Source organism: Streptomyces sp. BBFR2 (genome assembly GCF_044497305.1).
Taxonomy (GTDB): domain Bacteria; phylum Actinomycetota; class Actinomycetes; order Streptomycetales; family Streptomycetaceae; genus Streptomyces.
Window position 1 is genome coordinate 744,857 of record NZ_CP172415.1, and the last position, 113,734, is coordinate 858,590.

The following is a 113,734-nucleotide window of genomic DNA, read 5'->3' on the forward strand; positions in this document are numbered from 1 at the left end:
TCACGCCGAGCAGCGACGGCTGGCCGTCGGTGTAGACCTTGCCGCGCTCGGCCGGGAGGAGACCGGCGATGGCCCGCAGCAGCGTCGACTTGCCGGAGCCGTTGGAGCCGATCAGCCCGATGGCCTCGCCGCGGTACGCGGTGAAGGTGACGCCCCGCACCGCGTGCACCTCGCGGACGCTGCCGCCCGGCTTGCGGCGGATGATGCGGTTGAGCGCCGCGGTGGCGCTGCCCTTGCCGCTGCTGCCGCCGTAGACGCGGTAGACGATGTGCAGATCGTCGGCGATCACGGTGGGGGTGGCCGGGGCCGCCTGCGCGGTGGCCCCGGTTTCCTGCTGCTGCTCAGCCACGGCCGTAACGCTCCTCAGCCTTCCAGAAGTACACGAAGCCCGCGGCGCCGACGAGCAGCGCCCAGCCGAGAGCCAGCGCCCAGACGTGCGGCGGCAGGTCCGCGTGGTTGAAGCCGTGACCCATCAGCGAGTACCGCATCAGGTCGATGTAGACCGACGCCGGGTTCGACGCCAGCAGATCGATCATCCACTCGGGGGCGTGCTTGTCCCGGAGCTGCTCGGTCAGGTTGTACATGACGCCGGACGCGTACATCCACGTCCGCATGATGAACGGCAGCAGTTGCGCGAGGTCCGGGGTCTTCGCACCGGCACGCGCCATGATCATAGCCAGGCCGGTGTTGAAGACGTACTGGAGTACGAGTGTGGGGAACACCAGCAGCCACCCGAGCGACGGGTAGTGGCCGAACCCGAGCAGGACGATGACCAGCACGATCATCGAGAACAGCAACTGCTGGAGCTGCTGGAGCGCGAACGAGATCGGCAGCGAGGCGCGCGGGAAGTGCAGCGCGCGCACCAGACCGAGGTTGCCGGAGATCGCCCGGACACCGGCCATCGCCGAGCTCTGGGTGAAGGTGAAGACGAAGACACCGGTCACCAGGAACGGGATGTAGACGTCGTTCGTCATGCTGCCCCGGCCGCCCATGAGCAGACCGAAGATGAAGTAATACACCAGCGCGTTGAGCAGCGGCGTCGCCACCTGCCAGACCTGGCCCAGCTTCGCCTGGCTGTACTGCGCGGTCAGCTTGGCGCTGGAGAAGGCGGCGATGAAGTGACGCCGGTTCCACAACTGCCGTACGTATTCGAACAGGCCGGGCCGGGCTCCGCTCTGCGACAGCCCGTACTTCTGGGCGAGCTGGGCAGGGGTGAGCCCGTCGTCGGGGGATGGCGGGGCACTCATGGCGACCGCACTGTCGTGCGTGGTCTCGCTCACAGTTGACACTTTCGTCCTCAAGGTGCGCTGCCGGGGCCACGCCCCGGCTCGCGCCTGATGCTCTCAGATATTGAGCTTGTCAGATGACGGGAGGGCGACCCAGCCGGGTCAGGCGCCACACGGTACGCCACTTCATGGGACGCCTGGGGCCGCAGGGGGTCGTCCAGCCCTCCTTGAAGCCCGCCAGCCAGACGCGCAGCGCCGGCAGCGAGGGACGACGGGCCAGCGTCAGCAGGAACCAGACACCGAGATAGACCGGAACCAGCAGCGCGGGCAGATTGCGCCGGGCCAGCCAGACGCGGTTGCGGGCCACCATCCGGTGGTAGACCGCGTGCCGGCTCGGCGCCATCGTCGGGTGGAGCAGCAGCATGTCCGCGCGGTAGTCGACCAGCCAGCCCGCGTCCAGCGCGCGCCAGGCCAGGTCGGTCTCCTCGTGCGCGTAGAAGAAGTCATCGGGCAAGCCGCCGACCTGCGCGAACACCGCTGTGCGGGCCGCGTTGGCGCCGCCGAGGAAGGTGGTCACGCGCGAGGAGCGCATCGGGTCGGAGGCGCGCAGCCGCGGGACGTGGCGGCGCTGGGTCTCGCCGGTGTCCGGGTCGGCGATCCGGAAGCTGATGATGCCCAGCTTCCCGTCCGCGGCGAACGCCTCGCGGCACAGCTCGGCGGTGTCCGGCCGGGCCAGCAGTCCGTCGTCGTCGAGGAAGAGCAGGATGTCGACGTCGGTGCCGCCGGGGCCGAACGCCTCGATGCCGACATTGCGGCCCGCCGGGATGCCGACGTTCTCCGGCAGCTCGACGGTGCGCACCGTCAGCCCGGGGACGTCCAGCTCGGGCAGGGGTGAGCCGTTGCCGACCACCACCACCTCCACCGGCTCGCCCTCCTGCTTGGCGACCGAGTCCAGCAGCGCGCGCAGCTCCTCGGGGCGGTTGCCCATGGTGAGGATCACCGCGCCGACCGTCATCTTCTGAGGAGTCTTCGTCACTTGAGCCTGCTGGAAGCGAGGATGGACACGAGGTGGAGCAGCGTCTGGAGGAGCGCGATACCGGCGAGCACCGCGACGCCCAGCCGCGAGAAGAACAGGTCGCCCCGGGCGGCGTCCACGATCGCGAGGAGAAGGATCAGCAAGGACGCCTCGACGCCGAGGACCAGCCGGTGGAACTTGAGCGCCGCGGCCGCCTTGCGGGCCAGCGCCATACCGGAGGAGCGCGGCTCGGCCGCCGACTCCTTGACCGGCGGCAGTCCCTGCTGGTGCCGGGCGACGCCGACGAGGTCGGTCTCCGCCTTGATCAGGATCGCGCCGAGCGCGGCGAGGGTGCCGAGGAAGGCCCACAGCCAGTCGATGCGGCCGGTGCCCCACAGGTCGGCGGCGCGCAGACCGAAGCCGACCAGGACCGCGGCGTCGCACAGATAGGCGGCGACGCGGTCCAGGTAGACACCGGACATCGAGTACTGCTTCTTCCAGCGGGCGATCTCACCGTCGACACAGTCGAACAGCAGATACAGCTGGACCATCACCACGCCGAGCACGGCGCCCCAGATCCCCGGCACCAGCAGGGCCGGGGCGGCGAGGGCGCCGGCGACGGTCATCACGTAGGTCAACTGGTTGGGCGTGACCTTCGTGTTCACCAGGTGCCGGTCGATGCGGAGGGAGATCTCGCGCATGTAGAGCCGGCCGGCCCAGTGCTCGCCGCTCCGCCGGTCCTTCACACCCGGAGGGTGAACGACCGGCCGGAGCTCAGCTACGGATGGTTTTGGCATAGTCGGCGTATGCGTCCCTGATCTCGTCGGTGGACAGGTCCAGGTGTTCCAGGATGGTGTACCGGCCCGGCCGGGTCTTCGGGGCGAACTCGACGACCTGGACGAACTCCTCGTCCGTGAAGCCGATCTCGCCCGGCGTGACCGGCAGACCGTGCCGCTGGAGCGCCTCGACCATCAGCGAGGACGTCTCCGCGTCCCCGCGCAGGTGCGTGGCGAACGCGGCGCCGAGGCCGCACTGCTCGCCGTGGCTCGCCGCCCGCTTGGGGAAGAGGATGTCGAAGCCGTGGTTGATCTCGTGGCAGGCGCCGGAGGCCGGCCGGCTGTCGCCCGCGACGGACATCGAGATGCCGGTGAGGACGAGGCCCTCGGCCAGCACCTGGAGGAAGTTGTCGTCGCCGACGCCGCCGGGGTGGCGCAGCACCGCCTCACCGGCCTGGCGCGCCATCGCGGCGGCCAGCCCGTCTATCGCCTCGCCGTTCTCCTGGTGAGCCAGCTCCCAGTCCGCGACCGCGGAGATGTTGGAGATGGCGTCACCGATACCGGAGCGGACGAAGCGGACGGGCGCCTCGCGGATGATGTCGAGGTCGATGACGACGGCGATCGGGTTGGGCACCCCGTAGGAGCCGCGGCCCGCGTCGTTGTCGAGGGTGGCGACCGGCGAGCACAGGCCGTCGTGCGACAGGTTGGTCGCGACGGCGACGAGCGGCAGGCCGATCCGCGCCGCGGCGTACTTGGCGCAGTCGATGATCTTGCCGCCGCCGAGGCCCACGACGGCGTCGTAGTGCCCCTTCTTCATGGCGTCGCCGAGCTTGATCGCGTCGTCGAGCGTGCCGCCGCCGACCTCGTACCAGTCCGCGCCGGGCAGCGCGGGGGCCAGCCGCTCCCGCAGCCGGGCGCCCGAACCGCCGGAGATGGCGATCGCGAGCTTCCCGGATGCGGAGATGCGCTGATCGGCCAGCAGGCCCGCCAGGTCGTCCAGGGCGCCGGCGCTGATGTCGACGACGACCGGGGACGGAATGAGGCGGGTCAGTACTGGCATGCGATCTCACGGCCCTTCGCGAGGTCGTCGTGGTTGTCGATCTCGACCCACTTGACGTCGCCGATGGGGGCCACGTCGACCTGGAAGCCGCGGCCCACCAGCTCCTGGTAGCCGTCCTCGTAGTAGAGGTCGGGGTCGCGCTCGAAGGTGGTCTTGAGGGCGTCGGCCAGCTCGTCGGCGGCGGAGCCCTCGATGAGGGTGACGCCGATGTACTCGCCGGTCGCCTCGGCCGGGTCCATCAGCTTGGTGATCTTCTGGACGCCCTTGGCCGGGTCGGCGACGACCTTCATCTCCTCGTCGGCGAGCTGCTTGACGGTGTCCAGCGCGAGGATGATCTTCTGGCCGTTGCCGCGGGCGGCGAGCAGCGTCTTCTCGACGGAGACCGGGTGCACGGTGTCGCCGTTGGCGAGGATCACGTCGTGCTTGATGGCGTCACGGCCGCACCACAGGGAGTAGGCGTTGTTCCACTCCTCGGCCTTGTCGTTGTCGATGAGCGTCAGCTTGAGGCCGTACTTGGCCTCCAGGGCGGCCTTGCGCTCGTAGACGGCTTCCTTCTTGTAGCCGACGATGATCGCGACCTCGGTCAGGCCGATCTCGGCGAAGTTGCCGAGCGTCAGGTCCAGGATGGTCGTGTCCCCGTCGACCGGCACCAGAGCCTTGGGCAGGGTGTCGGTGTAGGGGCGCAGACGCCGTCCGGCGCCGGCGGCCAGCACGAGGCCGATCATGCGGGTTCTCCTTCATCGTGAACGGCGGGTGCGCCGGTCTTCGCGGCACGCACCCAGAAGCGGATGCTCTCGACGAGCACCAGCAGGCCCAGCGCGCCGGCGAGTACCGCGAGCGCGAGGGGGAAATCCGAGGGGGACAGCGCGGCGGCCAGGACGGTGACGACGAGGACGCGTCCCTCGCTGCCGCCGGCCGCCCGCACCAGCCACCGCGGCGGCGCACCGCTGCCGCCGCGGATGCGGTAGACCGCGTCGTAGTGATGGTAGGCGACCGCCGCGACCAGGCCGAACGCCGCCGGCAGCGCGCCGTGCGCGCCGCTGCGGGCGGCGAGCACGAGGATCGTGAGGTACTCGGCGGCGCGCAGGAACGGCGGCACCAGCCAGTCCAGGGCGCCCTTGAGCGGGCGGGCCACGGCGGCGCCGGTCAGCAGCGCGGCGCAGCAGGCGAGACCGACGGTGCGCCAGGAGGCCGGGTCGTCCTCGAAGACCACCGCGACCAGCAGGACGGCGGCGGCGAGGAAGGCCATGACCGGGGCGAGGAACGAGCCGGTGCGGCCGCGCCCGCGCATCGGGCGGGCGATCAGTTCGGCGAGCGCGCCGGTGTCGGCGAGGTCGGCCAGCGCGCGGGCTGCGCGGTCGGTGCGCCGGGCCCGGCGGGTCAGCGAGCGCAGCACCCGGCCGGCGGTGGTGTAGCAGGCGGCCAGCGCGCAGCCGATGAGCAGTACGCAGAAGACGATGCGGGGCGTGGTGCAGGCGGTGAGGACGGCGATCAGCGCCCAGCGTTCACCGATCGGCAGGACGATCATGCGGCGCGCCCAGACGGTCCAGCCGACGCTGTCGAGCCGGTCGGAGAGGGCGGCGGTGGGGCTGGTGTTGGCCGTCGCGTCGTGGTTGGCCTCGTTGAACGAGAAGTCGACCACGTGCCGGCAGGTCTGGAGGATCATCGCGCCGAGCGCCAGCGCCCAGACGTCGTCGCCGCCGCGGGCCGCGCCGAGGGCGAGACCGGCGTAGTAGGCGTACTCCTTGGCCCGGTCGAAGGTGGCGTCGAGCCAGGCGCCCATCGTGGAGTACTGCAGGGAGTAGCGGGCGAGCTGCCCGTCGGTGCAGTCGAGGACGAAGGAGAGGAGCAGCAGCACACCGGCGGCGATGAAGCCGCCGCGGGTGCCGGTGGCCGCGCAGCCCGCCGCGATCAGCGCGGTGAGCAGCGAGGCGGTGGTGACCTGGTTCGGGGTCAGACCGCGCCGGGCGCACCAGCGGGCGAGGTAGCGGGAGTACGGGCTGATGCAGTGCGTGGTGAAGAACCCGTCGCGGGACTTGACCGCGCTGCGCAGCCGCACCGCCTCCTCGTCGACCGCGGCGACGGCCTCCCGGGCCTCCTCGCGGGCGGCCGGGGTGAGCGGGACGGCGGCGACCAGGCTGCCGGGCTCGATGCGCGTCAGGCCGACGTCGGCGCGTTCCAGGGCCTCGGTGAGGGTGCCGGTGAGGACGTCGGTGAGGTGGGCGCTGCCGGCGCCGACGGGGATACGGGTGGCGGCGCGGTCCAGCGCGGCGCGGGCCGCGGGCTGCACGGTGAGCGCGCCGTCGACGGCGGCGGCCGGGAAGCGGGGGTCGGTGAGCGCGAGGCGCAGGGTGTGCCGGTGGCCGACGAAGCGGGGGTCCACGACGGCGATCCGCTCATGGGCGGGGGCCGCGGCGATCAGCTCGGCCGCGGACGCGGGGTCCTGCGCCGTACGGATGTCGAAGCCCAGCGCGCGCAGATCGCCTTCGAGCGGCGACCCGGCGACCGGCGGACCGGTGAGGATGGCGGTCGACAGACGAACTCACTCCTTGAATGCTGACAAGGCCGCGCCGGCCGGTCCGCATTCGGCACGAACTACCCGGGCAGTGGGCGCGGCACACCTCGCCCCAGGGGGCCGGTGGCACGTCGGCAGAGGCTATCGGATGCGGGTTGCGGCCGTTCACCGCGGATTCACCGCACGATCGGGTGACCGACGGCTGCGCCTGCCGCGATCATCATGGTGGATCGGGTGGCGCCGGAACAACTGGCGGCCGGGGCGACGGCACGTTCCGGCGCCGGTTATGCGGGGGCTGGTCACAGGTGGTGCGGGTTGTTCCGTGACGCGTCCGGCACCCCGCCGGGGCCGCACGGATGCCCTGGTCGCGAAGGTGCCGGGTCCGCGCGGGGGTGTGGACCTTCTCACGGGCCGGGCGGCGGCGGACGCGAACGGGGCGCCGCCGGGCGCGCGGCGCGGGGCGTTCGGGGAGGGCGGGGCCCGGTACGCGCCACCGCGTGCCGCTGAGACCGTGACGGGGACGGCGGTGGGGCAGACTTGGCGTCGAAGACCGACGACAAGGATGGGCATGCCGATCACACCTGCCAACGGACAGACCGCCGAACTCGCGGCGGTGAACGCACCGGGCGGCGACGCCGGGCCGATCATGCTGGAGCTGGTCGACGAGGACGGCACGACGATCGGCACGGCGGAGAAGCTCGCCGCCCATCAGGCCCCCGGGCAGTTGCACCGCGCGTTCTCGGTCTTCCTCTTCGACGAGCAGGGGCGGCTGCTGCTCCAGCGCCGGGCGCTGGGCAAGTACCACTCCCCCGGCGTGTGGTCCAACACCTGCTGCGGTCACCCGTACCCGGGCGAGAAGCCGTTCGCGGCGGCCGCGCGCCGGACGGCGGAGGAGCTGGGGCTGGCACCGTCGCTGCTGGCCGAGGCGGGCACGGTGCGCTACAACCACCCGGACCCGGCGTCCGGTCTGGTGGAGCAGGAGTACAACCACCTCTTCGTCGGGCTGGTGCGCGAGACGCCCCGGCCGGATCCGACGGAGATCGGGGAGATCGCGTTCGTGACGCCGGACGAGCTGGCGAAGCGGCACGCCGAGGGGCCGTTCTCCGCGTGGTTCATGACCGTGCTGGACGCGGTGCGTCCGGCGGTGCGGGAGCTGACGGGCCCGGCGGCGGGCTGGTAGGGGGCGCGGCGGCCGGCCGGGCCGCCAGCGGGAACTCCGCCCAGATGATCTTGCCACCGCCGGGTGTCGGGGCGACGTCGCAGACGCCCCCGGCCTCGGCGGTGACCGTCTTGACCAGCCACAGCCCCCGGCCGCCGAGATCGCCCTCGTCGGCTTCGAGCGCTTTCGGACAGTAGGGGTGGTTGTCCGCGACGGCGAGGCGCAGCCGCCCGTGGCCGAGGTCGACGCGTACCGCGATCTCGGGTGAGAAGAGGGCGGCGTGCTGGACGGCGTTGGTGACGAGTTCGGAGACGATCAGCAGCAGGCCGTCGTGGACGGCGGGGTCGAGGGGGACCCGCCGCTCGGCGAGCAGATCCCGGACGGCGTGCCGGGCCAGCGGTACCGAGGCGACGTCGAGCGGTGCGGTGAAGCGCCAGGTGCCTTCGCAGGCGGGCGGCGCGGTCAGTTCCTCTTGGGGGCCGGCGGGTGGTCCGGGAGGCATCCTCACAGGTCGAGTGTTGGGAAGGCGCCGGTCCGGCCCGGCCAACTGAACACAAGTCAGCACCAATCGACGACTCCTGACCGATTCAGAGCGATGGACTCATTCGGATGACCGGTCCTGGCGCTTTTCTTTCTTCGTCAGTGAACTCCAGGGCGCGGTGGACGAACGTTCCGAGCCATTCGCCACGCCTGCTTCCCGCCGGTCCGCCCCGTCGTGCCGTCCCTCCTCGACCAGCCCGACGATCCGGCGTCCGCCGAACCCCATCGCGAAGAGCCCGAGCCCGTCGAAGAGCAGCGCGAGGGAGATGAAGACGCCCAGGACGTAGCGGCTGCTGTGCGGCCAGTCGCCGAGCACCAGGATGCCCAGCAGCAGATCGAAGGCGCCCTGCACCAGCGTCCACCCGAACTGCGCGCCGCGTACCACCACGCCGCCGACCAGCCGGAACACACCACCGGTCAGGAAGAGCAGCGCGGCGAACATGGTCAGCGCCGCCGCGGCCACATCCGGCCGGACGATCACCACGACGCCGGCGGCGAGGTTCAGCGCCGCCACGATGACCGCCAGCCAGACGAAGTTCGTCCCGCGCGACTGGAAGGCGTGCAGCAGCCCCACCGCACCGCCGATCAGCAGCAGCCAGCCGAAGAGGAGCATCGAGGTCAGGGTGGCGAGACCGGCGTATACCAGGCCCACCGCGCCCGCGGCGACGAGGACGACGCCGAGCGCCATCAGCCTGCCGAAGCCGCGGCCCAGCTCGGCGGAGCGCCGCTGCTCCGGCGTACGGTCCCGCGTGGATCTGCCGGTCATCGCCGCCTCCTCGAAAACCCGATTCGTCCTGGTATACCGCGTTTCGGCGGGCGGGGCAGGGTGAGCGGGAACGGGCACGGCGCCCGGGAACGAGGAAGGCCCGGTGCCATGGGCACCGGGCCTTCCTCGTCAAGTAGCGGGGACAGGATTTGAACCTGCGACCTCTGGGTTATGAGCCCAGCGAGCTACCGAGCTGCTCCACCCCGCGTCGGTTCGCCCCACAGTACGGGCCGGCCGGCGCAGGGCCAAATCGGTGACCGGAGACCGCCCGTCACACCGTCCGGTCGGTGACCGTCCCGGCGTCGACCTCGATCCGGCGGGTGGTGTGCACCGCGTCCAGCATCCGCCGGTCGTGGGTGACCAGCAGCAGCGTGCCGCCGTACGACGCGAGCGCGGACTCGAGCTGTTCGATGGCGGGCAGGTCGAGGTGGTTGGTCGGCTCGTCCAGGACGAGGAGGTTGACGCCGCGGCCCTGGAGGAGGGCGAGGGCGGCGCGGGTGCGCTCCCCCGGCGACAGGGTGTCCGCCGGCCGCAGCACATGCGCCGCCTTCAGCCCGAACTTCGCCAGCAGGGTCCGTACGTCCGCCGGGGCCATCTCGGGGACGGCGGCGCGGAAGGCGTCCATCAGCGGGGCGTCGCCGGTGAAGAGGCCGCGGGCCTGGTCGACCTCGCCGACGACGACGCCGGGGCCCAGCGCCGCGGCGCCCGCGGTCAGCGGGAGGCGGCCGAGGAGGGCGGCGAGCAGCGTCGACTTGCCGGAGCCGTTGGGGCCGGTGATGGCGACGCGGTCGCCCCAGTCGATCTGGAGGTCCACCGGGCCGAAGCGGAAGGTGCCGCGCTCCGCCTCGGCGGCGCGCAGGGTGGCGACCACGGCTCCGGCGCGGGGCGCGGCGGCGATCTCCATCCGCAGCTCCCACTCCTTGCGCGGCTCCTCGACGACGTCGAGCCGGTCGATCAGGCGCTGGGTCTGCTTCGCCTTGGCCGCCTGCTTCTCGGTGGCCTCCACCCGGCCCTTGCGGGCGATCTTGTCGTTGTCGGTGGCCTTGCGGCGGGCGTTGCGGACGCCCTTGGCCATCCAGTTGCGCTGGGTGTGCGCACGGGCCTCCAGGGACGCCTTGGTGTCGGCGTACTCCTCGTACTCCTCGCGGGCGTGGCGGCGGGCCCGCTCGCGTTCCTCCAGGTAGGAGGTGTAGCCGCCGCCGTAGGTGGTGACCTGCTGCTGGGCCGGATCCAGTTCGACGACGGAGGTGACGGTGCGGGTCAGGAACTCGCGGTCGTGGCTGACCAGGACCGTGCCGGCGCGGAGTCCGGAGACGAAGTCCTCCAGGCGGCGCAGTCCGTCGAGGTCGAGGTCGTTGGTCGGCTCGTCGAGGAGGAAGACGTCGTAGCGGGAGAGGAGGAGGGAGGCGAGGGAGGCGCGGGCGGCCTGGCCGCCGGAGAGGGCGGTCATCGGGTGGTCGAGGCCGGTGGTCAGGCCGAGCTGCGCGCAGGTCTCCTCGGCGCGTTCGTCGAGGTCGGCGGCGCCGAGGGCGAGCCAGCGCTCCAGGGCGGTGGCGTACGCGTCGTCGGCGCCGGGGCGTTCGTCGACCAGCGCCTGGGTGGCGGTGTCCAGGTCGGTCTGGGCGCGGGCGACGCCGGTGCGGCGGGCGAGGAAGGCGCGGACCGACTCGCCGGGGCGGCGGTCGGGCTCCTGCGGGAGGTGGCCGACGGTGGCGGTGGGCGGGCTGAGGGCGAGGGAGCCCTGCTCCGGGGTGTCGAGGCCGGCGAGGAGGCGCAGCAGGGTCGACTTGCCCGCGCCGTTGGCGCCCACGAGGCCGATGACGTCGCCGGGGGCGACGACGAGGTCCAGGCCGGAGAAGAGGACGCGTTCACCGTGGCCGGCGGTGAGGTCCTTGGCGATGAGGGTGGCTGACATCAGACCGCCGATCGTAGCGGCCCGGCCGCCGGGCGACCGCTCTAATATCCGGGCATGGAACCGGGCCTGAACACCTATGTCAGCGACGGCACAGCGACCGTCGTCCTCCGCAATCCCGCCAAGCTCAACGCGATGACGCCGCGGATGTGGCGGGAGCTGCCGCCGCTGCTGGCGCGGCTGGCCGCGGACGGGTCGGTGCGGTCGCTGGTACTGACCGGCGAGGGCGGAACGTTCTGCGCCGGTGCGGACATCGCGTCGCTGCGCGCGGGCGCGGGCGAGGCGCAGGAGCTGTCGGTCGCGGCGGAGGAGGCGGTGGCCGCGTTCCCCCGGCCGACGCTGGCGGCGATACGGGGGCACTGTGTGGGCGGCGGGGCGCAGTTGGCGGCCGCCTGCGATCTGCGGTTCGCCGAGGAGGGCGCGGTGTTCGGGGTGACGCCCGCCAAGCTGGGCGTGGTCTATCCGGCGTCGGCCACCCGGCGGCTGGTGCGGCTGGTGGGTCCGACGGCCGCCAAGTATCTGCTGTTCTCCGGGGAGTTGATCGACTGTGCGCGGGCGCTGCGGACCGGTCTGGTCGACGAGGTGAGCGCGGCGGGCGGGCTGGACGCGCGGGTCGCGGAGTTCACCGCCGTCCTGGCGAGCCGGTCGTCGGTGACGCAGACGGCGGCGAAGGAGCTGGTCGACGGGGCGGGGCACGTCCCGCCGGAGGAGGCCGAGCGCCGCGCCGCGCACTGGGCGGCCCGCGCACAGGCGAACGGCGACACCGCGGAGGGCGCCGCGGCGTTCCTGGAGCGGCGGACGCCACGGTTCGGGCCGGCGCTCTGAGGGGCGGCGGGCAGGGGCCCGGGGGCCGGGTCCGGGGGCCGGGTCCGGGGGCCGGGCGTCCCGCCCGCCCCCACCGCCCTTCCGGCCATACCAACGGGTCGGTAACCTTCCGGGTATGACCTCTGCGACCTCCCTGGCGCCGCGCGCCGGACGGCACTGCCACCACGTCGTCAACCCGTTCCACTCGGCGCACTACTTCTCCCCCGACCTCGGCGTCGAGCTGGCGAAGCTCGGGGTCGAGGACCGCGGCGCCGGATACTTCGCCGTCCGCGCCGCCGCCATGGGGGCGGTCGGGCCCGGCACGGTCACCGCGACGTTCTACAACTTCAGCCACACGCTGGTCGCCCGGCACGTCCCCGCCGTCTGGGAGAAGGTGACGCCCGAGGCCGTGCTGGAGGCGCGGCTGCGGGCGGCCGACACCACGCTGCGGCGGCTGCTCGGCGAGGAGGCGCTGGCGTCGCCGGAGATGGCCGAGGCCGCCCGGCTGGCGCTGCGCGCCGCCGAGGCGGGCACCCGGTATGCCCGGCCGCTGTTCGCCGCCCACGCCGACCTGCCCGTCCCCGAAGCGCCGCACCTGGCGTACTGGCACGCCGCGACGCTGCTGCGCGAGCACCGCGGCGACGCCCATCTGATGGCGCTGCTCGACGCGGAGCTGGACGGCCTGGAGGCGCTGGTCACGCACAACGCCAGCGGCCGGGGCATGAGCTACCTGGGCGTCATGCGCACCCGCGGCTGGAGCGAGGCGGAGTGGGCCGCCGCGCAGGAGCGGCTGCGCGGGCGCGGACTGCTGGACGCCGACGGCGAGTTGACCGAGGCGGGGGTGGCGCTGCGCGAGTCCCTGGAGGACACCACCGACCGGCTGGACCGGGCGCCGTACGAGCACCTCGGCGCCGAGGGCGTGGCCCGGCTCACCGAGCTCGGCGGGGCGTTCACGCAGGCGGCGATGGCGGCGGGCGCGTTCCCGGCCGAGCTGTTCGGCCGGTAGACCGCTCTCCCCGGGCCGCGCGCCCGTCCGCCGCTCCCGTACGGGGACGGCGGACGGGCGTGCGGCTTCTCACACCCCGGTGCTCCCGGCCGGGCGGTGCGACACCGCGACCGGTGAACCTGCACAATGCAGGCTCAAGCGAGCGCTGGAAGGCGGGTCTGGTTCAACGTGACGGCATCCACCGAGGTCATGGTGTCCATCGAAGCGAGGATCGCCGGGGAGCTCGGCGTCAAGGAGCGGCAGGTGAGCGCCGCGGTCGCCCTGCTGGACGGCGGCTCGACCGTCCCGTTCATCGCGCGCTACCGCAAGGAAGCCACCGAGATGCTCGACGACGCGCAGCTCCGCGCGCTGGAGGAGCGGCTGCGCTACCTGCGGGAGCTGGAGGAGCGGCGCACCGCGATCCTGGAGTCCGTACGGTCCCAGGGGAAGCTGGACGAGGCGCTGGAGGCGCGGATCCGGGGCGCGGAGTCCAAGGCGCGGCTGGAGGACATCTACCTTCCGTACAAGCCGAAGCGGCGGACGAAGGCGCAGATCGCGCGGGAGGCGGGGCTCGAACCGCTCGCCGACGGGCTGCTCGCCGACCCGTCGGTCGCGCCGCAGGCGGCAGCGGCGGCGTTCGTGGACGCGGACAAGGGCGTCGCCGATCCGGGTGCGGCGCTGGAGGGCGCGCGGGCCATCCTCACCGAGCGGTTCGGCGAGGACGCGGACCTCATCGGCGAGCTGCGGGAGCGGATGTGGTCGCGCGGCCGGCTCGGCGCGAAGGTCCGGGAGGGCAAGGAGGAGGCGGGCGCGAAGTTCGCCGACTACTTCGACTTCGCGGAGCCGTTCACCGAACTGCCCTCGCACCGGGTGCTGGCGATGCTCCGCGGTGAGAAGGAGGAGATCCTCGATCTCACGCTGGAGCCGGACGCGGAGCCCGTCGAGGGCCGTACGTCGTACGAGCAGGCCATCGCCGCGAAGTTCGGCATCGCGGACCGCGGGCGGCCGGCCGACGGCTGGCTGCTGGACACCGTCCGCTGGGCCTGGCGCACCCGCGTCCTGGTCCACCTCGGCATCGATCTGCGCCTGCGGCTGCGGCAGGCGGCGGAGGACGAGGCGGTCCGGGTCTTCGCGTCCAACCTGCGGGATCTGCTGCTGGCGGCGCCCGCCGGGACGCGCGCGACGATGGGGTTGGACCCCGGTTTCCGTACGGGGGTGAAGGTGGCCGTGGTGGACGCGACCGGCAAGGTCGCCGCGACGGAGACGATCTACCCGCACGTGCCGCAGCAGAAGTGGGACGCGTCGCTGGCGACGCTGGCGCGGCTGGCGAAGGAGCACGGCGTCGAGCTGATCGCGATCGGCAACGGCACCGCCTCCCGCGAGACGGACAAACTGGCCGCCGAGTTGATCGCCGCGCAGCCGGAGCTGAAGCTGACGAAGGTGATGGTCTCCGAGGCGGGCGCGTCGGTGTACTCCGCCTCGGCGTTCGCCTCGCAGGAGCTGCCCGGGATGGACGTGTCGCTGCGCGGCGCGGTCTCGATCGCCCGGCGGCTGCAGGACCCGCTGGCCGAACTCGTCAAGATCGACCCGAAGTCGATCGGCGTCGGCCAGTACCAGCACGACCTGTCCGAGGTGAAGCTGTCGCGCTCGCTGGACGCGGTCGTCGAGGACTGTGTGAACGGCGTCGGCGTGGACGTCAACACCGCGTCCGCGCCGCTGCTCTCGCGGGTCTCCGGCATCAGCTCGGGCCTGGCCGAGAACATCGTCGCGCACCGCGACAGCAACGGCCCGTTCCGCTCCCGCAAGGCCCTCAAGGACGTGTCGCGGCTCGGCCCGAAGGCGTACGAGCAGTGCGCCGGCTTCCTGCGGATCCGCGGCGGCGACGACCCGCTGGACGCCTCCAGCGTGCACCCGGAGGCGTACCCGGTGGTGCGCCGGATGGCCTCCGCGGCGGGCGGCGCGGTGGGCACGCTGATCGGCAACACCACGGTGCTGCGGTCGCTGCGCCCGGCCGACTTCGTCGACGAGACGTTCGGTCTGCCGACCGTCGGCGACATCCTCCAGGAGCTTCAGAAGCCGGGCCGCGACCCGCGTCCGGAGTTCCGGACCGCGACGTTCAAGGACGGCGTGGAGAAGATCGGCGACCTGACGCCGGGGATGGTCCTGGAGGGCGTGGTGACCAACGTCGCCGCGTTCGGGGCGTTCGTGGACGTCGGTGTCCACCAGGACGGTCTGGTGCATGTGTCGGCGATGTCGAAGACGTTCGTCAAGGACCCGCGTGAGGTGGTCAAGCCCGGCGACATCGTGCGGGTCAAGGTCCTCGACGTGGACATCCCCCGCAAGCGGATCTCGCTGACGCTGCGCCTGGACGACGAGGCCGGACGCGACGGGAAGACCGCGGGTGAGCGGCGTGGCGGCGGGGAGCGGCCGAGTGGTCAGCGGCCGGCCGGACGGCGCTCCGGCGGACGCGGCGACGCGCCCCGGTCGGGCGGCGGCGGACGCGGTGGCGACCGCCGCGGCGGCGGCCAGGGCCCGGCGCCCGCGAACGACGCGATGGCCGACGCGCTGCGCCGCGCCGGTCTGCTCGGCGGCGGCGAGGGCGGCGGCAAGCGACGCTGAACCGGGGGCCGGGCCGTGGCCCCGGCGTGCCGGAAGCGGGGCTTCGCGGGGGTTCCCGCGGGGCCCCGCTTCCGTGTCGTGGTGGCGGGGGTTCCGGTACGGGCCGGGGGCTGTGCCGTGGGGTGCCGGTCCAGGTCCCCGTACCGGTCGTGCGGGCGGCTTCCCCGCAGGCCGGTCGGCACCGGGGCCCGTACGAGGGCGAGGCCCTGAACGCCCGGTTCCGGCAGGACGGCGTCAGCCCTGGTCCGGCACCGCGGGCCTCCGTGTTCCAGCCCCGCGCCCCGGGGCATCGTCCCAGGTCCCGGCCGTTCCGGGGGTGGCTCAGGCCGCGCCCGTGTGGCCGCGCATCCGTTCCAGCTCGGCGGCCACGTCGGTGAGGGTGGCGCAGTCCGGGACGGGGGCGAGGGGGCGGTCGTGGCGGTGCGGGAGGCGGCGGCCGGGGTCGGCCAGGGCGTCGGCCATCGCCGACAGCGCCTCGCCCAGCCGGGCGGCCTCCTCGGGGCTCGGGCGGCGCGCGCCGTGGTCGATGCGGACGGCGGCGGCCGTCACGGCGTCGACGACGCGTTCGGCGGCGCCCAGGATCGCGGGCCAGTCGGGGGTACGGCCGCGGGCGGCGAGGAGTTCGGCGGCGGCGGTCTCGGCCGCCGTCCGGGCCTGACCCAGCGCGTGGTAGGCGTGGCGGCGCAGCGCCAGCCGTTCGGCGGTGGTCCCGGTGCCGGGGCCGGCCGCCAGCACGTGCCGCAGGTACACCTCGGTGGCGCGCAGCGCGGTGACCGCCCGCTGCGCGAGGCGGCGGCGCGGGTCGGCCAGGCGCGGCAGATGGCCGACGACGAGGACGATGCCGCAGGCGATGGCGGTGTCCGCGATCCGCTCCCCGGCCGCCTGAGGGTCACCGCCCACCCAGACGAACGCCAGCACCATGAAGGTGATCGCCGAGGTCTGCAGCGCGAAGTGGCGGGTGGCGAACGGCAGCACCGCGCCCCCGATGCCCGCGGCGAGCGCCGGCCACCAGGAACCGGACAGCAGCGCGCCGCCCAGCGCGAAGACCAGCACGCCCGCGACGGTCCCGGCGAAGCGGTTGACGGTCCGCGAGAACAGCGGGCCCAGATCCGGCTTGACCAGGAAGGTCGCGGTCGCCGGGAGCCAGTACCAGTGCTCGGGGTGGAGCAGCAGCGCGACCGCCGTGCTCGCGCCGATGCAGACGGCGACGCGCAGCCCGTAGTCGCGGGCGGCGCTCCCCAGCAGATCGCGGCCACGGCGGGTGCGCCGGTCCAGGAAGCCGCGGATCCGGCCGGACAGCGCCCGCCACGGCGCCAGGCGGCGCGGCCCGGGTGCCGTCGGCGCGGTGGCCGGGGCGGGCGGCGCGTCCGGGGCGGCGGGTACGGCCGCCGGTCCGGGCAGCCGGTGCGGCTCCCCCGGCCCGTACGCCGCCGAGGGCTCGGACCGGTCGAAGACCACCGCCGCGGCCAGCAGGGCCCGGTCGAAGGCGCCGCGGGCGGCCGAGCTGTTCGCGGGGGCGGAGAGGCGGCCGGGCGCCTCTCCGGTGCGCAGCGCGGCGGCGAACCGGCGGGGGCTCGCCGCGACCGCGGCGGGCAGCGGCCTGCCCTCCCACAGCAGCGCCACGCTCGCCTCGCAGAGCGCGGTCGCCGCCGCGAACCGCTCGCCCAGCAGCAGTTCCTCGGCACGGGGCGCGCGGCGCAGCAGCCGGTCGGTGAGGAGGCGCAGCCGCAGCGCCTCGTCGGCCCGGTCCAGGGCCGAGGTCAGGCGGCGCCGGGCCGGTTCCGCGTCCTCGCCGCCGACCGCGGTGAGCGCGTCGGCCAGCGCGTCGAAGACGGCGGCGACGGCGGCCCGCTCGCCCCCGAGGGCGCCGCCGGGCGGCCGTGGCGAGCGCAGGACCAGCCGCAACAGCAGCAACCAGGCGCACCCGGCGAGAACGTACAGGCTCTTCGCCCAGGGCGAGCCGGGCAGCGGCATGCCCGCGCCGAGGACGGCGGTGGCCAGCATCTGCATCCCGGCGGTGGAGCGGACCGGTCCGGCCACGCTCGCGGCGCCGGAGACGAAGGCGACGGCGCACAGCGCGGGCACCGTCCACCATCCGGCGTGCGCGGACTGCAACGAGGCGCCGATCAGGGTGCCGAGGCCGCAGGCGAGGGCGGGCAGTCCGATGTGGACCATGCCGGTGCGCCGGGTGCCGGGCCGGTCGTTGACCCCGGCCATCATCGAGCCGAGCCCGGTCAGGACGCCGGGCGCGGGGTGGCCGGTGGCGATCCCGGCGGCGAGCAGCGGCCCCGCGCAGAGCGCGCCGCGGACGACGGCGGGCCACGGCACGGGCAGGCGCTGCCAGCGGAACGGGTGGGCGAGCCAGGCGGGAACGGCACGCGGGGCGCGGGGCATGTGCCTCCTCAGTCGACGGATGACGAACACGATCCGAGGGGCGACATCGGCCGACGGTGCTGGTCACCAGCGTACGCGGCGGATCTTCCCCCTGTCGGGAGCCGCCCGCGGCACGGCACGGTCCTCCGGGAGCGGCCGGGCCTCTCCGGGCGCACGACCCGACCGGTGCGGTGCGGGCGGCCCGTCCGGTGCGCACGGCCCGCCGTCCCCGGGACATGCGCCACGGCTCGCACGGAAGGGACGGCCCGCCGTCCTGGGACAGCCGTCCCGGGACACGGGCACAGCCGCCCGGCGGCAACAGCGCGCCCTCTCCCCGGGGCACCCGCCACGCCCCGCACCCGCCGGACGCCACCGCACCGCGGGCCCGTCTCCGCACCGCACCGCGGCCCCGGCCCCGTCTGCGCACCGCCCCGAGGCATACGCCCTCCCCGCCCCAGGTCACCCGCGCGCGTACGCCATCCGTGGGCGGGCCTGCTCTCGCCCGGTCGAACGGCAGCCGATAGCGTCCGGGTATGACGAGCGAGGCGAACGACATTCTGGTGATCGGTGGCGGTGTCATCGGTCTGACCTCGGCCATCGTGCTGGCGGAGGGCGGGCACCGGGTGCGGTTGGTGAGCCGGGACCCGGCCGCCGACTCCACCTCAGCGGTGGCGGGCGGACTGTGCTGGCCCTACCGCATCCAGCCGCACGCGCCCGCGGTGCGGTGGTCCCTGCGCGGCTTCGAGATCCTGAGCCGGCTCGCCGAACGGCCGCGGGAGACCGGAGCGCGGATGGTGGCCGGGACGATGACGGAACCGGCGGCCGCCGGGCCGGAGGACGACGGCGATCCGCTCGCCGCCTGGTACGCCGCGGTGCCCGGTCTGCGCCGGGCCCGCCCCGACGAGGTCCCCGAGGGCCACACCGGCCGGCGGGCCCGGACCCCGCTCGTCGACATGCCGACGCATCTGCACTACCTGGAGCAGCGGCTCCGCGCGGCCGGCGGCACGGTGGAGCGCACCACGTTCACCTCGCTCGCCGAGGCGGGCCAGGAAGCGCCCGTGGTGGTGAACTGCTCGGGTCTCGGCGCCCGTGAGCTGGTGCCGGACCCGCAGGTCCACCCGGTGCAGGGTCAGTTGGTCGTGGTGGCCGACCCGGGCATCGAGGAGTGGTACGTCTGTGCCGCCCCGGGCGCCACGGACACCACGTACGTCCTGCCGCAGCCGTACGGCGTGGTGGTCGGCGGCACCGCGCACGAGAACGCCTGGTCGACGGAGCCCGACCCGGCGGTGGCCGAGGCGATCGTGGCGCGCGCCGCCCGGCGGTTCCCCGCGCTGGCCGGGGCCGAGGTCCTGGCACACCGGGTGGGGCTGCGGCCCGCCCGCGCCGCGGTCCGGTTGGAGGGGGAGCGGCTGCCCGGCGGCGCCTGGTGCGTGCACAACTACGGCCACGGCGGCGCGGGCGTCACCGTCGCGTGGGGCTGCGCCGACGAGGTCCGGCGGCTGGTGTACGAGGCACCGGCCGTGTGACGTACGGGGCGCGGCCGCCGGGCCGGACCCGGCGGCCGCGGCGCACCGGACCCGAAGCCTCCGCCGTACCCCGCCCCTCATGTCGTTCATGTGTCAATTGAGGCCATGGACATGACGAGGGGCGGGAGCGTACATAGGGTCGGAACGGTTCGACCACCCCTACGAGTTGGAGGACTCGGTGCGTCACAGACTCCTCGTCCCGGGCGCGGCCGCGCTCAGTCTGCTGCTGGCGATCCCGGCATCGGCGGCGAGCTTCACCCCCGGCGCGCCCGGTGCGGGCGACTCCTACTACCCGGAGAGCGGGAACGGCGGCTACGACGTCTCCCACTACGACCTGCGCCTGAAGTACCAGCCGAAGACGGACCTCCTGGAGGGCACCGCGACGCTGCTGGCCACCACCACCCAGGACCTGTCCCGCTTCAACCTCGACTTCGGTCTGAAGGTCAGCGAGGTCCGCGTCGACGGCAAGAAGGCGAAGTTCGCCGCCACCGGCGCCCACGAGCTGCAGATCACCCCGGCGGCGCCGCTGGAGCGCGGCAAGCGGATCAGCGTGGTGGTGCGCTACGCCGGCAAGCCCTCCGAGGTGAAGATCGACGGCTACACCGCGTGGGCCCGTACGCCCGACGGCGGCGTGGCGGCGCAGGAGCCCGACTCCGCCGTGTGGTGGTACCCGAGCAACGACCACCCCACCGACAAGGCGACGTACGACATCTCGGTCTCCGTGCCCGACGGCACCCAGGCGATCAGCAACGGCGTACTGGCCTCGCAGACCTCCAAGCTCGGCTGGACGCGCTACAACTGGCGCTCCGACAAGCCGCAGGCCACCTATCTGACGACGCTCGCCGTCGGCAAGTTCGACGTCACCACCGGCACCACCGAGGGCGGCGTGCCCGTGATCAACGCCGTCAGCAAGGACCTCGGCGCCAACGAGGGTGCCGCCCGCGCCAGCATCGAGCGCACCGCCGAGATCACCGGCTGGCTGGAGAAGGTCTACGGCCACTACCCCTTCAACGCCGTCGGCGGCTACGTCCCGAACGTCCCCGCCGGGTACGCGCTGGAGACCCAGACCCGCCCGTTCTACGGGAAGAAGGCGTTCGACCGCGGCGCCAACGTCTCCGTCGTCGTCCACGAACTGGCCCACCAGTGGTTCGGCGACAGTGTCTCGCTGAAGGACTGGAAGGACATCTGGATCAACGAGGGCTTCGCGGCGTACGCGCAGTGGCTCTGGTCCGAGAAGGAGGGCGAGGGCACCGCCCAGGAGCTGGCCGACTACGTCTACGACCAGCACCCGGCCGACGACCCGTTCTGGACCGTGAAGCCCGGCGACCCGGGCTCGGACAAGCAGTTCGACGACGCCGTCTACGACCGTGGCGCGGTGGCCCTCCAGGCGCTCCGCAACAAGCTCGGCGACAAGGTCTTCTTCGGCCTGCTGAAGTCGTGGCCGCAGGAGCACGCGTACGGCAACGCCTCCGTCGCCGACTTCGTGGCGTTCGCCGAGAAGAAGTCCGGCAAGCCGCTCGCGGACTTCTTCGACACCTGGCTGTTCCAGCCGTCCAAGCCGTCGGCGGGCGCGGCCCGGCAGGCCCTCGGCGCCCGCGCCGCGACCCCGGCGCCCCGCCCCGCCTCATGGCCGAAGATCGCGGCCACGCACTCGGTCCACCAGGGCTGAGCGCGCGGAACGGTATGACCGGGACCGGGGCGCGGTGGCCGTACGCGGCGGCCGCGCCCCGGTCCGTCCGCGGACGGGCGCCCCGGTCCGTCACCGCCGGGGAATCCCGCGCACACCGGACGGTTACCAAGAGGTAACCGCGGCTGGTTGGATGGGCGGCGCCGGGTCACGCCCCCACCCCCACAGGGAGTTTCCGTGCCGTACCTCTCGCCGCGCGCCCGCCGGAGCACCGCGCTCACCGCGGCGCTGACCGCCACCGTCCTCGCCGCCACCGCGCCGGGCGCCTCGGGCGCGACGCCGCCCCCGCACCTGAAGGTGCTCACGTACAACGCGTTCCTGATGAGCCAAACGCTCTACCCCAACTGGGGCCAGGACCACCGCGCCCAGGCGATACCCGACGCGGACTTCTTCCAGGGCAACGACGTCGTGATCCTTCAGGAGGCGTTCGACAACTCCTCCTCCGACGCCCTCAAGGCGCGGGCCGCCGCGCGCTACCCGCACCAGACGCCGGTGGTCGGCCGCACCAAGGACGGCTGGGACGCCACCGGCGGCGCCTACTCCGCGACCACCCCGGAGGACGGCGGGGTGACGCTGCTGAGCAAGTGGCCGCTGCTGCGCAAGGAGCAGTACGTCTACAAGGACGCCTGCGGCTCGGACGCCCTCTCCAACAAGGGCTTCGTCTACGCCGTTCTGGATGTGGACGGCACGAAGGTGCACGTCGTGGGCGTCCACACCCAGTCGACGGACTCCGGCTGCAAGGCGGGCGAGGCGGCCGCCGACCGCGCCGCGCAGCTCAAGGAGCTGGACGCCTTCCTCGACGCGAAGAAGATCCCCGCGGACGAGGAGGTGATGGTCGCCGGTGACCTCAACATCGACTCCCGCGGCCCGGAGTACGACGCGCTGCTGGCCAACGCGGACCTGGCGCCGGCCGACAGCCGCACCGGCCACCCGTACTCCTTCGACACCCAGGAGAACTCGATCGCCAAGGACCGCTACCCGAACGATCCGCGCGAGGACCTGGACTACGTCCTGCACCGCAACGGCCACGCCCGGCCGAGCGGCTGGGGCAACACCGTCGTCAAGGAGGAGTCGGCCCCCTGGACCGTCTCAAGCTGGGGCAAGCAGTACACCTACACCAATCTCTCCGACCACTACCCGCTGATCGGCGGCTAGCCGGTACGCACACGGGAGGGCGGCCACGGGGACCGGAGTCCGCCGCGACCGCCCTCCCGTACGAGGTGGCCTATGCGGTCACTGCGGCGTCCCCTGCCCGCTCACTTCGGCTTCCCGCTCCGCGGCGAGACGGCCGACCCGGCCGCGCACCACGAACCAGCCGCCGACCAGCGCCAGCGCGAGGACGGGGATCAGCATCACGGTCTGCCGTCCGACACCGTCGTCGAACCACATCAGCACGATGACACCGAGCAGGAACGCGATCGTCACCAGGTCCGTGACCGGCGTACCGGGAAGCCGGAAACGGGGCCGTTGGACCACGCCCTCCTTGGCGCGGCGCACGAACACCATGTGACAGATCATGATCGTGCACCAGGTGCTGATGATGCCGAGCGCCGCGATGTTCAGCACGATCTCGAACGCCTTGCCCGGCACGAGGTAGTTGAGCACGACGCCGAGCACACAGACGGCGGAGGTGAGCAGGATGCCGCCGTACGGCACCTGGTTGCGGTTCATCAGCCCGGCGAACTTCGGGGCGGAGCCCGCCATGGACATGGAGCGCAGGATGCGGCCGGTCGAGTAGAGGCCGGAGTTGAGGCTCGACATCGCGGCGGTCAGCACGACGAGGTTCATCACATCACCGGCGGCCGGCACTCCGACGTTGGAGAGCACGGTCACGAACGGGCTCTCCCCGCCGGTGTACTTGTTCCACGGCAGCAGCAGCGTCAGCAGCAGCACCGAGCCGACGTAGAAGACGCCCACCCGCCACATGATCGAGTTGACCGCCTTGGGGACGACCTTCGCGGGCTCACTGGTCTCACCGGCGGTGACACCGACCAGCTCGACGGCGGAGTACGCGAAGACGACGCCCTGCAGCACGATCACCACGGGCAGCAGCCCGGTCGGGAAGAAGCCGCCGTTGTCGGAGAGCAGATGCAGCCCCGGGGTCTGTCCGTCCACCGGGTGCTGGGTGGCCAGCAGGAAGATGCCGATGAACATGAACACGACCAGCGCCGCGACCTTGATGATCGCGAACCAGAATTCCAGCTCACCGAAGATCTTGACCGAGATCAGGTTGACGGTGAGCACCACAGCGAGGGCGATCAACGCCATCACCCACTGCGGAATGTCGGTGAACATGCTCCAGTAGTGGGTGTAAAGGGCAATCGCGGTGATGTCGGCGATACCGGTCGTGGACCAGTTGACCACATACATCCAGCCAGCGACGTAGGCGCCCTTCTCCCCGAGGAATTCCCGGGCATACGAGACGAACGAGCCGGACGACGGGCGGTGCACGACCAGCTCACCGAGGGCCCGGACGACGAAGAAGGCGAAGAGGCCGCAGACCGCGTAGGCGATGGCCAGCGCCGGTCCGGCGGAGTGCAGTCGGCCGCCCGCACCGAGGAAGAGGCCGGTTCCGATCGCTCCGCCGATGGCGATCATGTTGATGTGGCGGCCCTTGAGGGCCTTGCTGTAGCCGGCGTCCCCCGCGTCCTGGCGTCCGCCGCCACCCCCACCCGGCGGCTGCGTTGTTTCTTCCGTGACCGTCTCTGTACTCACTGGTGGTTCAACTCGCTTTCAGGCGGGCACCGGGAACCATGGCCGAATCCCGTGGTTCGCACGAAGGGCCGACGGCACACCTTCCCCGAACCCGGGCCCCCCGTCTGTGACCTGGATCACATGAGATATCAGCCATTTTGAAGTTGGGGCCTTTTGCCCGCTGTTGCACCCGGCGGACATTTTGAAAACGCCGTCCCGCACACGCCCGGATGAATTCCGGCGATCTTCCCGGGAAATGCCGGCGAACGGCCGCGGCGTTCCCGGCTCCGCACCGAAGCGCCCGCTCAGAACACCGCGCGGAATCCGCGGAACCCCTCCAGAGGTTTCACACAATTGGTGAGACAGCAATACTGTCCCGCATGAAAGAGTCCGCCACGGAGACCGGAACCGGGTCCGGCACCGCTCTGACCGTCGACGAACTGGCCGCCCGCGCCGGCGTCACCGTCCGCACGATCCGCTTCTACAGCACCCGGGGGCTGCTGCCCCCGCCGGAGATCGGCCCCCGCCGCGTCGGCCGCTACGGTCCCGACCACCTCTCCCGCCTCGCGCTGATCGAGGAACTCCAGCACCAGGGCATGACCCTGTCGGCGATCGAACGCTATCTGCGGCAGCTACCGCCCGATCTGAGCGCCCAGGACCTGGCCATCCACCGCGCGCTGGTGGCGAGCTGGATCCCGGACAAAGCCGAGGAGACCACCCGTGACCTGCTGGAACGCCGCGTCGGCCGGGAGCTGACCGAGGACGATCTGGACCGGCTGGCGGCGATGAGCGTCCTGGTCCGCACCGACGACGCGGACGTCTTCCAGGTCGACCCGGGACTGCTGCACCTGGGCACCCGGCTGCTGGACGTACCGATCGCGCTGGAGACGATCCTCGCGGCCCGCACCGTCGTGCTGGAACACACCCGCTCGGCGGCGCGCGAGCTGAGCCGCCTCTTCAAGGACGAGGTCTGGGAGCCGTACCGCGAGGGCACCCCCGACGCCGAGGACGTCGCCCGCATCAAATCCCTCTCCGCCCACATGCAACCGATGGTGGTCCAGGCCCTGGTCACCGCCTTCCAACGCTCGATGCGCGAGGAACTGCGGGAGGCGTTCGGGGAGGGCTAGGGGGACGAAGGCCGCGAGCCACGACGCGGGCAAGGTCCGGGCGGGGTGGCCTGGTGGGGTTGCCTGGTGGGGTGGCCTCGCCCGGACTCGGGTCCGGCGCTGGGGGCGGCTCGGGTACGGAGCTGGAAAGGCGGCTCGGGTCTCGGCCGGGTTGCGGGGCGGCGAGCCGGGGCCGAGGGGGATGCGGGCTCGGGCCGTCGGCGCGGTGACCGGGTGGGGTCGGCTCGGATGCCGGGCGGGTCGGCCGGTGGCGAGGCTTCGGGTACGGGGCGGACGGGCCAGGGGCTGTGGCGTCGGGCTCGGGCCGAGTGGCTCGGTGGGCTCGGGCCGGGTGCCTGGTGGGCTCGGGTCCAGCGCTGGGGCCGGCGCTGGGGGCGGCTCGGGCCCGGCGCTGGGGCGGGGGCCGCCTCGGGTGCCGGGCGGGTCGGGGCGTGGGCGGCGGGCCGGGGCGTGGGTTACGGCCGGGCACGGCGGGGCGAGGCTCTCCCGCCGTGCCCGGATCCGGCCGTCACCCGGGCCCCGGCCCCGGTCCCGGCCGCTCAGGCGTCCTGGAAGATCTCTCCCCTCTCCGCCTTTTCGACGAGCAGGGCGGGCGGTGCGAAGCGCTCGCCGTACGCCGCCGCCAGCTCGCGGGCGCGGGCCACGAAGCCGGGCAGACCGCCGTCGTAGCCGTTGATGTACTGGAGCACGCCGCCGGTCCAGCCGGGGAAGCCGATGCCGAGGATGGAGCCGATGTTGGCGTCGGCGACCGAGGTCAGCACGCCTTCCTCGAAGCAGCGGACGGTGTCCAGCGCCTCGGCGAACAGCATCCGCTCCTGCATGTCACGGAACGGGATCGCGGCGTCCGGCCGGGTGAAGTGCTCGCGCAGCCCCGGCCACAGACCGCTGCGGGTGCCGTCCTCGGCGTAGTCGTAGAAACCGGCGCCGCCGCTGCGCCCGGTGCGGCCGAACTCGTCGACCATCCGGTCGACGACCGCGTCGGAGGGGTGCGCCGGCCAGCTTCCGCCGGCCGCCTCCACGGCGCGCTGCGTCTCCCGGCGGATCTTGCGCGGCAGTGTCAGCGTCAGCTCGTCCATCAAGGAGAGCACCTTCGCCGGGTATCCGGCCTGCGCGGCGGCCTGTTCGACGGAGGCCGGGTCGAGGCCCTCGCCGACCATCGCCACGCCCTCGTTGATGAACTGGCCGATGACCCGCGAGGTGAAGAATCCCCGCGAGTCGTTGACCACGATCGGGGTCTTGCGGATCTGCCGGACCAGGTCGAACGCGCGGGCCAGCGCCGCGTCACCCGTGCGCTCGCCCTTGATGATCTCCACCAGCGGCATCTTGTCGACCGGCGAGAAGAAGTGCAGGCCGATGAAGTCGGCGTCCCGCCGCACGCCCTCGGCCAACTGCGAGATGGGCAGCGTCGAGGTGTTGGAGCACAGCAGCGCGTCGGGCGCCACGATGTTCTCGATCTCCTGGAAGACCTTGTGCTTGAGCGCGGTGTCCTCGAAAACCGCCTCGATCACGGCGTCACAGCCCGCGAGGTCCCGCGGATCGGCGGTGGGGGTGATCCGGGCGAGGAGTTCGTCCCGCTTGCGCTCGGTGGTACGGCCACGGGCCAGCGCCTTGGCGAGCAGCCCCTCGGAGTACGCCTTGCCCTTGGCGGCGGCCTCCGGCGAGACGTCCTTCAGGACGACCTGCATCCCCGCCCGGGCACAGCTATAGGCGATACCCGCCCCCATCATCCCGGCACCGAGGACGGCGACCTTCTCGACGGGGCGGGGCGCGACGCCCTCGGGGCGGCTGGCGCCGGAGTTGACGGCCTGGAGGTCGAAGAAGAACGCCTGGATCATGTTCTTCGAGATCTGGCCGGTGACCAGCTCGGTGAAGTACCGCGCCTCGATGGTCTGAGCGGTCTCGAAGTCGACCTGGGAGCCCTCGACCGCGGCGGCGAGGATGTTGCGCGGCGCCGGGTAGGGCGCGCCGTTGAGCTGCTTCTTGAGGTTGGCGGGGAACGCCGGGAGGTTGGCGGCGAACTTCGGCTGCGCCGGGGTGCCGCCGGGGATGCGGTACCCCTTGGTGTCCCAGGGCTGCTGGGATTCCGGGTGTGCGTCGATGAACGCGCGGGCCTTGGCGAGGAGTTCCTCGGGGGTGGCGGCGACGTCGTGGATCAGCCCGGCGTCCTTGGCCCGTACGGCGTTGTACTGCGTGCCCTGGAGCAGCACCTTGAGCAGGGCGTCGGCGATGCCGAGGAGGCGGACGGTGCGGGTGACGCCGCCGCCCGCGGGCAGCAGGCCGAGGGTGACCTCCGGCAGGCCGATCTTGGTGCCGGGGGTGTCGAGGGCGATGCGGTGGTGGCAGGCGAGCGCGATTTCGTAACCGCCGCCGAGGGCCGCGCCGTTGAGGGCGGCGACGACAGGTTTGCCGAGGGTTTCGATACGGCGCAGATCGCGCTTGATGCCCATGCCCGCCTCGAATGCCCGCTGGGCGCCCTCGGGGGTGACGGCGATCAGTTCGCGCAGGTCACCCCCGGCGAAGAAGGTTTTTTTGGCGGAGGTGACGATGACGCCGCGGACGGTGTCCGCTTCGGCCTCCAGGCGGTCGGCGACCGCGGTGAGGGAGGACTTGAAGGCGTCGTTCATGGTGTTGGCGGACTGACCGGGGTCGTCCAGGACCAGGGTGACCACGCCGGTCTCGTCCTGCTCCCAGCGGATGGTCGTCATCGCAGAGGTCTCGCTCACTGTGGCTTCTCCGTAAGGGGTGGGACGGGCGGTCAGAGACGCTCGATGACGGTGGCGATGCCCATGCCGCCGCCGACGCAGAGGGTGGCCAGGCCGTACCGCTTGTCCTGACGCTCCAGCTCGTCGACGAGGGTGCCGACGAGCATCGCGCCGGTGGCGCCCAGCGGGTGACCCATGGCGATGGCGCCGCCGTTGACGTTGATCTTGTCGAGGGGGAGCTCCATGTCCTGGGCGAACCGCAGGACCACGGCGGCGAAGGCTTCGTTGATCTCGACGAGGTCGATGTCGTCGATGGTCAGCCCGGCTTTGGCGAGTGCCTTGCGGGCCGCGGGCGCGGGACCGGTCAGCATGATCGTCGGGTCGGCGCCGGAGACCGCGGCGGCGGCGATCCGGGCCCGGGGCGTCAGACCGTGGCGCTCGCCGACGGCGGCGTTGCCGATGGCGACCAGGGCGGAGCCGTCGACGATGCCGGAGGAGTTGCCCGCGTGGTGGACGTGGTCGATCTTCTCGACCCAGTGGTACTTCTGCAGCGCGACGGCGTCGAAGCCGCCCGCCTCGCCGATCGTCGCGAAGGACGGTTTGAGGCCGGCCAGCGATTCGGCGGTGGTGCCGGGGCGGATGTGTTCGTCGCGGTCGAGGACGACCAGGCCGTTCCGGTCGCGCACCGGGACGACGGAGCGGTCGAAGCGGCCTTCCTTCCACGCCTGGGCGGCGCGTTCCTGGGAGCGGGCGGCGAAGGTGTCGACGTCGTGCCGGGTGAATCCGCCGAGGGTGGCGATGAGGTCGGCGCCGACGCCCTGCGGGACGAAGTTGGTCTCGAAGTTGGTCATCGGGTCGAGGTGCCAGGCGCCGCCGTCGGAGGCCATCGGCACCCGTGACATGGACTCGACGCCGCCGGCCAGGACCAGGTCCTCCCATCCGGAGCGGACCTTGGCGGCGGCGAGGTTGACGGCTTCCAGCCCGGAGGCACAGAAGCGGTTCTCCTGGACCCCGGCCACCGTGTCGGGCAGCCCCGCGGCGATGGCCGCGATCTTGGCGATGTCGGATCCCTGGTCGCCGATGGGGCTGACCACGCCGAGGACGATGTCGTCGATGGCGGCCGGGTCCAGTCCGGGGAAGCGGCGGCGCAGTTCGTGGATGAGGCCGACGACGAGGTCGACCGGCTTGGTGCCGTGCAGGGCGCCGTTGGCCTTGCCGCGGCCGCGCGGGGTGCGGATCGCGTCGTACACGTACGCTTCGGTGCTCAAGTCAGGCAGCCTTTCGGATGAGGGGAAAGCCTCGGCGGGCGGCGGGGCGCGGCGGTGGGGTCAGCCGAGCAGGGAGCGGCCGATGATCTCTTTCATGATCTCCGTCGTCCCTCCGTAGATGGTCTGGATGCGGCCGTCGGTGAATGCCCTGGCCACCGGGGTCTCGGTCATGTAGCCGTAGCCGCCGTGGAGTTGCAGGCAGCGGTCGGCGACGCGTTTGTGCAGTTCGGTGGCCCACCACTTGGCCATCGAGGCGTGTACCGCGTCCAGCTCCCCGGCGGAGTGGTCGGCTATGCAGCGGTCCAGGAAGGCGCGGGTGACGGCGCATTCGGTGGCCATCTCGGCGATCTCGAAGCGGATGTGCTGGAGCCGCGCGAGCGGACGGCCGAACGCCTCGCGTTCCTTGACGTACCGGGTGGTGATCTCCAGCAGGTGTTCGGCGCCCGCGATGCCGGAGACGGCGATGCCCATCCGCTCCTGTGCGAGATGCGTCATCAGGTGGACGAAGGCGCCGTTCAGCTCGCCGAGGAGATTCTCCTTGGGCACCCGGACGTCGTGGAAGAAGAGTTCCGCGGTGTCCTGGGACTTCTGGCCGATCTTGTCGAGGTTGCGGCCGCGCTCGAAGCCGTCCATCCCGCGCTCGACGACGAGGAGGCTCAGGCCGTGCGCCCCGCCCTCGGGGGTGGTGCGGGCGACGACGAGGACGAGGTCGGCGAGGACGCCGTTGGAGATGAAGGTCTTGGAGCCGTTGAGGAGCCAGTGGTCACCGTGGTCGGTGGCGGTGGTGCGGATGCCCTGGAGGTCGGATCCGGCGCCGGGTTCGGTCATCGCGATGGCGGTGATGATCTCGCCGCCGCAGAACCCGGGAAGCCACCGGCGTTTCTGCTCATCGGTGGCGAGCGTCGTGAGGTAGGGGCCGATGATGTCGTTGTGCAGCCCGACGGCGAGGCCCGGCGTACCCGCGCGGGTGAACTCCTCGGCCAGCACGGCGCTGTAGCGGAAGTCGGGGTTACCTCCGCCGCCGTACTCCTCGGGGACGGCCAGGCCCAGCAGCCCCTGGCGGCCGGCGGCCCGCCAGGCGTCCCGGCTGACGATGCCGTCGCGCTCCCACTGTGCGTAGTACGGGGTGACCTCCTTGGCGAGGAAGGTCCGTACCGTCTCGCGGAAGGCTTCGTGGTCCGCGGTGAAGATCTGACGCTTCATGGTGTGCTGGCCCTCCCGGGAGCCGGATTGCGGTGAGCGGCGAAGGGACGCGCGGCGTCTGTCAGCGGACCTCCCGCTCACCGGGACGGCCCGGCCGTGCGGGATCCGCCGCGGGCGGTTCCGGGGTGGGTGGCGGGATGTCCGGCGGGTCGGTGAGCAGGGCGGGGACGGACCAGTCGCGGGCGATCTCCTCGGTGTCGGCGCCCGGTCGGGCCGGCGGCCGGCGAACGGCTCCGGGGGTGCGGGAGAACCGGGGCGCGGGGGCGGGCTGGGTGAGCCCCCCGTGGTCGAGGAAGGTGCCGCGGGCGGCCAGATGCGGATGGCCCGGCGCCTCGCGCAGCGACAGCACCGGGGCCACGCAGGCGTCGGTGCCCTCGAAGACGGCCGTCCACTCGGCGCGGGTGCGCTCCTGGAAGCGGGCGGCGATGGCGTCACGGAGCGCGTCCCAGGACGCGAGGTCACCGCGCTCGGGTACCTGGCCCTCGACGCCGAGCAGGCGGATGAACTCGGCGTAGAACTGCGGCTCCAGTGCGCCGACCGCCATATGACCGCCGTCCGCCGTCCGGTACGTGCCGTAGAAGGGGGCGCCGCCGTCGAGGAGGTTGGCGCCGCGGCGGTCCTGCCAGCCGCCGGCGGCGAGCATGCCGTGGATCATCGAGGAGAGGTGGGCGGTGCCGTCGACGATGGCGGCGTCGACGACCTGTCCGGTGCCGCCGGGGGCGGCGGCGTGCCGGAGTGCGGCGAGGAGCCCGATGACGAGGTAGAGCGCGCCACCCGCGTAGTCGCCGAGGAGGTTGGCGGGGACGGCGGGCGGGGCGTCCGGCGTGCCGATCATGCCGAGGGTGCCGGTGACCGCGATGTAGGAGATGTCGTGTCCGGCGGTCCCGGCGAGCGGTCCCTGCTGGCCCCAGCCGGTCATCCGGCCGTAGACGAGCCGTTCGTTGCGTGCCAGGCACACCTCGGGGCCGATGCCCAGGCGCTCGGCGACGCCGGGGCGGTACCCCTCGATGAGGATGTCGGCGCGCTCGGCCAACTCCAGCACCCGCTCCACGCCCCGGGGCGTCTTGAGGTCGGCCACGACCGAGCGTTTGTTGCGGTTGGTGAGGTCGCACGCCGGGTCGATGCCCAGCGCCACGCCGCCCGGGCGGTCGACGCGTACGACATCGGCGCCGAGGTCGGCGAGGGTCATGGCGGCGAAGGGGCCGGGGCCGATGCCCGCCAGCTCCACCACGCGTACCCCGCTGAGCGGGCCGTTGCCTGACTCCGTCATCGTGCTCCCCGCTCTTCCGCACTGTGACACTTCTGATGTAACACCCGCGATGTTAAGAACGTGTTCCACTTTCCACAAGCCCCCTGGGCATCGCTTCCGCACCCCTGGAACGACAACGGCGGCGAGGCTCAACCGCCCTCGCCGCCACGGGTCTTGCACGCCTGCTCGCGCGCCGCTATCCCCCGTCGAACCCGGCGATGGGCCACGACGGGGCTATGCCGCGGTACGGCCATGCCACCGGGCCCCGCAGCGCTCCTCCGACGGCCACGGCGGTGCCCGCCCGGCGCCGCTCCCCCGCCGCGCCCGCGCACCCCGGGACGACAACCCGCCCGGGCGTCGCCCCTCCGCACACCTTCGCCATGCCGCCGACCCTCCTCTTCCGTTCCGTCTCCGCGGGCGCGCCCGCCTCGTCATGTGCCGGTCGCTCCGGCGCCGCTCCAAGCCGCTTCCGTCATCCGCGCGGACCGCGCCGGCGCGCTCTCCCGATCTCGTCACCCACGCTAACGGCGACCACTGACAACGGCCCGTGAAGCGGCGGCGCACAGGCGGCGCGGGAGGACAATGCGGGTATGTCGCATCTTCCCCTCGCCTCCTCGCTGTTCGCTTTCCAACCAGGTCAGGGCCCTCGTCAGTTCGCCGAGTTGGCCCTGGCGTTGTTGCTGTCGTCGCTGATCGGGATGGAACGGGAGGCCCGGCAGAAGAGTGCCGGGCTGCGGACGCACACGCTCGTCGGGGTCGGCAGCGCCCTCTTCATGGAGGTGTCGATCCACGGCTTCGGGGCGCTCCTGGGCGCGGACGGTGTGGCGCTGGACCCCTCCCGCGTCGCCGCGCAGGTCGTGTCCGGGATCGGCTTCATCGGCGGCGGCCTGATCTTCGTGAAGAAGGACGCGGTCCGGGGGCTGACGACCGCCGCCACCATCTGGCTGACCTGCGCCATCGGCATGGCGTGCGGCGGCGGACTGCCGTTGCTCGCCCTCGGGGCGACGGCGGTGCACTTCCTCGTCGTACGCGGTTTCGCGAAGGTGTCGGAGCGCATCGGCACCACACCGTCCGCGGAACAGTTCGAGTTGCGCCTGAGCTACCGCCCCCAACAGGGGCTGCTGGGCCGGATGCTGGAGCTGTGCACCGGCAGCGGCTTCCTCGTGTCCGACGTGCAGGTGGAGACCGGCCCTCCGGAGCGCGCCGTCTCCTCCGAGGTCCTGCTCCGTCTGGAAGGCACCGCGTCGGCGCACGCCCTGGTGGAGGCGCTCGCCGACCTCGACGGGGTGCGAGGGGTGCAGTTGGGCCGGCAGCCGGACACGACCGAGTGACGGCCCCCGCGCCTCAGAGCAGTTCCGCCTCCTCCAGCAGGCGGCGCACCGCATCGCGCGCGGCGCCGTCCAGCGGGATCTGCGGCGGCGCGGTGGCCGGGCAGCCGATGACGCCCAGGAGATGCAGCGCCGCCTTGAGCGCCCCCATGGCCGATGACCCGCGGCCCATCACCGCCGCGTCACCCACATCGGCGAGCGCGAAGAGCGCGGCGAGCCGGTCCTGTTCGGCGGCGGCGGCACGCCAGTCGCCCGCGCGGGCGCGTTCGTGGAGCCGTACGTAGGCCGCGGGATCGATGTTGGCGAGCCCCGGTACGACGCCGTGCGCCCCGGCCAGCAGGGCACCGTCGGCGGCGAGTTCGCAGCCGGTGAGCACCGAGAACGGCCGGTCCAGGGCGGGCAGCCGCACGAGGAGGCGGCGCAGCGCGCCGAGGTCACCGCTGCTGTCCTCGATTCCGTCCAGGACGCCGTCCGCCGCCAGTTGGAGCACGGTGTCCGCGGAGAGTTCGGTGTGGACCGCGGCGGGGGCGTTGGAGGCGAAGAGCGGCAGGTCGACGGCGGAGCGGATGCGGCGGTAGTGGTCGGCGATCTCGGCCGGGTGGGTGCGGGTGCAGAAGGGCGCGGTGGCCACGATGCCGTCGGCCCCCAGCGCCTGGGCGGTGCGGGCGTGGTCGAGGACCCGGGTGGTCGCCATGTCGATGGCGCCGGCCAGTACGGGGAGCCGTCCGCGGGCCGCGGCGACGACCGTTTCGATGACGGTGCTGCGTCTGCCGTCCGACAGGCAGGCGGCCTCCCCGGTGGAGCCGAGCACGAACAGGGCGTCCACTCCGGCGTCGATGAGGTGCTCGGTGAGGGAGGCGAGCGAGTCGACGTCGACACGACCGGACGCGGTGAGCGGCGTGCACACGGGCGGCACAACGCCCGTGAGTGGTGCGGGGAGGGGCATGCAGGTCCAGCCTTCTGCCGTACGGGGCCGGTGGTGCGGGTGCGCGGCGGGGGCGCACAGGGCGGTGGGCCCGTACCCGCGCCGCCGTCCGGACATGGGACGTCCCATGTCATCGGTGAATGTGGACCAGGGCTGGCGGGGTGTCAAGACCATGAGATCGGAGGCGGTTCCCTGACGGGCGGGGAACGGAAGCCTGAATTCACGGACAAGGACGGCCCGAACCGTCCTCGGGATACGGTGAAAGCGCCTGTGGCACGGCAGTGGTCACGCGTTCCGGGGCGCGGGCGGGCGCCCGCGTGCCCGAGGGTTCGCACCACCGTTCCGGCACCCGGCCGGGTCCGGTTCATCGCCAGGCCCGGGCCGTGCCTCAGTTGGCGGCCAGTGCCCGGCGGCAGAGGGCGTCGGCGGCGCGGGTCGTCTCGGGCAGCCGGTACCGCGGCGCCAGGCGGAGCGTGTGCGCGCAGGCCCCGTCGAGGCCGGTGCGGTGCCCGACCGAGACGAAGACGGGCTTGACGCCCCGTTGCGTACGGAGCGCCCGGCCCACCTCTTCCGTGGTGCCGCCGCTGTCGTCCAGGAGCGGTGAGGTCGCCCCGCGTGCGTCGCCAGGGGGGTCGTAGCGGAAGGTGAAGGGGTTCTTGGCGACACCGATCGTGGGCAGACCGGTCAGGACCCCGAGATGGCCGGCGAGCCCGAACCGCCGCGGGTGCGCCCGCCCGTAGCCGTCGCACACCACCAGACCGGGCGTGCGCGCGAGACCCGCCAGCGCGTCGACGACCGTCGGAATCTCCCGGAAGGCCAGCAGTCCCGGAACGTAGGGGAAGGAGACACGGCCCACCGCGGTGGCCTCGTCCACGACCTCCAGGGTGCGGGCGTCCAGCGCCACGGCCGCTGCCGCGACGACGTCCCGCTCGTCGTCGTACGCCACGTCCACACCGACGACGGTGCCCTCGAAGTCCGGCGGCGGGCCCGGCTCGTCGAGGCGCACATGGCGCCGCAGCCGGTCCTGGACCGCGCGCGCCTCGGCCTCGTCGGCCGGCCAGTTCCGCAGTTCGTCGTCGAGGGAGACGGGGCTGGAGTTGTCCATGATGGCGCCCACGGTATCGAACGGGCGGACCCGTGCCCCACCGCCGGCGAGGGCGGGCGCAGGCAGGGACCGCGGGTCACCGCACCACCTCCGGGGCGGGGGCGGGGGTGGACGGCGCGGTGGGCCAGCGGCCTCCGTTGCTCCAGTAGCTCTGGATCTCCTCCAGGTGACGCCCCTTGGTCTCGGGCGCGGTGAAGGAGGCGAAGACCAGCGCGCCCAGGGCCAGCAGCCCCAGACCGGCGAACGTCCAGGAGGCACCGACCCAGGCCATCAGCGACGGGAAGAACTGCGCGATGAGGAGGTTGGCGACGAGGTCGGCGGTGAGCATCACCGATGCGCCCGTCGACCGGAGCTGCGCGGGGAACGCCTCGCTCGCGTAGACCCATATCAAGGACCCGAAGCCGAAGTTGAAGGCCGCGGTGAACAGCAGAATCGCGCCGAAGCCGACCCAGGTCATGGCGCCGTGCGGCTCTCCCACGGCGAAGACGGCGGTGAGCACGGCGAGCATGACGACCATCGTGCCGATACCGGTGAGCAGGACCACCCGGCGGCCCAGCCGGTCGATGATGAGTATCGCCACCACCGTGGCGGCCAGCGAGGCGAGTTGCACGAACGAGGGCAGCAGGAAGTTCAGCCCGTCGCCGGTGAATCCCATCTGCGTGAAGATCTGCGGGCTGTAGTAGGTCACGGCGTTGATGCCGGTGATCTGGCAGAAGAAGCCGAGACCGATGACGAAGAACGTGGCGCGGACATAGGGCTTGCGGAGCAGGGAGCGCGCGGAGCCGCCGCTCTCCGCGGCCAGCGCCGCGCCGACCGCCGCCACCTCGGTGCGCGCGTCGACGTCCGGGTCCGTCATCGCCATGACCTCGACCGCCCGCTCGGTCCGCCCCTTGAGGACGTACCACCGGGGCGTGTCCGGCAGCCGGAACAGCGGGATCATGACCAGCGCCGCGGGGATCGCCGACGCCCCCAGCATCCAGCGCCAGTGGCCGCCGTCGGACAGGCCCCAGTTGACGAAGTACGTGATGACGATGCCGGTGACGGTCGCGACCTGGTAGGCGGCGACGGACGCGCCACGGATACGCGCGGGCGTCGACTCCGCTATGTACAGCGGGGCGGCGACGATGGAGATACCGATCGCCACGCCGAGCAGGAAGCGCACCGTGTCCAGCACGACGACATTGGGCGCGAGCGCGGAGAGCGTGACGAAGAGGGCGTACGAACCCGCGACGATCAGCATCGCGGTCTTGCGGCCGAAGGCGTCCGCGAGCTTGCCGCCGAGCAGCGCACCGACGATACAGCCACCCACGAGGATGCTGTTGACCAGGCCCTTTTCCGCTTCGGTGAGATGGAAGTCCCGGCTGAGGAACACCAGCGCACCGGAGATGCTGCCGGAGTCGTAGCCGTAGATGACGCCGACGAAGGCGCCGGTCAGTGCGAAGAGCCGCCCCGTACGGCGGGGCTTTCCGGGGGGCGGGGGCGGGGGCGTTTCGGAGAGCGTGGGAGTGGACATGGCGGGCCCTTCGCGCAGCGTGCCGACCTACTCATGACTGATCATGCAAGTATTGGAGTCCTTTCGCGCAACTGTCAACAACCACCAGTAGACCCCGTTTACCGGTCACACACCGGCCGAAAGGGTCCAGTCGGGCGACATCCCGCACCACCCCTCTCGAACACTTCACCCGCGCGAGGGATGGCCCGAGCCGGATTCCGTGCGTAGAGTTGATTGCAACTCCCGAGAAGAATGCATTTTCACTCACTCTTCGCGCAGAAGAGGAGTCGGATCACTCCCGCTGTTCACGAAAGGTGTGTCATGAGCGAGACGTCCTACATGGAGCAGGAGCTGCGCAGTCAGCCGGAGACCTGGGCCGAGGCCGCCGGGATCGGTGCGGCGGGCGGCCCGCTGCCGGAGCCGGGGCAGCGGGTGGCGGTCGTCGGCTGCGGAACCTCCTGGTTCATGGCGCAGTCGTACGCGGCGCTCCGCGAGAGCGCCGGGGCCGGGGTGACCGACGCCTTCGCCGCATCGGAGGCTTTCCTCGGTGCCGCGCGCGGCTATGACGCGGTGGTGGCGATCACCCGCTCCGGCACCACGACCGAAGTGCTGCGCGTCCTGGAAGCCGTCCAGGGACGCATCCCCACGGTGACCATCCTGGGAGACCCCGCCACCCCGGCGACGGAGCTCTCGGACGCGACCGTCACCCTGCCTTTCGCCGATGAACGCTCCGTGGTCCAGACCCGCTTCGCCACCACGGCCCTGACCCTGCTCCGCGCGCACCTGGGCGAGGACACCACCGAGGCGATCGACGACGCGCGTGCCGCGCTCACCGCTCCGGTCGAGCAGGAGTGGGTGGAGGCCGAGCAGTTCACGTTCCTCGGCACGGGATGGACCTTCGGCCTGGCCAACGAAGCGGCGCTCAAGATGCGGGAGGCGTCCCAGAGCTGGACGGAGTCCTACCCGGCGATGGAGTACCGCCACGGCCCGATCTCGATAGCCGCTCCCAACCGGGTGACGTGGCTCTTCGGCACCGCCCCCGCGGGCCTGGAGGCAGAGGTGGCCCGTACGGGCGCCCGCTTCGTCCGCCACGACCGCGACCCGCTCGCCGATCTGGTGCTGGTGCAGCGGGTGGCCCTGGAGCGGGCCCGTGCCCGGGGCCTCGACCCCGACAGCCCGCGCAGCCTGACCCGGTCGGTGATGCTCACCGTGCCGGCGGCCCGGTAGGCAGCCCTCCGACCCGACCCGTCCCGCACACAAGGGAGTCAGCGCCCCATGCCTCTCGTTTCCACCTCCTCGCTCATCGACGCCGCCCGGGTGAACGGCGTCGGCGCCGCGGCCTTCAACGTCATCCATCTGGAGACCGCCGAGGCGCTGGTCACCGCCGCCGAGCGAGCCGAAGCCCCGCTCATCCTGCAGATCAGCGAGAACTGCATCCGCTATCACGGCGGCCTGCGGCCGATCACTCTGGCCACCCTCGCGCTCGCTGAGGAATCGTCCGCCGCCATCGCCGTGCATCTGGATCACCTCACCGATGCCGAGCTGGTCCATCAGGGGGCGGCCGCCGGGGTGCGTTCCTTCATGGTGGACGCCTCGGCGCTCCCCTACGAACAGAACGTCGCCACCACCGCCGCGCTCACCGCCTGGTGCCACGAGCGGGACGCCTTCGTCGAGGCGGAACTCGGCGAGGTCGGCGGCAAGGACGGGGTGCACGCGCCCGGTGCGCGGACCGATCCGGACGAGGCGCTGGCCTTCGTCGACGCGACGGGCGTCGACGCGCTGGCGGTCGCCGTCGGCTCCTCGCACGCGATGCGGGAGCGGACGACGGTGCTGGACAAGGAGTTGATCTCCCGCTTGCGCGAGACGCTCCCGGTGCCGTTGGTGCTGCACGGGTCGTCCGGGGTACCGGACGCCGAGTTGCAGCGCGCCATCGCCGCCGGAATGACGAAGATCAACATTTCCACGCATCTGGTATCGGTCTTCACCCGGTCCATCCGGAGGACGCTGGGGGCCGACGCCGACCTCATCGACTCACGCAAGTACCTGAAGCCGGCCAGGGAGGAGGTGGCGAAGGAAGCCGCGAGGCTGCTGGGGGTGGTGAACACCGCGCCCGACCTGCCCGGGCAGTACGCGGCGCAGGCGCCGGCGGCGCGGGGGTGAGCGACGGGGAGTGCCTCACGGCGCGGCTAGGCTCGCCGCATGAAGCGCCATGAACGGATGAACGCACTGCTTGAGCTGCTCGGTGAGCGGGGCCGGGTGGACGTCGAGGAGGCGGCGACCGCTCTGGAGGTCTCGGCCGCCACGATGCGGCGCGACATGGACGCGCTGGCCGAGCAGCAGTTGCTGACCCGCACCCGGGGCGGGGCGGTGCTCAGCTCGGTGGCGTACGACCTGCCGATCCGCTACAAGCACGCGCATCGGTCCGTGGAGAAGGAGGCAGTGGCACAGGCGGCGGCGCGGCTGGTGGAGCGCGGCGATGTGGTCGGTCTGAGCGGAGGCACCACCACAACGGCCATCGCCAGAGCGCTGGCCGTCCGCCCGGACTTCGCCGAAGCCGGGCCCCAGCCTCATCTGACGATCGTCACCAACTCCCTCAACATCGCCAATGAGCTGGCGGTACGCCCTCAGATCAAGATCGTGCTGACCGGCGGCGTGGCGCACTCCCGCTCCTTCGAGCTGGTGGGCCCGTTCAGCGAGCTGGTTCTCCAGCAGATCTCGGTGGATCTCGCGTTCATCGGCGCCAACGGGATGGATCCGGTGATGGGAGCGACGGTTCATGACGAGGCGGAAGCCCGGGTCAACCGTTTGATGGCCGAGCGGGCGCGGCGAGCGGTCGTCGTCACCGACTCGTCGAAGATCGGTGAGCGCTGCTTCGCCCGGATCGGCGGAGCGGACGTGTTCGACACCCTCATCACGGACGGCGGCGCTCCCGAAGGGACACTCCGGGAGTTCGCCGATCGTGGTCTGAAGGTCGTGACGGCGCGGAGCGTGGACGCCGGTTGAGTGAGGGGCACTGATGGGTTGGCGGCCGGGGAGCCGCCCATGGTGCGCGGGTCGGCGGGGGAGCACGAGAGCTGGATTCAGCGGCCACGGCGCGTGGTCCCGAGGGGGTGCGGTTGTCGGGCGGGGTGTGGCCGGAAGGCGGCGTTCGGCGGCTGGTGCTGATGCCCGTCGGTGGGTGTGGAGAATGGAGGGTGAGCGGACGAAGCCGGCTGAGCCCGTTGGCGGGAGAAGTACCGGGGGCTCGATCAGGGGGAGAGTGGACTGATGCGGAAATTGCTGGTCACAGCGTTGGCCGTGGTGCTGTGCGGGGGGACGCTGAGCCTGACGGCGACATCGGAGGCGGCGGCTGCGGGGCCGCCTGTCCGGTGTGTGAAGGTGCGGAAGTTCTACACGAAGGGCCATCAGCGCTACGTACGGCTGACGAACCTGTGCAGTCGGCGTCCGGCGTGCTACGTGATCGTGGTTCCGCACCACGCCGATCCTCGCGGGCGGCTCACCAAGGGCACGACGAAGAACGTGCGCTATGCCACCGCGAAGTCGGCACGGGCGGTGTACGTGAAGAACGCGCGCTGTTGAGGCGGCGAGGGGAAATCACCGTCGGGCAGGGCCGGGCAGGAGTGCCGGACGGGCGCGGACACGCCTGATCTCCGCATCTACCTCCGCATCTACCTCTGCGTCTGTCGCTGTCTCCGCCCGAGCAACCGTACCGGTGCTGGCGCATTCATGCCGGGCGGCAGACCCAGCGCCCACGAGGCCCGCACCCGCCGCCCAGGGGCCGGGGCTGCCCGGACCGCTCCCGCCCCTCGCACGCTCCCGCCCCTCCGGCTCCCAAGTCGTGAACCACTGGGCGGCCCCCCGTAAGCCTCTTAGCCATGCGCCGCCGGGGCGCCCTGTGCCCCGCCCCCGCCATGACCTGCCGGAATCGGCCCGCCCCTCGGCCTGGCTCGCGCCTCCCCCGCTGCGCCCCAGACCCCCGTGACGAGAGCGCAGCCCCACTCTCCCGCTCCCGCCCCGCCGCCCCACGCACACACGCCGCGCACACGCCTCCTCTCCCTGAGCGCGCACGGCCTCATCGGACGGGCGCACCCCTCCTCCATCTTTTACGAGTAAAACACCTGTTAATCTTCCCTTATGGGAAAGCATGTCAAGGCGGCCGGGAAGCGTGGGGACGGGGGGCTGCGGGGTGGGGTGCGGCCGTTGCCGGTGCGGAGCAGTGTGCGGTTGCGGCGGCCGGTGGATATCTGGCACAAGCCGGCGTTGAGCGCGGTGGTGGCGCTGGCGATACCGGATGCCGCGCTCTTCGCGGGGGGCCGGATGGATCTGGTCCTCTACACCTCGGCCGGGGCGATGTGCGTCCTCTACGGGCACGGGCTTCCGTACGCGGCGCGGGCCAGGACCTTGCCGTGGGTGGTGCTCGGCATGGTGGCGAGCCTGGGCCTGGCGTTGACGGCGGCGTCGTTGGTCTCGTCCGCCGTGGTGCTCGTGGCGTTGGCCTCGGTGGTCGCCGCGGTGCACAAGGTGGTCTGCGAGGCGACGCGGATCGGGCCGCCGGGCAATCTCATCTTCACGTTCATCGCGGCGTCGGCGTTCTTCGTACCGCAGCGGATCGGGGAAGTGCCGGCGCATCTGGCGTTGGCGCTCGCGGGGGGCGCGGTGGCGTGGCTGGTGGGGATGGCGCCCGCGGTGGTGCGGCCGCGGGGGCCGGAGCGGATAGCCACCGCCCGTGCGCTGGAGGCCGCGTCGGCGCAGTTGCGGACCGAGGCGACGGCCCACGGTGCGGCGGCCGAAGCGGCGGTGGCCCGTGCCCGGCAGGCGACGGCGGGCGCGGTGAACGCCGCCTGGCACACGGTGTTCCTGGTTCCCGCGCGTACGCCCGCGAAGGCCGAGGCGCGGGCCGGGCTGGAACGGTTGCTGATCCGGGCCGAGGCCGCGCTGGACGGGGCGATGGGCGGGGAGCACGGCGGGAACGGCGCCGGGAGCTTCGACGACGGCACCCCACCCCCGCCCTCCGGCCCCTCCTCCCCCGCGTCGGCCGAGCCGGCGTCCGCCCCGGTCGCCGTGCTGCTCGCCGAGGCGGAGATGTTCGGGTGGTGGGCGCGTGCCGTTCGGGGCGGCGGCGAGCTTCCCGCCGCGACGCTCACTCCGTCGCAGCGGGCGGAGCTGGACGGCGTCGAGTGGGAGCACCGGCACATCGACCGGGCCCGGGAGAGCGGGCAGCCGCCCCGCCACGGGGAACGGGCCCGGGGGGACCTCAGCCGCGGTGCGGAGCACGGCGTACACGGCGGAGAGCGGCAGCTCCGTCATGAGGAGCAGTCCCAGGCGGCCCCTCTCACCGGGGCCGGCGGGAGGGCCGGGGAGGCTCCGGACGGGGACGACGGTGCGGGCCTCCCCACGGCGTGGGGGGCGTCCGGTGCCGGCTTCTCCGGGCACGGGCCTCGGCATCCGGCGCCCGGGCGGGTGCGGGGTTGGCGGGCCGTGGGGGCCGCGTTCCGGTCCGGTTCGCCGTTGTTGCCGGTGGGGCTGCGGACCGCTGTGGGGTGTGCGCTGGCCGGGTGGGTCTCGATGGGGCTCGGTGTCGGGCATCCGTACTGGTCCGTCGTGACGGCGGCGTCGGTGTTCCAGGCCAATACGACGCTGTCCTGGCAGCGGGCGCTGCAGCGTTCGGTGGGGAATCTGCTGGGGCTGGTGGTGTTCACCGCGCTGCTGCCGGTGATCCACACCGGGCATCTGGCGATGATCGCGCTGGCGTTGGTCTTCCAGTTCGGCGCGGAGGCGTGGATCACGCGGAACTACTGGCTCGGCTCGGTGTGTGTGACGCCGATGGCGCTGCTGCTGACGGAGTTCGGCAATCCGTTGCCGGCCCGGGTACTCGTCGCCGACCGGTGGATCGACACGGTGGTGGGCGCCGTACTGGGCCTCGTCTGCTGCGTCCTGGTGACCAACCGGCGGGCCGGAGACCGTATCGGCACGGCACTGGAGCGGACCGCCGCGGCGCAGATCGCGGCCGGGCGGCTGCTGGCGGCGGACGCGGCGCCCGGTGCGGCGCACGCGCGGGAGACCGGTCAGGCACGCGACCGGCTGGCGGGGGCGCTGGCCGAGCTGCGGGAGGCCGTCGATGTGGCGTCGGGTGAGTGGTGGCAGCGGGCGCTGCCGGAGGAGCGGGTGGCCCGGGCCGAGCGGCACGGTCACCGCACCCTCGCGCTGCTCGCACGGCGGCCGGCCGGTGCTGCGCCGTCGGTCCGCCCCGTGCCGGAGCAGGTGGCCGCGGCAGGCACAATTGACGGTGTACGACGGTGATACGGCGGTGAGCTGAGCCGGTACGGGGCCGAGAGGAGAGCCGGGTGGCCGAGGACATCGTCGCGGGTGTGCTGCGTCAGTGGCAGCAGGTGCATCCGGGGCTTGACACCGGTCCGATGGCGTTGATCGGGCGGCTCAACCGCTGTTCGGCGCTGTTGCAGCAGGCCGCCGACGCGCCGTTGCGGCGGGCGGGGCTGTCCCGTCCGGAGTTCGACGTCCTGGGCACGCTGCGCCGGATGGACCGGGAGCTGACGCCGGGCCGGGTGGCCCGGGAGACGTTCGCGTCGGGCGCCGCGGTCACCAAGCGGCTGCGGCAACTGGAGACGCGCGGACTGATCAGCCGGCGCGTGGACGACCGCGACCGCCGGGTCGCCCACCTCTCCCTCACGGACGAGGGCCGCGCACTGATCGACCGGATCCTGCCGGAACAGCTCGCGTACGAGGCCGCGTTGCTCGGCGGGGTCGGCGAGAGCCGCCGCGAGGAACTCTCCGAAGGACTGGGCGAACTCCTCGTCGTCCTGGAAGGCCGGCTGGGCAGCCTGCTGGACTGAGGACGACGGCCGCGACCGGGGCGGAAACAAGAGCCGGACGTGTGAAGCCGGGCGGGTGGCCGGACGACCGTTCACCGGCCTCCCACGGCCGCCCGTCCTGCCCCGCAACGACCGGGACCCGCACAACGCCCGGACCCGCACAACGCCCGGACCCGCACAACGCCCGGACCCGGCCTCGCCTCCGGCGATCGGCCTCCCGCTGCCCCTGTGAATTCCCCGCCCGCCTCGCCCCGTACCGTCCGCGATCGTTCCCACGTACGGCGCCTGACCAGGGTGTATCCGCACGTCCGCGAAGCCCGCCCGGCCTGCGTCGTCCCACGTCTCCGGGCGGGTCGCGGGGCTCCCGCCCTTCTAGCGCCGCGAGCAGTTCCAGACCCACTGCGGGCCTTCCCGGTGCCAGCCGCAGCGGGAGGTCGGTGAGGGGCTGGGCGAGGCGGTGGGCGGCGTGGACGTGGGGGTCGGGGTCGGAGTCGGGGTGGCCGTCGGCGTCGGTGTTTCCGTGGGAGTGGGCGTCGGGGTGGGGGTCGGAGTCGGGGTGGGCGTCGGGCTCGGCGTCGGCGATGTCGTCGGGGTCGGGCTCGGCTCCGCCGTCGGGCCGGAGGGCGTGGGCGTAGGTGTCGGGGACGGCGCCGGGGGCACGGCCGGGGCGGGGGACGACGGGGACGCCGAGGGCGCCGCCGGGCCCGGGGTCGCCGGGGGCGGTGTCTTGCGGTGGGGGGCGGTGGAGGTGGCCGGGGCGGCGGGGGGCTGCGGGGCGGCGACCGTGGCGCGGGGGCGGGGTTTCGGGGCGGGGGTGTCGTCGGTGAGGACGTAGCCGGCGGCCATCGCGGCTCCGGCGACGACGATGACCGCGACCCCGGCGGCCGTCGCGGCGGCCGGGCCGGAGCGCGGGCGCGGCAACCGGCGCAGGGCGGCCAGGACGCCGCCGGGCGTCGGGGTGGCACCGGACGAGGCCGCCGCGGCCGCCCCCGCACCGGCTCCGGCGCCGAGCAGCGGGAGCAGGAACTTCGCCGATCCGCCGGCCAGGAACACCAGCAGTGCGGGGCCGGTGAGCGCGGGCAGCCGGTGGTTGGCGCGGGTGAGCAGGGCGAGCCGGTCGCGGCAGTCGGCGCAGTCCGGGAGGTGCTGGGTGATGCCGTCTGCCTGCCGGGCGGTGGCCTCGCCGCGCAGGTAGGCGGGCATCCGCTCCCAGTGGGTGCCGCACGCGGCCGTCTCGGGACTGCCGGGCAGTCCGCGCAGGAACGCCTGGCGCATGCCTTCGCGGGCACGGTGGAGGAGGACGGCGGTGGCGCCCTTGCCCGCGCCGATGGCCTTGCCGACGGCCTCCAGCGGCTGGCCTTCGGCCTCGGCGAGCCAGAGGGCCTTCACCCAGCGGTGCGGAAGCTGGTCGAGAACGCGGGCGAGCTGGTCGACGTAGGCGACGCGCTGTGCCGGGTCCTCCGGCGGGGTGGCGCCGCCGACGGTGGCGGTCTCGGGCCAGCTCCGGCCGTCCTCGGGGTCGCTGGGGACCTCGCGGGCGGCGTCCGTCCCGGCGGTGGAGGCGAGGTGGCGGATGGTGGTCCGCAGGTACGCGGGAACGTTGTCGATGTGGTGGCCGCCGTGGATGCGGCGCCAGACCCGGAAGTGCGCCTCGGCGACGACGTCCTCGGCCAGCCAGGCGTTGGCGATCAGCGAGCGGGCGTAGCCGACCAGACGCGGGTGTTCCTCGGCGTACAGCTCGGTGTAGACGTCGACGGCGGAGGCGGCGGATTCGTCGGGGGCGCCGGCCTGCGCGGGGACCGACACGGTGGGGGTGAGCCGGTCCGCGGGCCGCGCGGAGTCCGCGGGGGCTTCAGACATGGGGGGAGCAACCTTCGGTGTTCGCCCCGGGGCGGGACGGCGGGGCCGCGTGTCCCGGGGAGGTTCGGTCCGGGCGGGCCGGGAGGAGTTCGTCCGCCTAGGAGGGCTGATTCTCCCATCTGTCGGGCCATGACCGGGACGTGGCTTTGGTGAAAGGGGTCACGGTGCGCTCCCGTACGCCCCGGGGAACGCGCGGGCGCCCCCGCCCGGAAGCGGCAGTCATGGACAGGCGGGACGGACAAGGACAGGCAGGGGCAATCTCCTTGAAACTCCCTCAGTGGGGGCCCGGCGGCGCCCGGAGCGCCACGTGCCGTCAGTTCGGCTCCGGCGGCAGGCAGCCGGCGATCACCCCGTCCCGCCGTTCTCCCGCCGTCCGCCGAAGAGTTGCTCCAGGTGGAGGTCGAGCAGGCGGAGGGCCTGGGCGGGGGTGTGGACCTCCAGGAGGAGGTAGGTGGAGAGGCCGTCGGCGAGGCTGATCAGGAGCATCGCCTCGTCGTCCGTGGCGCGGGCGGGCGGGAGTTCGCCGCGGTCGGCGGCGCGGCGCAACTGCCCGGTGAAGAAGTCGCGGAGGCGGGGGATGCCGTTCCTGGCCTCGGAGCGCAGGTCCGCGTCGTGTACGGCGCGGACGAAGTAGGCGGCGCCGACGAGGACTCCGGTGCGGCTGTGGGCGTCCAGGGGCAGCATGCCGGTCAGGCAGGTGCGCAGGACGTCGCGGGGGGCCGGCTCGCCGCCCAGGGCCCCGATGCGGTCGCGGATGCGGCGGTCGGCGAGGGCGTTGATGTGGCGCAGGGCGAAGGCGAGCATGTCGTCCTTGCTGCGGAAATAGTGCTGGAGCTGCCCGAGGGAGATACCGGCTTCGGCGGCGACGTCGCGCAGTCCGGCGCCGTCCAGCCCCCGGGTGCTCGCGATCCGCCAGAGCGCTTCCGCGATCCGCTCCCGCCTGGCCTCGTGATCGACCTTCTTGGGCACGCTCCGGCCTCCTGTCGTCGGACCGTCCGGCACGGCCCATTTTCGCAAGTCACTTGTACGGTATAACGTGACCACGTCCAATACAGTTGACTTGCAAACGGGGGAATCACCATGCCCGGTTCCGGAACCGCACCTCCGCCGCCCGCCGCCGCGCTGCGGCCACCGCGGCACCGCGTCGATCCGCGGGCCCGCCGCTGGTGGACGGCGCGGGCACTGCTGATGGTGAGCGGGCCCGCGCTGCTGACCGCGGCGGCGCTCACGGTCTGCGCCCTGCTCCTCCTTCCGGGGACGCTCCCGTGGCTGGCACCGCCGCTGGCCGCTCTCACCGTCGCGGCGCTCGTCCATACCGCGCTGATGCCACGGGTGCGGTACGCGGTGCACGCCTGGGAGCTGGGTGAGCGGGCGGTGTACGCGTCGGACGGCTGGTACCGGCAGCGGCGGCGGATCGCTCCGCTGTCGCGGGTGCAGACGGTCGACACCGTCCGGGGGCCGCTGGAGCGCCGGTTCGGACTGGCGACGGTCACCGTCACCACCGCCTCGACCGCGGGCGACATCAGGATCCGCGGGTTGTCCGACGCGGCGGCGGACGCGCTGTCCCGGCGGATCGGTGCGGCGGCGCAACTCGTTCCGGGGGACGCGGCATGACGCGCTCCGCTCCCGGGTGGCGCCGCACCCATCCGCGCACCCTCCTGGTCCACGCCGCCTGGCCGCTGCCGCCGCTGGCCTCCCTCGCGGGGACGGCCGTGGCGACCGGCGGGCGGATCCCGGCGGGCACCTGGATCACCCTGGCGGCGCTCACCGTGTCGTTCGCGGTGCTCACCGCGGTCGGCGCGGTGCGCTGGGCGCGGACGGGGTTCCGGGTCACCGGCGCCGCACTGGAGATGCGGACGGGGGTGTTCACCCGGCGGTCGCGCACCGTGCCGCTGGACCGGATCCGTACCGTCGATCTCACGGCGACGCCGCTCCACCGGGTGCTGCGGCTGACGGTGTTGCGCGCCGGGACCGCGGGCGGCGGGGACGGCGTCCTCGCGCTGGACGCGCTGCCGGTCGCCGAGGCCGGGCGGCTGCGGGGCGAACTGCTCGCCCGCGCGGCGTCCGGCGCGGCGGCGGACGATCCGGTGCTGGCGCGCTTCTCACCGCGCTGGCTGCGGTACGCGCCGCTGACGTTCCGGGTGGCCGGCGGGGTGCTGATCGCGGCGGGCACGGTCCACCGCGTGCTGCACGGCATGGGCGTCGACTTCTGGGAACTGGGCTTCGTCCGGCGGATGTTCGCGGCGTCCGGCGCGGCCTCGCCGTGGGTGGCGGTCCCGGCGGCGCTCCTCGTACTCCTGGCCGCCGGAGCGGTCGGCGCGGTGGTGCTGTACGCGGAGAACTGGTGGCACCACCGCCTGGAATGGACCGACGCCTCGACCCTGCGGGTGCGGCGCGGCCTGTTCACCACCCGTACGGTCACGATCGACCGGGCCCGGCTGCGCGGTGTGCTGCTCCGGGAGCCGCTGCTGCTGCGGGCGGGCGGCGGGGCCGCGGTGCGGGCGGTGGCCGGCGGGCTCGGTGACCGCGACGAGAACCGCGCGCGCTCCGCCCTGCTGCCGCCCGCGCCGCGCGCGGTGGCGGTACGGGTCGCCGGCGGGGTGCTGCGCGCGCCGTTCCCCGATCCGCCGCTCCCGGGGCGGGGCGCCCCGGGAGCGCCGGCGCGCCACCCCCGGGCGGCGCTGCGCAGGCGGCTGCTGCGCGGGCTGGGATGGGTGACGCTGCCGGGCACGGCGGTCCTGGCCGGTTGCGGGGCGGCCTTCGCGCCCGTACTGCTGCCGTGGGCGGGGGGGTACGCGGTGGTGTCGGCGGCGGCGGTGCGGTGGGCGGCGCGGTCGGCGTACCGGGCGCTGGGGCACGGGCTGTACGGGGACCATCTCGTGGTGCGTTCGGGGGTGTTCGGCCGGGACACGCTGGCGTTGGAGCGGTCGGCGGTCGCGGCGTGGACGTTCTCCAGCACGCCGTTCGGCCGCCGGGCCGGTCTGACGACGCTGACCGCCGCGTTCGCCGCGGGCGAGGGCCGCCACCGGATACCGGACCTGGCCGCGGCGCGGGCACCGGCGTTCGCCGCGGCCGCCGCGCCGGGCATCGTCGAGGAGTTCCTGGTGACGACGGGGGGCGACGGCCCCGCGGTGGCCCGGTGACCGCCCCCGACACCGGTGTCCGACCCCGGCGGCTACCCGCTCCCCCGGCGCCGATGCGCACCATGACGCAGATCACACCCCCTGGGCATGCACGACCGGGGCCCGTCGTTCGTCCTAGGGGGTGAGTCATGCCGTGAACCGACGTGAACCGCCACGTGAACCGACAGCCGTGAGGAGCCGCCGCGATGCCCGCCGCCATCGACCACGCCGTTCAGGTCCGCCTCCTCGCGACGGCTCCCGGACCGCACACGGTGCCCGCCGTGCTCCGGTACCACCCCGGCGATCCGCTGGCGGTGCGGATGTCGTTCCCGCCGGAGATCTCCCTTGACGGGGCCGCGGTGGACTGGGCGTTCGCGCGGGAGCTGCTGGCGGAGGGCGTGCACGGCGCCGCGGGCCGGGGCGATGTGCGGGTGCGTCCGGCCGGGCCCGAGCGCACGGTGATGGAGTTCCACGCCGACGAAGGGGTGGCGATGGTGCAACTGCGCACGGCGGACGTGCGGCGCTTCCTCGCCCGGTCGTACGCGGCGGTGCCCGCCGGTCAGGAGCCGGCCCACCTCGATGTCGACCGCGATCTCGCCGCCCTGTTCGGCGCGGCCTGAGCCCCCGGCGGCCACCGCGCCGCCGCCCGGCCGCCGGCGCGTCCTGGGCGGGCACCGGACCGTGCCCGCCGCGGACGCGTTCTCAGTGCCGCGGGAAGCCGAAACCGTAGCCCTGCTGCCGCAGCGACGGCAGCAGCCGGTCCAGCGCCTCGACGGTGCGGGCCCGGTCGCCGCCGCCGTCGTGGAAGAGGACGGTCGGGCCGTTGGTCAGCTCGCCGCGGACGGTCGCCTCGATGGCGGCGACGGAGCCGCCCTCGAAGTCCTTGCTGTCGATGTTCCAGCCCAGCGGCCGCATCCCGTGCCGGGCCGCGAGCGCCCGGCTGTACGGCGTGAACGCACCGCCGGGCGCCCGGTAGTAGAGGACCGGCGCGCCCCCGGCCCGCTCGATCATCCGCTGCGCGGGGAGGATCTGGTCCTCCTGGTAGCGCTCCGGCCGGTGGTCCATACCGGTGTTGTGGCCGACCGTGTGGTCACAGAGCCGGTGCCCGGCGGCGACGACCCGCCGTACGAGGTCGGGGTGGGCGGCGGCCTGCGGTCCGATCATGCAGAAGACCGCCTTGACGTGGTGGCGCTCCAGCACGTCGAGGACCTTCGGGGTCCACACCGGGTCCGGGCCGTCGTCGATGGTGATGTTGAGGCTCCGGCCGGCGCGGTCCGAGGCGTGCACGATCGACGGGTCCACCGGGCGCGTGGTGGCCGGCCGGCGCGCCCCGGGGGTGTCCGCCTCGGCGCTCGCCGGGCCGCCGGGCCAGGCCAGGGCCAGCGCCCCGGCGGCGCCGAGCGCCACCGCCGCCGCGGTGACCGCCTTGAGGATGCCGCGCCCGCTCCCGGAGCGCCCCGCCGTGTTCATGTCCGTCCCCCGCACTGTGCCGTGGTCCTGTGTCGCTTCCGTCCGGTCCGGGCGTTTTACGACGCCCGGCCGCACCCCCACAGACGCGAAGAAAAACGATCAGGATCCGGCTGTTACCGATCCATCATGAAAGTTCTTGATACTGGTCCCATGCCACGTGTACTTCTCATCGAGGACGACGCCGCCGTACGCGACGGGGTCTCCCTCGCTCTGCGGCGGCGCGGCCACGACGTCGCGGCGGCGGAGAGCGGCGAGGCGGGGCTCGATCTGCTGCCCGGCTTCCGGCCGGACATCGTGCTGCTCGACCTGATGCTGCCGGGCAAGGACGGCTTCGAGGTCTGCCGCCTGATCCGCGCCGAGCGGCAACTGCCGATCATCATGCTCACCGCGCGCGGCGACGACCTCGACGTGGTCCTCGGACTGGAGGCGGGCGCCGACGACTACATCGTCAAACCGGCCCGCGGCGAGGTGCTGGAGGCCCGGATCCGCGCGGTACTGCGCCGCACCGCGCCGCCCGCCGACGGCTCGGCCGCCGACCCCGGGCCCGCGCCCGTCGAGTCGTACGGTCCGCTCGCCATCGACCGCGCCGGGCTCGTCGTCGCCAAGGACGGCCGGGATCTCGCGCTCGCGCCCTCGGAGATGAAACTGCTGCTGTTCCTGTCGGCCACGCCCGGACAGGTCTTCAGCCGCCAGCAGCTGCTGGAGCACGTCTGGGAGCACAGCTACCACGGCGACGCCCGGCTGGTGGACGCCTGCGTGATGCGGCTGCGCACGAAGATAGAGGACACCCCGCGCAGCCCCCGCTTCGTCCAGACGGTGCGCGGATTCGGCTACCGCTTCGGCCCCTTGTGAGGCGCCGGCACCTGCGCCCCCCGGGGCGGCTGCGCGGGCTGCGGGCCCGGCTGGTCGTGGCGTTCCTGCTGGTCGCCGCGGTCAGCGCGCTGACCACCGCCGGACTGACGTACCGCGAGGCCCGAAACGCCATCCTCCAGCGCTCCCAGGACATGGCCGTCAACGATCTGCGCACCCAGGTCAACTCGCTCGCCCCGGAGCTGACCGTGCCGCCGACCCACACCGACCTGGACGCCTTCCGCGCCCAGCTGGAGCGGTCCGGTGCCGCCCGGGACTGGGACGTCCGGGTCCGCTACCGCGGGATGCCCGGCGGCGACGACGCCCCGTCCGGCGCGCCGGTGCCCCTGCCGGACGAGCTGGAGCGGTCCGTCGAGCAGCGCCACGTCCCGGCCTTCCAGCGGGTGGTGCGCGACGGCGATCCGTGGCTGCTGATCGGCATGCCGGTACGCCAGTCCGACGGTGCGCCGTCCGCCCTCTCCGTCTACGCCCAACTCCCCCTGCGGGCCGAGGAGGCCAACGTCGAGGCGCTGGTCAGCGCGGCGCAGCGGGGTGCGCTGCCGGTGCTGGCGCTGTCCGTGCTCCCGGCGCTGCTCGCCGCCCGGGGTGTGCTGCGGCCGGTGCGGCGGCTGCGGCAGGCGGCCGGGCGGATCGCCGAGGGGAAGCTCGACACCCGGCTGGAGGTCAAGGGCACCGACGAACTCGCCGGTCTGTCCCGGTCGTTCAACGACATGGCGGAGGAGCTGGAGGCCAGCGTGGCGGAGCTGCGGCGGCTGGAGGCCAACGCCCGCCGGTTCGCCGCGGACGTCTCGCACGAACTGCGCACCCCGCTCGCCGCGATGACCGCCGTCACCGACGTGCTCGACGAGGACGCCGCGGCGCTCGATCCGGACACCGCGTCCGCCGTGCGTCTGATCAGCCAGGAGACCGGAAAGCTGACGCGCATGGTGGAGGACCTGATGGAGGTCTCCCGGTTCGACGCGGGCGCCGCCGCGCTCCACCTCGACGAGGTGGACGTCGCCGAGGCCGTCCGCAAGACGCTCCAGGCCCGCGCCTGGCAGGACGAGGTCGGCGCGGAGCTGCCCGAGGGGGTCCGCGCCCGGCTCGACCCGCGGCGGCTGGACGTCGTCGTCGCCAACCTCGTCGGCAACGCCCTGCACCACGGCGGCCGTCCGGTCCGCGTCCGGCTTCAGGCCCCCGGCCCGGACTCCGGCCGGCTGCGGCTGGAGGTCCGCGACAGCGGTCCGGGCATCGACCCGCAGGTGCTGCCGCACGTCTTCGACCGCTTCTACAAGGCGGACTCGGCGCGCGCCCGCTCCGAGGGCAGCGGTCTCGGCCTGGCCATCGCCCAGGAGAACGTCCGGCTGCACGGCGGCACCGTCCGCGCCGCCAACGCGCCCGGCGGCGGCGCGGTCTTCACCGTGGAGCTGCCGGTGCGCCCGCCCGGCGAGGCGGGTCCCGGGGCGGACGGTCCCGACGGCCCGGACGCACCGGGCCCGGGCGGCACCGGCGAACCGGCGCCCGGCCGTCCCGCCGCGCCGTCCCCGGACGCCCCGGCGGACACCCCCGGCACGGCGGCGGCCACGGACGGCGACCGCGCCCCGGACGCCCCGGCCCCGCACGGCTCCGGCTCCGGCTCCGGCTCCGGCTCCGGCAAGGAGAGCGCCGCATGAGCGTGTCCCGCCCCCGCGCCGTCCGGGTCCTGGTCGCCGCGCTGGCCTGCGCCGCCGCGACCGTCCCGGCCGGCTGCGGCATCGAGCCCAGCGACGTGATCGACGCGGGCGCCCCGGCGTCCGGGGTGAAGGCCCCCGGCCGCCCGGAGACCGGCGTCCAGCTCTTCTTCTACGGGCCGTCCGGACTGCGCTCCGCGACCCGCCCGGCCAAGGCACCGGCCGACCCGCAGACCGCCCTCGACCTGCTGCTCGACGGCCCCGACCACGCCGAACGGCAGCGCGGGCTCTCCAGTGCGCTGCCCTCCCCGAGCGGCCCGCTGCGGGCCCGCGCGGACGAGGGCCGGGTCGACATCGAACTGCCCGTCCCGCCGAAGAAGCTGGACACCGCCGCCCTCAGCCAACTGGTCTGCACGGCGGCCAACGCCAAGGTCCCCGGCGGCCACCCGCCGTCCTCGGTACGGGTCACCCTGACCGGCTCCGGCTCCCGCGTCGGTCCGATGATCTGCGGCGGCGACACCGCCTTGCCGGTGGTCCAGCCGTCCTCGGTGGCGACACCGCCCTGAGCCCGCCGCCGCCCGCGCCGGGCGGGCTACCGTGGGAGGGCGCCCCGCGCGCCGGACCGCGCGGTGCGGCACACGGTCCCGCCCGGGCCCGCCGACGGGAAGGTGACGGCAGGCCCGGCCCCGCATCCCGCGAGAGGCATTCTCCGATGACCGAGCGCAAACCCCCCGGCGTCGACTTCGAGTCCTGGATCGACAAGCAGATCCGCGAGGCCCAGGAGCGGGGTGACTTCGCCGCCCTGCCCGGGGCCGGCAAACCGCTGCCCGGCCTCGACAAGCCGTACGACGAACTGTGGTGGGTCAAGGACAAGATGGCCCGCGAGGACCTCTCCTACCTGCCGCCGTCGCTCGCCCTGCGCAAGGAGGCCGAGGAGGCGGCGCGGGCCGCGGCCGGTGCGCCGAGCGAGGCGGCGTTGCGCCGCATCCTGACCGCCGTCAACGAGAAGATCCGCGCCGCCCTGCGCGCCCCGCTCGAAGGGCCGCCGCTGGGTCTCGCCCCGTTCGACATCGAGGAACGGGCCCGGGAATGGCGCCGGGAACACGCCCGCTGACGCCCGTGCCGCGGGCCCCGGTGCGACCCGGCCGGCGCCCGTGGACCGGGCCGCCCGGCGCGGCGGCCCCCGGCCGGACCCGCCGCGCTCCGGCCGCGTCGCGCCGGGCCCCGTACCGCGCCCCGGGCCCGCCGTCAGGCCCCGCGCGGGGTACGGGAGTCCGCCGCCCGGCCCGTACACCCGCTCGGATCAACGAGTGCAAGGTCACAGCGGGAGCCCCTGCTCCAGCTAACGGTCGTTCGCCTAGCCTGCTGCCATGACCGCCCAGTCCCCCGAACTCCCCCTGGCCGCCGCGTTCCCGGACGCCGATCGCGCGCAGTGGCAGCACCTCGTCGCGGGTGTGCTGCGCAAGTCGGGCGCCACCCCGGCGGCGGACTCCCCCGAGGACGCGCTCGCCACCGACCTCCCCGACGGCATCCGCGTCCGTCCCCTCTACACCGCCGACGACACCCCGGCCGGCGCGGACGCGGCCGGCCTCCCCGGCTTCCCGCCGTTCGTCCGCGGCTCCCGCCCCGAGGGCGCCACCGTCGCCGGCTGGGACGTACGCCAGCGCCAGGCGTACCCCGACCCGGAGCGGGTCAACGAAGCGGCCCTCGCCGACCTGGAGAACGGCGTCACCTCGCTGTGGCTGGCCGTGGGCGGGGGCGGAGTGCCGCTCGGCTCGCTGCCGCGGGCGCTGGCCGGGGTCCATCTGGACCTCGCCGCCGTCGCGCTCGACGCGGGCGAGGAGTTCGCCGCGGCCGCCGAGGAGCTGTTCGCGCTGGCCGCCGCCACCGGCGTGGCACCGGCCGCGCTGACCGGCACGCTCGGCGCCGACCCGCTGGCGCTCGTCGCCCGGAGCGGCGACGGCACCGCGCTCGACGGCCGGCTGACGGCCGCCGCGGCGCTGGCCGCGCGGTGCGCCGACGAGGCGCCGGGGCTGCGGGCGCTGACCGTCGACGCGCTGCCGTACCACGAGGCGGGCGGTTCGGCCGCCGAGGAGCTGGGCTGCGCGCTGGCCACCGGCGTCGCGTACCTGCGGGCGCTGACCGCCGCAGGGCTGGACATCGACACCGCCTGCGGGCAACTGGAGTTCCGGTACGCCGCCACCGCCGACCAGTTCCTGACCATCGCCACCCTGCGCGCCGCGCGCCGCCTGTGGGCGCGGGTCACCGAGGTGTGCGGCGCCTCGCCCGAGGCACGGGCGCAGCGCCAGCACGCGGTGACGTCGCCGGTGATGATGACCCGCCGCGATCCGTGGGTGAACATGCTGCGTACCACCGTCGCCGGGCTGTCGGCCGGGGTCGGCGGCGCGGACGCGGTGACGGTGCTGCCGTTCGACGCCGCCCTCGGTCTGCCGGACGCGTTCGCCCGCCGGATCGCCCGCAACACCCAGGCGGTGCTGCTGGAGGAGTCGCATCTGTCGAAGGTGATCGACCCGGCGGGTGGCTCCTGGTACGTCGAGGAGCTGACCGACGAGCTGGCGCGGGCCGCCTGGGCGTGGTTCCAGGAGATCGAGGGCGCGGGCGGCCAGGCCGCCGCGCTGGACTCCGGGCTGGTCTCCGGCCGGCTCGCCGCGACCTGGCAGCGCCGCTCCCGTGACCTGGCCACCCGCCGCGAACCGATCACCGGTGTCAGCGAGTTCCCGTACCTCGCGGAGGCCCCGGTGCGCCGCGAGGCCGCACCGGCCCCTTCCGGCGGCGGCCTGCCGCGGGTGCGGCGGGACGACGCGTACGAGACGCTGCGGGCCAGGTCGGACGCGCATCTGGCGGCCACCGGCGCCCGCCCGAAGGTGTTCCTGGCGGCGCTGGGCCCGGCCGCCGCGCACACCGCGCGGGTGACGTTCGCCGCCAACCTCTTCCAGGCGGGCGGCGTGGAGACGGTGCACGAGCCCGCGTCGGTGGACGCGGACACGGTGGCCGCGGCCTTCGCGGCGAGCAGCGCGCGGATCGCCTGCCTGTGCGGCAGCGACACGCTCTACGCGGAGCAGGCGGCCCAGGTCGCGGCGGCGCTGAAGGCGGCCGGTGCGGTGCGGGTGTATCTGGCGGGCGCGCCCGGTGAGCGGCGCGCGGAGTTCGAGCAGGCGGGGGTGGACGCGTACGTCTTCACCGGCTGCGACGCGGCCGGGGCCCTCGCCTCGGCCCTCGATGTCATGGAGGTGGCGTGATGGCCGGGACACGGCGGACCGACGGCCCGGGTACCGTCCCGGATTTCAGCGGCGTCCCGCTGGACGGCGGCGCGGCCGGCGCCGACCCGGCGCGATGGGCCGAGGCCGTCGAGCGGGCCACCGGTACGGGCGTCGCGGAGCTGACGTGGGAGACCCCGGAGGGCATCGGCGTCAAACCGCTCTACACCGGCGCCGACCTCGACGGCGTGGACTTCCTGCGGACGTACCCGGGCATCACGCCGTACCTGCGCGGCCCGTACCCGACGATGTACGTCAACCAGCCGTGGACGATCCGGCAGTACGCCGGGTTCTCCACCGCCGAGGAGTCCAACGCCTTCTACCGGCGCAACCTCGCGGCCGGTCAGAAGGGCCTCTCGGTCGCCTTCGACCTGCCCACCCACCGCGGCTACGACAGCGACCATCCGCGGGTGACGGGCGACGTCGGCATGGCGGGCGTGGCGATCGACTCGATCTACGACATGCGCCAGCTCTTCGAGGGCATCCCGCTCGACCGGATGACGGTGTCGATGACGATGAACGGCGCGGTGCTGCCCGTCCTCGCCCTCTACATCGTGGCCGCCGAGGAGCAGGGCGTACCGCCCGAGAAGCTGGCCGGGACCATCCAGAACGACATCCTCAAGGAGTTCATGGTCCGCAACACCTACATCTATCCGCCGCAGCCGTCGATGCGGATCATCTCCGACATCTTCGCGTACACCTCGCAGAAGATGCCGCGGTACAACTCCATCTCGATCTCCGGGTACCACATCCAGGAGGCGGGGGCGACGGCCGATCTGGAGCTGGCGTACACGCTGGCCGACGGGGTGGAGTACCTGCGCGCGGGCATGGCGGCGGGGATGGACGTGGACGCGTTCGCGCCGCGGCTCTCCTTCTTCTGGGCGATCGGCATGAACTTCTTCATGGAGATCGCCAAGCTGCGGGCGGCCCGGCTGCTGTGGGCCAAGCTGGTCCGGCAGTTCGAGCCGGAGAACCCCAAGTCGCTGTCGCTGCGCACCCATTCGCAGACGTCGGGCTGGTCGCTGACGGCGCAGGACGTCTTCAACAACGTGACGCGGACGTGCGTGGAGGCGATGGCGGCGACCCAGGGCCACACCCAGTCGCTGCACACCAACGCGCTGGACGAGGCGCTGGCGCTGCCCACCGACTTCTCCGCGCGGATCGCCCGCAACACCCAGCTCTTCCTCCAGCAGGAGTCGGGGACCTGCCGGGTCATCGACCCGTGGGGCGGCAGCGCGTACGTCGAGAAGCTGACGCAGGATCTGGCACGCCGGGCCTGGCAGCACATCGAGGAGGTGGAGGCGGCCGGCGGCATGGCGAAGGCGATCGACGCGGGCATCCCCAAGCTCCGGGTGGAGGAGGCCGCGGCCCGTACCCAGGCGCGGATCGACTCCGGGCGGCAGGCGCTGATCGGCGTGAACAAGTACCGGGTGGAGACCGACGAGGAGATCGAGGTCCTCAAGGTCGACAACTCCGCGGTGCGGGCGCAGCAGATCGAGAAGTTGAAGCGGCTGCGGGCCGAGCGGGACGAGGGCGCCTGCCGGGCGGCGCTGCGCGCGCTGACCGACGCGGCGAAGGCCGGTCCCGGCGAGGGCCTGGAGCGCAATCTGCTCGCGCTGGCGGTGGACGCGGCGCGCGCGATGGCGACGGTCGGCGAGATCTCCGACGCCCTGGAGGAGGTCTACGGCCGGCACTCCGGGCAGATCCGTACGATCTCCGGTGTGTACCGAGACGAAGCGGGCCCCTCCTCGGGTGTCGGCCGCACCCGGGATCTGGTGGCCGAGTTCGAACGCGCCGAGGGGCGCCGGCCGCGCATCCTGGTGGCCAAGATGGGCCAGGACGGCCATGACCGCGGCCAGAAGGTGATCGCCACGGCCTTCGCCGACCTGGGCTTCGACGTCGATGTCGGCCCGCTGTTCCAGACCCCGGCCGAGGTGGCGCGGCAGGCGGTGGAGGCCGATGTGCACATCGTCGGCGTCTCCTCGCTGGCGGCCGGCCATCTGACGCTGGTGCCCGCGCTGCGCGAGGCGCTCGCGGCCGAGGGCCGGGAGGACATCACGGTCGTGGTGGGCGGGGTGATCCCCCCGCAGGACGTGCAGACGCTGCGGGACATGGGCGCCGCGGCGGTCTTCCCGCCCGGCACGGTCATCCCGGACGCCGCGTACGACCTGGTCCGGGACCTCGCGCGGGCCCTCGGCCACGAGCTGTGAGGCGCTGATGCCCGCGAGGATCGATGTCGAACGGTACGCGGAGGGGGTCCGGGCAGGCTCCCGGGCCTGGATCGCGCGGGCCGTGACGCTGGTGGAGTCCACCCGCGCCGACCACCGCGCGGCGGCCCAGCGACTGCTCGTCGCGCTGCTGCCGCATGCCGGGGCGGCGCGGCGGGTGGGGATCAGCGGGGTGCCCGGCGTCGGCAAGTCGACGTTCATCGACGCGCTCGGCTCGCGGCTGACGGGCGCCGGGCACCGGGTCGCGGTGCTCGCCGTCGACCCGTCGTCGTCCCGTACCGGCGGGTCCATCCTGGGTGACAAGACCCGGATGGCGCGGCTGGCGACGGACCCCGCGGCGTTCGTCCGGCCCTCCCCCACGTCCGGGACGCTGGGCGGGGTGGCGCGGGCCACCCGGGAGTCGATCATCGTGATGGAGGCGGCCGGGTACGACGTCGTGCTGGTGGAGACGGTGGGTGTCGGGCAGTCCGAGACCACCGTCGCCGACATGGTCGACACGTTCGTGCTGCTGACGCTGGCGCGGACCGGCGATCAGCTCCAGGGCATCAAGAAGGGCGTGCTGGAGCTGGCGGACCTGGTCTCCGTCAACAAGGCCGACGGTCCGCACGAGCGCGACGCCCGCGCGGCGGCCCGGGAACTGTCCGGCGCGCTGCGGCTGCTGCAGCCGCCGGACGCGGCGTGGACGCCGCCGGTGCTCACCTGCAGCGCCCGGGAGGGCACGGGCCTCGATGAGCTGTGGGAGCGCGTGGAGCAGCACCGCGCGCTGCTGGAGTCGACCGGCGCGCTCACCGAGCGGCGCCGTGCGCAGCAGGTGGAGTGGGTGTGGACGATGGTCCGCGAGCAGCTCGTGGACCGGCTGCGGCACGATCCGGAGGTCCGCCGGATCGCCCCGGACGTCGAACGGGAGGTCCGGTCGGGCACGCTCACCGCGACGCTGGCCGCCGAACGCCTCCTGACGGCCTTCGGCCTGCCCCCCGAAGGCCCCTGAGAAGTCGCCCGTCGAGAAGAAGGTCCGCGGCGATGCCCGGGCGGCCGGTGACGGCCCGCCCGGGCATCGCCGTGTCCGGGCCGCCGTACCGCGCCGGTCGCCCGCGCGGGGTCAGTCGCGGGGCGAGAGGGTGGCCCAGACGGTCTTGCCGGAACGGTCCGGCAGGGTCCATCCCCAGTCGTCACTGAGCTGTTCGACGATGCGCAGGCCCCGGCCGGACTCGGCGAGCGGGTCGGGGGCGCCGAGTTGCGGGGTGCTCGCGCCGCCGTCGGAGACCGCGCACATGACACCGCCGTCGCGCCGGGTCAGGGCGAGCCAGGCGGGCGTGACGACGGGGCCCGCCACACGGCCGTCCGCCACCTCGTAGGTGTCGCGGACGCCGTAGCGCAGGGCGTTGCTGACGAGTTCGGAGACGATCAGGGTGGCGTCATCGGCGAGGGCCGCGCATATCCGCCAGCCCCGGAGGGTGGAGAGGGTGAAGCGCCGGGCGTCGGCGACGGTGCGGGCGGAGGCGCTCAGCGCGCAGGCGGCGAAGGAATCGGGCCCGGGCACCCACCAGCCGTCGTCGCGCGGCTCCTTGCGCGGTGTTGCGTACACGGTCTCTGCCGGATGTGTCGTCATCACGTCTCCGCGAAGGGGCGCTTCTGGTCTGGGCTGTCGTGCTCGGGACAGCTAATATCCTCGTCAGCCGCCCCCCGCTGCAAGTGCATCTGCAATTACATCGGTAAGGACGGCCGCACAGGGGCTTGTTCACGCCACCGTGGACGACGGGCCCGGGAACGGTAGGAGGCCATGCCTCCAGCAAGGGAGCGACAGTGATGGAGACGGTGCCCAACGGCATCCAGTCGACCCGTATCGAGCAGGCGCAGTGGCGCAAGAGCCGCCGCAGCAACCCGAGCGGCAACTGCGTTGAGCTGGCGGTCCTTTCGGACGGCGGGGTCGCGGTGCGCAACTCCCGGCACGTCACCGGGCCGGCCCTGGTCTACACCCGCGACGAGATCGCGGCGTTCGTCCAGGGCGCCAAGGACGGCGACTTCGACGATCTGATCGGCCGCGACTGACGCATATGTCAGCCGGATAATCGGTTCGCTGTACGTATCCTTACCGCGATGGGACACTGAGCGCTCGCCCAACCACCCACGGGAGTCAGCATGACCGCCGCGCAGCCGAGCCGCGAACCCTCACTGCGCCATTACCTCGACAACCCGCGCGGCGGGCCGACGGTGCTGCGCATCGTCCTCGGCACCCAGCTTCGACGGCTGCGGGAGGCCGCCGGTGTCTCCCGGGAGGCGGCGGGAGACGCGATCCGCGGCTCCCACGCCAAGATCAGCCGCCTGGAGCTGGGCCGGGTGAGCTGCAAGGAACGCGACATCTCCGATCTGCTGACGCTCTACGGCGTCACCGCCGAGTCGGAGCGCGCCGACTTCCTCGCGCTCGCCCGCCGCACCAGCACCCCGGGCTGGTGGCACCAGTACAGCGATGTGCTGCCGAGCTGGTTCGAGACCCACATCGGTCTCGAAGAGGCGGCGTCGGTGATCCGTACGTACGAGGTGCAGTTCGTCCCGGGCCTGCTGCAGACCCCGGAGTACGCCCGTGCGGTGGCCCGGCTCGGCCATCCGCGGGCGTCCGCCGAGGACATCGAGCGGCGGGTGGCGCTGCGCGTGCAGCGTCAGAAGCTGCTGACGGCGCCGCACGCGCCCCGGCTGTGGGCGGTGATAGACGAGGCGTCCCTGCGGCGTCCGCTGGGCAGCGCCGAGGTGATGGCCGAGCAGTTGCGGCATCTGCTGGAGATGTCGAAGCTGCCCAACGTCACGTTGCAGATCGCGCCGTTCGCCCTCGGCGGGCTCGCGGCGGCCGGCGGGCCGATCACGATCCTGCGGTTCCTGGAGCCGGATCTGCCGGACATCGTCTATCTGGAGCAACTGACCAGCTCGCTCTACCTGGACAAGCGCGACGACGTGGACCACTACCTCGCCGTGATGGACCGGCTGAGCGCCCAGGCCGAATCGCCGCGCGGTTCGCTGGCGCTCCTCGAAGGGCTGCTGCGCGAGCTGGGCTGAGCCGCCGGCGGTACGACGACATGAGGGAGGCGGGGCCGCCGGGCCCCGCCTCCCTCATGTGCGGTGGGTCAGTTCTTCCGCGCCACGCCGCCGTACTCGATCCACTCCAAGGTCGCCTGCTTCGGGCCCATGGTGCCGTCCGGCTTCCAGGTGGAGACCTCGACGAGCCCGGGCTCCAGGACCTCCAACCCGTCGAGGAACGCCGCCACCTCGCTCGCCCGGCGCACCCGGCCCCAGTTCCCCTGGGTGGAGACCCGCATGAACTCCGTGACGAAGTCCCGGGTGGCCTTGTCCTCGCTGACCAGGTGGCAGACCACCAGGAAGCTGCCGGGGCAGAGGCGTTCGGCGACCCGGGTTATGAGCGCCTTGGGGTCGTCCTCGTCCGGGATGCAGTGCAGGACGGAGACGAAGAGCGCGGCGACGGGCTGTTCGAAGTCGATGAGCCGCTCGACCTCGGGGCTCCCCAGGATGCCGTCGGTGTCACGCATGTCCGCCTGGATCACGGCGGTGCGTTCGTCCTCCTCCAGCAGCGCCCGGCCGTGCGCGAGGACGATCGGGTCGTTGTCGACGTAGACGACGCAGGACTCCGGGTCGATGGCCTGGGCGACCTGGTGGACGTTGTCCTGCGTCGGCAGGCCGGAGCCGTGGTCGATGAACTGGCGGATGCCGTGTTCCTGGGCGAGCCAGCGCACCGCCCGCTGGAGGAAGCGGCGGTTGTTGATGGCCAGCGCCTTGGTGCTGGGCGCGACCTTGTCCAGCTCGTCGCACGCCTCGCGGTCCACGGCGTAGTTGTCCTTGCCGCCGAGGTAGTGGTCGTACATCCGGGCCACGCTCGGGATGCTGACATCGACGACAGTGGACAGCGGCTGGGGCTCTTGGCTCATGACTAACGTTCCCGTCGTTCGGCACCACCGGCATTCGTCCCGCGGCCGCCGCGCGAACGGACGGCCGGGCCGGGCTCGTCCCCAACATACCTACGGACGTGCGGTTGTTGCAGTTGGGAGGTGGTATTGATCTCCCAGGAAGACTGCGGGGAGCGCCAGTTGACGGGCCGTCGGGACACGGCGGGCACCCGTGAGGTCCGGACGGCGCGCGAGCGGTCCGTCCGGGCGGAACCCGCGGCTGAGCGTGGCCGGGAATGGTCCCCCCGTTCGGGGGCGGGCCGCCGCCACGCCACTCAGGGGCGGCGGCCCGATCCCTGTCCCGGCGTCACCCGTGCCGGGCGCGCCCCGTGGTGCGGACCGGCCCCGTGGGGCAACACCTGGTCCGCACCGGCTCCCGGCGGCGCCCGGTCACCCGAAGACCGGCCGCCCCGCGAGGGAGCGCGTGCCGGGCGCCTACCACGTCCGGCGCGTCCTACACCTGCCGCGTCCGGGCGGCCGGCGACCGGGGCGGGTCAGGCCGCGGGGATGTCGAAGTAGCGGTGCATCCCGGCGGCCAGGGCGAGATCGCCGCTGGCCGCGATCTTGCGGGTGAGGAACATCGTCACCGGATTGCCGTTGCCGGAGACCAGCTTGAGGAAGGCGGCGTCGCCCATCACCAGGGTCAGCCGGGCGTCGGCGGCCGAGCGGCCCTCGGTGACCGTGCAGCGTCCGTCGCCGATGACGGTCTCGTAGACCGCCTCGGACTCACCGGTGATCCGCCACCGGATCAGGGCCCGCAGTTCCCCGGCGGCCGCGGGGCGGAACTGCTCCCCCATCCGCCCGAAGATCTCGCCCAGCACCCGGGCGCGCAGCTCCCCCGTGGCGATCTCGGTGATCTGGCGGGCGCTGAGCCCTTTGACGATCCCGGCGAACTCCTCGGGCGTGACACCCGCGAAGTCCAGCTCCGCCAACCGGCCCCGGACGTCCTCGACCACGGAAAACTCCCTACCAATCGGTAAAATCCACCGATACGCGAGATTACGGTGCCAGGAGCGCGGCAGGCAAGAACGTCCCTGGTCACAGCGGGTGGCGCCGCGCCTGGTCATGGAACCCGCCGTCGCCTCGCCGCCTTCTGTCATCCCACCCGCCGCACCGGGTAGGCAGTTCCCCATGACCACACAGATGCGCGAACCGGAGCAGGGCGGAACACCCCCGCAGGACGGGCCCACCGTCGCGGACATGGTGAAGGCCAACGAGGCCAACTGGGACGCCCGCACCCCCGTCCACGTCGCCAGCGACTTCTACGGGCTGGACGGCTCCCGGACCGCCGAGGACTGGTTCGCCCCCTTCGAGTGGCAGGACCTGGGCGACCTGCGGGGCCGCGACCTCCTCCACCTCCAGTGCCACCTCGGTACCGAAACCGCCGCCTTCGCCGACCGCGGCGCCCGCGCCACCGGCCTCGACTTCTCCGCCGCCGCCCTGACCGAGGCGCGCCGGCTCGCCGCCGAGAGCGGACGGGACCTCACCTTCGTCCGGTCCGACGTCCACCGCGCGCCCGAAGCGCTCGGCGACCGCCGCTTCGACGTGATCTACACCGGCAAGGGCGCCCTGTGCTACCTCCCCGACCTCACCGTCTGGGCCGAGATCATCGCCTCGCTGCTGCGCCCCGGCGGCATGCTCTACCTCGTCGAGTTCCATCCGCTGCTCGACGCGCTCGGCCCCACCCCGGACCCCGGCAACCAGGAGCTGCTGCTGCGCCACGACTACCTCGCCGGCCGCGGCCCGCTGCGCAGCGACAGCCCGCACACGTACACCGACGGCCCGCCGCTCGCCGATGAGGGCGCGACGAGCTACGAATGGCGGCACGGCCTCGGCGAGGTCGTCTCGGCGGTGTCCGGGGCCGGGCTCCGCGTCGATGTGCTGCGGGAGACGGAGCAGGTCCCCTGGAAACGGTTCGACACGATGGTGCCCGGCGACAACGGCTGGTGGCGGCTGCCGCCTTCGGAACCGATCGTCCCGATGCTCTACGCGCTGCGCGCCACGAAGGGCTGAGGCCGCGTGCCGGGCGCGCGCGGACGGGGCGCGTACCGGGCGTGTGGTGCCGCGTCCGGTCTACCGGCGGCGGTAGACCGAACGCAGCACCGCCTCCTTGGCCGGGCCGTCGATCCGCCACTCCAGTTGCCAGACGTCCGGTCCGGTCACGGTGAACGTCCCGGCGTAGCGGTCGGCGGCGCACGGATGGACGGTGTGCCAGTGTCCGGTCCGCAGGTCGAGGTCGTGGAAGGGCCGGCCGTCGGCGAACTCCACCTCGGCCGTGCCGTCGGGCCGGGGCCGCAGCCACAGCGTCCGCCCGGCCGGATGGACCGCGTCCGCCCAGGTCAGCTCGCCCTCCTCGACGTGCAGCAGCGCGCCGTCCGCGCCCTCGGGCCGGAACTCCGCGATGCCCCGGAAGCTGCCCTCGGCCCCGGCGCGTACGTCGAGGACACGGCGCTCGATGCTCCAGCGGCCGGTGAGGTAGGCCACGACATCGGGGACCGGGCGGCAGGCGGAGGCGGCGCGGGGCAGGGCGGGCGAGGGCTGCGGCCGGTTGCCGGGAGCGGTGGGCATGAACCGATTCTCCCCCGCCCGCCGCATGTCCGTCCCGTACGGGCCGCCGGGTGGCTCCCTTACGGGGCGGGCGGCGCGGCGGGCCCGGGCAACGGGGGGCGGGCGGGGCGGCGTGGGCCCCGGGTGCCCGGCGTGCCCCGGGGCGGGCCGGTCGGGCGGCCCGGTTCCCTTACGGGTGGCCGTCGCGACGCTCAGGGGAAAGTCGGGGTGCCGCGCCGTGCGGAGCGGCACCGCCGCGCCTACGCTCGGTACCGAGATCATCACCCGGGTGCGGACCGCCGGGCCGCGGTGGGCGGCGGGCGCACCCCGGCGGCAGGCGGTGCCCCGCCCGCCGCCGGCCTGGCGCGACAACCGGAGACCGGAGGCATCCCCATGCCGGACCTGTTCATCGGCGGCCGCTGGAGAGCAGCGGCCGACGGCCGGCGGCGCGAGATCCGCTGCCCGGCGGACGGCACCCTGGTCGCGACCGTCGACGAAGGCGGCCCCAAGGACGCGGCCGCCGCCGTCGGCGCCGCCCGTACCGCGTTCGACGACGGCCCCTGGCCGGGTACGCCCGCCGCCGAGCGCGGCGCGCTGCTGCTGCGCGTCGCCGATCTGCTGGTGCGCGACACGGAGGCGCTGGCCCGCGCCGAATCGCTGGACACCGGCAAGCGGCTGGTGGAGAGCGTCTACGACATGGGCGACATCGCCAACTGCTTCCGCTACTTCGGCAACCTCACGGCGTCGGGCGGCACCGACCGGGTGGTGGACACCGGTCAGCCGGAGATCGAGAGCACCGTCCGCCATGAGCCGGTCGGTGTCTGCGCGCTGATCACCCCGTGGAACTACCCGCTGCTCCAGACGGCGTGGAAGGTCGCCCCCGCGCTGGGCGCCGGGAACACCTTCGTCCTCAAGCCCAGCGAGCTGACGCCGCACACCGCGGTCCATCTGATGCGGCTGCTGGCCGAGGCGGGGCTGCCGGACGGCGCGGCCAACCTCGTCCTGGGCACCGGCCCGCTCGCCGGCGCCCCGCTGACCGAGGACCCCCGGGTGGACCTCGTGTCCTTCACCGGCGGCCTGGTCACCGGGCGCCGGATCATGGCCGCGGCCGCCCCCACCGTCAAGAAGATCGCCCTGGAGCTGGGCGGCAAGAACCCCAACATCGTCTTCGCCGACGCCGAGTTCGACACCGCGGTGGACCACGCGCTGACCGCGGTCTTCCTCCACTCCGGTCAGGTCTGCTCGGCGGGCGCCCGGCTGCTCGTGGAGAACAGCCTGCACGACCGGTTCGTCGACGAGCTGGTGGTCCGCGCCCGGCGGATCCCGCTCGGCGGCCCCTTCGACGAGCACGCCCGCACCGGCCCGCTGATCTCCGCGGCCCACCGCGACAAGGTCGCGGCGTACGTCGCCACGGGGCTCTCCGAGGGCGCCGTCCTGCGCTGCGGCGGCGAGCCACCGCAGGACCCGGCGCTGCGCGACGGCTTCTACTACCTGCCGACGGTGCTGGACGAATGCACCCCCGACATGTCGGTGATCCACGACGAGTCCTTCGGGCCGGTGCTGACCGTCGAGCGGTTCCGTGACGAGGACGAGGCGGTCCGGCTCGCCAACGACACGGTGTACGGCCTGGCCGGCGCGGTCTGGACGCAGGACGCCGGGAAGGCCCACCGTGTGGCGGGCCGCCTGCGGGCCGGCACGGTCTGGATCAACGACTTCCATCCGTACGTCCCGCAGGCCGAGTGGGGTGGCATGAAGCAGTCCGGTGTCGGACGGGAGCTGGGGCCCGCGGGCCTCGCGGAGTATCAGGAGGCCAAGCACGTGTGGCGGAACACCGCGCCCCGGCCGCAGAGGTGGTTCGAGTGAGCGAGGCGGGCTCGCCGCGCCCCGGCACACGGGACGACGGCACGCATGACGACGATTCACTGGCCGAGTTCGGGTACAAACCGGAGCTGAAGCGGACCCTCGGCAACTTCCACACCTTCGCCGCCGGTATCAGCTACATCTCCATCCTCACCGGCACCTTCCAGCTTTTCTACTTCGGTGTCAGCCACGGCGGGCCGGCGTACTGGTGGTCGTGGCCGATGGTGTTCTGCGGGCAGCTCATGGTCGCCCTGTGCTTCTGCGAGCTGGCCGCCCGCTATCCGGTGGCCGGATCGATCTACAACTGGGCGAAGCAGCTCGGCGGTCCGCACGCCGGCTGGCTCGGCGGCTGGATGATGCTCACCGCCACCATGGTGTCGCTGGCCGCGGTGGCGCTGGCGTACCAGGTGACGCTGCCGCAGATCTCCTCGTGGTTCCAGTTCATCGGTGACGGCAGCGGCAAGACCGACGCCGCCGCCAACGCCGTGCTGCTGGGCAGCGTCCTCATCCTCTTCACCACGCTGGTGAACGCCTTCGGCGTCAAGCTGATGGCGCGCATCAACTCCGCCGGTGTCGCCATCGAACTGATCGCCGCGATCGTGCTGATCGTCCTGCTCGCCGCGCACATCACCCGCGGCCCGGCCGCGGTGACCAACACCTTCGGCAGAGGCGCCGGGGAGAACCTCGGCTACTTCGGCGCCTTCCTGACCGCGTCGCTCGCCTCCGCCTACGTCATGTACGGCTTCGACACCGCGTCCTCGCTGGGCGAGGAGTCCAAGGACCCCGGCCGTAACGCGCCCCGGGCCATCCTCCGGGCCCTGACCGCCTCGTTCCTCATCGGCGGACTGATCCTCCTCTTCGCCCTGCTCGCGGTGCCCGATCTGCACGCCAAGGAGCTGTCCGTGGACGGGCTCCAGTACGTGGTGCTCTCCACACTGGGCTCGACGATGGGTCAGATCGTGCTGTGGTGCGTGGTCATCGCGATCACCGTCTGCGAACTGGCGGTGCACACCGCGGGCATCCGCCTCGCCTTCGCCATGGCCCGCGACAACAATCTCCCCGCCGCGTCCCTGCTGGCGAAGGTCAGCCCGCGGTTCCAGACCCCGGTGCTGCCCGCGATCGTGATCGGTCTGGTGGGCGTCGCGATCCTGCTGATCAACGTCAACCAACCGCAGATCTTCTCGGTGATCACCAGCATCGCGATCATCATGATCTACCTGGCGTATCTGATGGTGACGGTCCCGATGCTGATCCAGCGCCTCCGCGGCCGCTGGACCCCGGCCGAGGGCAAGTTCTCCCTGGGCCGCTTCGGCCTCCCGGTCAACATCCTCGCCGTCCTCTGGGGCCTGGCCATGTCCGTGAACCTCGCCTGGCCCCGCGCCGCCGTCTACAACGCGACGGGCCCGCAGCACTGGTACCTCCGCTGGGGCGCATTCCTCTTCATCGGCATCGTCGCCGGCGGCGGCTTCCTCTACTACTGGCTCGTCCAACGCAAACGCACGGGGGTGCTGGAGGGGCACGCGGCGGGGTCGTGAAGCTCCTGGCCGTGCCTGCGGTACAGGGGGTTCGGGCCGCGTCAGAAAGTGCTTCGGCCGGATCTGCGGGTCAGTGATCACGTCCTGATGCAGTGGTAAATCCGCGGCACACGCGGCGGGCTTCCCACAAGGGCGCGTCCGCCTGCAGCCCCGTAGACCACCACCTGCGGATTTTTCGCCACGCAAAAGGCCCCAGCCAGAAGACTGGGGCCTTTCTCTGTGTCCGAGGGGGGACTTGAACCCCCACGCCCGATAAAGGGCACTAGCACCTCAAGCTAGCGCGTCTGCCATTCCGCCACCCGGACAAGGTGTGGTCTTCGCGGGGTGTTCCCCGCGGCGACATGGACAACAATACCAAGGTTTCGGAGCGCCTTTCACCTGCGTATCCGCTGGATAGATCTACGCAGAGTGGTACGTAAGGGACGAAGGGTTCGCCGTGGGGTGGCGACCTCGTGCGCATCAGGCGTCACAGGCGCCTCCGGCGCCGGACTCCCGTCGCTCGCCCGATCCGGTCGCGCCTTTCCCTGGCGGCGACCCGGGCATGACCAATCCTTGGCGCGATCGCGGCTCATTGACCCCTGGACAGCGGACGGGCGATGCGGGATAACGGGTTCATACAGTATTCGTCGACTGTATGCAATCTACGTCCGACCACGTCGCGGGCCGTCTGCGGGCGGCCCCACGAAAGGGAGCGATGCCCCATGCCCGAGGACGCGCGGGAACTCATCTCCGGCGGGCACCTGGTCGCGAAGGCGCTCAAGGCGGAAGGGGTGGACGTCGTCTACACCCTCTGCGGCGGGCACATCATCGATATCTACGACGGCTGCGTCGATGAGGGCATCGACGTCATCGACGTACGCCATGAGCAGGTCGCCGCGCACGCCGCCGACGGGTACGCGCGGATCACCGGGAAGCCCGGGTGTGCGGTGGTCACCGCCGGGCCCGGGACCACGGACGCCGTCACCGGGGTCGCCAACGCCTTCCGGGCGGAGTCACCGATGCTGCTGATCGGCGGGCAGGGAGCGAGCACCCAGCACAAGATGGGGTCGCTCCAGGACCTGCCGCACGTCGACATGATGGCGCCGATCACCAAGTTCGCGGCGACCGTGCCGGACACCGCGCGCGCCGCCGACATGGTCTCGATGGCGTTCCGCGAGTGCTACCACGGCGCCCCCGGGCCGTCGTTCCTGGAGATACCGCGGGACGTGCTCGACGCCAAGGTGCCCCGGGAGCGGGCGCGGGTGCCGCGGGCCGGACGGTACCGGGCCTCGACGCGGTCGCCGGGCGATCCGGACGACGTGCAGAAGCTCGCCGATCTGCTGGCGCGGGCCGAGCGGCCGGCGATTTTGCTGGGCAGCCAGGTCTGGACGACGCGGGCCACCGACGCGGCCGTCTCGCTGGTGCGGGCGCTGAACGTCCCCGCGTACATGAACGGCGCCGGGCGCGGGACGCTGCCGCCCGGGGATCCGCACCACTTCCAGCTCTCGCGGCGGCACGCCTTCTCGCGGGCCGATGTGATCGTGATCGTCGGGACGCCGTTCGACTTCCGCATGGGGTACGGCAAGCGGCTGTCGCCGGACGCCACCGTCGTACAGATCGATCTGGACTACCGGACCGTCGGCAAGAACCGCGATGTGGATCTGGGGATCGTGGGCGATGCGGGGCTGGTGCTCGGCGCTGTCGCCGAGGCCGCGTCCGGGCTGTCGGCGGGCGGCTCCGTCCGGCGCAAGGAGTGGCTGGAGGAGCTGCGGGCCGTGGAGCGGGCGGCGCTGGAGAAGCGGTTGCCGCTGCTGCGCTCCAACGCGCACCCGATCCATCCGTACCGGCTGGTCAGCGAGATCAACGACTTTCTGACCGAGGACTCCGTCTACATCGGGGACGGCGGCGACATCGTCACCTTCTCCGGGCAGGTGGTGCAGCCGAAGGCGCCGGGGCACTGGATGGATCCGGGGCCGCTGGGGACGCTCGGGGTCGGGGTGCCGTTCGTGATGGCGGCGAAGCAGGCCCGGCCGGAGAAGGAGGTCGTGGCGCTCTTCGGGGACGGCGCGTTCTCGCTGACCGGGTGGGACTTCGAGACGCTGGTCCGCTTCGACCTGCCGTTCGTCGGCATCGTCGGCAACAACTCCTCGATGAACCAGATCCGTTACGGGCAGCGCGCCAAGTACGGCGACGCGCGCGAGCGGGTCGGCAACACCCTCGGTGACGTGCCGTACGACCAGTTCGCGCGGATGCTCGGCGGTTACGGCGAGGAGGTGCGCGATCCGGCGCAGATCCGGCCGGCGCTCCAGCGGGCGCGGGAGAGCGGCAAGCCGTCGCTGATCAATGTGTGGGTGGATCCGGACGCCTACGCCCCCGGAACGATGAACCAGACGATGTACAAGTGAGGTGAACCCGTCGTGACCAAGGCACTTGAGGGCGTCCGCGTCCTCGACATGACGCATGTGCAGTCCGGGCCCTCCGCCACGCAGTTGCTGGCCTGGCTCGGTGCGGACGTGGTCAAGCTGGAGGCAACTACCGGGGACATCACGCGGCGGCAGCTACGCGATGTGCCGGACGCCGACTCCCTGTACTTCACGATGCTCAACTGCAACAAGCGGAGCATCACCCTCAACACCAAGAGCCCACGCGGCAAGGAGCTGCTCACCCGGCTCATCGCCCGCAGCGACGTCCTGGTGGAGAACTTCGGCCCCGGCGCCGTCGACCGGATGGGCTTCCCCTGGGAGCGCGTGCAGGAGATCAACCCGCGGCTGATCTACGCCTCCATCAAGGGCTTCGGCGACGGCCCGTACACCGCGTACAAGGCGTACGAGGTGGTGGCGCAGGCGATGGGCGGGGCGATGGCGACGACCGGGTTCGAGGACGGGCCGCCGCTGGCGACCGGTGCGCAGATCGGTGACTCCGGGACCGGTGTGCACTGCGTCGCGGGCATCCTCGCCGCGCTCTACCAGCGCGAACGCACCGGGCGCGGGCAGCGGGTGAACGTCGCGATGCAGCACGCGGTGCTGAACCTGTGCCGGGTCAAGCTCCGCGATCAGCAGCGGCTGGCGCACGGCGCGCTGGCCGAGTACCCGAACGAGAACTTCGGCGACACCGTGCCGCGCAGCGGGAACGCCAGCGGCGGCGGGCAGCCCGGCTGGGCGGTGCGGTGCGCGCCCGGCGGGCCCAACGACTACGTGTACGTGATCGTGCAGCCGGTCGGCTGGCGGCCGCTGACCGAGCTGATCGGCCGCCCGGAGCTGGCGGACGACCCGGAGTGGGCGACGCCCGAGGCGCGGCTGCCGAAGCTGGCGAAGATGTTCCAGTTGATCGAGGAGTGGAGCGCCACGCTGCCCAAGTGGGAGGTGCTGGAGCGGCTCAACGCCCACAACGTCCCGTGCGGTCCGGTGCTCTCGCCGAAGGAGCTGATCGAGGACGCGTCGCTGGTCGCCGACGGGATGGTGGTGCGCGTCGACCACCCCGAGCGCGGCACGTTCACCACCGTCGGCTCACCGCTGAAGCTGTCCGACTCCCCCGTCGAGGTCGACCGCTCGCCGCTGCTGGGCGAGCACAACCAGGAGGTGTACGGCGGCGAGTTGGGGCTCGCCGACGAGGAACTGCGGCTGCTCAAGGCGAACGGAGTGATCTGATGGCGGAGCGCGAGGAGTCCACGGGCCGGGCGGAGACGGTGCGGGCGGAGACGGTGCGGGCGGTGCTGGCGGCGGCGCGGGCCGAGGGGCGTACGGCGCTGACCGCGCCCGAGGGCCGGCGGGTGGCCGGGGCGTACGGCATCGCGACCCCGGCGGAGGGGCTGGCGGAGACCGCGGACGACGCGGTGGCGCTGGCGGACCGGATCGGGTTCCCGGTGGCGTTGAAGATCGTCTCGCCGGACATCGTGCACAAGACGGAGGCGGGCGGGGTGCGGACCGCGCTGGCCTCCGCCGCCGAGGTGCGCGCCGCCTTCTGCGACATCGTCCGCGGCGCGCGGGCGTACTCCCCCGGGGCGCGGATCGACGGGGTGCTGGTCCAGGAGATGGTCACCGGCGGTCAGGAGGTGATCGTCGGGGCGGTGACGGATCCGACGTTCGGGAAGGTGGTGGCGTTCGGGCTCGGCGGGGTGCTGGTGGAGGCGCTGGGCGATGTCACGTTCCGGCTGGCGCCCGCGGACCGGCCCGACGCCGCGTCGATGCTGGACTCGATCCGGGCGGCGAAGGTGCTGCGCGGGGTGCGGGGCGCACCGCCGGTGGACCGCGCGGCGCTGACCGACCTGATCGTGCGGACGTCCGAACTGGCCGCGGATTTCCCGGAGATCGCGGAGATCGACCTCAACCCGGTGTTCGCGGCGGCGGACGAGGTGTGCGCCGCCGACGTGCGGATCCTGCTGGCGCAGAGCCCGCCGGTGGAGCGGCCGCGGCGTTCGCGGGAGGAGATCCTGACCGCGATGGAGCGGCTGATGCGGCCGCGGTCGGTGGCGGTCATCGGGGCGTCCGCGGCGCCCGGCAAGATCGGGAACTCGGTGCTGCGCAACCTCATCGACGGCGGCTTCCCCGGCGAGATCCACCCGGTGCACCCGAAGGCCGACGACATCCTGGGCCGCAAGGCGTACCGCTCGGTGCGGGACGTGCCCGGTGAGGTGGATGTGGCGGTGTTCGCGATACCGGCGCCGCTGGTGCCCGCGGCGCTGGAGGAGGCGGGCCGCAAGGGCATCCCGAACGCCGTCCTGATCCCCTCCGGCTTCGCCGAGACCGGCGAACACGCCCTCCAGGAACGGCTGGTCGCGATCGGCGAGGAGTACAACATCCGGCTGCTGGGGCCGAACATCTACGGCTACTACTCCACCTGGCAGGACCTCTGCGCCACCTTCTGCACGCCGTACGACGTACGCGGCGGGACGGCGCTGACCTCGCAGTCCGGCGGGATCGGGATGGCGATCCTCGGCTTCGCGCGGGCCACCGGGACGGGCGTGTCGGCCATCGTCGGCCTCGGCAACAAGGCGGACGTCGACGAGGACGATCTGCTCACCTACTTCGCCGAGGACGAGCGCACCGACTGTGTGGCGATGCATCTGGAGGATCTGAAGGACGGCCGGGCGTTCGTGGCGGCGGCGCGGGCGACGGTGCCGCACAAACCGGTGGTGGTGCTGAAGGCGGGGCGGACCGGCGCGGGCGCGCGGGCCGCCGGTTCCCACACCGGGGCGCTGGCCGGGGACGACGCGGTGTACGACGACATCCTGCGGCAGGCGGGCGTCATCCGGGCTCCGGGGCTGGCGGAGATGCTGGAGTACGCACGGGCGCTGCCGGTGCTGCCCGCGCCCGCCGGGGACAACGTCGTGGTGATCACCGGTGCGGGCGGTTCCGGGGTGCTGCTGTCGGACGCGATCGTCGACAACGGGCTGCGGCTGATGGACATCCCCGCCGATCTCGACGCGGCGTTCCGGCGGTTCATCCCGCCGTTCGGGGCGGCCGGGAACCCGGTGGACATCACGGGCGGGGAGCCGCCGTCGACGTACGAGGCGACGATCCGGCTGGGCCTGGAGGATCCCCGTATCCATGCGCTGGTGCTGGGCTACTGGCACACCCTCGTCACCCCGCCGATGGTCTTCGCGGAGCTGACGGCGCGGCTGGTCGCGGAGTTCCGGGCGCGCGGGATCGAGAAGCCGGTGGTGGCGTCGCTGGCCGGGGACACCGAGGTCGAGGAGGCGTGCGCGTACCTCTTCGAGCGGGGCGTGGTGGCGTACCCGTACACGACGGAGAAGCCGGTGGCGGTGCTCGGGGCGAAGTACCGCTGGGCGCGGGCGGCGGGGAAGCTCCCGTGAACGCGGCCACGGGGGCGGGCGGAGCACGGACAGGGGGGAGCTGACGGCAGCCATGCGACGGGCAGGGGACGGACGATGAGCACGGAGACGGAACAGGACAACACCGACGGCGGCAACGGGGACGACAGGGGCGGGACCGGCCGGCGGATCCGGTACCGCGACGTCACGGACGGCGAGGGGCGCGTCTACCGGATCGGCGAGAGCGACCGGGAACTGCTGGGCCACTCGCGCAAACTGATGGTGTATCTGCCGTGGGTCGCGATGATGGCGATCAGCGTGTCGGAGTACGCCTACGGCTCCGCCGAGGACACGCTCTCGCGGGCGCACGGCTGGTCGCAGAGCGACACCTTCTGGATTCTGAGCGTCTGGGTGTTCTTCCAGGCGGGCATCGCCTTCCCGGCGGGGTGGTTACGGGAGCGGGGGCTGCTCACCGCGCGGTGGGCGATGTATCTCGGCTCGGCGCTGTGTCTGGTGGGTTTCTCGGCGCTGGCGCATCTGGACAGCGTGGCGCTGGCGCTCTGCGGTTTCGGGGTGGTCGGCGGGCTGGGCTCCGGGCTGATCTACGCGACCTGCATCAACATGGTCGGCAAGTGGTTCCCGGAGCGGCGGGGCGCGAAGACCGGCTTCGTCAACGGCGGCTTCGCCTACGGCGCGCTGCCGTTCATCTTCCTCTTCAACTACGCCTTCGACACCTCCGACTACGCCGAGGTGCTGGACCTCATCGGGGTGTACGTGCTGGTCGTGGTGGCGGCCTGTGCGTGGTTCTTCCGGGATCCGCCGCCGAACTGGTGGCCGGCCCACATCGCGCCGCCGACCGGGGCGCCGGAGGGCGCGGCGCCGGTGGCCGCCGACCGGCGGAGCGCGGCGAGTCTGGCGAAGAACCCGCCCGCGGTACGGCAGTTCACGCCGAAGGAGGCCCTGGCGAGCGGGATGCTGCCGCTGATGTGGCTGGCGGTCGTGCTGACCGCCGGGGTGTCGATCTTCGGGATCTCGTTCCAGGTGGACTACGCACGCGAGGTCGGCTTCGGGCCGCTGGTGGCGGCGTCGTCGATGGGCGTGATGTCCGTCGTCAACGGCGTCGGGCGGGCCGTCGTGGGGTGGCTGTCGGACCTGTGGGGCCGCAAGACGACCCTGGTCGTCGTCATCGTCGTCCTCGGGCTGGCGCAGTTCGGGGTGATCTGGGCGGGGCACGTCCACAGCCAGTGGCTGTTCCTCTTCTTCGCCTTCCTCTCCGGCTTCGGCGGTGGCGCGTTCTACCCGCTGTTCGCGACGCTGACCCCGGACTACTTCGGGGAGAACTACAACGCCACCAACTACGGCCTGGTCTACAGCGGCAAGCTGATCAGCGGACTGTTCGGCGGCGGGCTCGGCTCGATGGTGGTGGGCGCCTGGGGGTACGACGGCGCCTACGCGCTGGCCGGCGGGGTCTCGCTGCTGGCGGCCGGGTGCACGCTGCTGCTGCGGCAGCCGGGCCGGGCGCGCCCGCGGGCGGCGGTGGCCGGTGACCGGGCGGTCAGCCGCGAGCTGATCTGAGACGCACCCGGCGTACGGGAGGGGGCGGGCGGTGCCGAGGGGCGCCGCCCGCCCCGGTCAGCCGTCGGTGGGGGTGGCCGGTGCCTCGTGGGTCGCCTCGGCGATGGCGCGGTGGTGGCGGACCACCTCGCTGATGATGAAGTTGAGGAACTTCTCGGCGAACGCCGGGTCGAGGCGGGCGTCGGTGGCGAGCCGGCGCAGCCGCTCGATCTGGGCGGCCTCGCGGGTCGGGTCGGCGGGCGGCAGGCTGTGCCGGGCCTTCAACTCGCCGACCTGCTGGGTGCACTTGAACCGCTCGGCGAGCAGATGCACCAGCGCGGCGTCGAGGTTGTCGATGCTGCTGCGCAGGTGGAGCAGCCGTTCCCGGGCCGCCCGGTCGGAGACGGCCGCCGCCTCGCCGGTCTCGGGTGCGCTCTCCTCGCTCATACGTCTCTCGCCATTCGTCATCGGTGGTGCGTGATCGGATGCAGATTACCGGTCCGCCGCACCCACCGGTCGGGGCGTCTCGGGGAGCGGAACGGCCGGGGTGACGTGGGACGACGCCCCGGAACGGCGGGGTGCGGGGGCTTCGGGCGACGAGGGCCGGGCGCCCGGGAGGCAGACGGCCGGAGCGGGGCCGGGAGGCGGCCGGAACGGGCCGGGCGCCTGGGGCCCGGAGCGAGCCGGCGTCCCAGGTCCGGGAGGGCGCCCGGAGCGGGCCGGGGCCCGGGCCCGCCGCCGGTCAGCCGCGCCGTTCGTCCGGCCCGCTCTCCCGTTCCCGCTCGTGGTACGTCCGGCGGGTGTGTTCGGTGTGGGCGCGCATCACGGCGGTGGCGCGGGCCTCGTCGCGGTCGGCGATGGCGGCGATCAGCTCGCGGTGCTCGATCCAGGACTGCGCGCCGCGCTGCCGGGCCACCGGGGTGTAGTACCAGCGCACCCGGCGGCCGACCTGCTCGGCCAGCTCGGCCAGGACGGTGTTGCCGGCCAGCTCCATCACCTTGGCGTGGAAGGCGGCGTTGGCCGCGACCGCGCCGTCCACGTCATCCTCGCGCACCGCACGCTCACCGGTGACGCACAGCTCCTCCAGCGCGGTGATGCCGGGCGATCCGGTGTGCGCGGCGGCCAGCCGGGCGGCCTCGGCCTCCAGCAGCGTACGGACCGTCAGCAGTTGGTCGGCCTCCTCCTCGGTCGGCTCGTGGACGAACGCGCCCTGGGCGGGCCGCAGATCGACCCAGCCGTCGGTGTTCAGCCGCTGCAACGCCTCCCGGACCGGCTGCCGGGAGACGCCGAGGTGCCCGGCGAGTTCGCTCTCCACCAGGTGGGCCCCGGGGCGCAGGGCGCGGGTGGTGATGAGTTCGAGCAGCGTCTCGTAGACCCGCTCGCGCAGCGGGCCGGGCCGTTCGAGCTTCGGGACGGCTCCGTGCGGCAGTCCGCTGGACAGCATCGGTCCCCCTTGGTGTGGTGGCCGGGCGCGCCTTCCGGGAGGCGCCTGACGGCCTATTGGCTATCGTCTACAGTTTACCGAGTACGTTGCACGGTTGTACCCGTCCCGCCGCACCGGCAACCGGCGGCCGCCGTCACCCCGGGAGCGCTCCCCGGGCGCGGGGCACGGGACGTACGGCCGGGTCACAGCGCGACGGGTGGAGGCAGACATGGGACGGGTCACCGAACGGCGCCGCGTCATCCGCGTGCGGGAGGGATCCGCCGGCGCCCGGCCGGACACCCTGGTCGTCGAGGAGCCGCTGGAGATCCGGCTGAACGGCAAACCGCTGGCGGTCACCATGCGCACCCCGGGCGACGACTTCGCGCTCGCGGCCGGTTTCCTGGTCAGCGAGGGTGTCCTGGCCTCCGCCGCGGAGCTGGCGAACATCGTCTACTGCGCGGGCGCCACCGACGACGGCGCGAACACCTACAACGTCGTCGACGTCCGCCTCGCGCCCGGCGTCCCGGTGCCGGACATCTCCCTGGAGCGGAACGTCTACACCTCGTCGTCGTGCGGACTGTGCGGCAAGGCGAGCCTGGAGGCGGTGCGGACCACCGCGCGCTGGGCGCCGGGCAGCCTCCCGGGCCCCGGGGTCCGCCTCACCCCTCAGACGCTGAGCACCTTCCCCGACCGGCTGCGCGCCGCCCAGCGGGTCTTCGACCGGACGGGCGGACTGCACGCGGCGGCGCTGTTCCGCCCGGACGGCGAACTGCTGGACGTACGCGAGGACGTCGGGCGGCACAACGCGGTGGACAAGGTCGTCGGGCGGGCGCTCCAGGAGGACCGGCTGCCGCTGTCGTCGTGCGTGCTGATGGTCTCCGGACGGGCCTCCTTCGAGCTGGCGCAGAAGGCGGTGATGGCCGGGATTCCCGTGCTCGCCGCCGTCTCCGCGCCGTCGTCCCTCGCCGTCGACCTCGCCGCCGAGACGGACCTGACGCTGGTCGGCTTCCTCCGCGGCAGCTCGATGAACGTCTACGCGGGCGCCCACCGGCTCGGTCTCGACGAGGCGGTCGCCGGGAGCTGAGGCGGGGCGGGTCCGCCCGGCCGGGCGGGCCGTCAGCCGCCGTCCTTCCCTTCCGCGGCGGCGTCGTCGGCCGGGCGGACGATCCGGGTGAGCAGGCCGATCAACTGCTCGCGTTCGGCCGGGGTCAGGGCGGCGGTCAGCTCGGCGTTGGCCCGGTCGCCGAGCCGCTGGGTGCGGCGCAGCCGCCGCAGCCCCTCCTCGGAGACCTCGACGGCGTTCTTCCGCCGGTCGCGGGGGTCGGGCGTGCGGGTGACCAGCCCGTCGCGTTGCAGGTCGCCGACGGCCGTGACCATGTCCTTCGGGTCGATGCCCAGGGTGCGCCCCAGCTCCGCCTGGGAGACCGGGCCCAGTTCGGCGACGGCACAGAGCACGGCGTGGTGCATCATCCGCATGCCCTCGGCGGCGAGCGCCTCGGCGACCAGCCGGTGGCCCCGGGCGGCGGCCCGGCCCAGCAGCCAGCTCGGCAGCGCGCGGATGCGACGGGGGGCGTACGGGGTGTCGGCCATGCCTCCACCGTAGCGCCGTCCCCTGGGCTCCCCGGCAGAAAACCGTGGGCCTTCCCAACGAAAAACCGTTGGTGTTCCCCATGATTGCGCATACCGTTGGGCCGCCCAACGTTCCGTAGCCCTTCCGCTCCTCCCGGAGGTATCCGTATGCGCCGCGTCCGCTTCCACTCCCACGGTGACCCCGAGGTCCTGCGCGTCGAGGAGGCCGAGGCCCCGGTGCCGGGCCCCGGCGACCTGCTGGTCCGGCCGGAGGCGATCGGCGTGACCCTGCCCATGGTGCGCCGGGTGCGCGGTGGCGGGCCGCTGCCCGGACTGCCCGGCGACGAGCTGGCCGGGGAGGTCGTCGCGCTCGGCCCGGGAACCACCGGCTTCGCGGTCGGCGACCGTATCGCCGCCCTCGGCCACCCCGGCGCGTACGCCGAACTCGCCCTCGCCCCGGCCCGGATGGCGTCCCGCATCCCCGACGGGGTGGGCGCCGCACAGGCCGTCGCGCTGGTCCGGGGCGGGCATGTGGCGCTGGCCGCGCTCGACACCGCGGCGCTCCGGGACGGCGAGTCGGTGCTGATCACCGCCGCGGCGGGCGCCACCGGCCACCTCGCCGTCCAACTCGCCGCACTCCAGGGCGCCTCCCGCGTGGTCGCCGCCGTCTCCACTCCGGAGAAGGCGGCGTTCGCCCGGGCGCTCGGCGCCGACGAGGCCGTCACCTACGACCAGGAGTCCTGGGGCGCGCCGGTCGATGTCGTCCTGGACGGCGCCGGTGGCGACCTGCTGCCGCGCGCGCTCGGCGCACTGGCCCCGGGCGGACGCCTGATCCAGTTCAGCTCCGGCGGCGGCACCCTCCTCGCGCATGACCTGCTGGCCGGGGCGAAGACCGTGACCGGGATGACGATGCGCCACTTCGCCACCACGCGGCCGGAGCGGTACGCGGAGCACCGCGCGCGGCTGTGGGAGCTGGCCGCGTCCGGACGCCTGCGGGCCACGATCCACGCCGAACTGCCGCTGAGCGACGCGGCGGCGGCCCACCGCCTGATCGAGGCACGCGCGAACCTGGGGAAGGTCGTGCTCCGGCCCGACGCGGCGTGGGGCTCCGAAGCGGCGGGGTGACGGGGTGGCGGCCGGGGGGCTGCCCGGGTGCCGGGACGCCGGGCTCGCCGGGGCGCGGCGAGCGGGCTCCGGGACGCGACCCCGGCGCCGGCCTCCGGCGCGGCGGAGTGACGGTCGGAGCAGGACGCCGGCCACGGCCCCGCCCCTGGCACAGTGGCCCCGTCCACCCCGTACGGCACGGCCCTCCCGAGCCGGACGGGTGAATTCGCCGGGGCCGCGAGGGAACGACCGCACCCTCCTTGTCGCTCCGTAGTGACGGCAGTACGTTCCGTCACACGACATGGGACGTGGGATGTCCTGTGGATGACGCCGATGCCTCGAAGGGCAGGCCGGATCATGACGTCACTCCTGCGCGCACACTCCATCCCCCACCGCAGACCCCGGCGGCGCCGCGCCCTCGCCGCCCTCACCACCCTGGCGGTCCTCGCGCTCGCGCTGCTCCCCGCCGCCCCCGCGGGCGCCGCCACCGACCGGGCCGCGGCCCCGCCCGGCGGCTTCGACCAGCGGATCCTCTTCAGCGCGGCCCAGGACCCGGGCTACGCCTGCTTCCGCATCCCGGCGGTCGTCCGCTCCGTACGGGGCACCCTGCTCGCCTTCGCCGAGGGCCGGGTGCACGACTGCGGCGACGCCGGGGACATCGATCTCGTCCTCAAACGCTCCGCCGACGGCGGCCGGACCTGGGGCCCGCTCCAGGTGATCAACGAAGGCGGCGGCGACACCCACGGCAATCCGGCGCCGGTCGTGGACCGCCGCACCGGCCGCATCGTCCTCGCCGAGACGTACAACAAGGGCCGCACCGACGGCCTGAACTGCGCGATTCCGTGCGAGCGCACCCCGCATCTGCAGTACAGCGACGACGACGGCGCCACCTGGTCGGCGCCGCGCGACCTGAGCCGCTCCCTGCGGCCCGCGCGGTGGAACTCCTGGTACGCGACGGGCCCGGTGCACGGCATCCAGCTCACCCGGGGCCGCCACGCCGGGCGGCTCGTCCTCGGGGTCAACGCCGAGAGCTACGCCGGCGGCCGGGTCACCGCCAACCACGCCGCGCTGGTCCACAGCGACGACGGCGGCACCACCTGGCGCCTCGGCGCCGTCGACACCTGGCCGGTCGCCGCCGACGGCACGTTCCGCCAGAAACCGTCCGAGATGACGCTGCTGGAGCGCGCCGACGGCTCCGTCTACGTCAACGCCCGCGAACAGGACGGCACGGACCTCGGCAACCGCACCGAAGCGGTCAGCCGCGACGGCGGCGCGTCCTTCACCCACCCGTTCCGGACCCTGCCCGGCTTCCTCGCGCCGATGGTGCAGGCGTCGGTGCTCCGGCTGCCCACCGCCGGGGGCGGCAGCCGCACCCTCCTCGCCGCCCCCGCCGACCCGGACCGCCGCCGCGCCATGACGCTCCGCTCCTCGTACGACGAGGGCCGCACCTGGGAGGAGGCCGACGAGGGCGTCCGGGTCACCGGCGACTGGTCCGGCTACTCCGACCTGGTCCCCGTCGCCCCCGGCCTGACCGGGCTGTTCTACGAGGCGGGCGCCGCCGACGCCCGCGACGAGATGCGGTTCGCCCGCTTCACCGACGCCTGGCTCGGGCCGCGCCACCCGCCCGGCCCCACCACCGGGGACCGCGCGCCCGGCGCCCGCCCGGCCACCGTCCTCGGCGGGGCCCGCACCACCCCCGGCGTCCTCGGCCGGGCCCTCGCCTTCGACGGCGCCGACGACGCGGTCCGCGTCCCCTTCCGCACCTCGCTGCCGCTGGACGACGCGGCGTTCACCTGCGTCTTGTGGTTCCGCCACGAGGCGGGCGGCGGTGAACAGCCACTGCTGTGGATGGGCGGCTCGGGCGGCCGGTCCCCGCAGGTCACCCTGGTCGGGGACCCGGCCCGCGGCCGGATCACGGCGACCCTGACCGCCGTCGCGGGCGCCGCGCCCCCGGGCACCGCGACGGTGTCGACGGCGGGCGCCTACGACGACGGCCGCTGGCATCTGCTGGCGCTGCGCCGCACCGGCGGCCGGCTGCTGCTGACGGTGGACGCCACGACGACGGCCGCACCGGACGTGCCGGGGTCGGTCAGCCGCGGCGGGTCCTTCGGCGTCCGCCTCGGCACACGCCTCGACGGCCGCGCCCACTTCACCGGCGCCCTGGACGCGGTGACCGTATACCGCCGGGCCCTGTCCGACACCGACCTGACCGCACTGCGCACCACCGGCCGGGCACCGTCCGGACCTGTCGTGCTCGGCCTGGGCCTGGACCGGGTGACGGCACCCTGACGGAAGCGGGCCGCGGAGGCGGCCCTACCTGGACTCCCCGGCGCCGACCGGCTCACCGGCCGGGGCCCCGGCCGGAGCGTCGCCCGCCGGGGAATCCCCCGGGGAGTCCGCCTCGGGGGAGTCCGCCTCCGGAGCCTCCGCCTCAGCCCGCGCCGCGTACCGCTTCGCCAGCACCGCGCAGACCATCAACTGCATCTGGTGGAAGAGCATCAGCGGCAGCACCGCCAGGCCCGCCTGGGCCCCGAAGAGGACGCTGGCCATCGGCAACCCGGCGGCCAGGCTCTTCTTCGAACCCGCGAAGGTGATCGCGATCCGGTCGGCCCGCCCGAAGCCCAGCTTCCGGGAGCCGTACGACGTCAGCGTCAGCATGATCGCGAGCAGCAGGCCCAGGACGCCGAGGAGGATCAGCAGCCGCAGCGGCGAGACCTGGTGCCAGATCCCGGCGCTCACCCCGGCGCTGAAGGCGCTGTAGACGACCAGCAGGATCGAGCCGCGGTCGACGAGGCCGAGGATCTTCTTGTGCCGGGTGAGGAACCCGCTGATCCAGCGGCGCAGCACCTGCCCCGCCACGAACGGCACCAGCAACTGGCAGACGATCGAGACCAGCGCGCCACCGGAGACGCCCGGCCCCTCGCCGTCCAGGACGAGCGCGGCGAGCAGCGGGGTGACGACGATGCCGACGAGGCTGGAGAACGACCCGGCGCAGATCGCCGCCGCGACGTTGCCGCGCGCGATGGAGGTGAACGCGATCGACGACTGGATCGTGGACGGCACCAGGCACAGGAAGAGCACACCGGTGTACAGCCCGCCCGGCAGGACGTACGGCACCAGTCCGCGGGCGGCCAGACCGAGCAGCGGGAAGAGCACGAACGTGCAGGCCAGGACGGTCAGATGGAGCCGCCAGTGGCGCAGCCCCGCCATCGCCTCGGCGGTCGAGAGGCGGGCGCCGTAGAGAAAGAAGAGGAAGGAGACGGCTCCGGTGGCGGCGGAGTCGGCGACGGTGGCGCCCGCGCCGGTGGCCGGCCACAGCGCGGCGAGTCCGACGGTGGCGAGGAGCGCCAGGATGTATCCGTCCACGGGGAGCCAGGAGGGAAGGGCGAGGGCAGGGCGGCGCATGGTCTCACTTCGGGTCGGTGACATTCGGGCGGCGGCATGGACGGTGCCCTCTCCAGCGTGCCGGGGACCCCGGATATCGGGAACCCCGCTCGCCGCGCTCACTGTGATTCCGGAACGTGATTACCATGATCCCACCGGCCCGTTCCGGCCACTCCGCTCCCCCGGCGCGCGGCCCACGGTGGCCGGATCGCCACCCACCCGAGGTGCCCCGTGTTCGACCCCGCGCAGTTGCGTACGTTCCTGACCGTCGCGCAGACCCTGAGCTTCACCCAGGCCGCGCACCGCATCGGGCTGCGGCAGTCCACCGTCAGCCAGCACGTACGGAAGCTGGAGGAGGCGGCCGGGCGGCGGCTGTTCGCGCGGGACACCCACGGCGTGGAGCTGACCGAGGACGGCGAGGCGATGCTCGGCTTCGCCCGCACGATCCTGGAGGCGAACGAGCGCGCCGCCGGCTTCTTCACCGGTACCCGGCTGCGCGGGCGGCTGCGGTTCGGCGCGTCCGAGGACTTCGTCCTGACGCGGCTGCCGGAGGTTCTGGAGGGGTTCCGCCGCGACCACCCCGAGGTCGATCTGGAGCTGACCGTCGAACTCTCCGGCACCCTCCACGAACTGCTGGCGGCCGGGCGGCTCGACCTCGTCCTGGCCAAGCGGCGACCGGAGGGGCCCGGGGGCCGGCTGGTGTGGCGGGACCGGCTGGTGTGGGTGGGCAGCGACCGGCTGCGGCTCGATCCGCACCGGCCGGTGCCGCTGGTCGTCTTCCCGCCGCCCGCGGTCACCCGCGCCCGGGCGCTGGAATGCCTGGAGGAGCACGGCCGGGCCTGGCGCATCACCTGCACCAGCGGCAGCCTCAACGGTCTGGTGGCCGCCGCCCGCGCCGGGCTCGGGGTGATGGCGCACACCCTCGGCATGATCCCGCCGGGCCTGGTGCGGATGGCACCCCGGGCGGGCCTGCCGGAGCTGGGCGGGGTGGACTTCGTCCTGCTGCACGGACGGCGCGCCACCGCCGCCGCCCGCGGCCCCGCCGAGGCGCTGGCCGACGCGATCCTGGCCGGGGGCGACCGGTTGCAGCTCCCGTGACGGACGGTGACCCATGGCCTCGGCTTCCGGCCGGTGCGGCGCCCCGGATTCACCCCCGCGGTGCAGAGATTCGGTGCAGATACGGTCCCGGGGTCGTGATCGTTCCGCAGGGAGATGACCGGTGCGTGTCCGGTCTTCCGGGGAGTGGTCCGTTTCCTCCGGACGGCCGTCGGGCGGCCCGGCCCGTTCGGAGGGTGGTAACGCCCTGTCGCGGAGCGATGCCGTGGGGTACGGTCGCGGCCGTGTGAGGAGTACCACAAGGAGCGGGTCATTGCGCGAGTTCACCGTGGAGCCGTTGGCGACCGGGCCCCGGGTCGGCGGGCTGGCGGACAGCGTCTTCGACCAGGCGGCACGCGATCCGGAGCGGATCGTGCTCGCCCGTAAGGACGGCGAGGGGCGCTGGCGCGACGTCAGCGCCGCGCGGTTCCGGGACGAGGTCATGGCGCTCGCCAAGGGGCTGCTCGCCCAGGGCGTCCGCTTCGGCGACCGGGTCGGCATCATGTCCCGCACCCGCTACGAATGGACCGTCTTCGACTTCGCCGTCTGGTCGATCGGCGGCCAGTCCGTACCGCTGTACCCGACGTCCTCCGCCGAGCAGGTCTTCTGGATGCTGCACGACGCGGGCGTGACCGCCTGTCTGGTGGAGCACGAGGACCACGCGATGACCGTCGGCTCGGTCATCGGCCGGCTGCCGCGGCTGCGCCGCCTGTGGCAGTTGGACGCGGACCCGGTGGCCGAGCTGACCGCGGCCGGCGCGCACCTCGACGACGACGTGGTGCACCGCCACCGGATGGCCGTCACCCCGGACGCCATCGCCACCGTCATCTACACCTCGGGCACCACCGGCCGCCCCAAGGGCTGCGTCCTGACCCACGCCAACTTCATGGCCGAGGCGGACAACATCGTCGAGCGGTACGAGGCGGCGTTCCACTCCCGGCCCGGCGACCAGGCGTCCACCCTGCTCTTCCTGCCGCTGTCGCACGTCTTCGGCCGGATGATCGAGGTCGCCGCCCTGCGCGGCAAGGTCAAACTGGCCCACCAGCCGGAGCTGAGCGCCCGCGCCCTCCTGCCCGACCTGCGGGCCTTCCGGCCCACCTTCATCCTCGCCGTGCCGTACGTCTTCGAGAAGGTCTTCGCGGCGGCCCGGCGGCAGGCGGAGGCCGAGGGGAGGGAAGGTCCGTTCGACAAGGCCGTCGACGTCGCGGTCCGCTACGCCGAGGCCCTGGAGCGCAAGGCGTTCGGCACCGGCCCCGGGCCGGGTGCCGCCCTGCGGATGCAGCACCAGTTCTTCGACAAGGTCGTCTACAGCAAGGTCCGGGAGGCGCTGGGCGGCCGGGTGCGGCACGCGATGTCCGGCGGCTCCCGTATGGAGCGCCGCCTCGGCCTGTTCTTCGCCGGCGCCGGGGTGCGGATCTTCGAGGGGTACGGCCTGACGGAGTCGACCGCCGCCGCGACCGCCAACCCGCCCGAGCGGACACGGTTCGGCACCGTCGGCATCCCCGTCCCCGGCATCACCGTCCATGTCGCGGACGACGGGGAGATCTGGCTGCGCGGCGACCAGATCTTCCAGGGGTACCTGGGCGATCCGCAGGGCTCCGGGGCCGTACTGCACAACGGCTGGTTCGCCACCGGTGACCTCGGCGCCCTCGACGAGGACGGCTATCTGACGATCACCGGCCGCAAGAAGGAGGTCCTGGTCACCTCCGGCGGCAAGACCCTCTCGCCGGTGGTGCTGGAGGACCGGGTCCGGGCGCACCCCCTGGTGGCGCAGTGCCTCGTCGTCGGCAACGACCGGCCGTTCGTCGCGGCGCTGGTGACGCTGGACCCGGAGGCCGTCAGCCACTGGCTGACGATGCGCGGCAAGCCCGACATGCGCCCGGTGGAGCTGGTGCGGGACCCGGATCTGGAGACGGAGATCCGGCGCGCCGTGGTCGCCGCGAACACCTTGGTGTCGCAGGCCGAGTCGATCCGTACGTTCCGGATACTGGCCCATCAGTTCAGCGAGGCGCAGGGGCTGCTGACGCCGTCGCTGAAGCTGAAGCGGAAGGCCATAGAGGCGGCGTACACGGCTGAGGTGGAGGCGCTCTACCGGGGCTGATGCCCAGGTGGGGGCGGACGGCGGGCCCCGGCCGGATCGCCGGGCAGCCGGGCCGCCGGGCGGAATTTCTCTCCTCACGGGGAATGCGTGACGGCGGAAGATCGTTGTTCCTTCCGCACCTCCCCCGCAACGTAAGGATCGATCCCTGTGAGCCAGGTCCCCACCATCACGCTCAACAACGGCGTCGCGATGCCGCAGCTCGGGTTCGGCGTCTGGCAGGTGCCGGACGACGAAGCGACCGCCGCCGTGGGCCACGCCCTGGAGGCGGGCTACCGCAGCATCGACACCGCCGCGATCTACGGCAACGAAGAGGGCACCGGCAAGGCGCTCGCGGCCTCCGGCATCCCCCGTGACGAGCTGTTCGTCACCACCAAGCTGTGGAACGCCGAGCAGGGCTACGACGCCACACTGCGCGCCTTCGACGCCTCCCTGGACAAGCTGGGGCTGGACCACGTCGACCTCTACCTGATCCACTGGCCGCTGCCGGCCAAGGACACCTACGTCGACACCTACCGCGCCTTCGAGAAGATCTACGAGGAGGGCCGCGCCCGGGCCATCGGCGTCTCCAACTTCCTCCCCGCCCACCTGGAGCGGCTGCTGGGCGAGACCTCGATCGTCCCGGCGGTCAACCAGATCGAGCTGCACCCGTACTTCCCGCAGGCCGAGGCCCGCGCGGTGCACGCCCGGCACGGCATCGCGACGGAGGCGTGGTCGCCGCTGGGCCAGGGCAAGGGTCTGCTGTCCGAGCCGGTGCTCGCGGAGATCGCGGCCAAGCACGGTGTGACGCCCGCCAAGGTGGTGCTGCGCTGGCACCTCCAGCTCGGCAACGTCGTCATCCCGAAGTCGGTGACGCCGTCGCGGATCGCCGCCAACATCGACATCTTCGGCTTCGCGCTGGACGACGCCGACCTCGCGGCCCTCGCCGGTCTCGACAACGGCACCCGCCTCGGTCCGGACCCGGCCACGTTCGACGTGGTCTGAGCACCGCGGACGAGAACGCGCCGCTGCCCCGGTCCGTCGGGGCGGCGGCGCGTCGCGGTGCGGGCGGTGATCTACGGGCGGCTGGGCGCTTTGCGGTGGTGTCCGTTGCCCGGTTCCTCCGCCGGGGCGGGGCGCGGCGGCGCGGGCGGCTCGATCTGGCGCACCAACTGATGGAACGAGAGCAGTGCGGTGATCGGCGGCAGCCCGGCGACGCTGATGGCGGAGAGCGTCAGCGGGGCGTGCGCGACGCACAGCACGACGGCGAGTGCGGAGAAGAGGATCACCACGCACCACGAGTGCGCGACGCGGCGGCCGTTGACGGAGGCGCGCAGGATGGCGATCGACGCGACCATCCAGGGGCCGTAGATCAGCAGCGGCCACAGGTCGGCGAGGCCGCCGGAGGCGCCCTGGGAGGCGAGGGCGCGCAGTGGCGCGTAGCAGACCATGGCGCCCAGCACGCTGATCATCACGGCGGTCAGGGCGGCGACGGCGGCGCTCACCCGCCGCGCCCAGGACCGCAGCCGGACGCCGTCGGCGCGGTGGATGCCGGGCCGGTGCTGCCGGGTGCGCGCATGGCTGATGGCGGGCCCGGCGGGTGGCGGCGCCGGGTATCCGGCGCTCAGGTGCGGATCCTGGGGCGCCGGTCCGTCGGTCTCCCACACCGGGACGTTCTCCCAGGCGACCGCCTCGAACCCGTAAGGGTCCGGCTGAGGTGCGAACAGCGGGATGCCGACCTGGGGTTCGGCGTCCCGGACCGTACGGGAGAAGGTGCCGTGGCTCGGCACGAATTCATCGGTCTGCTGTGCCGGGATGTAGGTCTGGGTCTCGTGCACGTCATGTCTTTCGGGAGGAGGACCGGCCGGGGCGCGCGTGCGCCGCGGGCCCGCTCCGGCGGCCGGCGCCGGGGCGGGCCCGCGGGGGCGGGGCCGGGTCGGGTGAGGGACGTGGTCGCAGGGGGACGTTCACGGGCGGTGCGCGGCGCCGGGCCGTCCCCGGGCCGCGGCGCCGGACGCCCGGGGGCGCGCGGCGGCGGGGCGGAATCCGCGTATACGCCGGGCCCGGGCGGACGTACGGCGGGCGGGCGGCGGCCCCGCGCAGGTACCGCGGCGGCCGGCGGGACGGCGGCGGGGCGGCCCGCCGGGTCCGGCGGCTCGGCGTGCGGCGGGGCCACCCGGCCGTGCGCGGTCACTGGCGCGTGCTGACGTCACGCCCGGTCCAACGAACAAACCGGCCAGTCGTACATGCTGCATTCGAGTGATGCGGAGGCACACGGAATCGCGAACGGGTTCGGCCGGTCGGCGGAGCGCGCCGTGTCGCACGCGCATCGTCCGGCCGAACGGCAGCCGGGCCCGGCGGACGGCCCCCGGTGGGCGGTTCAGCGGCGGCAGCGGCGGCGCCCCCGGCAGCAGCCCCAGCGTGCGCCGGAGCCCAGGAGGCTCAGCCCGATGCCGAGCATCCAACTGTCCTTGGCGAGCGGGATGCCGTTCTGGGTGGGGCGCAGACTGCCGGGCTCGCGCATCCCGGGGGTGCGGAGGTAGAGGCCGACGAGGCCGGCGGAGAAGCCGGTGAGGCCGAGTCCGGCGAGGCGGCTGGGGACGGCGGGGACGAGCAGGGCGCTGCCGACGGCCACCTCCGTCCAGGCCAGCAGCCGGACGAAGGTGCCCGGTTCGAGCTTGTCCAGGAACGGGTACGCGGTGCAGGCCATGCCGTGGATCCCGGCGGCGGTCTCCTCGTCGGCCTTCAGCTTGCCCAGGCCGGAGTTGAGGATGAACGCGCCGGTGGCCAGGCGCGGGGCGACGTCACGTGGTTCGGGCACCAGCTTCATCGAAGCCTCCCTGGATCGGGTCGTCGGTCCCCCGGTCGAGCGTAACCAGGGGCCGCCGGGGCTGCCATGTCACCGGTGCCGGGCGGCGTTCCGGGGCGCGGCCCGCGCGCCCCGGTCGCCGGACGGGCGGCGTTCCGGGGCGCGGGGCCAGGGGTTTTCCGTGCCTCGTGGATCAGGGGGTGGGCGTCCGGTGCGGGCCGTCCGCGGGCGGGACGGCGGCCGTCGCGCGGTGCGGCACCGGAAGGGCGCCCCTACCGCGCGCGGGCCGCGTGCACGGTCTGGGCGGCGAGGAGGAAGACGTCGGGGCGGCGGGCGAGGCCGGCCGGGTCGTGGGGGTCGAGGAGGCGGGTGACGGTGGCGAGGTCGTCGGGGGCGAGGTCGTCGCCGAACGCCTCGGCGGCGCGGGCCAGTCCGGTGCTCACGTACGCGCGGCCCTCGGCGGAGAGCGGGGCGGGCAGGTCGACGAGGAAGCTGCGGCTGCGCGGGGCGGTCAGTCCGGCGTCGGTGAGGAAGGCCGGCCAGTCCTCGACGGTGTTCTCGGCGCCGGGCAGCGAGGCCCGCATCCGCGCGAACCACTCCTCGGTCGCCGCGTCCAGCCGCGCCTGGAGTCCCGGGCGGCCCAGTCCGATGTCGCGGGGCAGGAAGCGCTGCGGCAGGCCGCCTTCGGAGAGGGCGAGAACGCCGCCGGGGCGCAGGTGGCGGGCGAGTGCGGCGACGGCGCGCCGCTGGTCGCCGACGTGGTGCAGGGTCCGGCTGGACCAGATGAGGTCGGCGTCGCCCACGGGCCCGGTCGGGTGGCCGCCCAGGTCCGTCGGCGCGTCACCGGGCAGGGTGTCCAGGCCGTCGGGGAGTTCGGCGCGATGGGTGGTGACGCGGCCGTCGAGGCCGAGGGCGGCGGCCCGGGCGCGGGTGCGGTCCAGCAGTGCGGGCGTCGGGTCGACCGCGACGACCTCCGCCTCCGGGAACGCGCGGGCCAGCAGGCAGGTGGCGACGCCGGGGCCGCTGCCGACGTCGAGGACGCGGCGGACGGGGGTGCCCTGCGGGGTGAGGGTGCGCAGCCAGGCGGCGGCCTGTTCGAAGACGGCGGAGTGGAGTTCGGCGCCGCTCTCCAGGAGCGGGCCCATCACCTCCCAGTCCATGTCGGCGTCACCGTGGCGGTGTCCGGGGGCGTGCGTGCCGTGGTCGTGCGCGGGGGTGTGCGGATGGGCGGTGCCGTGGGCCTCGTCGTGCGTCATGGGGCGAGCCTGGACCGGTCACCGGCGGGAGGCAAGCTTCGTTGCCGGTTCGGCAAGGCCACCGGTGGCGGGAAGAGACTCCCTGGTGGCGGCGGTCCGGGACGGACGCCATAGGGTCGGCCGGATGGGAACTCCGGTATGGATGCCGCCGACGGACACCGAGCGGCGGCTGTGTGAGGCGACGGCGCGGGGCGATCTGCAGGGCCAGGTCGCGGCCGTGGCGGGCGAGGATCTCTACCTGGTGGCGCCGCAGCCGGGCCAGGATCCGCTGCCGGTCTACGACGACCCGGTGGCCGGCGGGACGTGTCTGCCGGTGCTGACCCGGGGCATGCTGCCGCCCTGGCAGCCGCAGCAGTTCTTCGACCGGGTCTCGGTCGAAGAGCTGGCGCAGGACTGGCCGAACGACAAGTGGCGGCTCGCGGTCAACCCGGGGACGCCGGCGGCCGCGTACCTCACGGCGACGCCCGCGCACCGTACGGGCTGGCTCCAGGCGCGCGCCCACTTCGGCGTCCGGCCCGGCGGGCTGCTGACCACGCTCGCCGCCGGGCCGCTGCACGGGCCGCCGGCGCAGGGCCTGGCCTGCGGGGCGCCGCTCGCGGTCCATCACAGCGTGCCGTGGAACGAGCTGGGCACCCTCGTCCTCGACCACGCCACGGACGCGCAGACGCTGCGCGAGCAGTGGTCGGTGACCGATCCGGCGTCCTGGCAGGAGCGGCTGGAGCAGCTTCTCGGCGGCCACTTCCTGCCCGCCGGCACCGAGGCGGCGCTCCGCGCCCGCCAAGACGGCACCTCCGACGAGGACGGCGGAGCGGCGGACGGCGGGATGCCCGAGCTGGTGACGCGGTACGAGGAGCGGCTGCGTACGGACGGGTTGCTGCCCGCGGACGGGCGGGTGGCCTCGGTGCTGGCGCTGGACCTGGCCCACGCGGTGGATCTCGTCCGCCGGGGCCTGAGCGCGCGGCTGTGCGCCCCGCCGCAGGCCGAGGAGGCGGTCCTGCGGGTCGGTGCGCTGGCCCGGGAGGCGTACGACTCCTGGGAGGGGTACGCGGCCGGGTACACGCTGGGCCGGCTGCTCGCCTTCGACAACGGCTGGTTCGGCGCCCCGTACGCCGAGACGGTGCATGTGCACCGGGTGCTCACCCAGGATCCGGCGTCGCCCTGGCGGGGGCTGGCGTTCGGCTGAGGGCGGTGCGCGGCGGGGCCGGTTCGTGCCGGAGGGGCGGCGTCCGGCCGGGGTCGGGCGGCCTGGCCGGGCGGAGGGTTCGACCTGGCCGGGCGGCTGCCCCGGCCGGGTGACGAGCAGGTACGAGGCGGAGCCGGGCGGTGGTTCGTGCGGCACGCGGGGCGGCCCGGCGGCGCCCGGAGATCACTCGGCGGGTGCGCCAAGGTGGGCGTATGGATACCGCCGTATGTCTCTTCACCTCCGACCTCCGGGTGCACGATCAGCCGGTGCTGCGGGCGGCGGTGCGCGCCGCGGGGCGGGTGGTGCCGCTGTTCGTCGTGGATGCGGGGGTGGCGGCGGCCGGGTTCGTGACGGCGAACCGGGCCGCCTTCCTGGCGCAGGCGCTGGCCGATCTCGACGCGCGGTTGCGCTCCCGGGGCGGGCGGCTGGTCATCCGTACGGGTGAGGTGGTGGCCGAGACCTGCAAGGTGGCGGCGGAGTGCGGCGCCGGGCAGGTGCATCTGGCGGCGGGGGTGTCCGGCTACGCGGCGCGCCGGGAGCGGCGGCTCGACCGTGAACTCACCGCCGCGGGGCGGAGGTTGGTGGTGCACGACGCGGTGATCACGGCGGTGCCGCCGGGTGCGGTGGTCCCCTCAGGCGGTTCCCGTTCCGGGGCGGGCAAGGACCATTTCGCGGTGTTCACACCGTACTTCCGGCGGTGGCAGGCCGAGGGGACACGTCCGGTGACGGCCGCGCCGCGCGCCTTGACGGTGCCGGAAGGGGTGCGCTCGGCGGCGCTGCCGACGGCCGGGGAGCTCTGCCCCGGGGGCCGCCCCTCGCCGGGGCTCCCGGAGGGCGGCGAGACGGCCGGGCGGCGCCGCTTCGCCGCCTGGCAACGCGCGGGCATGGCCGCCTACGAGGACCGGCACGACGATCTGCCGGGCGACGCCACCTCGCGCCTGTCGCCGTATCTGCACTTCGGGTGCGTCTCCCCGGTGGAGCTGGTCCGCAAGGCGGCGGCCCGGGGCGACGCGGGGGCGCGTGCCTTCGTACGGCAGCTCGCCTGGCGGGATTTCCACCATCAGGTGCTGGCGGCGCGTCCCGCGGCGGCGTGGGCGGACTACCGGCCCCGGGGCGACCGCTGGCGGGGCGACGGCGCGGAGGCGGCGGCCTGGCGGGAGGGGCGTACCGGTTATCCGGTGGTCGACGCGGCGATGCGGCAGTTGCGGCACGAGGGGTGGACGCACAACCGTGCCCGGCTGCTGGCCGCGAGTTTCCTGGCGAAGACGCTGTACGTGGACTGGCGGGTCGGGGCGCGGCACTTCCTCGATCTGCTGGTGGACGGCGATGTCGCCGACAACCAGCTCAACTGGCAGTGGGTGGCGGGCACCGGCACCGACACCCGCCCCAACCGCGTCCTCAACCCGGTCGCCCAGGGCCGCCGCTTCGACCCGGACGGCGCGTACGTACGGCGCTGGGTACCGGAGTTGGCCGAGCTGCCGGGCGCCGCCGCCCATCGCCCGTGGCGGCTGGATCCCCGGGAACGGGCCGCGCTGGACTATCCGCCCCCGCTGGTCGACCTCACCGACGGCCTGGTCCGCTTCCGCCGGGCGAGGGGGCTGGAGGCGGGCTGAGCGGGGGAAACGGGGGCCTGTCGCTCCAGGGCGCGGGGACCCGGCGGCCGTGACCGTGCGGCGGGGCGGAGGCCGGGTGGCCGGACAAGGCCGGGCCCGGGCCGGACCCGGCCGGGCGGGGCACGGCGACCGCGCGCCCGGAACGGCCCGGTGGCCACGACCGTACGGAGAGCCGGGCCCGCGGCGCCATGGGCCCGGCGGTGACCGCGACGAGGCCGGAGGCCGGGCGACCCGGCCGGAATCGGTGACCGGCGCGGCCCTGGCCTCATAGCCGTACGAGGGGGCACCGGCGGTCCGTTCCCCGGTGGCCGTACCGGGGAACAGCCCCGCAGGGGGCGCCCGTCGGCCCGCCGCGCCCCGGTGCGTACGCTTCCGGTGTCCCGTCGAGCGCGCCGCGCGTGTGCTCCCGGTCCGTCGCCGGGCCGGTTCCCCGGGGTGCCCCCGACCGAAAGCTGATGCCGTCGTGCGCCGCCCGTTCCGCCGTTCCGTGCTGCTCCTCGCCCTGTGGTGCTCGGTGACCGCCCTCGCCGGGTGCTCCCCCACCGCCGGTGGCCCGGCCGGGGCACGGCCCGCCACCGCCGCGTCCGGAAAGGTGCGACTGCCGCCCGCGGACGCCGTCTTCGACTACCAGTTGGGCGGCGCGTATCCGCCGCGGGACGACGTGCGGGTGGTCTCCCGCGACCGCACCGCGAAACCGGCGAAGGGCCGCTACTCCGTCTGCTACGTGAACGCCTTCCAGACGCAGCCCGGCGCGGCGGTCGGCTGGTGGCGGCGGCACCACCCCGATCTGCTGCTGCACGAGGACGGCGACGACGGGCCGCTGGTGATCGACGAGGACTGGGACGAGCCGCTGCTGGACGTGTCCACGCCCGCGAAGCGCACCGCCGCCGCGAAGATCGTGGGCGGCTGGATCGACGGCTGCGCCACGGCGGGCTTCGACGCCGTCGAGGCCGACAACCTCGATTCGTACGAACGCTCCGGCGGGCGGCTCGACGCGGACGACGCGGCGGCGTTCGCCGGGCTGCTGGCGCGGCGGGCGCACGCGCGGGGGCTGGCCTTCGCGCAGAAGAACACCGCCGATCTGCTCGGGCGGAAAGGCCGGATCGGCTTCGACTTCGCGGTGACCGAGGAGTGCGCCCGCTACCGGGAGTGCGACCGCTATCTGTCCGCCTACGACGGCCGGGTCTTCGACATCGAATACCGCACCCGGGACTTCACCGGCGGCTGCCGCCACTGGGGCGAGCGCCTCTCCCTGACCCTGCGCGATCGTGACGTACGGCCGGAGGGGGAGGACGGCTACGTGTACCGGCACTGCTGAGGACGGGCGCGGAATCCGGCCCGGCCCCCTATCGGGAGGGGTTCGGGCACGGCGGGGCCGCCGGATGAGGTTGACTTCACGGGGACAGTGGGCAGGCGAGAGGGGCGGACGCGATGCCGGAAGTGTCCGGTGGGGCGGAAGGGACCGGGGAGCGCCGGGCACCCGGGCCGAGGAGGACGAGGATGCGGGGAACGGAACGCCGGTGGCGGGCGGCGCTGACGGTGGCTGCCGTGGTGCCGTGCGGTGCCGCGGCGGCGGTGGTGTGGGGCGCCCGGCCGCTCCCCGGGCCCGCCGGGCGGACGGGGGTGCTCACCGCTCTGCTCGACGGGGTGGTGTCCGCCCTGCGACTGGCCGATGGATGGCTGGTGGCGGGCGGCGCGCTGCTGGCGCTGCTGGGCGTGGCGATGGTGGCGCTGGCCCTGGTGCCGGGCGGGCTCCGGGAGGGCGCCGGGGCGCGGCTGCCGGTCGCCGCCCTCGACCGGCGCGGAGTGGGCACCCTGCTGCGGGACACCGCCCTGCGGGTGCCGGGCATCGCGCGGGCCCGGGTGCGGGTGCGCGGCGGCCGGGCCGTGGTCCGGGCGGTGCTGGTGTTCGGTGATCCGGCCGAGGCGCGGGCCGCGCTCACCGCGGAGCTGCGCGCCCTGCGCGATCTGCTGGGCCTTACCGGGCCGCCGCGTCTGGTGATCCGGCTGGCGCCCGCCCACCACCTGATGCCCTGACCCGGGCGGCGTCGCCCCTGGGCGCGTACCGACATCCCCCCTGCTCACGTGAAGGATGGATACGACATGGCCGGGAGCGGTTCAGGCCGCGGGCCGCACCGCACACCGCCGGGCGCCGTCGCGCCGCGCCGCCGCGGGAGGTCCGGGTGAGCGCCGGGGCCGCCCCGGGCGGCGGGCCGCGGCGGGCGCTGCCGACGGCGCGGCAGTGGCGTACCGCGCTGCGCCGGACGCCGCTGTCGGTGTGGCACGACGATGTGACGGACTGGGCGGCGAGCCTGACGTACTACTCCGTGCTGGCGCTGCTGCCCTCGACGATCGTGACGGTGTCGCTGATCGGGCTGGCCGATCCCCCGGCCACCGAGCAGTTGATCAACCATCTGACGTCGCTGGCGCCGGCCGATTCCGGGCCCACGCTGCGGCGGGCGCTGGTGGGCATGGCGCATCAGCGGACCGCCGCGTGGATGCTGGTCGGCGGTGCGCTGGTCAGTGCGGTCTGGTCGTCGTGCAGCTATCTCGCGGTGTTCCGGCGGGCGCTGCACGCCATGAACCGGGTGAAGGACGACCGGCCGCCGTGGCGGAAGGCGCCGCGCATCCTCGCCACCGCGCTGCTGCTGATCGCGCTGCTCATCAGCTCGGCGGTGGCGCTGCTGGTGAGCGGGCCGATCGCGACGGCCCTGGGCCGGGCGCTGGACCTGGGCGAGGCCGGTGAGGAGACCTGGAACCTCCTCCAGTGGCCGCTGCTGTTGCTGCTGGCCGTGGTGTGGGTGATGGTGCTCTACCGCTCCGGCCCGCCGCCCTCGCGCGGGGTGCCGCGCGCCGTGCCGGGCGGGGTGGTCGCGGTGCTGATGTGGCTGGTCTCGTCGGCGGCGTTCACCTTCTACGCGTCGTACGTCGGCACGTTCAACCGCCTCTACGGGTCGCTGGCCGGGCCGGTGGTCTTCCTGATCTGGCTGTGGTTCTCCCATCTGTCGCTGCTCTCGGGCGCCCAGTTCAACGTGGAGCTGCGGCGGGCGGGGTGGCACGGCGGGGAGAGGGACGGGCGCGCTTTCCGGGGTGACCGGGGGTCCGTGGCCGGGCCCGGTCCGGCGGCCGGATCCGGCCTCGCGTCCGGGGCGGAGGAGGGGGCGGCGTCACCGTCCGGGGAGGAGTCCGTGGCGCCTTCGGAGCCGGGGCGCGCGGCGGGGCAGGAGCCGGACGCCGTGCCGGGTGCCGGGCCCGGACCCGCGTCGCGGCCGGAGCCGTCGCCGGACTCCGTACCGGGCCCCGCGGCCGGGCCGGCCCCGGAGCCGTCCGTGCGGGGGAAGGTGCCGCGACCCGGCCCGGGGGTCGGCCGCTCCTCGGGCTGAGGCTGCGGGCAGGGGCGGTACGGCGGCGCTGCGCACCCCGGCGTCCGGCCCGGGCGCGGCACCCGCCCCGGGCGTGATCCGGCCCCGGGGCGGCCGGGCGCTCCGGCCACCGGCCCCCGTCGCCGCCTCGCGTCCGCCCGTGACCTTCCCGCGTCCGCCCTCTCAGTCCGCCCCGTGCGCTGCGGCGATGGCCTCGATGCGGTGGGCCAGGGCGAAGTCGAGGGCGGTGATGCGGCCGCCGGCGCTGTGGGTGTTGACCGCGACGGCGAGCCGGTTGTAGCCGAGGGTGAGGTCGGCGTGGTGGCCCAGTTCCTCCTGGATCTGGGCGATGTGGAGGACCATCGCGGCGGCCGGGAAGTGGCCCGCGAAGTGGTAGCCGCGGCGCAGCAGCCCGTCGGAGACCGACCAGCCGGGCAGGTCCCCGAGCCGGGCGTCGATGTCCTGGTCACTGAGCGGTTCCGGCTGGGGCATTCCGTCGCCTCCTCGTCGTCCCCCGGCGCGGCCGCTCCGCGCCGGGCGGGCCGGGCGCGGGGACGCCCGCGGCCGTCGGCCCGTACGGCTTCCAGCGTGGCACGCGGGTGCGGGCGGGCGCCCGGCGGCGGGCCGGGCGCCCGGTCACGGCGCCGGGGTGTCCTCGGGGGCCGCCGGGGCCGCGCCGGTGGTGCGGGAGGTGCGGCGGGCGGCCATCCAGGCGTAGACGAGGATGCCGGCGAAGAGGAACAGCACGCCCTGGTAGATCGCGGCGTATCCGGCGCCGGCGACGAGCCAGAAGGTGAAGCCGAACGCGGCGAGCGCCATGGCCAGATCGCGGGCGAAGCGGCCCGGGCGGACCCGGTCGCGTTCGCCGGTGAGCAGGAAGTAGATCTGCGCGCCGGCCGCGAGGAGGTAGGGGACGGTCGCCGAGAAGGTGGTGATGAGCACCAGGATCTCGAAGACGCCGCCGGAGCCCAGCAGGTAGTTGATCACCGTCAGGCCGCTGGCCAGCACCACGGCGGCCAGCACGCCGAAGGTCGGCACCCCGCGCCGCTTGGTCAGGAAGGCGGCGGGGAAGAGCCCGTCCCGCGCGGCGGCGTACGGGGACTGCGCGGACATCAGCGTCCAGCCGTTGAGGGCGCCGACGATCGAGATGACGGCGGCGGCGGCGATCAGCGTGCCGCCCCAGTGGCCGCCGAACATCGCGTCGACCGCGTCCGAGAACGGCGCCTTGGAGTGGATCAGCGCGGCGTGGGAGACGGTGCCGAAGACGGCGACGGTGCCCAGGAGGTAGACGAGGGCGGCGCCGAGGGTGCCCAGGACCGTGGCGCGGCCGACGTTGCGCTCCGGGTCGCGGACCTCGCCCGCGCTCATCGCCGCGGACTCCACGCCCACGTAGCTGTAGAGCAGGATCGCGGCGGCGGCCGAGAGTCCGCCGAGGGTGCCGGTGCTGCCCTCGGTGAACGAGCCGAGGTTGTCCGGGTCGAAGAAGAAGAGTCCGACGATCGCGATGAACAGCAGCGGGACGAACTTCAAAACCGTCGAGACCAACTGGACGGCGGCGATGTAGCGGGTCCCGGCGAGGTTGGCGAGCGCGGGGAGCCACAGGGCGGCCAGCGCCACGGCGAGGTCGGTGCCGCGCCCCGCGTGGCCGGGCAGCAGGACGTGGACGTAGCCGACGGCGGCGACCGCGAGGGCGGCGTTGCTGACCCAGGTCATGGTCCAGTACGACCAGGCCGACAGGAATCCGGCGAAGTCGCCGAACGCCTCGCGGGCGTAGACGTAGGGACCGCCGGTCTCCGGGTGGCGGCGGGCCAGCTTGCCGAAGACCAGGGCGAGGGCCAGAGCGCCGAGGGTGAGGACGCCGAAGGCGACCAGGCTGACCGTGCCGTACGGCGCGACGGACGCGGGGAGCAGGAAGATGCCGCCGCCGATGATGTTGCCCATCACCAGGCAGGTGGCGGTGGCGAGTCCGAAGCGGCGGGCCGGCGGGGGTGCGTCGGTGGCCGCGCCCGTTCCGGGGGGCCGCTCGTCGGGGCTGCGGTGCATGGAAGGGGTGTCTCTCGTCGTGCCGGGGTGTCCGGTGTGCCGGACTGATGCACATGGTCACCGGTTCGGGGCGGGGCGCAAAATCGCCGCGAATGCTCCCGTCAACCGTTCGCCGGGACGGAGGATCTCCGGCACGGCGGGCGGCACGCGGAAAACCCGGGCGCCCGACCGAACGGGTGTCCGCCCTGGTCGGGGGCGTGCGGCGGGCTCACACCTCATCGGCGACCGGCGTGGCGGCCGCCGCCTCGCCGGTCTCCGCCGCCTCGCGCAGCCAGCGGCGCAGCACGTGGTGGACCCGGGCGGCGCCGGTCAGCGGCGGGGCGCCCTCGGGGACCGGGGGTGAGAGGTCGGCGGGGGCGAGCAGGAAGGGGCGGCTCTGGTCACCGCCGAGACCGCCGTGCGAGCCGATCTGCTCCTCGAAGGCGTGCACCTCGCCGGTGGCCGGGTCGTAGGCGGAGTTGACCATGATGTCGGCGACGTGCGGGAAGGCGTCGGTGCGGCGTACCGCGTCGGCGGCACCCGGACCGAACGGGGCGAGCGGGTCGGCGCCGATGATCCGGCCGGTGTCGAGGTGGTGTTCGGCGCCCGCCGGGCCGAGCACCACCGCGCCGTGCGCCGCCGAGCGGATCAGCAGGAAGCCGATGCCGGGGTGGTTGGCGAGGGTGGCGAGGAGGGCCGGGTTGCGGCGGTCCAGCTCCTCGCGGGTGACGCGGCCCGGCATGTCCGGGAACGACACCAGGCCGAGGTTGCCGGAGGCCAGCACCACCGGTTGGGAGACGGCGCGATGGCCGTCGCCGGACCGGCCGGGGGCGGCTCCGTTCCGCGGCGTCTGCCCGGGGGGCTCCGGTGCCGCGTCCTCGGGCCGTCCCAGCGCGGCGCGCGCCGCCTCGCGGGCCTCGGCGCCGCTGCGGGTGCGGCGTACCCGGCGCGGCACCGGCAGCCCGCACCCGGCGCGGACGAGGTCGCCGAGGCTCAGTCCGTAGCGCTCCAGGAAGGTCTCGCCGGGGCTCTGGCCGTGGTCGGAGAGGAGCACGATGCGGTACGGGCGCGGGGCGTGCCGGGCGGCCTCGGCGATCAGGGCGAGGGCCCGGTCGAGGCCGCGGAGCACCTGGTGGGTGTCGCGGTGGCGGGGTCCTGAGTGGTGGGCGACCTCGTCGTAGGCGACGAGGTCGGCGTAGACGGCGGTGCGTCCGGCGATGAGGTCGCCGACGATCGCGGCGACGACCACGTCCCGTTCGACGACGGTGGCGAAGGCGCGCAGGACGGGGTAGAGGCCGCCGCGGCCCACCCGGGGCGTCTCACGCCGGGCGCGCGCCCGCAGCGACTGGCCCGCCTCGCGGAGGATCTCGGCGGCGAAGGAGACGGCGGTGCGGGTGGCGTTGGCCGGGTCGGAGAAGTAGGCGAAGTATCCGGCGCGGGAGCGGGTGGCGCGGCCCCGGCGGGCGGCGACCGACATGACGAGGGCGAGCTGACCCGCGCCGCCGCTGAAGAGGTTGCCGCGGCTGGCGCCGTCGTCGGCGAGGAGTCCGGGGTGGCCGGTGCGGGCCACCGCGCGGCGCTGGAGTTCGGCGGCGGCGGTCGGCCGGTTGCTGACGAGGGTGTGGCCGCTCTCCTTCTCGTACCAGCGGAAGGCGGGCAGGTCGTGGTTGGTGCCGTGCAGGATGCCGAGCTGGCTGGCGCCGGTCTGGCTGGACCAGTCGGTGTGCCAGGGGGTGAGGCGGTGGCCGTCGGCGCGCCAGCGGGCCACCGTCGGCATCAGCGGCCGCTCGCCCTCGGTCGCGTCGCGCAGCACGTCGTGGCCGACGCCGTCGAGCTGGACGAAGAGGGTGCCGGGGGTGCGGGGTGCGGCGGCCTCGGCGCGGCGGGCGCGGCGTCCGGCGAGCCGCACCAGCCGTCTGCGGTACGCCTCGTCGTCGCGGACGGCGAGGAAGGCGGAGGTGGCCGAGGAGGTCGCGGACATCACGGCGGCGACGATCACGGCGGTCTCGGGGGCGACCTGGCCGCGGCCCTCGGGGAGCAGGCCGAGGGCGACGAGCAGCAGCGAGCCGTTGAGGAAGAAGACCAGCAGGCCCAGGACGAGGGCGGGGACCAGCAGGAACGCGCGGACCAGCAGCGGCCAGACCAGCGCGCCGAGGAGGCCGAAGGCGCCGGCGCCGTAGACGGCGCTGAGCGCGGTGCGGGTGAGGCTGTCGCCGCCGGGCGACTGGAGGCGGAAGTCCGGCAGCGCCGTGGCGAGGAGCAGCAGGGTGAGGCTGGACACGGCCCAGACGGCGAGTACGCGCAGCGCGGCGCCGCCGAGGGATCTCCACCGCCCGGTCACGGCCTTCCTCTCCTTCGCTGCGGCCCCGGGCCGCACGGCACGGGCGTCCGCCCCAGCGTGTCATATACGCGTAACCCGTCAGCCTTACCCCCGTGATCGGCGGGAATCGAGCGATACGCGGACTTGTGTCCCGTTGGCCCCGGCGCCGGGCGCGGGGCGGGGATGAGGCAGGATCGGGTTCCGGCGCGCGCGAGAGGTCCGGCGCCGGGAGTCGGGAGGTGCGCGGTGCCGGTGGAGATCACCTGGTGGGGACATGCCACCGCGACGATCGAGGACTCCGGGGTGCGGGTGCTCACCGATCCGCTCTTCACCCGCCGGCTGGCGCATCTGCGGCGCCGCCGCGGCGCCCTGCCGCCGCCCGAGGCCGCCCGCGCCGATCTCGTCGTCGTCTCCCATCTGCACGCCGACCATCTCCACCCCGCCTCCCTCGCCCGGCTCGCGCCCGGGACCCGTCTGGTGGTGCCGCGGGGCGCGGCCGCCGCGGTGCCGGCGCTGCGGCGGGTGGTGCGCGCCCGCGGGCTGCGGCTGACGGAGGTGGCGCCGGGCGGGACGGTCGCGGCCGATGCCGCGGGCACGGTCACCGTCACCGCGGTCCCGGCGGCGCACGACGGGCGGCGGCTGCCGTACGGACCGCACCGGGTGCCCGCCCTGGGCTACGTCGTCCAGGGCCGCGCGCGGACGTACTTCGCGGGTGACACCGGGCTGTACGACGCGATGGCGGAGGCGGTCGGCCCGTGCGAGGTGGCGTTGTTGCCGGTCGGCGGCTGGGGGCCGTTCCTGGGCGGCGGGCATCTGGACGCGCGGCGCGCGGCGCGGGCGGCGGCGCTGCTGGATCCGGTGTGCGCGGTGCCGGTGCACTACGGCACGTACTGGCCGATCGGTCTCGACGCGGTGCGGCCGCACGAGTTCCACGCGCCGGGCCAGGAGTTCGAGCGGCAGGCGGCGCTGCTGGCGCCGGGGGTGCGGGTGTACCGGCCCGCGCACGGCGAACGGGTCCGGCCGGTGATCGCGCGATGACGCCCGCGCTGGTGCTGGCGGCCGCGGTGCCGCCGGAGTCGACGCAGCAGGCGGTGGGCTATCCGTCGCTGTTCCTGCTGGTGGTCGTGGGGTCGCTGGTGCCGGTGGTGCCGACGGGCGCGGTGGTCAGCTCGGCGGCGGTGGTCGCCTTCCACCACGCGTCGCCCCTCGCGCCGCTGTACGTCTTCGGGGTGGCCTCGCTCGCGGCCTTCCTCGGCGATCTGGGCCTGTACGGGCTGGGCGCCCGCGGGCTGCGCGCCGGGAGCGGGTCGCGGTGGCCGGAGCGGCTGCGCGTTCAGGCGGCGCCCGAACGGCTGGCGCGGGCGCGCGAGCGGCTCCGCACGCACGGGGTGCTGGTGCTGACGGTGTCGCGGCTGGTTCCGGCCGGGCGGATCCCGGTGATGCTGGCGTGTCTGCTGTCGCGGATGCCGCTTGCGACCTTCGCCCGCGGCGATGCGCCCGCCTGTCTGGCCTGGACGGCTACGTACCAGCTCATCGGGGTGGCGGGCGGTTCGCTGTTCGGCCGTCCGTGGCAGGGCGTGGTGGCGGCGGTGGCGCTGACCGCGCTGGTCGGCGCGGTCCCGGCGGTGTGGCGGCGGGTGCGGGAGCCGCGCGGCGAGGTGTGAGCACCGGTCAGATCCCGGGCAGCACGCGGGAGGCGCCGACCGGCAGGTCCCAGAGGTCCTCGCGGGGGCGCCCGGTGGCCTGCCAGGCGGCGCGGACACGGTGCAGCGGCTCCATCGGCGGCTCCCCGGAGAGCAGGAACGTCGACCAGTGCATGGGGGCCAGCGCCCGCGCGCCGAGGTCCTGGCAGGCGCGGACCGCCTCCTCCGGGTCGGTGTGCACCGGCCGCAGCATCCACCGCGGGTCGTACGCGCCGATCGGCAGCAGCGCCACGTCGATGCCCGGGTGGCGGCGGCCGATCTCCTCGAACCAGTGGCCGTAGCCGGTGTCCCCGGCGAAGTACACCCGGCGTCCGTCGGGCGCGGTGAGCACCCAGCCGCCCCACAGGGTGCGGCAGGTGTCGAGGAGGGTCCGCTTGCTCCAGTGGTGCGCGGGGACGAAGTCGACGCGTACGGGGCCGCCGGGCGCGGGCAGTTCGACCGCCTCCCACCAGTCGAGTTCGGTGACGGCGGTGAAGCCGCGGCGCCGGGCCCACGGCGCGAGGCCCGCCGGGAGCAGCAGCGGGGTGGTGCGCGGCAGCCGCTTGAGGGTGGGGGCGTCGAGGTGGTCGTAGTGGTTGTGGCTGATGACCACCGCGTCGACGGGCGGCAGGTCCTCCCAGCGGACGCCGACGGGTGTGACGCGGGCGGGGGTGCCGAGGATCTTGCGGGACCAGACGGGGTCGGTCAGGACGGTCAGCCCGCCGATGCTGACGATCCAGCTCGCGTGCCCGGCCCAGGTGACGGCGGTGGTGGCGGGGCCGGCGGCCGGCAGCGGGCCCGGCGCGAACGGCAGGTCCTGGATCTGCGCCAGCGTCTGAGGCGCGGGCCGCAGTTTGCCCTCCCGTGCGATCCGGGCCAGCGCGCGGACGCCGGGCAGCGGGGCGGTCAGCCGGTCGGTGAAGTCCCGCGGCCAGGTGCGGGGTTCGCCCAGGGGCCGGGGTGCGGTGAGCGGCGGGGCGTCCGGGCGGGCGGCCGCACCGGCTCGCCGCACCGCGGAACGGGCCGCGGCGGCCCGTCCCGGGGACGCGGCGGACCCGCTCGGCGGGGACGCGGGGACGGAGCGCTCGGTCTGTTCGGTCATCGCGGTGCTCCCTTTCGGTGAGGTGGGACGGCCGGGCGGGGACAAAGCCGGCGGCGGGGCGGTGGCCGGGCGGGTACGGGTGCGGTGGCGGGCGGGGCGCGGGGCGGGCGGATGGAGGCGCGTGGCGGCACAGGCGTGGGGACGGGCGGTGGCGGACGGTCAGCCGCCCGTGGTCAGGGCGGTCAGGGCGCGGTCCAGGCCGGTCAGGGCTTCGGTGACGGGGGCGGTGCGCAGCGGGTCGGGGGCGGTCAGGACCGGGGGGCGGGCGTCCGCGTCGGGGCCGAGGAGCGCGTCGGTGCCCAGGCGGACGCGGAGCGCGCCGGGGTCGTCGCCGAACCGGTGCCCGCCCCGCGCCGCCCAGGGCGCCAGCTCCCGCTCCAGCGCCGCCGCTCCGGTGACCCCGGCGGCGGCCAGCGGGCGGCGGAGCGGTTCGAGGTCGGCGTAGAGGTGGCTGCCGGCGTGCGGCGGACGGCAGAGCGCGCCGGCGGCGGTGAGGGTGCGGTACAGGGCGGCGGCGAGGGTGCCGTGCAGCCGGGCGGCGGCCGCGGTGCGGGCGCGGACCGGCGCCGGTTCGCCGAGCGCGTACCGGGTGGCATCGGCGAGCGGGCCGGGCAGCGGAGAGTGGGCGGCGCCCAGCGCGCCCAGGGTGGCGGCGCGCAGCGCGGCGCCGCGCTCCCCCGCCGGGAAACGGGCGGTACCGACCGGCCAGGACGCGGGCAGCAGGGTGGCCCGCAGATCGGTCAGCACCACGACGTCCGCGGGCAGCATCTCGGCGGGGCTGAGCACCACCGTGTCGTGCGGATCGTGCAGCAGATCGCGGCGCGTCTCGTCGCTGATCACCCACATCCCCTCCCCCACCGCCGCCTCGCACACCTCGTGCAGCAGCTCGGGCGGCGGACACGTACCGGTCGGATCGTCGGCGACGGACAGCACCAGCGCCCCGGGCCCGTCCCCCTCCAGCCGGGCCCGCCGTACGGTCTCCAGGAAGGCGAACGGGTCCGGCGCGCCGCCCGATTCGGCCGGTACGGGCGCGAGGTGCACGGCGCGGCCGAGCAGCCGGGCGGGCGGCGCGTACCAGGCGGCGCAGGGCCGGGGCAGCACCACGGCGCCGCCCACCGCCGCGTACAGGGCGAGGAGCAGGGCGGGAGCGCCGGGCCCGAGGAGGAGACGGTCGGGGCCGGCGGCCGGGACGCGGCGCGCGGCGTATCCGGCGGCGGCGGCGCGCAGCTCCGGGGAGCCGCCGGGCGGTTCCGGGTCGGCGCGTCCGGCCGCGGCGGCGAGCCGGTCGGCGAGTTCGGGGAGCACCGGGAGGCCCGGCGGGTCCGGGGCGGGCTCCGGCCGCGGATCCGGGGCGGTCCGCTGCATCCGTACCTCCACAGTGCACACGACGGGGCGGTGGGCCGCCGACGGCCGGTCGCGGCGCCGCCGGTGCGCCGACCGGCCGTCGGCCGCGTGGGTCGTTCGTGGGCCCATCACATGAATCACGCCCGGCCCACCTTGGCAGATCCCGCGCCCCGGACACCCCCGACACGTCAGCGGACCCCACGCCACGCCCACCCGGCCGGACCTGACCGCGACATCACCATCCGAACGGAGCAACGGGGAGGCGGGAGGGCCGGGGCGCGGGGTGAGCGGGTCCCGGTGGCGCGGGTGCGGTGCCGGGAAGCGGGGCGTGGTGACCGGGTGCCGGGGCCGGGGGCGGGGCGGTGGTCCGCCGCCCTTCCGGCGCCGGAGCCGGGGGGGCGCTGTCGTGTCCGGACCCCTGCTCGGGGTACAAGGGGGCGCATGCGAACACTCCTGTCCCGAGTCGACCGACGGCTCTTCACCACCATCGCCGCGCGCGAGTGGCCCGGCGCGCAGCGCGTCCTGCCGCGGCTGACCCGCGGCGCGGACCACGGGCTGCTCTGGCTGGGGCTCGCGGCCGGTGCCGCGGCGCTCGGCGGGCGGCCCGCCCGCCGGGCCGCCGTCCGCGGGGTCGCCTCCCTCGCCGTGGCCTCCGCGACCGTCAACACCCTGGGCAAGCGCTCCGTACGGCGCGAGCGCCCGCTGCTGGACCCGGTGCCCGTCATACGCCGTCTGCGCCGTCAGCCCTTCACCTCGTCGTTCCCGTCCGGGCACGCGGCGTCCGCGGTCGCCTTCGCCACCGGGGTCGCCTTCGAGAACAGGTGGTGGGGGCTGGCGCTGGCGCCGCTCGCCGCGTCCGTGGCGTTCTCCCGCGTCTACACCGGGGTGCACTACCCCGGTGACGTGCTGGCGGGCGCCGCGCTCGGCGCCGGTGCCGCCTTCGCGGTGCGCGGCCTCGCCCCGACCCGGGCCCAGCTGGCGCCGCCGGCCCGGCCGCGCGCCGACGCGCCCGCGCTGCCCGGCGGCCGCGGACTGTTCGTGGTGGCGAACCAGGGATCCGGGCAGCGCGGCGAGACCCGGCCGGACCGGGCGCCGGAGGTGCGCGGCTCGCTGCCCCGCGCCACGGTCGTGACCTGCGGCGGGGCGGACGCCCCCGATCTGGACAAGGCGCTGGAGGAGGCGGCGGAGCAGGCCAAGCGGTGCGGCGGGGCGCTGGGCGTGCTCGGCGGCGACGGCACCGTCAACGCGGCGGCCGCCGTCGCGGTCCGGCACGGGCTGCCACTGGCGGTGCTGCCCGGCGGCACCCACAACCACTTCGCCTACGACCTGGGCATCGAGACGATCGGGGAGGCCGCGCGCGCCGTGGAGGACGGCGAGGCGGTCGCCGTCGACCTGGCGTGCTTCGGCACCGCGCCGCACCACGAGAGCCGGCACTTCCTCAACACCTTCTCGATCGGCGCCTATCCGGAGCTGGTCCGGCTGCGGGAGCGCTGGGCGGGCATGATCGGCGCCTGGCCCGCGGGGGTGCTCGCCGCCTGGCACGTCCTGCGCACCGCCGAACCGGTCTCCGCCGAGATCAACGGCCGCCGGATGGAGCTGTGGATGCTGTTCGTCGGCAACTGCTCCTACCGCGGGCTGGGGCTGACGCCCGTACGCCGCCACGATCTGGCCGACGGTGTGCTGGACGTGCGGGTGGTGCGGGCCGGCCGGCTGGCCCGCACCCGGCTGCTGGTCGCGGCGCTGACCGGCACCCCGCGCTCCTCCCCCGTCCTCAAGGAGGCGCGGCTGCGCAGCCTGCGCATCGACGGGCTGCCGGCCGGTACGGATCTGGCGTACGACGGTGAAGTCGCCGCCGCTCCGGGCCCGTTGACGCTGACGAAGGAGAACGAGGCGCTGACGGTCTACCGCCTGCTGCCCGAATCCTGAGATACCTCTCTCGTCATGCAAGACGTCGGCGTACGGTGGTTCCGCACGCCGCGAGGGCGCCCGTGCCACCGGCACGGGCGCCCCGGGGACCCGGGGCGGCCCGCCGGATCGGGCCGCCGTCCGACGCCGCGAAGGAGCCCCCCATGCCGCAGGAAACCGCCGTCTACACCCACGGCCACCACGAGTCCGTCCTCCGCTCGCACACCTGGCGCACCGCCGCCAACTCCGCCGCCTACCTGCTGAGTTCCCTCAAGCCACATATGCAGGTCCTGGACATCGGCTGCGGCCCCGGCACCATCACCGCCGACCTCGCCGCACTGGTGCCGGACGGTCAGGTCACCGCCCTCGACCACGCGCCCGGCATCCTGGAGAAGGCCCGCGCCACCGCCGAGGAGCGGGGCCTGACCAACGTCCGCTTCGCGGTCGGTGACGTCCACGCACTGGACTACCCGGACGACACTTTCTGCGTGACCCACGCCCACCAGGTGCTCCAGCACGTCGGCGACCCCGTCCAGGCGCTGCGGGAGATGCGCCGGGTGACCAAGCCCGGCGGCATCGTCGCCGTCCGCGACGCGGACTACGCGGCGATGACGTGGTACCCGGAGGTCCCCGGCATGGACGCCTGGCTGGACCTCTACGAGCGGGTGGCGCGCGCCAACGGCGGGGAGCCGGATGCCGGGCGGCGCCTGCACGCCTGGGCCCGCGAGGCGGGCTTCGCCCCGGAGACGGTCACCGCGACCGCCTCCGCCTGGTGTTACCGCACCCCCGAGGAGCGCGCCTGGTGGAGCGGCCTGTGGGCGGACCGCACGGTCTCCTCCGCGTACGCCGAACGCGCGGTGGACGGCGGCCACGCCACCCCGCAGGAACTGACGGAGATCGCCGCGACCTGGCGCACCTGGGGCGCCGCCGAGGACGCCTGGTTCGCCGTGCTGAACGGCGAACTCCTCTGCCGGGTGTGAGATCCGCGGGGGCAGGGCGGTGAAGAGGCACGGCAGCGCGGGGCACGGCAGCGCGGGGCACGGCGGCGCGGGGCACGGGCGCCCGAGGTACGGCGGCGCGGGGCACGGGCGCCCGAGGTACGACGCGGGGCGCACGGCCACGCGAGGTACGGCGGGCGCGGGTGCGCGGGGCACGCACCCGCGCGGGCGCACGGCCGCGCGGCACGGCCGCCCGAGGTGTCGCGGCGCGGCCGCACAACCGTGCCCCGCACCATCCCTCACGGTGCGTCCGATCCGCTGATCGCGTACCGCCCGCGCCCTCAACTACCCTGCCCCGTATGGACATTCTGGGGACTTCCTTGCGGGTGTGTGTCGGCGATCTGGACGCGGCGGTCGGGGTCTACGAGCGGTTGACCGGGGCCGAGGCGGTGCGTTTCCGGCGCGGGCCGGTCGCGGTCGCGGCGGTGGGCTGCTTCTTCCTCATGAGCGGTCCGGAGGCGGAGCTCTCGGTGCTGTCGAAGGTGACCGCGACACTGGCCGTCAAGGATGTGGACGAGGCGGTGGCCGATCTGCGGGCGGTCGGCGCGGAGATCATCGCCGGCCCGCTGCCGACCCCGATCGGCCGCAACCTCATCGCCCGCCACCCGGACGGCTCGGTCTTCGAGTACGTCGACCGGCAGGGCGGCTGACCGCACCCCCGACCCGGCAGACGGGCGGTGCGGCTCCGGACACCCCACACCGACGGCCGCACCGCCCGCCCGGAACCGTCCGCACGAGGCCCCGCCCGAGATCAGCCACACAGCTCACCGGGCGAAGCCACCTGGGCGAAGCCGCCCGTCCGAAGCCATGCGCACGAGGCGTCCGCGCAGGTCACCGGCGCGAGAAGCCCTCAAACGGAGTCGCCCGCGCGCGACCGCCCGCACGAGGCCGGCCCCCCGCCCCGCGCCGTCGGCCGGCTCCTCCGCCCACTCCCCTCACGCCACCTCCAGCACGATCTTCCCCCGGACATGGCCGCCCTGGCTGAGGCGGAAGGCGTCGGCCGCCTCGGCGAGCGGGAAGGTGGCCTCGACCGGGACCGTCAGACGGCCGGCGTCCGCCAGCGTGGCGAGGGCGGTGAGATCGGCGCTGTCGGGCCGCACCCACACCATGTGCCCGCCGCGGGCGGTGACCTCGCCGTCGGCGATCGACGCCACCCGGGACGCGTCCTTGAGGACCTCCTGGGAGACGGCCACCACCCCGCCGCCGACGAAGTCCAGCGCCGCGTCCACGCCACCGGGCGCCCTCTCCCGGACCCGCTCGGCGAGCCCGGGACCGTAGGCCACCGGCTCGGCGCCCAGGGAGCGGAGGAAGGCGTGGTTGCGCTCGCCCGCGGTGCCGATGACGCGGGCGCCCTCGGCCACGGCGATCTGCACGGCGAGCGAGCCGACCCCGCCGGACGCCGCGTGCACCAGCACCGTCTCGCCGTGGCGCAGGCCGACCCGGCGGATCGACTGGTACGCCGTCAGCCCGGCGAGCGGCAGCCCCGCGGCCTGCTGCCAGCTCAGAGCCGCCGGACGCCGGGCGAGGGTGCGCACCGGCGCGGCGACCAGCTCGGCGTAGGTGCCGTGCTGGACGGCGTCCTTGCGGACGTAGCCGATGACCTCGTCACCGACGGCGAATTCGGTGGCGTCGGCGCCGGTGGCCACCACCTCACCGGCCACGTCCCAGCCGGGGATGAGCGGGAAGTAGGCGTCCATCATGGGATCGAGCCCACCGGCGACGACCTTCCAGTCGACCGGATTGACCCCGGCGGCACGCACCCGGACGAGGACGGAATCGGGGCCGACCTTGGGGTCGGGGCGATCGGCGAGCGTGAGAACCTCAGGACCGCCGTAACTGTTCGCAATGATTGCCTTCATGTTCGTCACAACGCGTAACCATCGCGGATGATTCCGCGTCCCGCTGCTCTCTCCGGATGAATTTTCCGGGCGCGGTGGCGGCCGAGGACGACGGGCCCGGGCGCCCCCGATGCGCCCGCCGCCGGGAAATTCCCGCGCACCGCCGCCCCCGCCCGTCTACGCTGTCCGCGCCCTCCGGCGGCGCCGGGCGGTACGGACAGCCGGGGCGGCAAACACCCCGCGCACCACGGAATACGGAAAGACGGGCCGATGGCAGCGCAGCACACCTACCGAGTGATCGTCCGCGGCACCTGGGACCGCCTGTCGGCGGAGTCCCGCGCCACCCTCCTCGCCGAGGCCGACGACCACGGGCTGGCGCGGCTGCGGTTCACACCCGAGGGATCGCTGGCCTACGACACCGCGCTGGTGTCGTTCAGCTACCGCTACACCATCGTCTCGGACGCCGAGGACGGAGAGGAGATGGCCGCCGCCCTCGCCGAGGAGAAGGCGGAGGAGGCGCTGCGGGCCGCCGGGCACGGCTACCGCAACCTCCGCTCCACCGCCACCGACATGGACACGATGAAGATCAACCGCAAGGGCCGCTGAGGCCACCGGCTCCCGGGCCCGGGGCCGGTCCGGACCCGGTCACCGTCCGCCCCGTCAGGACGCCGCGTCCCGCGCCACCATCTCGCTGGTGATCGCCCAGCGCTCGTGGTCGCGCCAGGCGCCGTCGATGAAGAGGAAGTCCGGCGAGAAGCCCTCCAGCCGGAAGCCCGCCCGGCCCACCAGCGCGAGGGAACGGGCGTTGCCCGGCTGGATGTTGGCCTCCAGCCGGTGCAGCCCGAGGACGTCGAAGGCGTACCGCAGGACCAGGCCCAGGCCCTCGCTCATCAGGCCGCGCCCGGTGGCGTGGGCGAAGCCGCCGTAGCCGATCGCCCCGCAGCGGAAGGCGCCGTGCACGATGTTGTTGATCGTCAGGTAGCCGGCGAGGGCGCCACCGTCGCGTTCGCAGATCAGGAAGCCCTCGCGCAGCGGTTCGCGGAGCTTGGCGGTGTACCCGGCGTACGCGTCGGCGTCGCACGGCGGGGCGAGCCACGGGTGGTGCAGCGCGGCGCTCTCCCGCGCGCGGGCGGTGAACTCCGCGCAGTCGTCCGGGGTGAAGTGCCGGATGCCCACCCGGGGGCCCGTCGCGAGGTACTGATCAGCGGTCATCGGGCGATCGTACGGAGCGGCGGGCGCGTGGTGCCAGGCACGTCCGGACGGCGCGGGGCAGGCCGGCCGACCTGCCCGGGTCCTCGCGGGCCGGGTCGGCCGGAGCGTCGCGGTCAGCCGTCGCGCCACCGGGGCGCGTCCGCCCCGCACCGGCCGGGCGGGGTGGCCCAGTCCGCGGGCCCGCCGTCGAACGTGACGGGCGAGGCGGCGTACCGCAGCCGGCCGGCCGGGCCGTCCATGGTCCGCAGATGGTGCCCGGGGTCGTACGCGCCGTCGTCCGCGGGGGCGGGCGTGAGGTCCGGGGCGGCGCCGTGCACCAGCCAGCGGGCGGTGCGGGCCAGGGAGACCGTGGTGAGCCGGGCGTCGCCCGTCTCCGTCTGTTCGGTGAGGGAGCGCAGTACCGCCGCGGCGAGCAGGTAGCCGGTGCCGTGGTCGAGCGCCTGGGCGGGCAGGGCACCCGGGGTGCCGTCGGCGTCCGCCTCGACGGCGGCGATGCCGGTGGCCACCTGGACCAGGCTGTCGAAGCCCCGGCGGCCACCCCAGGGGCCGTCGTCGCCCCAGGCGGAGAGGCGGGCGAGGACCAGCCCCGGACGGCGTTCGGCCAGCGCCTCGGGGGCGAGGCCGAAGCGGTCGAGGGAGCCGGGGCGGTAGCCGGTCACCACCACGTCCGCACCGGCCAGCAGCTCCTCGAAGCGGGTCCGGCCGGCGCGGGCGCCCAGGTCGAGGGTGGTGGAGCGTTTGCCGAACCCGGTGTCGTCGTGCGCGTCCTGGCTCTCCGGCAACTGCGGAGCGTCGATCCGCAGCACATCGGCGCCGAGCAGCGCGAGCGTGCGGGTGGCGACCGGGCCCGCGATGACCCGGGTCAGGTCGAGGACCCGCAGGCCGTGGGCGGGCAGCAGCGGAGTGCCGGTCAGGGGCGGCAGGCGGCGGGGCGGGGCGCCCGCGCCGAGGCGCTGGCGGGTGACGAGCGGGTGGGTGGCGACGGTCGCGCCCTGGCCGTGGACGGCCCACTCCTCGGGCGTACGGGCGGCGACCGCGAGACCGCCCGCCGCGTACACCGCCTCCTGGACCTCTTCGGCGCGCCGTCCGGCCAGCTCGGCGGCGACGGCGGTGGCGTCGGCGGACGCGGGCAGACCGAGGGCGTGCAGCAACCGCTCGCGGTGGTGCGGGTAGTTGGCGTGGGTGCGTACCCAGCCGTCGGCGGTGCGCCAGAAGCGGGAGAGCGGGGCGAAGGTGGAGGCGGCGCGGCCGTCGACGCGCAGATGGCGTTCGCTGACGAAGGCGGTCGCCACCGCACCCTCGTCGACGCGGACGGCGGGCACCGGGCGCCCGGTGCGGCGGGCGGTGAGTTCGGCGGCGGCCAGTGCGCAGCAGGCGACCGTGGCGCAGGCCAGGTCCCGCACCGGCAGCCGGGCGGGCAGCAGTCCTTGTGACCCGGTGTACCGGATCCGGTCCGTCAGCTCCGGGGCGCCGCCGAGCGCCGCCCACGCCTGCGCGGTCTTCCCGCCGTGTCGTTGCCCCATGGACGCAGTCTGGCACCGTGTGCCGGGCCGGGGGTAGCCGGGGGTGGGCGGCGAACGGAGCGCCGGAGCCGTGGTGGGGCGGGTGGGACGGCAGGTGCGGCGCGCGGCGGAGGCGGACCGTCTCCGTCCGCTGCCGGGCGGTGGTGTACGGGTGTCGGCCGCGGGGCTCCGGCGCGGGCCGGGCGTCCGTGACCGGCCCGGGAAGGCGCCCGCCCGGCCCGCGCGAACGCGCCGCCCCGGTGGCTCACGGGACGGCGCGCGGGGCCCGCCGGACGCGCCCTTCGCCCTACCGCACGCTCCCCGCGACGACGGGGAGTTCGAGGACCCCGGTGTCGTCGGGGGCGCTGGTGACCGTCACCGGCTTGATGCCGCGGTTGCCCTTGTAGGCGCCGTCGCTCGCGGCGATCGTGAAGCGCAGCCGGTGGCCGGGGGCGTAGCGGTGGACGATGCCCGGCAGTTGGACGGTGAACTTCCGGGTGACGTCGGGGACCCGTACCGGCGCCACCAAGCGGTGCACCAGCGTCTGCGAGCCGTCCGGCGCGACGTCGTAGAGCTTGGCGAAGAGCACCAGCCGGTCGGCGGCGTCCGTGCTGTGCTGGGTCCGCTCGGCCCGGGGCGAGATGACCTTCAGCGTCGCCCGGGGGATGCCCGCGACGTCCAGCGGCTCTCCGGTGACGGGCGCGGACGTCCAGTCCAGGGCGGTGCCCCGCAGGTCGTACGGTGCCGGGTCGGTCATGCCCAGCGTCCCGGCGAGGGAGCTCTCCGAATGGCTGGTGGGGATCAGCCAGTTGCGGTACTCGCGGCTGCCGCGGACCACCTCGGCGCGGCTGCCGACGAGCGTGCCGTCACCGGAGAGGTACAGCTTGCGCGCGCCGGCCGCCGGGAAGGCGTCCGCGGTGGCGTACGTGTCGCCGTCGGCGGCCCAGTCGCGGTAGTAGGCGAAGGCGGGGCCGGTGTCCGTGGCGGTGCGGTGGCGGAGGTAGCGGTCGAACCACGCCAGGACGCGGCGGCCGACGTAGCTGGTGTCCAGGTTGCCCTTGCCCAGGTCGAGTTCGCCGGGCGCGGGATCGGCCATGCCGCCGCTGTGGCCCCAGGACTGCCAGATCATCTTGGTGTCGGTGCCCTGGGCCGTGAGGGTGCGGTAGGTGGCGGCCGCCTCGTTGAGGTTGAAGAGGGTGTCGGCCTCGCCCTGGACGAGCAGGGTCGGCGCCTTGACCGACTTCAGGTACGACACCGGCGAGACGCCGCGCGCGTACGTCAGCATCTGACGGGTGCGGTCCTCGGGGTAACTGCCGGAGTCCAGCAGCCGTTTGGTGCGGCAGGCGCCGGCGACGAAGTGCAGACAGCCCGCGCTGCCGGTCCGGGACGGGTCCAGGCCCGGGTTCAGCAGCCCCTGCGCCTCACCTATCAGGAAGAACCCGCTGGTCCACTCCTTCTTGTACGCGCCGGGAAGCGGGCCGCCGACCCCGTCGGTGCGGCCCGCGTTGTTCGGGTCGAGGGAGTACGAGAGGTCGTTCCAGGTGATGAGGGGGACGAGGGCGTCCACGCGGTGGTCGACGGCGGCGGTGGCCATCTGGATGGCGCCGCCGTAGGAGCCGCCGATCATGCCGACGCGGGGGTCGGGGGCGGCGCCCTTCGCGGTGCGGTCCTTGGTGACGTAGTCGACGCGGGTGCCGTCGTCGGCGGCGCGGGAACCGGCGAGGAAGTCGATCAGTTGGCTCGCCGCCTTCCCGTCGATCCGCGGGTCGTCCAGTGAGATCGGGCAGCCGGACTTGCCGAAGCCGAGCCCGGAGTAGGCGAGGGCGACGTAGCCGCGGGCGGCGAACGCCCGGGCCGTCGCGGCGGTGGAGCCGTCGGACTTGCTGCCGCCGAAGCCGTTGGTGGTCAGCACGGCGGGCGCGGGGTGCGCCGCGTCGGCGCCCGCCGGGCGGTAGAGGTCGGCGTCCACGGTGCAGTCGCGGTCGCCCGCGTGGACGGTGAGCTTCAGCGCGGTGGCGGTGTACGGGTCGGCGGACGCGGCGGTGGCCGGGGCGGCGAGGGTGAGCGGGGCGGTGAGCGCGGTGGCGGTCACCACGGTGAGGGCGGCGCGGAGTGCGGGGCGGGTGGAACGGCGGTGCGCGGGGCGGAAGACGCTGGGCACGAGGACCTCCACGAGACGTGCCGTACCCACCAGTCGGTAACGGCGCGCTCATGCTCCGGTACGCCCGACAGGGGTGTCAACGGCCCGGACGGGAGGGATTCGGGCCCGTCAGGGGGCAGTTGAGGCCCGGTGCGCGCACCGTCCGCCGTCCCGTGCGCCGGTGCCGCCGGGCCGCCCGATGGCGAGGCGGCCCGGCGGCACCGGTCAGGACCGCA

The 113,734-nt window shown here is 74.1% G+C and carries 93 protein-coding genes, 2 tRNA genes and 1 pseudogene (2 of these 96 cut by a window edge); 51 read left to right on the forward strand and 45 right to left on the reverse strand.

Going from position 1 to position 113,734, the window contains the following annotated elements; translation table 11 throughout:
- The 7 genes from ACGH2B_RS02630 to ACGH2B_RS02660 form a co-directional block, all read right to left on the reverse strand.
- Window positions 1–349: the start of an ABC transporter ATP-binding protein gene (locus ACGH2B_RS02630; protein WP_399083409.1), read on the reverse strand. Its footprint begins 455 nt before the window's first position; 349 of the gene's 804 nt are visible here — the first part of the coding sequence; the start codon lies at window positions 347–349; the stop codon falls past the left edge of the window.
- Window positions 342–1,280 (reverse strand): ABC transporter permease, encoded by a 939-nt coding sequence (locus ACGH2B_RS02635; protein WP_399083412.1) that lies wholly within the window; start codon window positions 1,278–1,280, stop codon window positions 342–344. Before ACGH2B_RS02635 ends, ACGH2B_RS02630 begins: the two co-directional genes overlap by 8 nt.
- 79 nt (window positions 1,281–1,359) lie before the next feature.
- A complete protein-coding gene (locus ACGH2B_RS02640) occupies window positions 1,360–2,241 on the reverse strand; it encodes a glycosyltransferase family 2 protein (RefSeq protein WP_399096633.1) in 882 nt (293 codons plus the stop codon).
- A gap of 17 nt (window positions 2,242–2,258) precedes the next feature.
- On the reverse strand, window positions 2,259–3,038 hold the full coding sequence (locus ACGH2B_RS02645) for a CDP-alcohol phosphatidyltransferase family protein (RefSeq protein WP_399083415.1): 780 nt from the start codon (window positions 3,036–3,038) through the stop codon (window positions 2,259–2,261).
- Entirely contained in the window at window positions 3,016–4,077 is a 1,062-nt protein-coding gene (locus tag ACGH2B_RS02650; RefSeq protein WP_399083418.1) for an iron-containing alcohol dehydrogenase family protein, read from the reverse strand. The genes ACGH2B_RS02645 and ACGH2B_RS02650 overlap by 23 nt, the downstream gene beginning before the upstream one ends.
- Window positions 4,065–4,802 (reverse strand): sugar phosphate nucleotidyltransferase, encoded by a 738-nt coding sequence (locus ACGH2B_RS02655; protein ID WP_399083421.1) that lies wholly within the window; start codon window positions 4,800–4,802, stop codon window positions 4,065–4,067. The genes ACGH2B_RS02650 and ACGH2B_RS02655 overlap by 13 nt, the downstream gene beginning before the upstream one ends.
- On the reverse strand, window positions 4,799–6,613 hold the full coding sequence (locus ACGH2B_RS02660; RefSeq protein WP_399096636.1) for a DUF5941 domain-containing protein: 1,815 nt from the start codon (window positions 6,611–6,613) through the stop codon (window positions 4,799–4,801). Before ACGH2B_RS02660 ends, ACGH2B_RS02655 begins: the two co-directional genes overlap by 4 nt.
- Before the next feature lie 547 nt (window positions 6,614–7,160).
- On the opposite strand from ACGH2B_RS02660, the gene idi reads away from it, so the two are divergent.
- On the forward strand, window positions 7,161–7,772 hold the full coding sequence (gene idi / locus ACGH2B_RS02665; RefSeq protein WP_399083424.1) for an isopentenyl-diphosphate Delta-isomerase: 612 nt from the start codon (window positions 7,161–7,163) through the stop codon (window positions 7,770–7,772).
- Here the strand turns inward: idi and ACGH2B_RS02670 are convergent.
- The 4 genes from ACGH2B_RS02670 to ACGH2B_RS02685 all read right to left on the reverse strand — a co-directional run bounded on the left by ACGH2B_RS02670 (window position 7,705) and on the right by ACGH2B_RS02685 (window position 10,972).
- Window positions 7,705–8,253 (reverse strand): ATP-binding protein, encoded by a 549-nt coding sequence (locus ACGH2B_RS02670; RefSeq protein WP_399096639.1) that lies wholly within the window; start codon window positions 8,251–8,253, stop codon window positions 7,705–7,707. The two genes, idi and ACGH2B_RS02670, sit on opposite strands and share 68 nt — an antisense overlap.
- A 99-nt stretch (window positions 8,254–8,352) precedes the next feature.
- Window positions 8,353–9,057, reverse strand: a complete 705-nt coding sequence (locus tag ACGH2B_RS02675) for an HdeD family acid-resistance protein (RefSeq protein WP_399083427.1) — start codon at window positions 9,055–9,057, stop codon at window positions 8,353–8,355.
- Between the two features lie 134 nt (window positions 9,058–9,191).
- A tRNA-Met gene (locus ACGH2B_RS02680) sits at window positions 9,192–9,265 on the reverse strand.
- A gap of 63 nt (window positions 9,266–9,328) precedes the next feature.
- Complete coding sequence (locus ACGH2B_RS02685) at window positions 9,329–10,972, reverse strand: ABC-F family ATP-binding cassette domain-containing protein (RefSeq protein ID WP_399083430.1); 1,644 nt, start codon at window positions 10,970–10,972, stop codon at window positions 9,329–9,331.
- Window positions 10,973–11,026: 54 nt separating this feature from the next.
- On the opposite strand from ACGH2B_RS02685, the gene ACGH2B_RS02690 reads away from it, so the two are divergent.
- The 3 genes from ACGH2B_RS02690 to ACGH2B_RS02700 all read left to right on the forward strand — a co-directional run bounded on the left by ACGH2B_RS02690 (window position 11,027) and on the right by ACGH2B_RS02700 (window position 15,377).
- A complete protein-coding gene (locus tag ACGH2B_RS02690) occupies window positions 11,027–11,794 on the forward strand; it encodes an enoyl-CoA hydratase/isomerase family protein (RefSeq protein WP_399083433.1) in 768 nt (255 codons plus the stop codon).
- A 115-nt stretch (window positions 11,795–11,909) separates the two neighbouring features.
- Window positions 11,910–12,779: a hypothetical protein gene (locus tag ACGH2B_RS02695; protein WP_399083436.1), complete on the forward strand. Its 870-nt coding sequence runs from the start codon at window positions 11,910–11,912 to the stop codon at window positions 12,777–12,779.
- A 189-nt stretch (window positions 12,780–12,968) separates the two neighbouring features.
- Complete coding sequence (locus ACGH2B_RS02700; protein WP_399096642.1) at window positions 12,969–15,377, forward strand: Tex family protein; 2,409 nt, start codon at window positions 12,969–12,971, stop codon at window positions 15,375–15,377.
- Between the two features lie 321 nt (window positions 15,378–15,698).
- Here ACGH2B_RS02700 and ACGH2B_RS02705 read toward each other — a convergent pair whose 3' ends face one another.
- On the reverse strand, window positions 15,699–17,771 hold the full coding sequence (locus ACGH2B_RS02705) for an FUSC family protein (protein ID WP_399083439.1): 2,073 nt from the start codon (window positions 17,769–17,771) through the stop codon (window positions 15,699–15,701).
- 512 nt (window positions 17,772–18,283) lie between these two features.
- Between ACGH2B_RS02705 and ACGH2B_RS02710 the strand changes: the two genes are divergently transcribed.
- The 3 genes from ACGH2B_RS02710 to sph all read left to right on the forward strand — a co-directional run bounded on the left by ACGH2B_RS02710 (window position 18,284) and on the right by sph (window position 22,118).
- A complete protein-coding gene (locus ACGH2B_RS02710; RefSeq protein WP_399083442.1) occupies window positions 18,284–19,276 on the forward strand; it encodes an FAD-dependent oxidoreductase in 993 nt (330 codons plus the stop codon).
- Between the two features lie 178 nt (window positions 19,277–19,454).
- Window positions 19,455–20,945, forward strand: coding sequence for a M1 family metallopeptidase (locus ACGH2B_RS02715; protein WP_399083445.1), 1,491 nt, complete (start codon window positions 19,455–19,457; stop codon window positions 20,943–20,945).
- Between the two features lie 195 nt (window positions 20,946–21,140).
- Window positions 21,141–22,118 (forward strand): sphingomyelin phosphodiesterase, encoded by a 978-nt coding sequence (gene sph, locus ACGH2B_RS02720; protein ID WP_399083448.1) that lies wholly within the window; start codon window positions 21,141–21,143, stop codon window positions 22,116–22,118.
- A gap of 78 nt (window positions 22,119–22,196) precedes the next feature.
- Here sph and ACGH2B_RS02725 read toward each other — a convergent pair whose 3' ends face one another.
- Window positions 22,197–23,678: an amino acid permease gene (locus ACGH2B_RS02725; protein ID WP_399083451.1), complete on the reverse strand. Its 1,482-nt coding sequence runs from the start codon at window positions 23,676–23,678 to the stop codon at window positions 22,197–22,199.
- 359 nt (window positions 23,679–24,037) lie between these two features.
- Between ACGH2B_RS02725 and ACGH2B_RS02730 the strand changes: the two genes are divergently transcribed.
- A complete protein-coding gene (locus ACGH2B_RS02730; protein WP_399083454.1) occupies window positions 24,038–24,784 on the forward strand; it encodes a MerR family transcriptional regulator in 747 nt (248 codons plus the stop codon).
- A gap of 539 nt (window positions 24,785–25,323) precedes the next feature.
- Here the strand turns inward: ACGH2B_RS02730 and ACGH2B_RS02735 are convergent.
- From ACGH2B_RS02735 to ACGH2B_RS02750, 4 genes are all read right to left on the reverse strand, one after another.
- The gene (locus tag ACGH2B_RS02735; protein WP_399096645.1) at window positions 25,324–27,489 is read right to left on the reverse strand and encodes a 3-hydroxyacyl-CoA dehydrogenase NAD-binding domain-containing protein; all 2,166 of its coding nucleotides are present in this window, start codon (window positions 27,487–27,489) and stop codon (window positions 25,324–25,326) included.
- 50 nt (window positions 27,490–27,539) lie between these two features.
- Entirely contained in the window at window positions 27,540–28,754 is a 1,215-nt protein-coding gene (locus ACGH2B_RS02740) for an acetyl-CoA C-acetyltransferase (RefSeq protein ID WP_399083457.1), read from the reverse strand.
- 60 nt (window positions 28,755–28,814) lie between these two features.
- Window positions 28,815–29,957: an acyl-CoA dehydrogenase family protein gene (locus ACGH2B_RS02745; protein WP_399083460.1), complete on the reverse strand. Its 1,143-nt coding sequence runs from the start codon at window positions 29,955–29,957 to the stop codon at window positions 28,815–28,817.
- Window positions 29,958–30,018: 61 nt separating this feature from the next.
- A complete protein-coding gene (locus tag ACGH2B_RS02750; protein WP_399083463.1) occupies window positions 30,019–31,227 on the reverse strand; it encodes a CaiB/BaiF CoA transferase family protein in 1,209 nt (402 codons plus the stop codon).
- A 569-nt stretch (window positions 31,228–31,796) separates the two neighbouring features.
- Between ACGH2B_RS02750 and ACGH2B_RS02755 the strand changes: the two genes are divergently transcribed.
- Entirely contained in the window at window positions 31,797–32,537 is a 741-nt protein-coding gene (locus ACGH2B_RS02755) for an MgtC/SapB family protein (protein ID WP_399083466.1), read from the forward strand.
- A 13-nt stretch (window positions 32,538–32,550) separates the two neighbouring features.
- Here ACGH2B_RS02755 and ACGH2B_RS02760 read toward each other — a convergent pair whose 3' ends face one another.
- From ACGH2B_RS02760 to ACGH2B_RS02770, 3 genes are all read right to left on the reverse strand, one after another.
- Window positions 32,551–33,480 carry a dihydrodipicolinate synthase family protein gene (locus ACGH2B_RS02760; RefSeq protein WP_399083469.1) on the reverse strand — a complete coding sequence of 310 codons (930 nt, stop codon included), beginning with the start codon at window positions 33,478–33,480 and terminating at the stop codon, window positions 32,551–32,553.
- Between the two features lie 367 nt (window positions 33,481–33,847).
- On the reverse strand, window positions 33,848–34,564 hold the full coding sequence (locus ACGH2B_RS02765; RefSeq protein ID WP_399083472.1) for an endonuclease V: 717 nt from the start codon (window positions 34,562–34,564) through the stop codon (window positions 33,848–33,850).
- A gap of 76 nt (window positions 34,565–34,640) precedes the next feature.
- Window positions 34,641–36,077: a sugar porter family MFS transporter gene (locus tag ACGH2B_RS02770; RefSeq protein ID WP_399083475.1), complete on the reverse strand. Its 1,437-nt coding sequence runs from the start codon at window positions 36,075–36,077 to the stop codon at window positions 34,641–34,643.
- 300 nt (window positions 36,078–36,377) lie between these two features.
- Between ACGH2B_RS02770 and ACGH2B_RS02775 the strand changes: the two genes are divergently transcribed.
- The 6 genes from ACGH2B_RS02775 (at window position 36,378) to ACGH2B_RS02800 (ending at window position 42,907) form a co-directional block, all read left to right on the forward strand.
- Complete coding sequence (locus ACGH2B_RS02775; protein WP_399083478.1) at window positions 36,378–37,283, forward strand: SIS domain-containing protein; 906 nt, start codon at window positions 36,378–36,380, stop codon at window positions 37,281–37,283.
- Window positions 37,284–37,331: 48 nt separating this feature from the next.
- Window positions 37,332–38,216: a ketose-bisphosphate aldolase gene (locus ACGH2B_RS02780; protein WP_399083481.1), complete on the forward strand. Its 885-nt coding sequence runs from the start codon at window positions 37,332–37,334 to the stop codon at window positions 38,214–38,216.
- A 39-nt stretch (window positions 38,217–38,255) separates the two neighbouring features.
- Complete coding sequence (locus tag ACGH2B_RS02785) at window positions 38,256–39,059, forward strand: DeoR/GlpR family DNA-binding transcription regulator (protein ID WP_399083484.1); 804 nt, start codon at window positions 38,256–38,258, stop codon at window positions 39,057–39,059.
- 264 nt (window positions 39,060–39,323) lie between these two features.
- Entirely contained in the window at window positions 39,324–39,635 is a 312-nt protein-coding gene (locus ACGH2B_RS02790; RefSeq protein ID WP_399083487.1) for a hypothetical protein, read from the forward strand.
- 555 nt (window positions 39,636–40,190) lie between these two features.
- Window positions 40,191–42,356 carry an FUSC family protein gene (locus tag ACGH2B_RS02795; protein WP_399083490.1) on the forward strand — a complete coding sequence of 722 codons (2,166 nt, stop codon included), beginning with the start codon at window positions 40,191–40,193 and terminating at the stop codon, window positions 42,354–42,356.
- A 44-nt stretch (window positions 42,357–42,400) separates the two neighbouring features.
- Entirely contained in the window at window positions 42,401–42,907 is a 507-nt protein-coding gene (locus ACGH2B_RS02800; protein WP_399083493.1) for a MarR family winged helix-turn-helix transcriptional regulator, read from the forward strand.
- Window positions 42,908–43,258: 351 nt separating this feature from the next.
- Here the strand turns inward: ACGH2B_RS02800 and ACGH2B_RS02805 are convergent, their stop codons facing one another.
- The gene (locus tag ACGH2B_RS02805) at window positions 43,259–44,746 is read right to left on the reverse strand and encodes a sigma factor (protein ID WP_399083496.1); all 1,488 of its coding nucleotides are present in this window, start codon (window positions 44,744–44,746) and stop codon (window positions 43,259–43,261) included.
- Window positions 44,747–45,091: 345 nt separating this feature from the next.
- Complete coding sequence (locus ACGH2B_RS02810; RefSeq protein ID WP_399083499.1) at window positions 45,092–45,715, reverse strand: TetR/AcrR family transcriptional regulator; 624 nt, start codon at window positions 45,713–45,715, stop codon at window positions 45,092–45,094.
- Window positions 45,716–45,826: 111 nt separating this feature from the next.
- Between ACGH2B_RS02810 and ACGH2B_RS02815 the strand changes: the two genes are divergently transcribed.
- The 3 genes from ACGH2B_RS02815 (at window position 45,827) to ACGH2B_RS02825 (ending at window position 48,488) form a co-directional block, all read left to right on the forward strand.
- Window positions 45,827–46,360, forward strand: coding sequence for a PH domain-containing protein (locus ACGH2B_RS02815; protein ID WP_399083501.1), 534 nt, complete (start codon window positions 45,827–45,829; stop codon window positions 46,358–46,360).
- A complete protein-coding gene (locus ACGH2B_RS02820) occupies window positions 46,357–47,889 on the forward strand; it encodes a PH domain-containing protein (RefSeq protein ID WP_399083504.1) in 1,533 nt (510 codons plus the stop codon). The genes ACGH2B_RS02815 and ACGH2B_RS02820 overlap by 4 nt, the downstream gene beginning before the upstream one ends.
- Before the next feature lie 185 nt (window positions 47,890–48,074).
- Window positions 48,075–48,488 carry an SsgA family sporulation/cell division regulator gene (locus tag ACGH2B_RS02825; RefSeq protein ID WP_399083507.1) on the forward strand — a complete coding sequence of 138 codons (414 nt, stop codon included), beginning with the start codon at window positions 48,075–48,077 and terminating at the stop codon, window positions 48,486–48,488.
- A gap of 82 nt (window positions 48,489–48,570) precedes the next feature.
- On the opposite strand, the gene ACGH2B_RS02830 is transcribed toward ACGH2B_RS02825, so the two are convergent.
- The gene (locus tag ACGH2B_RS02830) at window positions 48,571–49,338 is read right to left on the reverse strand and encodes a polysaccharide deacetylase family protein (protein WP_399083510.1); all 768 of its coding nucleotides are present in this window, start codon (window positions 49,336–49,338) and stop codon (window positions 48,571–48,573) included.
- Between the two features lie 150 nt (window positions 49,339–49,488).
- Between ACGH2B_RS02830 and ACGH2B_RS02835 the strand changes: the two genes are divergently transcribed.
- The 7 genes from ACGH2B_RS02835 to meaB all read left to right on the forward strand — a co-directional run bounded on the left by ACGH2B_RS02835 (window position 49,489) and on the right by meaB (window position 58,351).
- Window positions 49,489–50,190, forward strand: coding sequence for a response regulator (locus ACGH2B_RS02835; RefSeq protein ID WP_399083513.1), 702 nt, complete (start codon window positions 49,489–49,491; stop codon window positions 50,188–50,190).
- The gene (locus ACGH2B_RS02840; RefSeq protein ID WP_399083516.1) at window positions 50,187–51,860 is read left to right on the forward strand and encodes an ATP-binding protein; all 1,674 of its coding nucleotides are present in this window, start codon (window positions 50,187–50,189) and stop codon (window positions 51,858–51,860) included. The genes ACGH2B_RS02835 and ACGH2B_RS02840 overlap by 4 nt, the downstream gene beginning before the upstream one ends.
- Window positions 51,857–52,423 (forward strand): hypothetical protein, encoded by a 567-nt coding sequence (locus ACGH2B_RS02845; protein WP_399083519.1) that lies wholly within the window; start codon window positions 51,857–51,859, stop codon window positions 52,421–52,423. Before ACGH2B_RS02840 ends, ACGH2B_RS02845 begins: the two co-directional genes overlap by 4 nt.
- Window positions 52,424–52,569: 146 nt before the next feature.
- Entirely contained in the window at window positions 52,570–52,971 is a 402-nt protein-coding gene (locus ACGH2B_RS02850) for a DUF1992 domain-containing protein (RefSeq protein WP_399083522.1), read from the forward strand.
- 256 nt (window positions 52,972–53,227) lie between these two features.
- Window positions 53,228–55,117 carry a methylmalonyl-CoA mutase family protein gene (locus ACGH2B_RS02855; protein WP_399083525.1) on the forward strand — a complete coding sequence of 630 codons (1,890 nt, stop codon included), beginning with the start codon at window positions 53,228–53,230 and terminating at the stop codon, window positions 55,115–55,117.
- On the forward strand, window positions 55,117–57,345 hold the full coding sequence (gene scpA, locus ACGH2B_RS02860) for a methylmalonyl-CoA mutase (protein WP_399083528.1): 2,229 nt from the start codon (window positions 55,117–55,119) through the stop codon (window positions 57,343–57,345). Before ACGH2B_RS02855 ends, scpA begins: the two co-directional genes overlap by 1 nt.
- A gap of 7 nt (window positions 57,346–57,352) precedes the next feature.
- Entirely contained in the window at window positions 57,353–58,351 is a 999-nt protein-coding gene (meaB, locus tag ACGH2B_RS02865) for a methylmalonyl Co-A mutase-associated GTPase MeaB (protein WP_399083531.1), read from the forward strand.
- Between the two features lie 111 nt (window positions 58,352–58,462).
- Here the strand turns inward: meaB and ACGH2B_RS02870 are convergent, their stop codons facing one another.
- On the reverse strand, window positions 58,463–58,972 hold the full coding sequence (locus ACGH2B_RS02870; RefSeq protein WP_399083534.1) for an ATP-binding protein: 510 nt from the start codon (window positions 58,970–58,972) through the stop codon (window positions 58,463–58,465).
- Between the two features lie 197 nt (window positions 58,973–59,169).
- On the opposite strand from ACGH2B_RS02870, the gene ACGH2B_RS02875 reads away from it, so the two are divergent.
- Together ACGH2B_RS02875 and ACGH2B_RS02880 are read left to right on the forward strand one after the other, a co-directional pair.
- Entirely contained in the window at window positions 59,170–59,412 is a 243-nt protein-coding gene (locus ACGH2B_RS02875; RefSeq protein WP_399083537.1) for a DUF397 domain-containing protein, read from the forward strand.
- Between the two features lie 90 nt (window positions 59,413–59,502).
- Entirely contained in the window at window positions 59,503–60,411 is a 909-nt protein-coding gene (locus ACGH2B_RS02880; RefSeq protein WP_399083540.1) for a helix-turn-helix domain-containing protein, read from the forward strand.
- A 68-nt stretch (window positions 60,412–60,479) separates the two neighbouring features.
- On the opposite strand, the gene ACGH2B_RS02885 is transcribed toward ACGH2B_RS02880, so the two are convergent.
- Window positions 60,480–61,295 (reverse strand): SAM-dependent methyltransferase, encoded by an 816-nt coding sequence (locus ACGH2B_RS02885; protein ID WP_399083543.1) that lies wholly within the window; start codon window positions 61,293–61,295, stop codon window positions 60,480–60,482.
- Window positions 61,296–61,807: 512 nt separating this feature from the next.
- Window positions 61,808–62,269, reverse strand: coding sequence for an SCP2 sterol-binding domain-containing protein (locus tag ACGH2B_RS02890; RefSeq protein ID WP_399083546.1), 462 nt, complete (start codon window positions 62,267–62,269; stop codon window positions 61,808–61,810).
- 175 nt (window positions 62,270–62,444) lie between these two features.
- Between ACGH2B_RS02890 and ACGH2B_RS02895 the strand changes: the two genes are divergently transcribed.
- Window positions 62,445–63,326, forward strand: coding sequence for a class I SAM-dependent methyltransferase (locus ACGH2B_RS02895; RefSeq protein ID WP_399083549.1), 882 nt, complete (start codon window positions 62,445–62,447; stop codon window positions 63,324–63,326).
- Between the two features lie 60 nt (window positions 63,327–63,386).
- Here ACGH2B_RS02895 and ACGH2B_RS02900 read toward each other — a convergent pair whose 3' ends face one another.
- Window positions 63,387–63,881 (reverse strand): DUF6314 family protein, encoded by a 495-nt coding sequence (locus ACGH2B_RS02900; protein ID WP_399083552.1) that lies wholly within the window; start codon window positions 63,879–63,881, stop codon window positions 63,387–63,389.
- A gap of 372 nt (window positions 63,882–64,253) precedes the next feature.
- Between ACGH2B_RS02900 and ACGH2B_RS02905 the strand changes: the two genes are divergently transcribed.
- Together ACGH2B_RS02905 and ACGH2B_RS02910 are read left to right on the forward strand one after the other, a co-directional pair.
- Entirely contained in the window at window positions 64,254–65,723 is a 1,470-nt protein-coding gene (locus ACGH2B_RS02905; RefSeq protein WP_399083555.1) for an aldehyde dehydrogenase family protein, read from the forward strand.
- Complete coding sequence (locus ACGH2B_RS02910; RefSeq protein WP_399096648.1) at window positions 65,711–67,255, forward strand: APC family permease; 1,545 nt, start codon at window positions 65,711–65,713, stop codon at window positions 67,253–67,255. The genes ACGH2B_RS02905 and ACGH2B_RS02910 overlap by 13 nt, the downstream gene beginning before the upstream one ends.
- A 220-nt stretch (window positions 67,256–67,475) precedes the next feature.
- Here ACGH2B_RS02910 and ACGH2B_RS02915 read toward each other — a convergent pair.
- Window positions 67,476–67,560, reverse strand: a tRNA-Leu gene (locus ACGH2B_RS02915).
- A gap of 396 nt (window positions 67,561–67,956) precedes the next feature.
- Between ACGH2B_RS02915 and ACGH2B_RS02920 the strand changes: the two genes are divergently transcribed.
- From ACGH2B_RS02920 to ACGH2B_RS02935, 4 genes are all read left to right on the forward strand, one after another.
- Window positions 67,957–69,639: a thiamine pyrophosphate-binding protein gene (locus ACGH2B_RS02920; RefSeq protein WP_399083558.1), complete on the forward strand. Its 1,683-nt coding sequence runs from the start codon at window positions 67,957–67,959 to the stop codon at window positions 69,637–69,639.
- A gap of 12 nt (window positions 69,640–69,651) precedes the next feature.
- Window positions 69,652–70,881, forward strand: coding sequence for a formyl-CoA transferase (frc, locus tag ACGH2B_RS02925; RefSeq protein ID WP_399083561.1), 1,230 nt, complete (start codon window positions 69,652–69,654; stop codon window positions 70,879–70,881).
- Window positions 70,881–73,046: an acetate--CoA ligase family protein gene (locus tag ACGH2B_RS02930; RefSeq protein ID WP_399083564.1), complete on the forward strand. Its 2,166-nt coding sequence runs from the start codon at window positions 70,881–70,883 to the stop codon at window positions 73,044–73,046. The genes frc and ACGH2B_RS02930 overlap by 1 nt, the downstream gene beginning before the upstream one ends.
- A 75-nt stretch (window positions 73,047–73,121) precedes the next feature.
- Window positions 73,122–74,579: an OFA family MFS transporter gene (locus ACGH2B_RS02935; protein WP_399083567.1), complete on the forward strand. Its 1,458-nt coding sequence runs from the start codon at window positions 73,122–73,124 to the stop codon at window positions 74,577–74,579.
- Between the two features lie 57 nt (window positions 74,580–74,636).
- Here ACGH2B_RS02935 and ACGH2B_RS02940 read toward each other — a convergent pair whose 3' ends face one another.
- Together ACGH2B_RS02940 and ACGH2B_RS02945 are read right to left on the reverse strand one after the other, a co-directional pair.
- Complete coding sequence (locus ACGH2B_RS02940; RefSeq protein WP_399083570.1) at window positions 74,637–75,005, reverse strand: chorismate mutase; 369 nt, start codon at window positions 75,003–75,005, stop codon at window positions 74,637–74,639.
- 295 nt (window positions 75,006–75,300) lie between these two features.
- On the reverse strand, window positions 75,301–76,002 hold the full coding sequence (locus tag ACGH2B_RS02945) for a GntR family transcriptional regulator (protein ID WP_399083573.1): 702 nt from the start codon (window positions 76,000–76,002) through the stop codon (window positions 75,301–75,303).
- Between the two features lie 208 nt (window positions 76,003–76,210).
- Between ACGH2B_RS02945 and fdhD the strand changes: the two genes are divergently transcribed.
- Window positions 76,211–77,065, forward strand: a complete 855-nt coding sequence (fdhD, locus tag ACGH2B_RS02950; protein WP_399083576.1) for a formate dehydrogenase accessory sulfurtransferase FdhD — start codon at window positions 76,211–76,213, stop codon at window positions 77,063–77,065.
- Between the two features lie 32 nt (window positions 77,066–77,097).
- Here the strand turns inward: fdhD and ACGH2B_RS02955 are convergent, their stop codons facing one another.
- Entirely contained in the window at window positions 77,098–77,571 is a 474-nt protein-coding gene (locus ACGH2B_RS02955; RefSeq protein WP_399083579.1) for a MarR family winged helix-turn-helix transcriptional regulator, read from the reverse strand.
- Window positions 77,572–77,718: 147 nt separating this feature from the next.
- Between ACGH2B_RS02955 and ACGH2B_RS02960 the strand changes: the two genes are divergently transcribed.
- Both ACGH2B_RS02960 and ACGH2B_RS02965 read left to right on the forward strand, forming a co-directional pair.
- Complete coding sequence (locus ACGH2B_RS02960; protein WP_399083582.1) at window positions 77,719–78,675, forward strand: zinc-binding alcohol dehydrogenase family protein; 957 nt, start codon at window positions 77,719–77,721, stop codon at window positions 78,673–78,675.
- Window positions 78,676–79,011: 336 nt separating this feature from the next.
- On the forward strand, window positions 79,012–80,943 hold the full coding sequence (locus ACGH2B_RS02965) for an exo-alpha-sialidase (protein ID WP_399083585.1): 1,932 nt from the start codon (window positions 79,012–79,014) through the stop codon (window positions 80,941–80,943).
- 24 nt (window positions 80,944–80,967) lie between these two features.
- Here ACGH2B_RS02965 and ACGH2B_RS02970 read toward each other — a convergent pair whose 3' ends face one another.
- Window positions 80,968–82,059, reverse strand: a complete 1,092-nt coding sequence (locus ACGH2B_RS02970) for a bile acid:sodium symporter family protein (protein WP_399083588.1) — start codon at window positions 82,057–82,059, stop codon at window positions 80,968–80,970.
- 210 nt (window positions 82,060–82,269) lie between these two features.
- On the opposite strand from ACGH2B_RS02970, the gene ACGH2B_RS02975 reads away from it, so the two are divergent.
- The 3 genes from ACGH2B_RS02975 (at window position 82,270) to ACGH2B_RS02985 (ending at window position 86,215) form a co-directional block, all read left to right on the forward strand.
- Window positions 82,270–83,136, forward strand: coding sequence for a LysR family transcriptional regulator (locus tag ACGH2B_RS02975; RefSeq protein ID WP_399083591.1), 867 nt, complete (start codon window positions 82,270–82,272; stop codon window positions 83,134–83,136).
- A gap of 271 nt (window positions 83,137–83,407) precedes the next feature.
- A complete protein-coding gene (locus tag ACGH2B_RS02980; protein WP_399083594.1) occupies window positions 83,408–85,234 on the forward strand; it encodes an AMP-dependent synthetase/ligase in 1,827 nt (608 codons plus the stop codon).
- 147 nt (window positions 85,235–85,381) lie between these two features.
- Window positions 85,382–86,215 (forward strand): aldo/keto reductase, encoded by an 834-nt coding sequence (locus ACGH2B_RS02985; RefSeq protein ID WP_399083597.1) that lies wholly within the window; start codon window positions 85,382–85,384, stop codon window positions 86,213–86,215.
- Window positions 86,216–86,286: 71 nt separating this feature from the next.
- Here the strand turns inward: ACGH2B_RS02985 and ACGH2B_RS02990 are convergent, their stop codons facing one another.
- The 3 genes from ACGH2B_RS02990 to ACGH2B_RS03000 all read right to left on the reverse strand — a co-directional run bounded on the left by ACGH2B_RS02990 (window position 86,287) and on the right by ACGH2B_RS03000 (window position 89,275).
- On the reverse strand, window positions 86,287–87,048 hold the full coding sequence (locus ACGH2B_RS02990) for a DUF2637 domain-containing protein (RefSeq protein WP_399083600.1): 762 nt from the start codon (window positions 87,046–87,048) through the stop codon (window positions 86,287–86,289).
- A 542-nt stretch (window positions 87,049–87,590) separates the two neighbouring features.
- Complete coding sequence (locus tag ACGH2B_RS02995; protein ID WP_399083603.1) at window positions 87,591–88,040, reverse strand: hypothetical protein; 450 nt, start codon at window positions 88,038–88,040, stop codon at window positions 87,591–87,593.
- A gap of 251 nt (window positions 88,041–88,291) precedes the next feature.
- Window positions 88,292–89,275, reverse strand: a complete 984-nt coding sequence (locus ACGH2B_RS03000; protein WP_399083606.1) for a class I SAM-dependent methyltransferase — start codon at window positions 89,273–89,275, stop codon at window positions 88,292–88,294.
- Window positions 89,276–89,417: 142 nt separating this feature from the next.
- Between ACGH2B_RS03000 and ACGH2B_RS03005 the strand changes: the two genes are divergently transcribed.
- The 5 genes and pseudogenes from ACGH2B_RS03005 to ACGH2B_RS03025 form a co-directional block, all read left to right on the forward strand.
- Window positions 89,418–90,458 carry a DUF1266 domain-containing protein gene (locus ACGH2B_RS03005; RefSeq protein WP_399096651.1) on the forward strand — a complete coding sequence of 347 codons (1,041 nt, stop codon included), beginning with the start codon at window positions 89,418–89,420 and terminating at the stop codon, window positions 90,456–90,458.
- Window positions 90,459–90,670: 212 nt separating this feature from the next.
- On the forward strand, window positions 90,671–92,071 hold the full coding sequence (locus ACGH2B_RS03010) for a cryptochrome/photolyase family protein (RefSeq protein WP_399083609.1): 1,401 nt from the start codon (window positions 90,671–90,673) through the stop codon (window positions 92,069–92,071).
- 463 nt (window positions 92,072–92,534) lie between these two features.
- Window positions 92,535–93,389 carry an endo alpha-1,4 polygalactosaminidase gene (locus ACGH2B_RS03015; RefSeq protein ID WP_399083612.1) on the forward strand — a complete coding sequence of 285 codons (855 nt, stop codon included), beginning with the start codon at window positions 92,535–92,537 and terminating at the stop codon, window positions 93,387–93,389.
- A 182-nt stretch (window positions 93,390–93,571) separates the two neighbouring features.
- Entirely contained in the window at window positions 93,572–94,108 is a 537-nt protein-coding gene (locus ACGH2B_RS03020; RefSeq protein WP_399083615.1) for a DUF6286 domain-containing protein, read from the forward strand.
- A gap of 146 nt (window positions 94,109–94,254) precedes the next feature.
- A pseudogene (locus ACGH2B_RS03025) lies at window positions 94,255–95,124 on the forward strand (YihY/virulence factor BrkB family protein); the annotation flags it as partial.
- Window positions 95,125–95,616: 492 nt separating this feature from the next.
- Here the strand turns inward: ACGH2B_RS03025 and ACGH2B_RS03030 are convergent.
- From ACGH2B_RS03030 to ACGH2B_RS03040, 3 genes are all read right to left on the reverse strand, one after another.
- A complete protein-coding gene (locus ACGH2B_RS03030) occupies window positions 95,617–95,925 on the reverse strand; it encodes a 4a-hydroxytetrahydrobiopterin dehydratase (RefSeq protein WP_399083618.1) in 309 nt (102 codons plus the stop codon).
- Window positions 95,926–96,069: 144 nt separating this feature from the next.
- Window positions 96,070–97,476: an amino acid permease gene (locus tag ACGH2B_RS03035; protein WP_399083621.1), complete on the reverse strand. Its 1,407-nt coding sequence runs from the start codon at window positions 97,474–97,476 to the stop codon at window positions 96,070–96,072.
- A gap of 208 nt (window positions 97,477–97,684) precedes the next feature.
- Complete coding sequence (locus ACGH2B_RS03040; RefSeq protein WP_399083624.1) at window positions 97,685–99,796, reverse strand: phage holin family protein; 2,112 nt, start codon at window positions 99,794–99,796, stop codon at window positions 97,685–97,687.
- Between the two features lie 225 nt (window positions 99,797–100,021).
- Here ACGH2B_RS03040 and ACGH2B_RS03045 point away from each other — a divergent pair, with 225 nt between their 5' ends.
- Together ACGH2B_RS03045 and ACGH2B_RS03050 are read left to right on the forward strand one after the other, a co-directional pair.
- Complete coding sequence (locus ACGH2B_RS03045) at window positions 100,022–100,813, forward strand: MBL fold metallo-hydrolase (protein ID WP_399083628.1); 792 nt, start codon at window positions 100,022–100,024, stop codon at window positions 100,811–100,813.
- The gene (locus ACGH2B_RS03050) at window positions 100,810–101,439 is read left to right on the forward strand and encodes a DedA family protein (protein ID WP_399083631.1); all 630 of its coding nucleotides are present in this window, start codon (window positions 100,810–100,812) and stop codon (window positions 101,437–101,439) included. Before ACGH2B_RS03045 ends, ACGH2B_RS03050 begins: the two co-directional genes overlap by 4 nt.
- 7 nt (window positions 101,440–101,446) lie before the next feature.
- Here ACGH2B_RS03050 and ACGH2B_RS03055 read toward each other — a convergent pair whose 3' ends face one another.
- A complete protein-coding gene (locus tag ACGH2B_RS03055) occupies window positions 101,447–102,559 on the reverse strand; it encodes an MBL fold metallo-hydrolase (protein WP_399083634.1) in 1,113 nt (370 codons plus the stop codon).
- Between the two features lie 159 nt (window positions 102,560–102,718).
- Complete coding sequence (locus ACGH2B_RS03060; RefSeq protein ID WP_399083637.1) at window positions 102,719–103,924, reverse strand: aminotransferase class I/II-fold pyridoxal phosphate-dependent enzyme; 1,206 nt, start codon at window positions 103,922–103,924, stop codon at window positions 102,719–102,721.
- 420 nt (window positions 103,925–104,344) lie between these two features.
- Here ACGH2B_RS03060 and ACGH2B_RS03065 point away from each other — a divergent pair, with 420 nt between their 5' ends.
- From ACGH2B_RS03065 to ACGH2B_RS03075, 3 genes are all read left to right on the forward strand, one after another.
- On the forward strand, window positions 104,345–105,829 hold the full coding sequence (locus ACGH2B_RS03065; protein ID WP_399083640.1) for a bifunctional phosphatase PAP2/diacylglycerol kinase family protein: 1,485 nt from the start codon (window positions 104,345–104,347) through the stop codon (window positions 105,827–105,829).
- Between the two features lie 143 nt (window positions 105,830–105,972).
- Window positions 105,973–106,788: a class I SAM-dependent methyltransferase gene (locus ACGH2B_RS03070; protein ID WP_399083643.1), complete on the forward strand. Its 816-nt coding sequence runs from the start codon at window positions 105,973–105,975 to the stop codon at window positions 106,786–106,788.
- 317 nt (window positions 106,789–107,105) lie between these two features.
- A complete protein-coding gene (locus ACGH2B_RS03075) occupies window positions 107,106–107,456 on the forward strand; it encodes a VOC family protein (RefSeq protein WP_399083646.1) in 351 nt (116 codons plus the stop codon).
- 285 nt (window positions 107,457–107,741) lie between these two features.
- Here the strand turns inward: ACGH2B_RS03075 and ACGH2B_RS03080 are convergent, their stop codons facing one another.
- Window positions 107,742–108,665 (reverse strand): NADP-dependent oxidoreductase, encoded by a 924-nt coding sequence (locus tag ACGH2B_RS03080; protein ID WP_399083649.1) that lies wholly within the window; start codon window positions 108,663–108,665, stop codon window positions 107,742–107,744.
- A 249-nt stretch (window positions 108,666–108,914) separates the two neighbouring features.
- On the opposite strand from ACGH2B_RS03080, the gene ACGH2B_RS03085 reads away from it, so the two are divergent.
- Window positions 108,915–109,250, forward strand: coding sequence for a DUF6204 family protein (locus tag ACGH2B_RS03085; protein WP_399083652.1), 336 nt, complete (start codon window positions 108,915–108,917; stop codon window positions 109,248–109,250).
- 54 nt (window positions 109,251–109,304) lie between these two features.
- On the opposite strand, the gene ACGH2B_RS03090 is transcribed toward ACGH2B_RS03085, so the two are convergent.
- From ACGH2B_RS03090 to ACGH2B_RS03105, 4 genes are all read right to left on the reverse strand, one after another.
- Window positions 109,305–109,856 (reverse strand): GNAT family N-acetyltransferase, encoded by a 552-nt coding sequence (locus tag ACGH2B_RS03090; RefSeq protein ID WP_399083655.1) that lies wholly within the window; start codon window positions 109,854–109,856, stop codon window positions 109,305–109,307.
- A 113-nt stretch (window positions 109,857–109,969) separates the two neighbouring features.
- Window positions 109,970–111,379, reverse strand: coding sequence for a CoA transferase (locus ACGH2B_RS03095; RefSeq protein WP_399083658.1), 1,410 nt, complete (start codon window positions 111,377–111,379; stop codon window positions 109,970–109,972).
- Window positions 111,380–111,665: 286 nt separating this feature from the next.
- Entirely contained in the window at window positions 111,666–113,519 is a 1,854-nt protein-coding gene (locus ACGH2B_RS03100; RefSeq protein ID WP_399083661.1) for a CocE/NonD family hydrolase, read from the reverse strand.
- A gap of 204 nt (window positions 113,520–113,723) precedes the next feature.
- Window positions 113,724–113,734, reverse strand: the 3' end of a protein-coding gene (locus ACGH2B_RS03105) for a prolyl oligopeptidase family serine peptidase (protein WP_399083664.1). The gene runs 2,002 nt beyond the window's last position; 11 of the gene's 2,013 nt are visible here — the last part of the coding sequence; its start codon lies beyond the right edge, outside the window; it ends in the stop codon at window positions 113,724–113,726.

Excerpts from the sequence above, each read along its gene's own strand:
- ACGH2B_RS02640 (WP_399096633.1), bottom strand. The coding sequence starts at position 2,241 with ATGACGGTCGGCGCGGTGATCCTCACCATGGGCAACCGCCCCGAGGAG.
- ACGH2B_RS02645 (WP_399083415.1), bottom strand. The coding sequence starts at position 3,038 with ATGCCAAAACCATCCGTAGCTGAGCTCCGGCCGGTCGTTCACCCTCCG.
- ACGH2B_RS02650 (WP_399083418.1), bottom strand. The coding sequence starts at position 4,077 with ATGCCAGTACTGACCCGCCTCATTCCGTCCCCGGTCGTCGTCGACATC.
- ACGH2B_RS02655 (WP_399083421.1), bottom strand. The coding sequence starts at position 4,802 with ATGATCGGCCTCGTGCTGGCCGCCGGCGCCGGACGGCGTCTGCGCCCC.
- idi (WP_399083424.1), top strand. The coding sequence starts at position 7,161 with ATGCCGATCACACCTGCCAACGGACAGACCGCCGAACTCGCGGCGGTG.
- ACGH2B_RS02670 (WP_399096639.1), bottom strand. The coding sequence starts at position 8,253 with ATGCCTCCCGGACCACCCGCCGGCCCCCAAGAGGAACTGACCGCGCCG.
- ACGH2B_RS02675 (WP_399083427.1), bottom strand. The coding sequence starts at position 9,057 with ATGACCGGCAGATCCACGCGGGACCGTACGCCGGAGCAGCGGCGCTCC.
- ACGH2B_RS02685 (WP_399083430.1), bottom strand. The coding sequence starts at position 10,972 with ATGTCAGCCACCCTCATCGCCAAGGACCTCACCGCCGGCCACGGTGAA.
- ACGH2B_RS02690 (WP_399083433.1), top strand. The coding sequence starts at position 11,027 with ATGGAACCGGGCCTGAACACCTATGTCAGCGACGGCACAGCGACCGTC.
- ACGH2B_RS02695 (WP_399083436.1), top strand. The coding sequence starts at position 11,910 with ATGACCTCTGCGACCTCCCTGGCGCCGCGCGCCGGACGGCACTGCCAC.
- ACGH2B_RS02700 (WP_399096642.1), top strand. The coding sequence starts at position 12,969 with ATGGTGTCCATCGAAGCGAGGATCGCCGGGGAGCTCGGCGTCAAGGAG.
- ACGH2B_RS02705 (WP_399083439.1), bottom strand. The coding sequence starts at position 17,771 with ATGCCCCGCGCCCCGCGTGCCGTTCCCGCCTGGCTCGCCCACCCGTTC.
- ACGH2B_RS02710 (WP_399083442.1), top strand. The coding sequence starts at position 18,284 with ATGACGAGCGAGGCGAACGACATTCTGGTGATCGGTGGCGGTGTCATC.
- ACGH2B_RS02730 (WP_399083454.1), top strand. The coding sequence starts at position 24,038 with ATGAAAGAGTCCGCCACGGAGACCGGAACCGGGTCCGGCACCGCTCTG.
- ACGH2B_RS02735 (WP_399096645.1), bottom strand. The coding sequence starts at position 27,489 with ATGACGACCATCCGCTGGGAGCAGGACGAGACCGGCGTGGTCACCCTG.
- ACGH2B_RS02745 (WP_399083460.1), bottom strand. The coding sequence starts at position 29,957 with ATGAAGCGTCAGATCTTCACCGCGGACCACGAAGCCTTCCGCGAGACG.
- ACGH2B_RS02750 (WP_399083463.1), bottom strand. The coding sequence starts at position 31,227 with ATGACGGAGTCAGGCAACGGCCCGCTCAGCGGGGTACGCGTGGTGGAG.
- ACGH2B_RS02755 (WP_399083466.1), top strand. The coding sequence starts at position 31,797 with ATGTCGCATCTTCCCCTCGCCTCCTCGCTGTTCGCTTTCCAACCAGGT.
- ACGH2B_RS02760 (WP_399083469.1), bottom strand. The coding sequence starts at position 33,480 with ATGCCCCTCCCCGCACCACTCACGGGCGTTGTGCCGCCCGTGTGCACG.
- ACGH2B_RS02765 (WP_399083472.1), bottom strand. The coding sequence starts at position 34,564 with ATGGACAACTCCAGCCCCGTCTCCCTCGACGACGAACTGCGGAACTGG.
- ACGH2B_RS02770 (WP_399083475.1), bottom strand. The coding sequence starts at position 36,077 with ATGTCCACTCCCACGCTCTCCGAAACGCCCCCGCCCCCGCCCCCCGGA.
- ACGH2B_RS02775 (WP_399083478.1), top strand. The coding sequence starts at position 36,378 with ATGAGCGAGACGTCCTACATGGAGCAGGAGCTGCGCAGTCAGCCGGAG.
- ACGH2B_RS02780 (WP_399083481.1), top strand. The coding sequence starts at position 37,332 with ATGCCTCTCGTTTCCACCTCCTCGCTCATCGACGCCGCCCGGGTGAAC.
- ACGH2B_RS02785 (WP_399083484.1), top strand. The coding sequence starts at position 38,256 with ATGAAGCGCCATGAACGGATGAACGCACTGCTTGAGCTGCTCGGTGAG.
- ACGH2B_RS02790 (WP_399083487.1), top strand. The coding sequence starts at position 39,324 with ATGCGGAAATTGCTGGTCACAGCGTTGGCCGTGGTGCTGTGCGGGGGG.
- ACGH2B_RS02795 (WP_399083490.1), top strand. The coding sequence starts at position 40,191 with ATGGGAAAGCATGTCAAGGCGGCCGGGAAGCGTGGGGACGGGGGGCTG.
- ACGH2B_RS02805 (WP_399083496.1), bottom strand. The coding sequence starts at position 44,746 with ATGTCTGAAGCCCCCGCGGACTCCGCGCGGCCCGCGGACCGGCTCACC.
- ACGH2B_RS02815 (WP_399083501.1), top strand. The coding sequence starts at position 45,827 with ATGCCCGGTTCCGGAACCGCACCTCCGCCGCCCGCCGCCGCGCTGCGG.
- ACGH2B_RS02820 (WP_399083504.1), top strand. The coding sequence starts at position 46,357 with ATGACGCGCTCCGCTCCCGGGTGGCGCCGCACCCATCCGCGCACCCTC.
- ACGH2B_RS02825 (WP_399083507.1), top strand. The coding sequence starts at position 48,075 with ATGCCCGCCGCCATCGACCACGCCGTTCAGGTCCGCCTCCTCGCGACG.
- ACGH2B_RS02830 (WP_399083510.1), bottom strand. The coding sequence starts at position 49,338 with ATGAACACGGCGGGGCGCTCCGGGAGCGGGCGCGGCATCCTCAAGGCG.
- ACGH2B_RS02835 (WP_399083513.1), top strand. The coding sequence starts at position 49,489 with ATGCCACGTGTACTTCTCATCGAGGACGACGCCGCCGTACGCGACGGG.
- ACGH2B_RS02845 (WP_399083519.1), top strand. The coding sequence starts at position 51,857 with ATGAGCGTGTCCCGCCCCCGCGCCGTCCGGGTCCTGGTCGCCGCGCTG.
- ACGH2B_RS02850 (WP_399083522.1), top strand. The coding sequence starts at position 52,570 with ATGACCGAGCGCAAACCCCCCGGCGTCGACTTCGAGTCCTGGATCGAC.
- ACGH2B_RS02855 (WP_399083525.1), top strand. The coding sequence starts at position 53,228 with ATGACCGCCCAGTCCCCCGAACTCCCCCTGGCCGCCGCGTTCCCGGAC.
- scpA (WP_399083528.1), top strand. The coding sequence starts at position 55,117 with ATGGCCGGGACACGGCGGACCGACGGCCCGGGTACCGTCCCGGATTTC.
- meaB (WP_399083531.1), top strand. The coding sequence starts at position 57,353 with ATGCCCGCGAGGATCGATGTCGAACGGTACGCGGAGGGGGTCCGGGCA.
- ACGH2B_RS02870 (WP_399083534.1), bottom strand. The coding sequence starts at position 58,972 with ATGACGACACATCCGGCAGAGACCGTGTACGCAACACCGCGCAAGGAG.
- ACGH2B_RS02875 (WP_399083537.1), top strand. The coding sequence starts at position 59,170 with ATGGAGACGGTGCCCAACGGCATCCAGTCGACCCGTATCGAGCAGGCG.
- ACGH2B_RS02880 (WP_399083540.1), top strand. The coding sequence starts at position 59,503 with ATGACCGCCGCGCAGCCGAGCCGCGAACCCTCACTGCGCCATTACCTC.
- ACGH2B_RS02885 (WP_399083543.1), bottom strand. The coding sequence starts at position 61,295 with ATGAGCCAAGAGCCCCAGCCGCTGTCCACTGTCGTCGATGTCAGCATC.
- ACGH2B_RS02895 (WP_399083549.1), top strand. The coding sequence starts at position 62,445 with ATGACCACACAGATGCGCGAACCGGAGCAGGGCGGAACACCCCCGCAG.
- ACGH2B_RS02900 (WP_399083552.1), bottom strand. The coding sequence starts at position 63,881 with ATGCCCACCGCTCCCGGCAACCGGCCGCAGCCCTCGCCCGCCCTGCCC.
- ACGH2B_RS02905 (WP_399083555.1), top strand. The coding sequence starts at position 64,254 with ATGCCGGACCTGTTCATCGGCGGCCGCTGGAGAGCAGCGGCCGACGGC.
- ACGH2B_RS02920 (WP_399083558.1), top strand. The coding sequence starts at position 67,957 with ATGCCCGAGGACGCGCGGGAACTCATCTCCGGCGGGCACCTGGTCGCG.
- ACGH2B_RS02930 (WP_399083564.1), top strand. The coding sequence starts at position 70,881 with ATGGCGGAGCGCGAGGAGTCCACGGGCCGGGCGGAGACGGTGCGGGCG.
- ACGH2B_RS02935 (WP_399083567.1), top strand. The coding sequence starts at position 73,122 with ATGAGCACGGAGACGGAACAGGACAACACCGACGGCGGCAACGGGGAC.
- ACGH2B_RS02940 (WP_399083570.1), bottom strand. The coding sequence starts at position 75,005 with ATGAGCGAGGAGAGCGCACCCGAGACCGGCGAGGCGGCGGCCGTCTCC.
- ACGH2B_RS02945 (WP_399083573.1), bottom strand. The coding sequence starts at position 76,002 with ATGCTGTCCAGCGGACTGCCGCACGGAGCCGTCCCGAAGCTCGAACGG.
- fdhD (WP_399083576.1), top strand. The coding sequence starts at position 76,211 with ATGGGACGGGTCACCGAACGGCGCCGCGTCATCCGCGTGCGGGAGGGA.
- ACGH2B_RS02955 (WP_399083579.1), bottom strand. The coding sequence starts at position 77,571 with ATGGCCGACACCCCGTACGCCCCCCGTCGCATCCGCGCGCTGCCGAGC.
- ACGH2B_RS02960 (WP_399083582.1), top strand. The coding sequence starts at position 77,719 with ATGCGCCGCGTCCGCTTCCACTCCCACGGTGACCCCGAGGTCCTGCGC.
- ACGH2B_RS02965 (WP_399083585.1), top strand. The coding sequence starts at position 79,012 with ATGACGTCACTCCTGCGCGCACACTCCATCCCCCACCGCAGACCCCGG.
- ACGH2B_RS02970 (WP_399083588.1), bottom strand. The coding sequence starts at position 82,059 with ATGCGCCGCCCTGCCCTCGCCCTTCCCTCCTGGCTCCCCGTGGACGGA.
- ACGH2B_RS02995 (WP_399083603.1), bottom strand. The coding sequence starts at position 88,040 with ATGAAGCTGGTGCCCGAACCACGTGACGTCGCCCCGCGCCTGGCCACC.
- ACGH2B_RS03000 (WP_399083606.1), bottom strand. The coding sequence starts at position 89,275 with ATGACGCACGACGAGGCCCACGGCACCGCCCATCCGCACACCCCCGCG.
- ACGH2B_RS03005 (WP_399096651.1), top strand. The coding sequence starts at position 89,418 with ATGCCGCCGACGGACACCGAGCGGCGGCTGTGTGAGGCGACGGCGCGG.
- ACGH2B_RS03010 (WP_399083609.1), top strand. The coding sequence starts at position 90,671 with ATGGATACCGCCGTATGTCTCTTCACCTCCGACCTCCGGGTGCACGAT.
- ACGH2B_RS03020 (WP_399083615.1), top strand. The coding sequence starts at position 93,572 with ATGCGGGGAACGGAACGCCGGTGGCGGGCGGCGCTGACGGTGGCTGCC.
- ACGH2B_RS03030 (WP_399083618.1), bottom strand. The coding sequence starts at position 95,925 with ATGCCCCAGCCGGAACCGCTCAGTGACCAGGACATCGACGCCCGGCTC.
- ACGH2B_RS03035 (WP_399083621.1), bottom strand. The coding sequence starts at position 97,476 with ATGCACCGCAGCCCCGACGAGCGGCCCCCCGGAACGGGCGCGGCCACC.
- ACGH2B_RS03050 (WP_399083631.1), top strand. The coding sequence starts at position 100,810 with ATGACGCCCGCGCTGGTGCTGGCGGCCGCGGTGCCGCCGGAGTCGACG.
- ACGH2B_RS03055 (WP_399083634.1), bottom strand. The coding sequence starts at position 102,559 with ATGACCGAACAGACCGAGCGCTCCGTCCCCGCGTCCCCGCCGAGCGGG.
- ACGH2B_RS03060 (WP_399083637.1), bottom strand. The coding sequence starts at position 103,924 with ATGCAGCGGACCGCCCCGGATCCGCGGCCGGAGCCCGCCCCGGACCCG.
- ACGH2B_RS03065 (WP_399083640.1), top strand. The coding sequence starts at position 104,345 with ATGCGAACACTCCTGTCCCGAGTCGACCGACGGCTCTTCACCACCATC.
- ACGH2B_RS03070 (WP_399083643.1), top strand. The coding sequence starts at position 105,973 with ATGCCGCAGGAAACCGCCGTCTACACCCACGGCCACCACGAGTCCGTC.
- ACGH2B_RS03075 (WP_399083646.1), top strand. The coding sequence starts at position 107,106 with ATGGACATTCTGGGGACTTCCTTGCGGGTGTGTGTCGGCGATCTGGAC.
- ACGH2B_RS03080 (WP_399083649.1), bottom strand. The coding sequence starts at position 108,665 with ATGAAGGCAATCATTGCGAACAGTTACGGCGGTCCTGAGGTTCTCACG.
- ACGH2B_RS03085 (WP_399083652.1), top strand. The coding sequence starts at position 108,915 with ATGGCAGCGCAGCACACCTACCGAGTGATCGTCCGCGGCACCTGGGAC.
- ACGH2B_RS03090 (WP_399083655.1), bottom strand. The coding sequence starts at position 109,856 with ATGACCGCTGATCAGTACCTCGCGACGGGCCCCCGGGTGGGCATCCGG.
- ACGH2B_RS03095 (WP_399083658.1), bottom strand. The coding sequence starts at position 111,379 with ATGGGGCAACGACACGGCGGGAAGACCGCGCAGGCGTGGGCGGCGCTC.